Source organism: Streptomyces sp. NRRL F-5123, from assembly GCF_000721495.1.
Classification (GTDB): Bacteria; Actinomycetota; Actinomycetes; order Streptomycetales; family Streptomycetaceae; genus Actinacidiphila.
This window is the reverse complement of sequence record NZ_JOHY01000068.1, coordinates 1-89,823: the sequence shown is the minus strand read 5'-3', so window position 1 is coordinate 89,823 and position 89,823 is coordinate 1. Positions and strand designations below refer to the sequence as shown.

The 89,823-nt window shown below is 73.5% G+C and carries 91 protein-coding genes, 1 rRNA gene and 1 pseudogene; 49 read left to right on the top strand and 44 right to left on the bottom strand.

What is annotated here, in order from left to right:
- Positions 1-227: hypothetical protein (locus IH54_RS45890; RefSeq protein ID WP_234344166.1), on the top strand; the 227-nt coding region annotated here is incomplete at its 5' end.
- Positions 228-341: 114 nt separating this feature from the next.
- Here IH54_RS45890 and IH54_RS0134335 read toward each other — a convergent pair.
- Together IH54_RS0134335 and IH54_RS0134330 are read right to left on the bottom strand one after the other, a co-directional pair.
- The gene (locus IH54_RS0134335) at positions 342-776 is read right to left on the bottom strand and encodes a hypothetical protein (protein ID WP_031524602.1); all 435 of its coding nucleotides are present in this window, start codon (positions 774-776) and stop codon (positions 342-344) included.
- A gap of 98 nt (positions 777-874) precedes the next feature.
- Positions 875-2,167 (bottom strand): glycosyltransferase, encoded by a 1,293-nt coding sequence (locus IH54_RS0134330; RefSeq protein ID WP_031524599.1) that lies wholly within the window; start codon positions 2,165-2,167, stop codon positions 875-877.
- A 198-nt stretch (positions 2,168-2,365) separates the two neighbouring features.
- On the opposite strand from IH54_RS0134330, the gene IH54_RS0134325 reads away from it, so the two are divergent.
- Both IH54_RS0134325 and IH54_RS0134320 read left to right on the top strand, forming a co-directional pair.
- Complete coding sequence (locus IH54_RS0134325; RefSeq protein ID WP_159012238.1) at positions 2,366-2,926, top strand: hypothetical protein; 561 nt, start codon at positions 2,366-2,368, stop codon at positions 2,924-2,926.
- Positions 2,927-2,961: 35 nt separating this feature from the next.
- The gene (locus IH54_RS0134320; RefSeq protein WP_234344163.1) at positions 2,962-3,396 is read left to right on the top strand and encodes a VOC family protein; all 435 of its coding nucleotides are present in this window, start codon (positions 2,962-2,964) and stop codon (positions 3,394-3,396) included.
- Positions 3,397-3,444: 48 nt separating this feature from the next.
- On the opposite strand, the gene IH54_RS0134315 is transcribed toward IH54_RS0134320, so the two are convergent.
- Positions 3,445-3,867, bottom strand: coding sequence for a VOC family protein (locus tag IH54_RS0134315; RefSeq protein WP_031524589.1), 423 nt, complete (start codon positions 3,865-3,867; stop codon positions 3,445-3,447).
- Between the two features lie 501 nt (positions 3,868-4,368).
- The gene (locus IH54_RS0134310) at positions 4,369-5,748 is read right to left on the bottom strand and encodes an NAD(P)/FAD-dependent oxidoreductase (RefSeq protein ID WP_031524588.1); all 1,380 of its coding nucleotides are present in this window, start codon (positions 5,746-5,748) and stop codon (positions 4,369-4,371) included.
- 114 nt (positions 5,749-5,862) lie between these two features.
- On the opposite strand from IH54_RS0134310, the pseudogene IH54_RS40600 reads away from it, so the two are divergent.
- Positions 5,863-6,428, top strand: a pseudogene (locus IH54_RS40600) (tyrosine-type recombinase/integrase); the annotation flags it as partial.
- On the opposite strand, the gene IH54_RS0134300 reads toward IH54_RS40600, so the two are convergent.
- On the bottom strand, positions 6,374-6,871 hold the full coding sequence (locus IH54_RS0134300; RefSeq protein ID WP_031524586.1) for a DUF1877 family protein: 498 nt from the start codon (positions 6,869-6,871) through the stop codon (positions 6,374-6,376). The pseudogene IH54_RS40600 and the gene IH54_RS0134300 overlap by 55 nt on opposite strands.
- Positions 6,872-7,066: 195 nt before the next feature.
- On the bottom strand, positions 7,067-7,825 hold the full coding sequence (locus IH54_RS0134295) for a phosphoglyceromutase (protein ID WP_031524584.1): 759 nt from the start codon (positions 7,823-7,825) through the stop codon (positions 7,067-7,069).
- Between the two features lie 98 nt (positions 7,826-7,923).
- Between IH54_RS0134295 and IH54_RS0134290 the strand changes: the two genes are divergently transcribed.
- Positions 7,924-9,216, top strand: a complete 1,293-nt coding sequence (locus IH54_RS0134290) for an MDR family MFS transporter (RefSeq protein WP_031524583.1) — start codon at positions 7,924-7,926, stop codon at positions 9,214-9,216.
- 140 nt (positions 9,217-9,356) lie between these two features.
- Here the strand turns inward: IH54_RS0134290 and IH54_RS0134285 are convergent, their stop codons facing one another.
- Complete coding sequence (locus IH54_RS0134285) at positions 9,357-9,908, bottom strand: YbjN domain-containing protein (protein ID WP_031524582.1); 552 nt, start codon at positions 9,906-9,908, stop codon at positions 9,357-9,359.
- The gene (gene mshA / locus IH54_RS0134280) at positions 9,901-11,265 is read right to left on the bottom strand and encodes a D-inositol-3-phosphate glycosyltransferase (RefSeq protein WP_031524581.1); all 1,365 of its coding nucleotides are present in this window, start codon (positions 11,263-11,265) and stop codon (positions 9,901-9,903) included. The genes IH54_RS0134285 and mshA overlap by 8 nt, the downstream gene beginning before the upstream one ends.
- Before the next feature lie 191 nt (positions 11,266-11,456).
- Here mshA and IH54_RS0134275 point away from each other — a divergent pair, with 191 nt between their 5' ends.
- A complete protein-coding gene (locus tag IH54_RS0134275) occupies positions 11,457-12,287 on the top strand; it encodes a class I SAM-dependent methyltransferase (RefSeq protein WP_052398179.1) in 831 nt (276 codons plus the stop codon).
- 544 nt (positions 12,288-12,831) lie between these two features.
- The gene (locus IH54_RS0134270; protein ID WP_052398178.1) at positions 12,832-14,166 is read left to right on the top strand and encodes a PP2C family protein-serine/threonine phosphatase; all 1,335 of its coding nucleotides are present in this window, start codon (positions 12,832-12,834) and stop codon (positions 14,164-14,166) included.
- A 51-nt stretch (positions 14,167-14,217) separates the two neighbouring features.
- Here the strand turns inward: IH54_RS0134270 and IH54_RS0134265 are convergent, their stop codons facing one another.
- The 4 genes from IH54_RS0134265 to IH54_RS0134250 form a co-directional block, all read right to left on the bottom strand.
- On the bottom strand, positions 14,218-14,589 hold the full coding sequence (locus IH54_RS0134265) for a DUF2516 family protein (protein ID WP_031524577.1): 372 nt from the start codon (positions 14,587-14,589) through the stop codon (positions 14,218-14,220).
- A gap of 125 nt (positions 14,590-14,714) precedes the next feature.
- Positions 14,715-15,281, bottom strand: a complete 567-nt coding sequence (locus tag IH54_RS0134260; protein ID WP_031524576.1) for a hypothetical protein — start codon at positions 15,279-15,281, stop codon at positions 14,715-14,717.
- Positions 15,278-15,745 (bottom strand): helix-turn-helix domain-containing protein, encoded by a 468-nt coding sequence (locus IH54_RS0134255; protein WP_031524575.1) that lies wholly within the window; start codon positions 15,743-15,745, stop codon positions 15,278-15,280. The genes IH54_RS0134260 and IH54_RS0134255 overlap by 4 nt, the downstream gene beginning before the upstream one ends.
- Positions 15,746-15,846: 101 nt before the next feature.
- Positions 15,847-16,242, bottom strand: coding sequence for a hypothetical protein (locus IH54_RS0134250; RefSeq protein WP_031524574.1), 396 nt, complete (start codon positions 16,240-16,242; stop codon positions 15,847-15,849).
- 194 nt (positions 16,243-16,436) lie between these two features.
- Between IH54_RS0134250 and IH54_RS0134245 the strand changes: the two genes are divergently transcribed.
- From IH54_RS0134245 to IH54_RS47810, 5 genes are all read left to right on the top strand, one after another.
- Positions 16,437-17,105, top strand: a complete 669-nt coding sequence (locus tag IH54_RS0134245; RefSeq protein ID WP_031524572.1) for a class I SAM-dependent methyltransferase — start codon at positions 16,437-16,439, stop codon at positions 17,103-17,105.
- A 352-nt stretch (positions 17,106-17,457) separates the two neighbouring features.
- Positions 17,458-18,063 carry a TetR/AcrR family transcriptional regulator gene (locus IH54_RS0134240; RefSeq protein ID WP_043183092.1) on the top strand — a complete coding sequence of 202 codons (606 nt, stop codon included), beginning with the start codon at positions 17,458-17,460 and terminating at the stop codon, positions 18,061-18,063.
- 27 nt (positions 18,064-18,090) lie between these two features.
- Complete coding sequence (locus IH54_RS0134235; protein ID WP_031524570.1) at positions 18,091-18,453, top strand: DoxX family protein; 363 nt, start codon at positions 18,091-18,093, stop codon at positions 18,451-18,453.
- A gap of 24 nt (positions 18,454-18,477) precedes the next feature.
- A complete protein-coding gene (locus IH54_RS0134230) occupies positions 18,478-18,918 on the top strand; it encodes a GNAT family N-acetyltransferase (RefSeq protein ID WP_031524569.1) in 441 nt (146 codons plus the stop codon).
- Between the two features lie 71 nt (positions 18,919-18,989).
- Entirely contained in the window at positions 18,990-19,124 is a 135-nt protein-coding gene (locus IH54_RS47810; protein WP_267965257.1) for a hypothetical protein, read from the top strand.
- Here the strand turns inward: IH54_RS47810 and IH54_RS0134220 are convergent.
- Complete coding sequence (locus tag IH54_RS0134220; RefSeq protein WP_031524567.1) at positions 19,114-19,488, bottom strand: VOC family protein; 375 nt, start codon at positions 19,486-19,488, stop codon at positions 19,114-19,116. The two genes, IH54_RS47810 and IH54_RS0134220, sit on opposite strands and share 11 nt — an antisense overlap.
- A 60-nt stretch (positions 19,489-19,548) precedes the next feature.
- On the opposite strand from IH54_RS0134220, the gene IH54_RS0134215 reads away from it, so the two are divergent.
- On the top strand, positions 19,549-20,349 hold the full coding sequence (locus IH54_RS0134215; RefSeq protein WP_031524565.1) for a methyltransferase domain-containing protein: 801 nt from the start codon (positions 19,549-19,551) through the stop codon (positions 20,347-20,349).
- Here the strand turns inward: IH54_RS0134215 and IH54_RS0134210 are convergent.
- Positions 20,324-21,235, bottom strand: coding sequence for a sigma-70 family RNA polymerase sigma factor (locus IH54_RS0134210; RefSeq protein WP_031524563.1), 912 nt, complete (start codon positions 21,233-21,235; stop codon positions 20,324-20,326). The genes IH54_RS0134215 and IH54_RS0134210 overlap by 26 nt on opposite strands.
- A 194-nt stretch (positions 21,236-21,429) precedes the next feature.
- Positions 21,430-21,957 (bottom strand): tetratricopeptide repeat protein, encoded by a 528-nt coding sequence (locus tag IH54_RS0134205; protein ID WP_052398177.1) that lies wholly within the window; start codon positions 21,955-21,957, stop codon positions 21,430-21,432.
- A gap of 225 nt (positions 21,958-22,182) precedes the next feature.
- Here IH54_RS0134205 and IH54_RS0134200 point away from each other — a divergent pair, with 225 nt between their 5' ends.
- Positions 22,183-23,208 (top strand): ArsR/SmtB family transcription factor, encoded by a 1,026-nt coding sequence (locus tag IH54_RS0134200; RefSeq protein WP_052398176.1) that lies wholly within the window; start codon positions 22,183-22,185, stop codon positions 23,206-23,208.
- A 31-nt stretch (positions 23,209-23,239) separates the two neighbouring features.
- On the opposite strand, the gene IH54_RS0134195 is transcribed toward IH54_RS0134200, so the two are convergent.
- Positions 23,240-24,145, bottom strand: a complete 906-nt coding sequence (locus IH54_RS0134195) for a sigma-70 family RNA polymerase sigma factor (protein WP_031524556.1) — start codon at positions 24,143-24,145, stop codon at positions 23,240-23,242.
- Between the two features lie 80 nt (positions 24,146-24,225).
- Here IH54_RS0134195 and IH54_RS0134190 point away from each other — a divergent pair, with 80 nt between their 5' ends.
- The 3 genes from IH54_RS0134190 to IH54_RS0134180 all read left to right on the top strand — a co-directional run bounded on the left by IH54_RS0134190 (position 24,226) and on the right by IH54_RS0134180 (position 27,105).
- A complete protein-coding gene (locus tag IH54_RS0134190) occupies positions 24,226-25,020 on the top strand; it encodes an SDR family oxidoreductase (RefSeq protein WP_031524554.1) in 795 nt (264 codons plus the stop codon).
- 212 nt (positions 25,021-25,232) lie between these two features.
- Positions 25,233-26,234 carry a hypothetical protein gene (locus tag IH54_RS0134185; protein WP_031524552.1) on the top strand — a complete coding sequence of 334 codons (1,002 nt, stop codon included), beginning with the start codon at positions 25,233-25,235 and terminating at the stop codon, positions 26,232-26,234.
- Between the two features lie 148 nt (positions 26,235-26,382).
- Entirely contained in the window at positions 26,383-27,105 is a 723-nt protein-coding gene (locus IH54_RS0134180; protein WP_052398186.1) for a flavin reductase family protein, read from the top strand.
- Here IH54_RS0134180 and IH54_RS0134175 read toward each other — a convergent pair.
- The gene (locus tag IH54_RS0134175; protein ID WP_031524547.1) at positions 27,095-27,652 is read right to left on the bottom strand and encodes a TetR/AcrR family transcriptional regulator; all 558 of its coding nucleotides are present in this window, start codon (positions 27,650-27,652) and stop codon (positions 27,095-27,097) included. The two genes, IH54_RS0134180 and IH54_RS0134175, sit on opposite strands and share 11 nt — an antisense overlap.
- Before the next feature lie 143 nt (positions 27,653-27,795).
- Between IH54_RS0134175 and IH54_RS0134170 the strand changes: the two genes are divergently transcribed.
- From IH54_RS0134170 to IH54_RS44945, 3 genes are all read left to right on the top strand, one after another.
- Positions 27,796-28,509, top strand: a complete 714-nt coding sequence (locus IH54_RS0134170; RefSeq protein ID WP_031524544.1) for an MBL fold metallo-hydrolase — start codon at positions 27,796-27,798, stop codon at positions 28,507-28,509.
- A gap of 431 nt (positions 28,510-28,940) precedes the next feature.
- Positions 28,941-30,221, top strand: coding sequence for a M14 family zinc carboxypeptidase (locus IH54_RS0134165; RefSeq protein ID WP_031524542.1), 1,281 nt, complete (start codon positions 28,941-28,943; stop codon positions 30,219-30,221).
- A 248-nt stretch (positions 30,222-30,469) separates the two neighbouring features.
- The gene (locus tag IH54_RS44945; protein WP_031524540.1) at positions 30,470-31,732 is read left to right on the top strand and encodes a M14 family zinc carboxypeptidase; all 1,263 of its coding nucleotides are present in this window, start codon (positions 30,470-30,472) and stop codon (positions 31,730-31,732) included.
- Between the two features lie 498 nt (positions 31,733-32,230).
- Here IH54_RS44945 and IH54_RS0134155 read toward each other — a convergent pair whose 3' ends face one another.
- The 4 genes from IH54_RS0134155 to IH54_RS0134140 all read right to left on the bottom strand — a co-directional run bounded on the left by IH54_RS0134155 (position 32,231) and on the right by IH54_RS0134140 (position 36,471).
- A complete protein-coding gene (locus tag IH54_RS0134155; RefSeq protein WP_031524538.1) occupies positions 32,231-33,253 on the bottom strand; it encodes an aspartate-semialdehyde dehydrogenase in 1,023 nt (340 codons plus the stop codon).
- Between the two features lie 95 nt (positions 33,254-33,348).
- The gene (locus tag IH54_RS0134150) at positions 33,349-34,239 is read right to left on the bottom strand and encodes a dihydrodipicolinate synthase family protein (RefSeq protein WP_052398175.1); all 891 of its coding nucleotides are present in this window, start codon (positions 34,237-34,239) and stop codon (positions 33,349-33,351) included.
- Positions 34,240-34,316: 77 nt separating this feature from the next.
- Positions 34,317-35,576, bottom strand: coding sequence for a GNAT family N-acetyltransferase (locus IH54_RS0134145; RefSeq protein WP_031524534.1), 1,260 nt, complete (start codon positions 35,574-35,576; stop codon positions 34,317-34,319).
- 304 nt (positions 35,577-35,880) lie between these two features.
- Positions 35,881-36,471 (bottom strand): hypothetical protein, encoded by a 591-nt coding sequence (locus IH54_RS0134140; protein WP_031524531.1) that lies wholly within the window; start codon positions 36,469-36,471, stop codon positions 35,881-35,883.
- A gap of 434 nt (positions 36,472-36,905) precedes the next feature.
- Between IH54_RS0134140 and dtd the strand changes: the two genes are divergently transcribed.
- Positions 36,906-37,331: a D-aminoacyl-tRNA deacylase gene (dtd, locus tag IH54_RS0134135; RefSeq protein ID WP_031524529.1), complete on the top strand. Its 426-nt coding sequence runs from the start codon at positions 36,906-36,908 to the stop codon at positions 37,329-37,331.
- Between the two features lie 12 nt (positions 37,332-37,343).
- Here dtd and IH54_RS0134130 read toward each other — a convergent pair whose 3' ends face one another.
- The 6 genes from IH54_RS0134130 to IH54_RS42140 form a co-directional block, all read right to left on the bottom strand.
- Positions 37,344-38,315, bottom strand: a complete 972-nt coding sequence (locus tag IH54_RS0134130) for a YgfZ/GcvT domain-containing protein (RefSeq protein WP_031524527.1) — start codon at positions 38,313-38,315, stop codon at positions 37,344-37,346.
- Between the two features lie 10 nt (positions 38,316-38,325).
- Positions 38,326-38,799, bottom strand: a complete 474-nt coding sequence (locus IH54_RS0134125; protein WP_031524525.1) for a Fur family transcriptional regulator — start codon at positions 38,797-38,799, stop codon at positions 38,326-38,328.
- A gap of 90 nt (positions 38,800-38,889) precedes the next feature.
- Positions 38,890-39,453, bottom strand: coding sequence for an FABP family protein (locus tag IH54_RS0134120; RefSeq protein WP_031524523.1), 564 nt, complete (start codon positions 39,451-39,453; stop codon positions 38,890-38,892).
- A gap of 284 nt (positions 39,454-39,737) precedes the next feature.
- Positions 39,738-40,745 carry a hypothetical protein gene (locus IH54_RS0134110; RefSeq protein WP_052398174.1) on the bottom strand — a complete coding sequence of 336 codons (1,008 nt, stop codon included), beginning with the start codon at positions 40,743-40,745 and terminating at the stop codon, positions 39,738-39,740.
- Positions 40,745-41,890 (bottom strand): hypothetical protein, encoded by a 1,146-nt coding sequence (locus IH54_RS0134105; RefSeq protein ID WP_031524516.1) that lies wholly within the window; start codon positions 41,888-41,890, stop codon positions 40,745-40,747. The genes IH54_RS0134110 and IH54_RS0134105 overlap by 1 nt, the downstream gene beginning before the upstream one ends.
- Positions 41,887-42,714, bottom strand: a complete 828-nt coding sequence (locus IH54_RS42140; protein ID WP_159012233.1) for a hypothetical protein — start codon at positions 42,712-42,714, stop codon at positions 41,887-41,889. Before IH54_RS42140 ends, IH54_RS0134105 begins: the two co-directional genes overlap by 4 nt.
- Positions 42,715-42,863: 149 nt before the next feature.
- On the opposite strand from IH54_RS42140, the gene IH54_RS0134095 reads away from it, so the two are divergent.
- The gene (locus IH54_RS0134095) at positions 42,864-43,226 is read left to right on the top strand and encodes a DsrE family protein (protein WP_031524512.1); all 363 of its coding nucleotides are present in this window, start codon (positions 42,864-42,866) and stop codon (positions 43,224-43,226) included.
- Positions 43,227-43,304: 78 nt separating this feature from the next.
- Here IH54_RS0134095 and IH54_RS0134090 read toward each other — a convergent pair whose 3' ends face one another.
- The 8 genes from IH54_RS0134090 to IH54_RS0134060 form a co-directional block, all read right to left on the bottom strand.
- Entirely contained in the window at positions 43,305-43,625 is a 321-nt protein-coding gene (locus IH54_RS0134090) for a DUF3099 domain-containing protein (protein WP_078862741.1), read from the bottom strand.
- A 177-nt stretch (positions 43,626-43,802) separates the two neighbouring features.
- On the bottom strand, positions 43,803-44,093 hold the full coding sequence (locus tag IH54_RS0134085; RefSeq protein WP_031524508.1) for a DUF1416 domain-containing protein: 291 nt from the start codon (positions 44,091-44,093) through the stop codon (positions 43,803-43,805).
- Positions 44,094-44,151: 58 nt separating this feature from the next.
- Positions 44,152-44,988, bottom strand: coding sequence for a sulfurtransferase (locus IH54_RS0134080; protein ID WP_031524506.1), 837 nt, complete (start codon positions 44,986-44,988; stop codon positions 44,152-44,154).
- Positions 44,989-45,177: 189 nt separating this feature from the next.
- The gene (locus IH54_RS48180; RefSeq protein WP_355342331.1) at positions 45,178-45,258 is read right to left on the bottom strand and encodes a putative leader peptide; all 81 of its coding nucleotides are present in this window, start codon (positions 45,256-45,258) and stop codon (positions 45,178-45,180) included.
- 156 nt (positions 45,259-45,414) lie between these two features.
- Complete coding sequence (locus tag IH54_RS0134075) at positions 45,415-46,131, bottom strand: DUF2993 domain-containing protein (RefSeq protein ID WP_031524505.1); 717 nt, start codon at positions 46,129-46,131, stop codon at positions 45,415-45,417.
- A 99-nt stretch (positions 46,132-46,230) separates the two neighbouring features.
- Entirely contained in the window at positions 46,231-47,727 is a 1,497-nt protein-coding gene (locus tag IH54_RS42585; protein WP_031524504.1) for a hypothetical protein, read from the bottom strand.
- Positions 47,724-48,017, bottom strand: coding sequence for a MoaD/ThiS family protein (locus IH54_RS0134065; RefSeq protein WP_031524503.1), 294 nt, complete (start codon positions 48,015-48,017; stop codon positions 47,724-47,726). Before IH54_RS0134065 ends, IH54_RS42585 begins: the two co-directional genes overlap by 4 nt.
- A 132-nt stretch (positions 48,018-48,149) precedes the next feature.
- Entirely contained in the window at positions 48,150-48,977 is an 828-nt protein-coding gene (locus IH54_RS0134060; RefSeq protein WP_031524502.1) for an alpha/beta fold hydrolase, read from the bottom strand.
- A 93-nt stretch (positions 48,978-49,070) separates the two neighbouring features.
- Here IH54_RS0134060 and IH54_RS0134055 point away from each other — a divergent pair, with 93 nt between their 5' ends.
- The 14 genes from IH54_RS0134055 (at position 49,071) to pstB (ending at position 66,601) form a co-directional block, all read left to right on the top strand.
- A complete protein-coding gene (locus IH54_RS0134055; RefSeq protein ID WP_031524501.1) occupies positions 49,071-49,829 on the top strand; it encodes a response regulator transcription factor in 759 nt (252 codons plus the stop codon).
- A 43-nt stretch (positions 49,830-49,872) separates the two neighbouring features.
- Positions 49,873-50,895 (top strand): LacI family DNA-binding transcriptional regulator, encoded by a 1,023-nt coding sequence (locus IH54_RS0134050; RefSeq protein WP_031524500.1) that lies wholly within the window; start codon positions 49,873-49,875, stop codon positions 50,893-50,895.
- A 155-nt stretch (positions 50,896-51,050) separates the two neighbouring features.
- The gene (locus IH54_RS0134045; protein WP_031524499.1) at positions 51,051-52,280 is read left to right on the top strand and encodes a S1C family serine protease; all 1,230 of its coding nucleotides are present in this window, start codon (positions 51,051-51,053) and stop codon (positions 52,278-52,280) included.
- 138 nt (positions 52,281-52,418) lie between these two features.
- Positions 52,419-53,186, top strand: coding sequence for a response regulator transcription factor (locus IH54_RS0134040; protein WP_031524498.1), 768 nt, complete (start codon positions 52,419-52,421; stop codon positions 53,184-53,186).
- A complete protein-coding gene (locus IH54_RS0134035) occupies positions 53,183-54,601 on the top strand; it encodes a sensor histidine kinase (protein ID WP_031524497.1) in 1,419 nt (472 codons plus the stop codon). The genes IH54_RS0134040 and IH54_RS0134035 overlap by 4 nt, the downstream gene beginning before the upstream one ends.
- Before the next feature lie 89 nt (positions 54,602-54,690).
- A complete protein-coding gene (locus IH54_RS0134030) occupies positions 54,691-55,887 on the top strand; it encodes an MFS transporter (protein WP_052398173.1) in 1,197 nt (398 codons plus the stop codon).
- The gene (gene mshD / locus IH54_RS0134025) at positions 55,884-56,810 is read left to right on the top strand and encodes a mycothiol synthase (protein ID WP_031524495.1); all 927 of its coding nucleotides are present in this window, start codon (positions 55,884-55,886) and stop codon (positions 56,808-56,810) included. The genes IH54_RS0134030 and mshD overlap by 4 nt, the downstream gene beginning before the upstream one ends.
- Positions 56,811-57,363: 553 nt before the next feature.
- Positions 57,364-59,595, top strand: coding sequence for an RNA degradosome polyphosphate kinase (locus IH54_RS0134020; RefSeq protein WP_078862740.1), 2,232 nt, complete (start codon positions 57,364-57,366; stop codon positions 59,593-59,595).
- A gap of 511 nt (positions 59,596-60,106) precedes the next feature.
- Positions 60,107-61,177, top strand: a complete 1,071-nt coding sequence (locus IH54_RS0134015) for a CHAD domain-containing protein (protein ID WP_052398172.1) — start codon at positions 60,107-60,109, stop codon at positions 61,175-61,177.
- Positions 61,174-61,635, top strand: a complete 462-nt coding sequence (locus IH54_RS0134010) for an NUDIX hydrolase (RefSeq protein WP_052398171.1) — start codon at positions 61,174-61,176, stop codon at positions 61,633-61,635. Before IH54_RS0134015 ends, IH54_RS0134010 begins: the two co-directional genes overlap by 4 nt.
- 794 nt (positions 61,636-62,429) lie before the next feature.
- Complete coding sequence (gene pstS / locus IH54_RS0134005) at positions 62,430-63,596, top strand: phosphate ABC transporter substrate-binding protein PstS (protein WP_031524491.1); 1,167 nt, start codon at positions 62,430-62,432, stop codon at positions 63,594-63,596.
- A gap of 114 nt (positions 63,597-63,710) precedes the next feature.
- Positions 63,711-64,697 carry a phosphate ABC transporter permease subunit PstC gene (pstC, locus tag IH54_RS0134000; RefSeq protein WP_031524488.1) on the top strand — a complete coding sequence of 329 codons (987 nt, stop codon included), beginning with the start codon at positions 63,711-63,713 and terminating at the stop codon, positions 64,695-64,697.
- Complete coding sequence (pstA, locus tag IH54_RS0133995) at positions 64,694-65,770, top strand: phosphate ABC transporter permease PstA (protein WP_031524486.1); 1,077 nt, start codon at positions 64,694-64,696, stop codon at positions 65,768-65,770. Before pstC ends, pstA begins: the two co-directional genes overlap by 4 nt.
- A gap of 54 nt (positions 65,771-65,824) precedes the next feature.
- Positions 65,825-66,601, top strand: a complete 777-nt coding sequence (gene pstB, locus IH54_RS0133990; protein ID WP_031524484.1) for a phosphate ABC transporter ATP-binding protein PstB — start codon at positions 65,825-65,827, stop codon at positions 66,599-66,601.
- A gap of 108 nt (positions 66,602-66,709) precedes the next feature.
- Here the strand turns inward: pstB and IH54_RS0133985 are convergent, their stop codons facing one another.
- Positions 66,710-67,705, bottom strand: coding sequence for an inorganic phosphate transporter (locus IH54_RS0133985; RefSeq protein ID WP_031524481.1), 996 nt, complete (start codon positions 67,703-67,705; stop codon positions 66,710-66,712).
- Positions 67,706-67,710: 5 nt separating this feature from the next.
- A complete protein-coding gene (locus tag IH54_RS0133980; protein ID WP_031524479.1) occupies positions 67,711-68,331 on the bottom strand; it encodes a DUF47 domain-containing protein in 621 nt (206 codons plus the stop codon).
- 189 nt (positions 68,332-68,520) lie between these two features.
- On the opposite strand from IH54_RS0133980, the gene IH54_RS0133975 reads away from it, so the two are divergent.
- The gene (locus IH54_RS0133975) at positions 68,521-68,895 is read left to right on the top strand and encodes a metal-sensitive transcriptional regulator (RefSeq protein ID WP_078862739.1); all 375 of its coding nucleotides are present in this window, start codon (positions 68,521-68,523) and stop codon (positions 68,893-68,895) included.
- A 9-nt stretch (positions 68,896-68,904) separates the two neighbouring features.
- Here IH54_RS0133975 and IH54_RS46355 read toward each other — a convergent pair whose 3' ends face one another.
- Both IH54_RS46355 and IH54_RS0133965 read right to left on the bottom strand, forming a co-directional pair.
- Positions 68,905-69,060: a hypothetical protein gene (locus tag IH54_RS46355; RefSeq protein WP_199923506.1), complete on the bottom strand. Its 156-nt coding sequence runs from the start codon at positions 69,058-69,060 to the stop codon at positions 68,905-68,907.
- Positions 69,061-69,285: 225 nt separating this feature from the next.
- Positions 69,286-70,140, bottom strand: a complete 855-nt coding sequence (locus IH54_RS0133965) for a hypothetical protein (protein ID WP_031524469.1) — start codon at positions 70,138-70,140, stop codon at positions 69,286-69,288.
- Between the two features lie 84 nt (positions 70,141-70,224).
- Here IH54_RS0133965 and IH54_RS46350 point away from each other — a divergent pair, with 84 nt between their 5' ends.
- Both IH54_RS46350 and IH54_RS0133955 read left to right on the top strand, forming a co-directional pair.
- Positions 70,225-70,395 (top strand): hypothetical protein, encoded by a 171-nt coding sequence (locus IH54_RS46350; protein ID WP_199923505.1) that lies wholly within the window; start codon positions 70,225-70,227, stop codon positions 70,393-70,395.
- Positions 70,396-70,516: 121 nt separating this feature from the next.
- Positions 70,517-72,124: an FAD-binding oxidoreductase gene (locus tag IH54_RS0133955; protein ID WP_234344160.1), complete on the top strand. Its 1,608-nt coding sequence runs from the start codon at positions 70,517-70,519 to the stop codon at positions 72,122-72,124.
- 93 nt (positions 72,125-72,217) lie between these two features.
- Here IH54_RS0133955 and IH54_RS0133950 read toward each other — a convergent pair whose 3' ends face one another.
- Positions 72,218-72,916 (bottom strand): phosphatase PAP2 family protein, encoded by a 699-nt coding sequence (locus IH54_RS0133950; RefSeq protein WP_031524464.1) that lies wholly within the window; start codon positions 72,914-72,916, stop codon positions 72,218-72,220.
- A gap of 338 nt (positions 72,917-73,254) precedes the next feature.
- Entirely contained in the window at positions 73,255-74,262 is a 1,008-nt protein-coding gene (locus IH54_RS0133945; protein WP_031524461.1) for a bifunctional lytic transglycosylase/C40 family peptidase, read from the bottom strand.
- Between the two features lie 374 nt (positions 74,263-74,636).
- Here IH54_RS0133945 and IH54_RS0133940 point away from each other — a divergent pair, with 374 nt between their 5' ends.
- The 6 genes from IH54_RS0133940 (at position 74,637) to IH54_RS0133915 (ending at position 82,006) form a co-directional block, all read left to right on the top strand.
- Complete coding sequence (locus tag IH54_RS0133940) at positions 74,637-74,945, top strand: hypothetical protein (RefSeq protein ID WP_031524459.1); 309 nt, start codon at positions 74,637-74,639, stop codon at positions 74,943-74,945.
- A 231-nt stretch (positions 74,946-75,176) separates the two neighbouring features.
- Positions 75,177-76,043, top strand: a complete 867-nt coding sequence (locus tag IH54_RS0133935; protein WP_031524456.1) for a hypothetical protein — start codon at positions 75,177-75,179, stop codon at positions 76,041-76,043.
- A complete protein-coding gene (locus tag IH54_RS0133930; protein ID WP_078862738.1) occupies positions 76,033-77,358 on the top strand; it encodes a hypothetical protein in 1,326 nt (441 codons plus the stop codon). The genes IH54_RS0133935 and IH54_RS0133930 overlap by 11 nt, the downstream gene beginning before the upstream one ends.
- Positions 77,355-78,899 (top strand): SCO6880 family protein, encoded by a 1,545-nt coding sequence (locus IH54_RS0133925; protein WP_031524452.1) that lies wholly within the window; start codon positions 77,355-77,357, stop codon positions 78,897-78,899. Before IH54_RS0133930 ends, IH54_RS0133925 begins: the two co-directional genes overlap by 4 nt.
- Before the next feature lie 31 nt (positions 78,900-78,930).
- Complete coding sequence (locus IH54_RS0133920) at positions 78,931-80,355, top strand: ATP-binding protein (protein ID WP_052398182.1); 1,425 nt, start codon at positions 78,931-78,933, stop codon at positions 80,353-80,355.
- A gap of 10 nt (positions 80,356-80,365) precedes the next feature.
- Positions 80,366-82,006 carry a type IV secretory system conjugative DNA transfer family protein gene (locus tag IH54_RS0133915; RefSeq protein ID WP_031524448.1) on the top strand — a complete coding sequence of 547 codons (1,641 nt, stop codon included), beginning with the start codon at positions 80,366-80,368 and terminating at the stop codon, positions 82,004-82,006.
- Positions 82,007-82,491: 485 nt separating this feature from the next.
- On the opposite strand, the gene IH54_RS0133910 is transcribed toward IH54_RS0133915, so the two are convergent.
- On the bottom strand, positions 82,492-83,493 hold the full coding sequence (locus IH54_RS0133910) for a hydroxyacid dehydrogenase (protein WP_031524446.1): 1,002 nt from the start codon (positions 83,491-83,493) through the stop codon (positions 82,492-82,494).
- A gap of 298 nt (positions 83,494-83,791) precedes the next feature.
- On the opposite strand from IH54_RS0133910, the gene IH54_RS0133900 reads away from it, so the two are divergent.
- The 4 genes from IH54_RS0133900 to IH54_RS0133885 all read left to right on the top strand — a co-directional run bounded on the left by IH54_RS0133900 (position 83,792) and on the right by IH54_RS0133885 (position 88,561).
- Complete coding sequence (locus IH54_RS0133900; protein WP_031524444.1) at positions 83,792-84,646, top strand: ABC transporter permease; 855 nt, start codon at positions 83,792-83,794, stop codon at positions 84,644-84,646.
- A gap of 74 nt (positions 84,647-84,720) precedes the next feature.
- Entirely contained in the window at positions 84,721-85,584 is an 864-nt protein-coding gene (locus IH54_RS0133895; protein WP_031524442.1) for a carbohydrate ABC transporter permease, read from the top strand.
- 69 nt (positions 85,585-85,653) lie between these two features.
- Positions 85,654-87,306, top strand: a complete 1,653-nt coding sequence (locus IH54_RS0133890) for an extracellular solute-binding protein (RefSeq protein ID WP_031524440.1) — start codon at positions 85,654-85,656, stop codon at positions 87,304-87,306.
- A 154-nt stretch (positions 87,307-87,460) separates the two neighbouring features.
- Positions 87,461-88,561 carry a LacI family DNA-binding transcriptional regulator gene (locus IH54_RS0133885; protein WP_052398181.1) on the top strand — a complete coding sequence of 367 codons (1,101 nt, stop codon included), beginning with the start codon at positions 87,461-87,463 and terminating at the stop codon, positions 88,559-88,561.
- Between the two features lie 6 nt (positions 88,562-88,567).
- On the opposite strand, the gene IH54_RS0133880 is transcribed toward IH54_RS0133885, so the two are convergent.
- Positions 88,568-89,599: an RNA polymerase subunit sigma-70 gene (locus tag IH54_RS0133880; protein WP_031524437.1), complete on the bottom strand. Its 1,032-nt coding sequence runs from the start codon at positions 89,597-89,599 to the stop codon at positions 88,568-88,570.
- Between the two features lie 135 nt (positions 89,600-89,734).
- A 5S ribosomal RNA gene (gene rrf / locus IH54_RS42130) occupies positions 89,735-89,823 on the bottom strand; the annotation flags it as partial.

Genomic DNA, 89,823 nt, shown 5'->3' with positions numbered 1-89,823 from the left:
ACCCGGGGCGGCGCCGTTTCACTGGAGGGCAGGCCAAGCCCGAGGAGGGTGCACTGATGCCGGAGACCCCCACGCCCACACCCGTACGCGACCAGTCGGCCCCCGACGCCGCCGCGGCCCCGCTGCGTATCCCGCTCCCGCTGGTCGCCGCGTGCGGCTGCGGCTCGGGCTGCGGCTGCGGCTGCCAGTCCGGTGGCCCCTGCCAGTGCAGCGGCTGCAGCGGCTGACCTCGCCGCTTCGTAACCCTGCCCCCGCCGCCGCCCCGGCCGCGGGGGCGCGGTGCGTTGACGGAGCCGGTGCCGGTGCCGTGCGGGGAGGGTGCCGTGCGGGGTGGGTGCCGGTCAGCCGCAGCGGAGGTCGAGGCTGCCGCCCTCGCCGAGGAAGCCGACCTCGATCCGCAGCCGGTGCCGCGCGCCGCTTCTGTCCAGGGGGGTGACCGTCTCCTCGACGGGCCCCAGTCCCTGCACGTCCAGCCGCGCCCTCAGCCCGTCCTCGACCGCGTCCGCCGGGAGCGCGGAATCGACCTCCAGCGTCACGACGTAGCCGCACTCGCCGCCGTTCCCCCACCGGTTGCCACCCACCTCGTGCCGCCCGGAGGTGATCGTCACGTCCCCGAGGGCCCGCACCTGCGCGCGTATCCGGTTCTCGTAGCCGGCCGCCGTACGGTCGTGCCGGCCGTACGGCGAGACGTAGTACAGCCCGTAGATGCCCAGCGCCGTGGTGAGGGCGGCGGCGACGGCGAGCACGAGGCGCTTGCGTACCCGGAAGTCAGCCATGTCCCCCCGAGGCGGTCTGCGCGAGTCCGGCGCGGCCGAGTCTGCCACGGGGCGGGGGGCCAGGGCCGGATCAGGCCCGATCGGGCCGGTCGACCGGCTCAGACCCGGAGCAGGCCGCCGCAGCGCGGGGCGTCCTCCTTCACGGCGACGAGGTTCGCGGTCACGTAGGGGATGTGGTGCGCCTCGTGCCACGGGGTCGGGTAGTACGTCACCAGGCGGGAGGCCTGGAAGCGGGCGGAGATCCCCGGGACGTAGCGGCGGTAGGCGTCGTCCGTGCAGTACCAGAAGGAGTTCTCGTTGTAGAACGCTGTGTGCGCCGGGTCCTGGAAGGCGCCGCGGCCGTCCGTGCTCGGGGTGCGGGACAGCAGCATGCCGCCCGGGGCGAGGAGCCGGTGGATCTCGTTGATCAGCCCGGTCTTGTCGGCCACGTGCGGCAGGAAGTCCACCGCGCGGATCACCCCCACCGAGCCGTCCGCCAGGTCGAGCGGGTCGGGCAGTGCGGCCGTGAGGTCCACGCCCTCCCCCGGCTCCCGGTCGACCCCTAGGTATCCGGCGGGCTTGCCGTGCGCAGCCCCGAGATCGAGCGCCGTCAGCCCGTTGCGCTCGGCCCAGGCGAGCGCGTTCCCCTCGACGTGGCGGTCGTAGAGGGCGACCGTCTCGCGCTGGATGCGGGCGTTCGTCTCCGGGACGCTCTGGGTGTTGCCCGCGTGCACGCGCTGGAGGTAGAGGCAGCGCGGGACGTGGTGGAAGGGCCCGGCCTGGTAGAGCCGGCACATCAGGTCCTGGTCGTCGAGGACGTCCCGCTCCGCGTCGTACCCGCCGACCTTGTCGTAGGCGTTGAAGCGGAAGGCCCGGACGTGGTTGGGCGCATACCAGATGTACGAGACGTTGTGCGGGACGGGCGCGAGCGAGCGCAGGCTCAGGACGCTCCGGCCGTCGACCACCGCATCCTCGTACTCCCAGCCGTGGGCGATGTCGAAACGGGAGGTGTCGGCGCTGCCGTCGGCCCGGATCTGGGCGCAGTCGCTGTAGACGAGGACGGCGTCCGTGTCGGCGTCGAAGGCCTCGACGATCCGCGCGAGGCAGTCCGAGGCGAGCACGTCGTCGTGGTCCAGCTCGACCAGGAACTCCCCGCGCGTGGCCGCGCACGCCCGCCGCTTGGCCGCCCCGACCCCCTTGACGCCGTCCGCGACCTCGACCCGCACCCGCTCGTCCGCCGGCTCCGGCCGCCACCGCGCGCCCTGGTTGAGCAGCACGACCCACTCCCAGCCGGTGAACGTCTGGCGCCGGAGGGAGGCGAGGCAGTCGTCGAGGTAGCGCGGATCGTGGCTGGGCGTGAAGACGGAGACACGCGGGCTCGGCGTGCCCCGGCTCCGGCCCTTGCGGCTCACCGGCCGCCGCCCGGGACGTGCTGCGCGCCGCGGCGCCCGGTCCTGCGACAGGCCATGATCTCTCCCGCGTGGTGAGCCGGTTCCCCCCATGGTGGGTACCCGCCGGCCGGCCTCCCCCGCCCGACACGCACACCGTCCCCCGTACGGCCGCACCCCGTCCTGGGCATACTGAGCGGCACCACCACGGGAGGGGGGGACGTGTCGGGTCAGTTGTTCACGCTGCTCGGAGTGCTCGCGGGCGCGGTGGCGTCGTACGTGGGCGCGACCCTCATGGAGAGCGCCCGCTGGCGCCGCCGGCTCGAAACCCGCTGGGACGAACGCCGCCTGGAGGCGTACCTCGGCTTCGCGAACGCGATCAAGAGGTTCACCTCGATCGCGGGCCGTCTGGCGGCCGCCCGCGGCCTGTCCACCCTTCCCCAGCCCCTCGACCTGGACGCGGGCCTCGCCCTGCTCGCCACGGCCGAGGAGGACCGCGGACACGCCTTCGAGGCCGTCCTCCTCCTGGGAGACGCCGACGCGATCACCGCCGCCCGAGCCCTCCAGCGCCACGCCTGGACCCTCGAACGCCTCGTCCGCACCCCGTCGCCGGCCGACACCCCCGCGGACTGGACCCGCGCCTTCCTCGCTTTCCAGGACCAGCGCGACGTCTTCTACCTCGCCGCCCGCCACGACCTGGGCGTCACGTCCGCCTTCCGCCTCCGCAGCGAGGATCCCCTCCCCCAGAACGAGGCACCCGCCCCGTCCCCGGGGTACCAGTAGCCGCAACGTACCGCGCAACGACGAAGGAGCACCCCGTGACGATCCAGCGCATGGACAACGTAGGCGTCGTCGTCGACGACCTGGCGGCCGCCGTCGCCTTCTTCACCGCCCTCGGCATGGAGCTGGAGGGCGAGGCGGAGCTCTCGGGGAGCTGTCCCGACCAGATGCTCGGCCTCGACGGCGTCCGCACCACCATCGCGATGATGCGCACCCCGGACGGCCACGGAAAGCTCGAACTCACGGCCTTCCACTCCCCCGCCGCCATCCCCGCGCCCCCGCCCGCCCCCCACACCCTGGGCGTGCACCGCGTCATGTTCGCCGTCGACGACCTCGACGCCACCCTCGCCCGCCTGCGCCCGCACGGCGCCGAACTCCTCGGCGAGGTGGCCCGGTACGAGAACGCCTACCGCCTCTGCAACCTCCGCGGCCCGGCGGGCATCATCGTCGCGCTGGCGGAGCAGATCGGCTGACGCCCTCCCCCGGAGAAGCCGCGTACCGCCCGGGGCGGGAACCCGCCGCTACGCGTTCGACCAGGCCCGCTCACAGAGCACGAGCCGGTAGCCGTCCGGATCCTCGATCGTGACGCCCCACCGGTTCCAGTAAGGGTTCGGCGAGGGCACCCGCTTGCCGCCGTGCTCCTCCAACCGGCTGACCAGGTCATCAGGCACCGGCCCGTCGACGTAGACCACGAGCAGGTCCTCCTCGGTGGGCCGGGGCCCGACCGGCCCGGCGGGCGCGTGGACCAGCTCCAGATGCCAGCCGGCGTCCGGCCACCCCACCATCAGCAGATCGTGCCCATCGGGTTCCGCCCCGGCTTCCGCCCCGCCCTCGGCCCGCCACACCACGCGGAGCCCCAGCCCCCGCACCCAGAACCGCTCGGCCACCACAAGGTCCCGGGAGGGCCGGGCGATACGGATGTGACTGCGACCGTTGAGGGCCATCGTGACCTCTTCCTGAGCTGCCATTTCCTGCTCAGCAGCCTAGGTTTCGGCCTCCCCGTCGGCCATCGGCCGATAGCCCTGGACCAGGGGCCCTAGTCCTGCGGCCCGAGCCTTTCCCCCTCCGTCACCGGACGCTCCACAGCGGAGCCGCGTACTGCCCCGGGGCGGGCACCGGCCAGCACGGCCCTTCGGGGACTGGATACGCACATGCCCCCGCCCCGCAGTTCCCTGCCCGGGGAAGCAGCCGGTGGCCGTGATCTGTGAGGCCAGACGCCTGCGTGCGTCGCCCCGACCCCCGCGTCGTGGCCTGACTCCGCTCGACCGCGCGCCCCAACCGCTTCCTGAGGAATACCGGGACCGCATCGCACCGGCGGCGATCGTGGAGCGGGTGACCTTCAACGCTCACATCATCGAGACCGGCACCGACAGCTTCCGCTTCAGAAGACCCAGGAGAAGCACCGTAATTCCTGACCTGCCCCGCTTCAAGAATGCCCCGGACTCCTACTTCCAATCTGGGATAAGTGCATCCCACTGATCTCGGGTCGGGCCGTCGTATGTTGGCGTGAAGTCTGGGTGGGCGACCAGCCACGCGGTGACGTGTCGGTCCACTTCGTCGGTGCCGTAGGCGTCGTGGGCTAGTCGCAGGAGATGGCGCACCTGGGCTCGGGCGCGCATGACGACGGGATCGTCATAGGCGCAGGCGGCCAGGGCAGCGGCCCGCCGATCCGAGGAGGGTGAGCACTCGGCGAGGCGCTGCTCGTTGGCGCGGTCGACCGTCACCTGCGCGTCGAACCACGGGCGGAGGGCCTTGGTTGTCCAGGTGTGGTAGACGACGGGGTCCGCGGCGATCTGGTCGACATGTGTGGCGAGGTACTGGGCGGCACGCAGGCCGAGGGCCGCGCCCTGACCCAAGGTGGGGTTGGTGTGGATGAGGCTGTCCCCGGCGTTGACCAGGCCGGTGACGACAGGTCCGTCATCGTCCGCGAGGGCGGTCCAGAGGTTGTCCAAACCGGCCATCGCCAGGACGGCTGACTGTGGTTCGGGGGCCAGGCCGAGCCAGGCAGCGGTGGCGGGGAAGCGGCGGGCGGCGGCCTCGAACACGGCGGGGTCGGTAAGCGCGCCCCGGGTCGGATCACCTGTGGAGAGCACCAGGTTCACCGCGAAGGTGTCGTTGTCGGAAGGAAAGACGCCAGCGAGCGCGAACGGTGCGGCCGAGCCGGTCTTCACCCGCCCGGGGTCACGCGGACCGTCGGCACGCAGGCGGTACCAGCGGCACAGATAAGCGATCCCGGCGCGGTGGCTGTCGACCACGGGCGGGCGGCAACCTGCCGCGATCAGCCAGGCGGGCACCGGCGAGCGACGACCCGAGGCATCGACGACCAGGTCCGCCTGGTGCAGTTCTGCGCCCACCTGCAGGCCGGTTACCTGGGCAGGACGTCCCTCCTCGATGGTGAGGGCGCGCACCCGGCATCCTCGCCGCACCTCAACGGTGCGTTCCCGCCGCACGGCCGCGGTCAACGCGGCCTCCAGCACGATCCGGCGGGTGCGCAGGGTCATCAAGTCCTCGTCGCCGGCCCGATGCAGCGGATGCACACCGAACCAGTCGAACTCGTGATATTCCCGGGCTCCGCGTGCCAGCAGGTCCGCATAGACATCAGGAGCCTCGGTGCGCAACACGGTGCGCACGGGCGCGAGGAACGAGTGCGGCTGGACGGCCTGCGGGATTCGGGGCCTGTCCCAGTGGAAGAAATCCCGGTCCAGGTCGTCTCCGGCCTGCCGCGCGTCCTGCTCGAACAACGTGACCGAGTGGCCCCGTCGACCAAGCATGAGCGCCGCCCCCAGCCCGCTGATACCCCCACCGAGCACCGCAACCCGCGCCACTGAGCTCCCCTTCGCGTCGTGTTGCGGAATGAGCCTACTGCCGGGCGATCTCCAGTCCGGATCCAGCGTCGTCCGTCGCGGTGCGGGGGCGATCCGGAGGCCGCGGCTGCCGGAGCGGAGGCTGTCTTCGCGCCGCCGAAGGGGGGCAAGCTGCGGGACGTGCCGCTGCCTGGTCCCGTGGCCGATGCCTTGCGGCACGCATGAAGCGGTTCCCGCCGGTGGACATCACGCTGCCGTGGAAGGTCACCGGTGGGCCGCTGGTGACCGGTCAGCTGGTCTTCACGGGGCCGATCGGTGGGCACGTCTGGCGCAGCTCGTTCAACCCGGACACATGGAAGCGGGCGCCTGCAGCTGCTGGCGTCATCCCGGCGCGGAAGAAGGGCACGGAGTACGCCTCAGCACGGGAGCATGGCATGCACGCCCTGCGGCGCCTCTACGCGTCGGTCCTCCTGGACGCTGGCGAGAGCGTCAAGGCGCTGGCCGAGTACCTGGGCCACTCCGATCCAGGGCTGACGCTGAGGGTGTACGCGCACCTCATGCCGTCCAGCCAGGAGCGCCCCAGGAATGCGGTTGCGAACGTCTACCGCCCGGCACAGGTTCGGAACGATCTGCCCCTGACCGCGTATCAAGCCCACAGCGCTTTGACCACAGCGTGGCCTGCCGAAGCCGCCCGCCCGTAAAACCTTCGAAGGTCGCTGTGATAATCCAGGAACTCCTGCCTGACCTGCGCCGGGTCCCAGCCCGGCCGAATGAGCTTGGCACCGGCGGCGTTCCACAGATCGTCGAAGGAAACAGTCGCGAGGAAATCTGCGGCCTGGGACGCCTCAGGCGGCTCCAGCAGCATCATGGGTGGGTCGGAGGGGTCGGCGTCAGCAGCGTGCGGCACGGGGCGGCCACCGTAAATCGGGAACGCCCAAGGCTTGCCGGCGTCAGTGTCGAGGAGATCGGCCACGGCGTAGAGGTCATTGACGCTGTCGTAGGCCTTGTTGATCGAGGTGGCGATACCCGCCGCATACTCGTCGGGGTGGTTGTCCCAAGCCTCGGACATGAACGCCGCAAGCCACGTGTGGTCGTCCTGGATCTCGGACTCCACGACGGCGCGAAAGTGCAGGTGGATGCTCACTGCGGCGACCCCCAGTTCGGCAGCCCGCTTGTCGGGCCGAACGGGCAGAACCTACTCGACGGCACTGACGGCGAAACGCCCCAGCGGTCTGCCGTGCCCCGAGTCGGAGTCACGGCCCACGCACGGCCCAGGACGCAGTCATGCCCCCGTCCCGCGGAAGAAGCCGCAGGTCGGAGGCATGAACGTACGGACGAACTACTTCTTGCCCTGGTTCTTGACCGCCTCGATCGCCGCCGCCGCAGCGTCGGGGTCGAGGTAGCGGCCGCCCGGGGTCACCGGGCGGAAGTCGGCGTCCAGGTCGTAGGCGAGGGGGATGCCCGTGGGGATGTTGAGGGACGCGATGTCCGCGTCGGAGATGCCGTCGAGGTGCTTGACCAGGGCGCGCAGGGAGTTGCCGTGGGCGGCGACCAGGACGGTGCGGCCGGTCAGGAGGTCGGGGACGATCGCGTCGTACCAGTAAGGGAGCATCCGGTGGACGACGTCCTTGAGGCACTCCGTGCGGGGGCGCAGCTCCGGGGGGATGGAGGCGTAGCGCGGGTCGTCGCTCTGGGAGAACTCGGTGCCGTCCTCAAGGGGGGGCGGCGGGGTGTCGTAGGAGCGGCGCCACAGCATGAACTGCTCCTCGCCGAACTCGGCGAGGGTCTGGGCCTTGTCCTTGCCCTGGAGGGCGCCGTAGTGGCGCTCGTTGAGGCGCCAGCTGCGCTGGACCGGGATCCAGTGGCGGTCGGCGGCTTCGAGGGCGAGCTGGGCGGTGCGGATGGCGCGCTTCTGGAGTGAGGTGTGCACCACGTCCGGCAGCAGGCCGGCGTCCTTGAGCAGCTCGCCGCCGCGGACGGCCTCCTTCTCGCCCTTGTCGTTGAGGTTGACGTCCACCCAGCCGGTGAACAGGTTCTTCGCGTTCCATTCACTCTCGCCGTGGCGGAGCAGGATCAGCTTGTACGCAGCAGCAGCCATGCCATCGAGTCTAAGAGAAATCCGATCGCCCCTCGCGACCGGGCTCCGTAAGATGCGCGATGCGATTGCGCCTCTTACAAGAGACCTGGGAGTGACCCGTGGCGGCCATCAGCCGAGCGGTACGAGAGACGGCGGGCGGCCTGCCGGGGCAGTTCTGGTGGTTGTGGACGAGCACGCTGGTCAACCGGCTCGGCGGCTTCGTCGTGACGTTCCTCGCGCTCTACCTCACCGTCGACCGCGGGTACTCCGCCGCGTACGCCGGTCTGGTCGCCGCCCTCTTCGGGCTCGGCGGCGCGGTGGGGGCGGTGCTCGGCGGGGTGCTGGCCGACCGGCTCGGGCGGCGCGTGACGCTGCTGGCCGCGCAGCTCGGCGCCGCCGTGACGACCGCGGTGCTGGGCTTCGCGGACGGGCCCGTCGCCATCGCCGCCGTCGCGACGCTCGTCGGCCTGACCGGCAACGCCTCCCGGCCCGCGCTCTCCGCGATGATCTCCGACCTCGTCCCGGCCGCGGACCGGGTCCGCGCGTACTCCCTCAACTACTGGGCGATCAACATCGGCTTCGGCGTCTCGGCGGCCGCGGCCGGCTTCATCGCCGCCGAGGGCTATCTGTGGCTCTTCCTCGGCGACGCGCTGACCACCGTGCTGTGCGCGGTGGTCGTCTACGCGAAGGTGTCGGAGACCAGGCCGGAGGCGGCGAAGAGCACGGCGCAGGAAGCGGGGGCAGGCACCGGCGCCGGCCGGACGACGCTCCTGGACGTCCTGCGCGACCGGCGCTTCATGGTCCTCACCGGGCTGATCTTCGTCTTCGCCGCCGTGATGCAGCAGGCCAACTCCACGCTCGCCGTCGACATGGGCGAGCACGGGCTCAGCTCGCAGCAGTTCGGCCTCGTCGCGAGCATCAACGGTGTCGTCATCGTGCTGCTCCAGATCCCCGTCACCCGCGCGCTGCGCGCCCGCAGCAACGCCGTTCTGCTGGCCACCGGCTGCCTCGTCCTCTCCTGGGGCATCGGGCTCACCGTCTTCGCGACGACCGTCGCGCTGTACGCACTCACCGTCGCGGTGTGGACGATCGGCGAGATCATCCACGCGCCCGCCTCCATGTCGGCGGTCGCCGACCTCGCCCCCCAGCACGCCCGCGGCCGCTACCAGGGCGTCTCCACGCTGGCCTGGGCCGCCGCCGCCTTCGTCGGGCCGCTCGTCGGCGGCCTCACCCTGGAGTACCTCGGGCGCGCGACGGTGTGGCTGGGCTGCGCGGTCGTCGGTACGGTCGCGTCGGTCGGCTACTGGGTGCTGCTCAAGCCCGGTACGGCGACGGATGCGGCCGCGGCCGGGAAGCGGGCGGTGGCGGGCACGGACGGCGTCGCCGCCGAGACCGCGGACGCGCCCGCGTAAGCCCCGTACGGCGGTGCGGGCCGCCGCCACCCGAGGCGTACGGCCCACGCAGCCACCCGCACCCCCGAGACGTACGGCCCACGCAGCCACCCGCACCCCCGAGACGTACGGCCCGCGCAGCCACCCGCCGTCGCGCAGCGCTACGCTTCCTCGCTGGTCAACCGGCTGAACGCGTCCAGATTCCGGGTCGACTCGCCGCGCGAGACCCGCCACGCGTACTCCTTGCGGATCGCGGTCGCGAAGCCCAGCTCCAGCAGCGTGTTGAACGACCCGTCCGCGTTCTCGACCACCGCGCCGAGCAGCCGGTCGACCTCGTCGGGCGTGACGGCGGCGAGCGGGAAGCGGCCGGTGAGGTAGACGTCGCCGTGCCGGTCGACCGCGTACGCGACGCCGTACAGCTTGAGGTTGCGCTCCAGCAGCCAGCGGTGGAAGGCCTCGTGGTTCTCGTCCGGGCGGCGCACGACGAAGGCGTTGAGCGACAGGGTGTGCCGCCCCACGATCAGCTGGCAGGTGGTCGACAGCTTGCGCGTGCCGGGCAGCTGCGTGACGTACGTGCCGGAGCGCGGCGACTCCCACGGCAGCTCCGACTCGCGCAGCACCTGCTCGACGACCCGCCGCGCGGCCTCGGCGGCGGGCCCGTCGTCCGTACCCCTGGCGCCGTCGGCGGCGCCGCCCTGCTCAGGCTCAGCCATGGGGCGATCGTAGGCGACGGCGGTGCTCCCACTGCGCTGCCGCGTACACCTCGGCCGTGTCCTCCGCGGAGGCCCCCCAGCCGAAGGCTCGGGCGTGCCGGGCGGCCGCGGCGCCGAGTGTGTCGGCGAGCGGCGGGTGGTCGGCGAAGCGGCGGAGCACGCGCGCGTAGTCGTGCGGGTCGTGTCCGGCGACGAGGAAGCCGGTGCGCCCGTCGGCCACCGCGACCGGCAGCCCGCCCACCGCGGCCGCGACGACCGGCGTGCCGCACGCCTGCGCCTCGATCGCGACGAGGCCGAAGGACTCGCTGTGCGAGGGCATCACCAGCACGGTGGCCGCGCGGTACCAGTCGGCCAGCTGCTCCTGCGGCACGGGCGGCTGGAAGCGGACGACGTCGGAGACGCCGAGCCGGGCGGCGAGCTTGTGCAGCGCCTCCGGCTTGGCCAGGCCCGTGCCGCTCGGGCCGCCGACGATCGGCACGAGCAGCCGGTCGCGCAGCCCGGGCCGCTCGGCGAGCAGCACCGCGACCGCGCGGACCAGCACGTCGGGCGCCTTGAGCGGCTGGATGCGGCCGGCGAAGAGGGGTATGAGCGCGTCCTGCGGCAGGCCGAGGCGGGCGCGGGCGGCGGCGCGGCCCCCGGGGTCGGGGCGGAAGCGGTCGAGGTTGACGCCGGGGTGGACGACGGCGACCTTGCCGGGCGGGGCGGCGTAGTGGCGCACCAGCTCGTCGGCCTCCTCGTCGGTGTTGGCGATGAGCCGGTCGGCGGCCGCGACGACCTGGGTCTCGCCGATCACCCGCGCCACGGGTTCGGGCGTGTCGTGCTCGGCGAGGGCGGCGTTCTTGACCTTGGCCATGGTGTGCATGGCGTGCACGAGCGGGACGCCCCAGCGCTCGGCGGCGAGCCAGCCGACGTGGCCGGACAGCCAGTAGTGGGAGTGGACGAGGTCGTAGTGGCCGGGGCGCTGCCCGGCCCACGCGCGCATCAGGCCGTGCGTGAAGGCGCACAGCTGCGCGGGCAGCTCCTCCTTGGCCAGGCCCTCGTAGGGACCTGCGTCGATGTGCCGCACCAGCACGCCGGGCGCCAGCTCGACGTGCGGGAGGCGGGCGCCGGTGGTGGAGCGGGTGAAGATCTCCACCTCGATGTCCCGCTCGGCCAGCCGCCGGGCCAGCTCGACGATGTACACGTTCATGCCGCCGGCGTCGCCCGTGCCGGGCTGGTGCAGCGGCGAGGTGTGGACGCTCAGCATGGCGATCCTGCGGACCCGGCGGCTCCCCCTGCGGTGCGGGCGGTACGCCGCGGCGGCCGCACCGGCAGCGCTGCGCAGCCCGCCGAACCGGGACGTGTACTGGGTCGTCACCCTTCCATCCTTCCGGCAGCCGTACCCCCGCCTTCAACCGTGGGCAACACCGGAAGCAGGGATTCCATTTCCACCTTTGCCGAAGCGTGATAAATCCGGTTGACACCCTCGCGCGCGGCCCCTGCGCCCCCGCGCACCGGCCCGCCGTGCAGCCGCACCTACCCCGCGGGCGGCCGGTTACGCTCGCGGGCATGGGCGGTACGGGACGGGCGCGGGCGGCGCGCGGGGCAGGCGGGGCCGGGGCCGCGGTCGGCGTCGTGACCAGGGGCACCACCAACCCCAACCGGCTGCGCCGCATGGACCGCTGGATCGCCGCCGCGCACGGCCCGCAACTGCGCCGCACCGCCGACCCGCTTGCGGTCGACCTCGGGTACGGGGCCGCGCCGTGGACCGCCGTCGAGCTGCTCGGGCGGCTGCGCCGGGTGCGGGCGGACGCGGAGGTGGTCGGCGTGGAGATCGACCCGGCGCGGGTCGCCGCCGCGCTGCCGTACGCCCGCGAGGGGCTGGACTTCGTGCGCGGCGGCTTCGAGGTGCCGCTGCCGGACGGGCGGCGGCCGACGCTCATCCGCGCCGCGAACGTGCTGCGGCAGTACGCCGAGGACGAGGTGCCCGCGGTGTGGGCGCGGCTCACGGAGCGGCTCGCACCGGGCGGGCTGCTGGTCGAGGGCACGTGCGACGAAATCGGGCGGCGGCACGTATGGGTCGCGCTCGGACCCGGGGGCCCGCGGACGGTGACCTTCGCCACCCGGCTGGGTTCGCTGGAGCGCCCGTCCGACCTGGCGGAACGGCTGCCGAAGGCGCTGATCCACCGCAATGTGCCGGGTGAGGGCGTGCACGCGTTTCTCACCGGCTTCGACCGGGCATGGGCCGCGGCGGCGCCGCTGTCGGCGCTGGGCGCGCGGCAGCGCTGGATCGCGGCCGTACGCGCCCTGCGGGCCGACGGCTGGCCGGTGACGGACGGCCCGGCGCGCTGGCGGCAGGGCGAGGTCACGGTGGCGTGGGAGGCGCTGGCGCCGCGCTGAGGCCGTCTGCGGTGGCGCCGACCGGCGGACGGGGGCGGGGGCAGGCGGCGCGGCGGGCACCAACGGAGGCGGACGGGCGCGGGCCGCTCCGGGCGGGCTCGGGCGCGGACGGGCGCGGACGGGCGCGCATGGAAGGGCGCGAGGAGGGGCAGAACTCGGACAGCGGCGTACGCGGGCGCGTAGCGGCGCGCGGCTCACTCCGGGTGACACCCCGCTCGCACAAATAGCCCGTGGGGGTTGATTTCGCCGCCCAATATGCAGGGGCGGACAATTCCCGTACTCCCCCGCCATTCACCCGGGATCGGTTCCGTCAGTGGGCCGCATACGGGGCATGGTTGCAGTGGAACCGCGTGACATACGTCATGTGCGGATCCCCACATCGGTGGCGAAATCCCGCCCTGGCCACCGCATATGACGGTGACGGTTTACAACTGCCCCTCCCGTGACGTCAGGTCCAGCCACTAGGGTTCCTGGGGCCGGGGATGGCAAAGCAAGGCAAAGGAAAGACCGTCAATCGTTCAGGGGACCGGAAAGGAGTCGCTTGATGTCCGCTGCCAAGCGCGGCACCGAACGGCCCACGGCCACCGATCACGAGGCCGGGCGCCCCGCCTCCGCCCCTGCCTCCGCAGCCCCCGGACCCGCGGGCGCCGGGCCCGCGAGCCCCGCGCCCGGCGCCTCCGGAGCGGTCAGTCTGCCGCGCCAGCGCCAGGACACCGCTGAGGCCCCCGTCACCTTCAACCTGCTGGTCGTCGGCGACGACCCGGCGGGCGCCTTCACCGCCCCGTACTTCCAGGACGGCGGCGGCCCCCGCATCCGCGTCCTGCGCGCGGGCAACCTCACGGCCGCGGGGCGGCTGCTCACCGACGACGTCCACTGCATCCTGCTGGACCTGCCCGATGTCCTGGAGGGCGTCCGGCACGTGCTGCGCGTCGCGCCCGGCACCGCCGTCCTCGTCCTCACCGAGGGCGCCGACGACGGCACCGCCGCGGAAGCCGTACGCATCGGCGCCCAGGACCTGCTCCCGCGCGGCGACATCGACGCCGCCGGGGTGACGCGCGCGGTCCGCTACGCGGTGGAGCGCAAGCGCGCCGACCTCGCGCTGCGCAAGCTCACCGAGACCCGGCTGCGCGCCCAGGAGAACCGCCGCCTCGAACGCGGCCTGCTCCCGACCCCGCTGCTGGAGGGCGCGGGGCTGCGCTTCGCCTCCCACTACCGGCCCGGCCGCAGCCGCGCGCTGCTCGGCGGCGACTTCTACGACACCGTCCGCACCTCCGACGGCGTCGTGCACGCCATGATCGGCGACGTCTGCGGCCACGGACCGGACGCGGCCGCCCTCGGCGTCGAACTGCGCATCGCCTGGCGCGCGCTCACCTTCGCCGGGCTCGGCGGCGAGACGCTGCTGCGCACCCTCCAGCAGGTGCTGGTGCACGAGCGGTCCGACGACGAGATCTTCGCGACCCTCTGCACGCTCGACATCGCCCCCGACGGCCGCGCCGCCGACCTCTACCTCGCCGGCCACCCCGCCCCGCTGCTGTCCGGCACCGGCGGCGCCCCGCGGCTGCTCCCGCACGAGGACGGCGGCCCCGCGCTCGGCCTGCTCCCCGACGAGCTGGCCGACTGGCAGCGGGTGCCGGTCGCGCTCGACGGCGAGTGGCGGCTCATGCTCTACACGGACGGCTTGATCGAGGGCCGCGTCGGCGTCGGCACGCAGCGCCTGGAGCAGGACGGCATGCTGCGCCTGGTCTCCCGGCTGCTCGCGGCGGGCCTGCACGGCGACGCGCTGCTCGACGCCGCCGTGACGGAGGTGCGCGAACTCAACGGGGGCGAGCTGACGGACGACGTGGCCGTGGTGCTGCTGGAGCGCTGCGCGACGGCGTAGCTTCTCCGCTTTCGCTTCTCCGCTCTCCGTGCGCCTTTGGCTCCCGGCGGGTCAGCGGCGGCCGTTGTACGGGCCGTAGGGCCCGTCGCTGCTGCTGCCGCGGCTGCCACCGCTGCGGCGCGGCATCCCGCGCCTGCGGCCCTGGCCCCGTCCGCTGACCTCGCGCAGGGCGGGGCGGACGTCGACCGTGTACACGATCACCGCGATCAGGCCGATGATCGGCAGGAACGAGATGATCGAGAAGAACTTCATCACCAGGCCGGCCAGGCCCAGGATGATGAGCCAGAAGCCCTTGTTGTTCTTGCCCGCGGCGCGGTACGCGTCCTCGCGGTAGGTGGCGGCGTCGACGAACGCGAACACCGCGAAGAGCAGGAGCGCCCACGAGATCAGGGCGACCACCCCGAAGAACCCTGTGATCAGCACGCTGTCCACCCATCCCTTGTCCGTCGGTCCGTCGGTCCGTCCGTCGGTCGCCGCCGGCCACTCCACGGTACCGGCCGTACGCGTACAACGGGCCGGGCGCGCGATGCGTGCCCGGCCCGTTTCCGTCAGTCCTTGCCCGGCGCCTTCTTGGCCGCGGGGGCCTTCTTCGCCGCGGGCTTGCGGGCGGCGGGGGTGGCGGAGGCGGCCGGAGCCGTCTTCTTCGGCGTGGCGTCGGCGATCTGCCGCACGTCCGCGCCGCCGTCGCCGTCGCCCTCCTCACCGCGCCAGTGGGCGACGGCGCCCTTGCCGCGCTCGGCCAGCTCGTCGTACGTCTCGCGCGCCTTCACCGCGTAGCCGGTCGCGCGGCCGACGCCCTGCAGGGCCAGGTCCTGCACGGACTCGCCGAGCTTCTTGAAGTCCGGCATCTCGCGGAAGGACTTCAGGTCCAGGTCGCGGTAGGTCTCCGACAGCCGGGTCTGCGCGTCCTTGGCGCCCGCGGCGACCCGCTCCTGCACGGCCTTCGGGTCGGTGCTGCGGATCTTCTCGATGTGCCCGGGCGCCTGCTCCCGGAGCCGCCCGAAGAGCGCCGGCACCTCGCGCAGCTTCTCGGCGGCGAGGTCCGCGGTCCCGGCGACCGCGTACAGCGGGGTCGGGTTGCGCAGGCTCTTCACGATGTCGTCGGTGATGGTCATTTCCCGTCTTCCTCCCGTACGGCGGCGGAGGCCTCTGGGCCACCCGCCGCGCCTCGCTCTTCCACGCCCTCGTCCGGCTCTCCCGGCCCGTCCGGCTCCTCCGCCCGCGATCCCCCCGCGGCGGCGTTCTCCTTCCGGAAGGACTCGTAGATCTGGATCAGCACCTGCTTCTGCCGCTCGTTGATCGCCGGATCCGTGAGAATCGCCGCGGGCACCTCCAGCTCGTCCCGCTCCCGCGCGTCGAGCATCCCGGCCTGCACGTACAGCGTCTCCGCGGAGATCCGCAGCGCCTTCGCGAGCTGCTGCAGGATCTCCGCACTAGGCTTCCGCAGCCCGCGCTCGATCTGGCTCAGATACGGATTCGACACACCGGCCGCCTCCGCCAGCTGCCGCAGACTGAGCTGCGCACTGCGCCGCTGCTCCCGCAGATAGGCCCCGACGTTGCCGACTCTCAGTGACGCCATACGTACGAGAGTGCCCCCTCGCGCTAACTTTTGCAAGCACCTGCTAGCGGACGGCTAACACAGCCTGTGTGACCGAGCCCTTCGTTCGGCGAGTGAGCGCTTCAGCCGGCGAGTCGGTTCGCGGAAACCAGCCACCGCCAGCGCGGACGCTCCGAGACGAGGGCGGCGGTGGCCAGCAGGGTCACAGAAACCGCGGCCCAGGCGGGCCACGCCAGCCATGAGGAGACCACGGCCGCCGCAAGCTGGAGCAGCACCAGCAGGATCGTGATCCAGCCCGGCACCGCGATGATCACGTTGGTCTTGTCTCCCGGAGTGGAGAAGAGCGTCGGAACGCCGATCAGGGCCACCACGGACAGGGCGGCAAGCTGCCATGAACGGTCGGCCAGAGCCCAGGGAGTGGCAACCCAGGCGACGAGTTCCGTCGCGAAGCGCAGGACGGATGCGGCGCGGTCGTCCGGCCGTCCAGGAGGTGTTTCCCCAACAGCAGCGTTGTTCATCTGCGGACGATCTCACGGTGCCCGACCCGCTGCCAGGGCCTGGCCCAGCCCGTGACCCGCGCAGCCGGTAACACCCGGTCGGAGCCGAGTGCCTCAGCCGGCGGGTTTCGCCAACGGAAACGCTCGGTCACACCCTGCCCGGCCGAGTGCTCCAACCTCCTGCCCCGGCGAAGCCGCCGCCCTATCGTTGGCCGATGCGCGCACACCGAATTGACCGACCGGCCGATCTCGACGTGGTCCGGGAGTCCTACGACCGGGTGGCCGACAACTACGCCGAGATGGTGGCGACGACGGGAATGGGCGACATCCGCCGCCATCCCTGGCTCAAGGCGTCGATCGACGCCTTCGCCGACACCGTGGGCGGACTCGGGCCCGTCCTCGACGTCGGCTGCGGGCCCGGAACGGTGACCGCCTACCTCGCCGAGCGCGGACTCGACGTCTCGGGGGTCGATCTCTCACCCGGCATGATCGAGAACGCTCGCCGCCTGTATCCGCACTGCCGCTTCGACATCTCCTCCGCCACCGACCTCGACCTCGCCGAGGCGTCCCTCGGCGGCGTACTCGGGTGGTGGTCGCTGTTCAACCTCCCGCGCCAGGTCCTGCCCCAGGTCCTCGCCCATTTCGCGCGGGCCCTGAAGCCGGGCGGGCACTTCATCACCGGTACGCACGTCGGCGACGAGGACGCGGTGCGCACGGAGGCCTACGGAGGTGTGTCCGTCCGCTGGACGACGCACAAATGGCGGCCGGAGCAGTACGTCGGCCTGATCGAGCAGGCGGGGCTGCGACCGGTCGCCGAACTCCGGCTCCCGGCAGACGAGTTCAGCGGCCCGGGCCTGGTCGTCATGGCCGAGCGCCCCGCCTGAGCACGAGGCCTCCGGGGCCGTGGCGGGGAGGACCCGCCGACCGCCGCGGCCGGACGGAGGCGGACGCGGGCCGTCCCGGTACGGGTACGAGGCCGGGACGGGTCGGTGCCGGGTCGCGCCCGAACCGTTCGGGGGCGGGAAGATCCTGCTGAAAGGCGGCGTCGGCCCCGCCCGGCCGGACGTCCTCACTGGGGCCCACCGGCCGGCCGAGGCGGGCGCGATCCGCGGCAGGGCGCTGCTCGTGCCGTAGCGGCCTGCGGCGACGCCGGACGCCCGGCCGGGGCTACCCGGCGGGAGCGGCGTCCGCTAACCTTGCAAGTAAGCACTTACTTGCGCGAGGAGGACCGGAACGGTGGACACCCGTGCGCGAGTCGTGGCCGAGGCCATGCGGCTCTTCGGGGAGCAGGGCTACGCGAGGACGACGGTCGCCGAGATCGAGCGGGCCGCGGGGCTCTCGCCCGGGTCGGGGTCGCTCTACCGGCACTTCCGGTCGAAGGAGGAGCTGCTGGCCGAGGGGGTGCGGGCGAAGGTCGCGGAGAATGCCGGGCTGCTGGCGATGATCGGGGACCCCCAGGCCATGGCCGCGCTCCCGCTGCGCGAACGGCTGGCGGGGCTGGCCCGCGCCGGGCTGCGGCGGCTGGAGCAGGAGCGCGACCTCAACCGGATGGTGGTGCGGGACCTGGCCGCCTTCCCGGCGCTGCTGGACGAGGTCCGCGAGGGCGAGATGCGCCGCATCCACGCGGCGGTCGCGCAGTGGCTGCGCATGCAGGCCGGCGCCGGGGACGCCGCGGAGCGGGACTGGGAGGCGCTCGCCGTCGTCCTCGTCGGCTCCGTCTCGCACTTCTGGCTGCTGCGGGACGTCTTCGGCACCCATCCCAGCGGCCTCGACGAGGACCGCTGGGTCACCGCCTTCGTGGACCTCGCCGAGCGGCTCCTCCAGCAGCCGCCCCGCACCTGATCGTCACCACACCCGTCGGAGGTCATGATGAACACCGCACTGTGGATCGCCCAGGGCCTGCTGGCCGCCGTCTTCCTGGCTTCGGGCAGCGCGAAGTCGACGCAGTCGAAGGAGCGGATGATCGCCACCGGCCAGACCGGCGTCGCCCCGTTCCCGCTGCGCGCGATCCGGGTCGTCGCCCTGCTGGAGCTGCTCGCGGCGATCGGGCTCGTCGTCCCGCGGCTGACCGGCACAGCCCCGGTCCTGACCCCGCTGGCCGCGGTCGGCCTGACCGCGGTCATGGTCGGGGCGGCCGTCTCGCACTGGAGCCTGCGGGAGTACAAGCAGGTCTTCGGCATCAACCTGGTCATCCTGCTCGCCTGCCTCTTCGTGGCCCTCGGAAGGTTCTGAGCGCCGTCCCCGTAGAGTCGGGGCATGGCTGTGGAGATCGAGGTGGTACGGGAAGCGGGCGCGGACGTCGTCGGCGCCCTCGCGCGGCTGCTGCCGCAACTGTCCAGCAGCGCGGTGGTGCTGGACGCCGACGGGGTCGCGCGGGTCGTGGGCAGCGAGGCCAACACCGTGCTCGTCGCCCGCCTCGACGGCGAGATCGTCGGAACGCTGACGCTCGTGATGTTCCCCCTCCCCACGGGCCTGCGCGCCCGCATCGAGGACGTCGTCGTGGACGGCGCCGCGCGCGGCGCCGGTGTGGGCGCGGCCCTCACCGAGCACGCGGTGCGCCTCGCGGAACAAGCCGGCGCCCGCACCGTCGACCTGACCTCCCGCCCCTCCCGCGAAGCCGCCAACCGCCTCTACGCCCGCCTGGGCTTCCGGGAACGCGACTCCCGCGTACTGCGCTTCACGATCGGTTCGCGCTGACGCCGGGGGCCGCGCCGCACGTCCGGGTCGCGCCGGACGACCGGCACAACCCCGCCACCTCGGGCCCGCGGGTGCTGAGGCCCGCCGACGCCGGCGCGGCCCGCCGCGACCGGGACCACAACGCGGCGCTGCCCACCGTCCACCGCTTGTCCGGCGTCCTCCCCGAGCGGGGGATGCTCCTCACCGAGGGTTCGCTCAGCCCCTGACGATGCAGAAGGGGTGGCCCGCGGGGTCGGTCAGGACGCGGGCTTTCCCGCCGTGGGGCTGGTGGGTGGGGACCCCTGCGCCGAGGGTCAGGAGGTGGGACTCGGTGGTGGGGAGGTCGGTGTCGGCGGTGAAGCAGATGTGGAGTTGCTGGGGGGAGTCCTGGCCGGGCCAGCGCGGGGGGCGGTAGCCGTCGACGCGCTGGAAGCCGAGGAGGAGTTCGCCGTCCGTGCCGGCGAGGCCGGCGAAATCGGCGTCGGACTCGGGGTGCGGGGGCAGGCCGGTGGCCGCCTGGTAGAAGGCCATGAGGGCGAGCGGGTCGGGGCAGTCGAGGGTGATCGCTGTCATCCGCAGCTGCGGGGTCATGGCGCCTCCGTACGTGTCCGGGCCCGGTCCTGACACCGTATCCCTGCGACAATCCCGCGCATGAGCGAAGCCCCGGAGCGGAAGTACCTGCTGGACAACCGGCAGGCGGAGGCGGGCGAGCGGTTCGCCGCGCTGGGCGAGCTGTTCGACCCGGTGACCTTCCGGCACGTCGACCGGCTCGGCATCGGCGCCGGGATGCACTGCTGGGAGGTCGGGGCGGGCGGGCCGTCCGTGCCGCTCGGGCTCGCCGAGCGGGTCGGGCCGCGGGGCCGGGTCGTCGCGACCGACATCGACGTGTCCTGGACGTCGCAGGCCGCGGGCGGCCCCGTCGAGGTACTGCGGCACGACGTCGCCGCCGATCCCGCGCCCGGCGGGGGCTTCGACCTCGTGCACGCCCGGCTCGTCCTCGTCCACGTCGCCGACCGCGCGGCGGCGCTGCGCAGCATGGCCGGCGCGCTGCGCCCCGGCGGCCGGCTGCTGCTGGAGGACGCCGACCCGGGCCTGCAGCCGCTGCTGTGCCCCGACGAGTACGGCCCCGAGCAGCGGCTCGCGAACCGGCTGCGCGCCGGCTTCCGCACCCTCATGGCCGAGCGCGGCGCCGACCTCGCCTACGGCCGTACGCTCCCCCGGCTGCTGCGTGAGGCAGGGCTCGTCGACGTCCGGGCCGACGCGTACTTCCCCGTCGCCTCGCCCGCCTGCACCGCGCTGGAGGCCGCGACCGTACGGCAGATCCGCGGCCGCCTCGTCGCCGCGGGCCTCGCCACGGACGAGGAGATCGACCGGCATCTGGCGAACGTCGCGACCGGCACGATGGACCTCGCCACCTCACCGATGATCACGGCGTGGGGGCGCCGCCCGTAAGCTCCGGCGGCAGGTCCAGCGCCGCGAGCCGCGCGGGGCCGCGTACGGTCACCGCCCCGGTGATACGGCCCGCGTCCGACACCGCGAACGCCACCAGGCCCAGCAGCCTGCCCTGCGGGCCCCACACCGCGAAGCCCGGGTCGCCGTCGACCAGCACCGGGCGGTACGCCGCCACCGCACGGACGCCGCGCTGGGCGCGGACGGCCATCTCGTCCGCCGCCACCCGGGCGGCGGTGAGGCCCCGGTCGGAGTACGAGCGCCACTCCACCTCCGGGTCGAGCAGCTCCAGCAGGCCCGCGAAGTCGCCGGCCCTCGCCGCGGTGAGGAAGGCGTCCACCACCGCGCGCCGCCGGCCCCGCCCCTCCGCCGTGTCGTGCGAGCCCCGCACCTTGCGGCGGGCCCGGCTCGCCAGCATCTTCGCCGCGTCCGTCGACCGGCCCAGGATCTGCCCCACCTCGTCGAACGGCACCGCGAACATGTCGTGCAGCACGAAGGCGAGGCGCTCCGCGGGCCCGAGGGTGTCCAGCACCACCAGCAGCGCGACGCCGACCGAATCGGCGAGCACCGCGTCGGCTTCGGGCGCCGCCGCGGGGTCGTCCACGACCTCGATCTCCGGTATGTACTCGCCGTACGGCTCCTCGGGGCGGATCTTGCGGGCGCGCAGCATGTCGACGCACACGCGGCCGACCACGGTGGTCAGCCACGCGGCGAGGTTGTCGATCCCGTGCGGGTCGCCCTGGCGGGCGAGCCGCAGCCATGCCTCCTGGACGGCGTCCTCGGCGTCCGCCCGTGAGCCGAGCATGCGGTGAGCCACCGCCGTGAGCCGGCCTCGCTCCCCCTCGAAGAGCCGCGCCAGCGCCTCGCCCTCCGGGCCCGGTCCCGTCATGACCCTCACCTTCCGCCGGAAGTCCCCCTCACGTCTGCGACGGGCGGGAGGCGGAAAACGTAACAGGGTGAGTTCCTGCTTCCGCAGGGTGCGCGTCTTCGGGGTGCGGAGGCTCCGCCGGGCCCGCCAGGGGCGCCTGGGAGGTACCCCCACGCGCCCCTGGAAACGCTGACCCCGCGCGGCAGGTTCCGCCGTCAGCTCTCCGGTTCGACCAGCAGCCGGGCGTAGGCGGCCATCGAGCGCTGGTAGCGCGGCAGACGGGGCGCGAGCGCGGCGACCGTCAGGGACACCGCCTCGCGGGCGCGGCCCAACTCCGTGAGGGAGAGGGCGAGGACGCACACCAGGGCCTCGTCCAGGTGGTCGCTGGTGCGCTCGCGCTCCTCCGTCAGCAGCGCCACGCTCTCCTCGGCGCGGCCGAGATTGCGCAGCGAGCTGGCCAGCTGGATGACCGCACGGCGCCGCCGCTCGCCGGGCACGCCGCCGGCGAGGGCGGCGCGGTAGAGCGGGACCGCCTTGTCGGGGTGCCCGGTGGAATCCCAGGCCGCGGCCCGCTCGAAGACGGCGGTGGGGTCGCCGTCCGGCAGCTCCCCGGCGAGCGCGTCGACCGCCGCCCGGAAGTCCTCCGCCGCCGCGTAGCTGTCGATGGCGCCCCACAGCGCGACGTCCCGCTCCTCCCATTCCGCGGCGGGCACGGGGGCGGGGGTGCTCGGGTAGTCGTACATCGCTGGTCACGCTCCAGTTCACGGTGTCTGCGTCGCCGTCGCCCGCACCGGACCCGGCACCCGCCATCCTGCGAGGGCGCTTCGGCCGCGGACCACTCATTCGGCCGTCGCCGAATCACTTCGTTGTACGGTAAGGGCGCCGCTGTCGTCCGCGGCCCGCGCCCTTCCGCCGCCGCGCGGGGCCCGCGGGCATCCCGGGCGCCCCGGGGCGGGGCTCCCGGTGCGGTGCGCCGCCCGCTTCGAGGAGGTCCCGCCATCACCACGCTCCGCTTCGGGCCCGACGACCTGCTGCGGTGCCGGTTCGCGTACTCGCCCGCCTTCGAGACGCTCGCCGCCGTACGCGTCGCGACCGGGCCGCAGCCGCCGGGGCACCATGCGCGCTGGCTCGCCGAGACCGCGCCCCGGCTCGCCGGGCTCGACCTGCGGCCGCTCGTCCTCCTCCAGCCGCGACGCGGCTACACCCCCGACTTCCTCGCCCCGCCGCCCGACGCCCCAGTCGACTCCTTCGCCGCCGACCTCGCCCGTATCGCCGCGACCCCGCCCGAGCAGGCCCGCGCCGAGATCGCCCGCTCCCTGGCCGACACCCCGGGCGCCGCCCGCACCGCCACCGGCCGGGCCCTGCTCGCGGCCGAGCCCGCGGGCGTCGTACGGATGCTCGCCGAACTCGTCCGGGCGGCGTGGGAGGCACTCGTCGAGCCGTACTGGGCCAGGACGCGTGCGCTGCTCCAGGCGGACATCTCCTACCAGAGCGGGCGGCTCGCCGCCGGGGGCCTGGACCGGCTCTTCGCCGAGCTGCACCCGTCCGTGCGCTGGCACGACGGTGTCCTCACCCGCGAGCACGGCGGGGCCGACCACCGCGACCTCGCCGGTGAGGGTCTGGTCCTCGTGCCCAGCGCCTTCAAGTGGGACCAGGTCGTGATCGTCCTGGACCCGCCCTGGCAGCCCACGCTCATCTACCCCGCCCGCGGCGTCGGCACCCTCTGGCAGCCGCCGGGCACCTCCGCGGACGCCACCGCCGCCCTCGCCCGCCTCATCGGCCGCACCCGCGCGCGCCTCCTCACCGCCCTGACCGAACCCGCCTCCACCGCGTGGCTCGCCCACCACCACGGGCTCGCTCCCGCGACGGTCTCCGAACACCTCGCCGTCCTCCGCACGACCGGCCTCGTGACCTCCACCCGCCACCGTCACGAGGTCCTCTACCGCCGCACGGAGCTGGGCGACGCCCTCGCCCACCCCCCGCGCGGCGGGTGACCGGCCTTCAGCCCCGCGCGGAGCGCGGCCCTCACAGGACGGTGATCGTCACCTCGCGCAGGCGCTCCGGATCGGCGATCACGTCGATCGCCGTGACCAGGCCCGTGCCCCCGGCGGGCTCTTCCGCGAAGGTGAAGGCGAGCACCAGGCGCAGCCGCCCCGCGGGGGCCATGACGAGGCCGGGGCGGCCGTTGACGAGGGCGACCTCCGTGAAGGCGACGCGCGCGGCGGCCGCGGAGGCGCCGTGGGCCACCCGGTCGCGCCCGCGGACGCGGACGGGCTCGGGGGTGGGACCGGCGGCACGGTCGGCGTGGAGGACGACGTCGGGGTCGAGGACGGCGACGAGGCCTTGCAGGTCACCGCCGCGGGAGGCGGCGAGGAAGGCCTCGACGAGCCGCTGCTGCCCGCCCACCGCGGCCTGCGGCGCGGCCGCGTCCGCACCGGCGCCGCGGACCCGGCGCCGGGCGCGGCTCGCGAGCTGCCGGGCGGCGGCCGGCGTACGCTCCGTCAGCTCGCCGATCTCGTCGAAGGGCACGGCGAACATGTCGTGCAGCACGAAGGCGACCCGCTCCGGCGGCGCGAGCGTGTCGAGCACGACCATCATGGCCAGGCCCACGGAGTCGGCGAGGACCGCCTCCTCCTCCGGGTCGCGCGCCTCGTCGCCGCCCGCCGGCTCGCGCAGCAGCGCGCCGTCGAGCGGGTCCTCACGGTGCGCGGCGCGCGACCTGAGCATGTTGAGGCAGACCCGGCCGACGACCGTGGTCAGCCACGCGGGCAGGCTGTCGATGCCCTCCGCGCCCGCGCGGCTCAGCCGCAGCCACGCCTCCTGCACGGCGTCGTCCGCCTCCGCGGCGGAGCCGAGCATGCGGTAGGCGACACCTCGCAGCCGGGGCCGCTCCGCCTCGAACTGCTCGCCCAGGGCCGTGCTTTGGTCCATCGGTCACATTCCCCATCTGCCGCGGGTCATCACGGTAACCTGCCGCACGGCGGCCCACCGAAGAGGAGTGACGTCCAACGATGTCGAACACCGAGAACACCCCCGCAGCCCCGATCCTGCTGACCGGCGGCACCGGCAACCTCGGCGGTCACGTGCTGCCGCTGCTGCGCGAGGCGGGGCGCACCGTGCGGGTCCTGAGCCGGTCGGCGCACGCGTCGGACGACGACGGGGTCGTCTACGTGACCGGCGACCTGACGCAGGACGGCGATCCGGGTACGGCCCAGGCCCTGGAGGGCGTCGAGACCGTAGTGCACCTCGCGGGTGCCCCCAAGGGCGACGAGGTCACCACCGGCAACCTGCTGCGGGCAGCGGTCGCGGCGGGCAGCGTGAAGCACTTCCTGTACATGTCGGTCATCGGCGCGGGCGAGGTGCCGTTCGCGTACTTCCGCAGCAAGATCGCGGCGGAGCAGGCCGTCCTCGACTCGGGGCTGCCGTACACGATCCTGCGGGCCGCGCAATTCCACGACTTCGCGACGAACATGTTCAGGACGCTGGCGAAGTCGCCGGTGATCCCGCTGCCGGGCATCATGCGCGCGCAGACCGTCGACGTACGGGACTGCGCCGAGCGCGTCGCCGCCCTCGCCCTGGGCGAGCCCGCGGGCCGCGCCCCCGACCTCGCGGGACCGGCCGTACACCCGCTGAACGACCTGCTGCGGGACTACCTCAAGGCGACGGGCAAGCGCCGACTGATCCTCCCGGCGCCGATGCCCGGCAAGGCGGGCCGCGCCTACCGCGAGGGCGTCAACCTCACCCTGGAGGGCGCCGACCTCGGCACCCGGACGTGGGAGGACTTCCTGGCCGAACTGGTGCGCTGAGCCGCGCGCCGCGTTCCCCGGGGGAAGAGCCGGCCGCACTGCCCGCAGCCGCCAGGGCGCGGCCCCACTCCCCCATTCCCGGCCGGCCGGGGGCGCGCAACGCACTTCCGCGCGCCCCCGATTCGCGCCACGCGTGCACCCAAACCACCCGGTCGGGTGACATTGACTCATGCCGCTGGCATATGCCGAACGCATGGTCCTACCTTCGGATCATGGTCACTTCGCACCACGAGGCGTCCCACCGGATATTCCAGGAACGCCCCGAACTCCTGACCCCCGTCTTCGACCTGCTCGGTGTGCGGTTACCCCAGCAGGCCGTGACGGAGGTCCTCACCCCCGACGTCACCGAGATACGCCCGCTGGAGCGGCGCGTCGACACGGTCCTGCGCGTGTCCGGGCCGGGCGGCGAGAGCCCGCTGCTGCTCGCGATCGAGGCCCAGCAGCGCCGGGACCTCGACAAGCCGGTGAGCTGGGCCTACTACGTGGCGTACCTCCAGGCGAAGTACCGCTGTCCGGCGCTGTTCCTGGTGGTCTGTCAGGACAAGTCCACCGCCGACTGGGCCGCCGGCCCCTTCCGGCTGGGGCTCGACGACTGGTGCTCGCTGTCCGTCCACCCGCTGGTCCTGGGGCCCGGCAATGTGCCGGTGGTCCTGGACGTGAGCGAGGCCTCGGCGAATCTGCCCATGGCCGCCTTCTCGGCCCTGACCCACGGCAGGGATCCCGACGCCCCGGCCATACTGAGAACACTCGCCACCGCGCTGGCGGGGCTGGACACCGAGGGCGCCTCCTACTACGCGGAGATGCTGGAAATCGGCCTGGGCGAGACCCCGGCACGAGAGGTCTGGAGGAAACTGATGACAGTGCGGAGCTACTTCCCCGGCCGGGGCAGCCTCGTCGAGCAGGTCCTGCTCAGGGGCGAGGCCCAGGGTCTGGCGGAAGGCCTGAAGAAGGGCCGTGCGGAAGGCCTGGAAGAAGGCCTGGAACGCGGGCTCAAGCGGGGCGTGGAGGAGGGCTTCGAGAGGGGCCGCGTCGAGGCGTTGCAGCACGAGCGGGCGCGCATGGTCATCACCGTGCTCCAGCACCGCGGCTTCGAGGTCTCCGTCGACATGATGGAGCGGGTGCTCGGCTGCGACGACCCGGACCTCCTGGACCGCTGGTTCAAGCGGGCCCTCGACGTCGAGGTCGCCGACGACATCTTCGCCGAAGGCGACTGACCCCCAGCCCCCTCCCGCCCCACCCCCATACGGCCGGGCGGCGCGTTCCCACTCCCCCGTCGGGCGCGCCGTCCGGCTCCTCCATGTCTTCAGCGTGGTGTCCGAAAGCCGCCGGAAAGGGCGCGGCGGCAGCGGCAGGGTGGAGGTCATGAGCACTTACGGCACACACACCGACCTGCACGGGCGGATCGAGCCCGGCATTCTCTACTTCGGCACGCCCGTCGTGCTGCTCTCGACGCGGAACGAGGACGGGACCGCGAATCTCGCGCCGATGTCGTCGGCGTTCTGGCTGGGGTGGCGGGGGATGCTGGGGCTCGGGGCGCGGTCGCAGACGGCGGTGAACCTGCTGCGGGAGCGGGAGTGCGTGCTGAACCTGCCGGACGACTCGCTCGCGGACGCGGTGGACCGGCTGGCGCTGACGACCGGGCGGGATCCGGTGCCGGAGGGCAAGGCACGGCGCGGGTACCGCTTCGAGGGGGACAAGTTCGGGCTCGCGGGGCTGACGGAGGTGCCGTCGGAGACGGTCGGGGCGCCGCGTGCGGCGGAGTGCCCGGTCGCGATGGAGGCCGTCGTGGAGGGCGTGCACCCGCTGGCCGAGGACGACCCGGAGCAGCGCGGCGGCATCCTCGTCTTCGAGGTGCGGATCCAGCGGGTGCTGGTGCACGACGCTATCCGCGTCCCCGGCACGGACGACCACATCGACCCGGACCGCTGGCGCCCGCTGATCATGAGCTTCCAGCAGCTGTACGGGCTGGGGCCGCGGCTCCGCGAGTCCGCGCTGGCGCGCATCCCGGAGCGGATGTACCGCGGCCCCGACATCGAGCGCTCCCGCCTCGCGGGCCCGGCCGGGACGGGCGCCCTCACGGCGTGAAGGCTCCGCCCAGGCAGGCCATGCCGTACACGTAGGAGCTGTCGACGTCGCCGCCGAGGTTGAAGGCGTCGGCCAGCTCCATGCTGATGAAGCCGTGGGCCCACGCGGTGACCGTGCGGGCGGCCTCCAGGGCGTGCTCGGGGCCCGCCAGGACCTCGGTGACCTGGAGGACGGGGGCGGCGGCCCGGGCGAGCAGGGCGACGTCGGGGCGGGCGGGCCGCGGGGTGTCGGCGAAGACCAGCCGGTAGGCGGCCGGGCGGGCGTGGGCGAACGCCCGGAAGGCACGCAGCAGTTCGGCGAGGGTGTCGCGGGGGTCGGCGGCGGGCGGTACGGCCTGGAGGGCGCGCTCCAGGTCGGCGAGCGTGGCCTCGGTGACGAGCCGGACGAGGGCGTCGCGGTTGCGGACGCGCTTGTAGAGCGAGGGCGCGCGGACGCCGACCCGCTCGGCGACGGCCTGCATGGTGAGCCGGTCGAGCCCCTGGGCCTCCAGGATGTCGCGGGCCGCTGCGACGATGGCGTCGAGCGAGGTGCGGTCGGGTGTCGGCATGCGTGGTGCTCCTTCCGGCCGGGCCGCGCCGGTACGGCCCGGCCCGTCGTGTCGTCTCCCGTGTCGTCTCCATCATAGCTATGGACAGTAGCCATGATGGCTATGTATCGTAGCTATCAAGAACGGCTCACAAGGAGACGCACATGAAGCTCGGTCAGCACCTGCACCGCATCGGCAACGACATCGTGGCGGTCTATCTGGTCGTCACCGACGAGGGCGTCACGGTCGTCGACGCCGGGCTGGCCGGCCACTGGCGGGAGCTGACCGCCGAACTGGCCGCCCTGGGCCGCACCCCCGACGACATCCGCGGCCTGGTCCTCACCCACGGCGACACCGACCACATCGGCTTCGCCGAGCGCCTCCGCCGCGACCACGGCGTGCCGGTGTACGTGCACGCCGCCGACGCCGCCCGTGCCCGCGGCGAGGTCAAGACCAAGCCGGAACGGGGGCACGCCAAGGTCGGCGCCACGGCGGGCTTCCTCTGGTACGGGGCCCGCAAGGGCGGCCTGCGCACGACGTACCTGACCGAGGTCACGGAGGTGGCCGACGGCGACGTGCTCGACCTGCCCGGCTCGCCCCGGGTCGTGGGCATGCCGGGCCACTCGCCGGGCAGCATCGCCCTCCACGTGCCGGTCGCCGACGCGGTCTTCGTGGGTGACGGGCTGACGACCCGGCATGTCCTGACCGGGCAGCACGGCCCGCAGCCGGCCCCCTTCACGGACGAGCCGGAGCAGGCCCTCGCGTCCCTCGACCGGATCGCCGAGCTGGGCGCGACCTGGGTGCTGCCGGGCCACGGCACCCCCTGGAACGGCGGCACGGAGGAGGCGGTACGCCAGGTCCGGGCGGCGGCGCACTGAGGCGGGTGCCCCGCCGCGGGGCGCAGTCGGGCCACAGGCGCTCGCGCTGAGCGCCGGGCGCCCGCCGACCGAAGCGGCGCGCCCGCAGCCAACCGCCGCTCGCAGCGGACACCCCCCGCGCACCTCCTTCCGCGGCCCTGCGGGCCGACCGGACGCACCCCTCCCCCCGCCCTGCGGAAACGGCCCCCGGCCGGAAACGGGCCCCGCGCGTACCGGCTCACCCGCAGGCCCGCGCAGCGGGGGGCGGCCTTGACACGTGGCGGGTGGCCGCAGAGTCTGAGCAGGGCGTGCCCCGGGGCGCATGAGCCGGCGCAGTATCAATTCCGGTGCGCGCAAGGGGGGTTCGGGCGGCGCCAGGGGAGAAGGCCGCGCGGAGCCGCACCGCGCGCGGGCGGGCCGCCGCGGAGCCGCACAGCCGAGGAGGAGCCGCCATGCGCGGGCCAGACGCGTATCCGACCGTCTCAGGTGTCGCGGCGGCGGCGCGGCTGCTGAGCGCGCGGCATCCCGACCTGGTCCGGATGCGGCTGGCCGGGGAGTCGCGGACGGGCCGACCGCTGTGGCTGCTGTCGGTCGGGCACGGGCGGCGGCATGCGCTCGTCGTGGCCGGGGCGCACGCGGACGAGCAGGCGGGCGGCGGCACGGCGCTGTGGCTCGCCGAGCAGGCCGTCGCCGACCGGGAGCGGCTCGCCGACGCCGATCTGACGTGGGATCTCCTGCTGTGCCTCGACCCGGACGGCACCGTGCTCAACCAGACCGGACCGGCCGGCCGACGCCCGCCCGCCGTGCACTTCCGGCACACCTACCGCCCCGCCGCCCGCGACCAGCCGGAGTGGGCGGGCGCCTTCCGCGCCCCCGGCGACGAGCCGCCCGAGACGTACGCGCTGCTCGCCCTCGTCGACGAGCTGCGGCCCTTCGTGCAGTGCACGCTGCACGGTACGGACGTGGGCGGCGGCCGGGTCCTGCTGACCGGCGAGGTGCCGGGCCTGGCCGAGCCGTTCGGGAAGTACGCGGCCGAGCTGGACGTGCCCGTGCAGACCGGCACGTACGACGCGCTGTTCTGGGACTGCGCAGGACCCGGCGTGTACCTGCTGCCGCCCGGCACCGGCCACGAGCGGCTCGACGGTTCCACCTGGTCGCGCCCGCACGACCACGGCGGCCTCACCGCGGTCGTCGAGGTGCCGATGTGGGCGACCCGGCGGATCGCCGACCCGGCACCGCACCCCGAGCCCGCGACCGCCCTGCACGCCCTCGCCGCCCGGCTGCGCAAGGACGGCGCCGCGCTCACCGGCAGCCTGGACCGCGCGCTGCCGCTGCTCGGCGACCCCGGCGACCCGGACGGCTGCGCCGCGCTGCTGCTCCGCGGGGTCGAGCAGGCCGTGGGAGCCTTCGCGGCACTCGCCGCGGACTACGACGCGCTCGCCGCCGGCTCCCCCGTCCCGCTCACCGTGGCGCACCTCGCCGCCCTCGACATCGCCGCCCGCCGGATACCGCTGCGGGCCGCCGGAATGCTGCTGCGGCTGCTGGACGCGCAGCCGCTCACCGACCCCGACCCGGCCGCCGAACCCGGCCGGCTGCGCGCCCGCCTCGAACGCCGCCTCGACTCGGGCGCCCGCGAGCTGGTCATGGGCTCGGACGCGCGCTGGGTCCCGGTCTACGAGCAGGTCGAGCTGCAGGCCCGCACCGTACTCGCCACGGTGGACCGGCTGCTGTGACACCCGCGCCGGACGAACCGGAAGTTGTCGGCGGACAAGAGCCGCGAACCGGTGCTGCCGGGCGCCTTGACAGCCCCTCAGGTCCGCCGGAATCTGACAGGACGCGGGAGTCACCCGGGGTGAGTGCTCGACTCCCGTGCGCTAGTGCCTGTGCGAACGAGAAAAGGGGGAGCCACCATGGCGAAACGCCTCGTCATACGACGGCTGAACAAGAAGGAAACCACCGGCGCCAGCAACTCCAACGGAACGTGAGCCATCCCACGGTCGACGCGTATCCGGGCGTCGCGGGGGTCGTTGCGGCGGCCTCCGCGTTCGTCCGCTTCCGGCCCGGGCTGTGCGCGCTGCGCGTCGCGGGCCGCTCCCGCGAGGGTCGGCCCCTCTACGTCCTCAGCGTCGGGCACGACCGGCCGCGGGTCCGCAACATCCTCGTCGTCGCCGGGGCCCACGCCGACGAGCGGATCGGCGGCGCGACCGCGATGCGGATCGCCGAGCGCGTCGCCCGCGAGCCGCAGCTGCACGCCGGCGCCGGCGCGGCCTGGCACTTCGTCCTCTGCCTCGACCCGGACGGCGCCCTGCGCACCGAGGACGGCCCCGCCGTCCGCCGCACCCCCGCCGCCCACTTCCGGCACGCGTACCGGCCGCCGGCCGACGAGCAGCCCGAGTGGGCGCCGTCCATCCGCGCCGCCGACGACCCGCTCCCGGAGTCCGAGGCGCTCCTCGCCCTCATCGACGAGCTGCGGCCCGTGCTGCAGTGCTCGCTGCACGGCAACGACATCGGCGGGGCCTGGGCGCAGGTCACCCGCGAGCTGCCCGGACTGTCCGAGGCGCTCGGCAAGATCTGCGCGGAGCGCGACGTGCCCGTGCAGACCGGCACATACGACGCGCTGTACTGGCGGGTGTCCGGACCCGGCGTCTACGCGATGCCCGCGCCGGGCGAGCGCAGCCAGTTCGACAGCCTGCCCGAGGACGTCGCCGGCTCGACATGGATACGGCCGCACGCGTACGGCGGTATGACCGCCCTGTTCGAGGTGCCCATGTGGGCGAGCGCGGGGATCGCGGACTCCGCCCCGCACCCCGAGCCCGGACGGGCGCTCGCCGCGGCCGCCGCACGGCTGCGCGCGCAGACCCGCACGACGGCCGCGCTCCTCGACCGCGCCCGCGCCACCGCGGGCGACCCGCAGCTCCTGCGCATCGCGGAGGGCCTCATCACCATGGCCCCGCGGGTCGCCGACGAATGGGAGGCCCTGGAGGCCGCGCCCCCCGTCCCCCTGACCCGCGCGCACGTGGCCGCGCTCGACATCGCCGCCCGGCGCATGCCCCTGCGGGCCGCGGGCACCCTCCGCCGCCTCACCCCTGCGCGGGGTGCGCCGGCGCAGGAGGCGGACCGCCTCCTCACCACCTGGTCCGCCGACCTCACCACGGTTCACGCCACCCGGTGGCTTCCCGTCCCGTCCCAGGTCGACACCCAGTCCGAATCCGTCCTCGCAACGGCCCGCCTGCTCCTGGGCTGAGCCCAGCGCTTGCGCGTTTTCGCCGGGGGGTGCCTCTTGCGGTGGCAGTCCGCCTTCCGCCCGGTGGGGGTTTTCCCGCGCCTGCCGGCGCGGGGTGTTTCCCACCCCCACCACCCGTGCAGGTGGGACGCCGGCTGACGGCCCCCTGTGGGGGTGCACCATCGCCGGGGGCGACCCGCAGTCCATGGGACATCACCCCCACCGGTGGGCAGCCGCCCACGCAACCCCGGGAGGGGGCCGATCACCCCACCCACCCCCGCCCCCACCGGTGGGCAGCCGCCCACGAGACGCCGGGAGGGGGACGATCCGGGGGTGCCCCCGCAGGAATGCGCCTCCCAGCCCGTCACCGCCACCGAAGCAGAAGCGCGATGCCCCGCCGGGCAACACCAGGGGCGCGAGGCTGCATCTGAGGTGCGGCCGGCGCCGCGCGGGCGCGAACAACCCCCACCAAGGGAAGGTCGCGCGGGACACCGCAACACGCGCCCCCGGGCGCAACCCTCAGAGCGAAGCCGCAACCAGCTCCGCGAGCTGGACCGCGTTCAGCGCAGCGCCCTTGCGGAGGTTGTCCCCCGACACGAAGAGCGCAAGACCGTTCTCGACGGTCTCGTCGACCCGGATGCGCCCGACGTACGAGACGTCGCCCCCCGCGGCCTGCAGCGGCGTGGGGATCTCCGAGATCTCCACGCCGGGCGCACCCGCCAGCACCTCGTACGCGCGCTCCACACCGAGAGGCCGCTCGAAGCGGGCGTTGAGCTGGAGGGAGTGGCCGGAGAAGACCGGCACCCGCACGCACGTACCGGAGACCTTGAGCTCCGGGATCTCCAGGATCTTGCGGGACTCGTTCCGCAGCTTCTGCTCCTCGTCGGTCTCGAAGCTGCCGTCGTCGACGAGGTTCCCGGCGAGGGGGAGGACGTTGAAGGCGATGGGCCGGGCGTAGACGGCCGGCTCCGGGAAGGCGACGGCCGAGCCGTCGAAGGTGAGCTTGTCCGCGGACTCGACGACCGCCCGGGCCTGCCCGTGCAGCTCGGCGACGCCGGAGAGCCCGGAGCCGGAGACGGCCTGGTAGGTCGTGGCGACCAGCGAGGTGAGCCCGGCCTCGACGTGCAGCGCCTTGAGCACGGGCATGGCGGCCATCGTGGTGCAGTTGGGGTTGGCGATGATGCCCTTGGGGCGGTCGGCGAGGGCGTGCGGGTTGACCTCGGAGACGACGAGGGGGACCTCGGGGTCACGGCGCCAGGCGGAGGAGTTGTCGATGACGACGACTCCCTGCGCGGCGACCTTCTCGGCGATGGCGCGGCTGGTGGCGCCGCCCGCGGAGAAGATGGCGATGTCCAGGCCGGAGAAGTCGGCGGTGCCGGCGTCCTCGACGGTGATCTCGGTGCCGTTCCAGGGCAGCGTGCGGCCCGCGGACCGCGCGGACGCGAACAGCCGCAGCTCGTCCACCGGGAACTTCCGCTCGGCCAGCACCTGGCGCACGACTCCGCCGACCTGTCCGGTCGCTCCGACGATTCCGATCCTCATGGCCGCGTACTCTCCGCTCTCGTGGGCTCTCATGGTCTGTGGGGGGTGCCCGCCGTTCGAGTATCGCCGCAGGCGACGGCAGGCGGCGAATGGTTTCAGGTGCCGAGACGTACGGCGGGGCGTACACCCGGCGGCAGCGCGTCCACCGCGCCCACCGCGGCCACCGCGGCCACCGCGGCCAGCGACTCCGGGCGCGCGGGCAGCAGCGGCAGCCGTACGTCCGCCGTGGGGATGCGGCCCTCCGCGTGCAGGGCCGCCTTGATGACGGTGGGGTTCGGCTCGCGGAAGAGCGCGGCGGCGCGGGCGGCGAGCCGGTGGCCGAGGGCGCGGTCGCCGGTGGCGGCCAGGCGTACCCAGGCGGCGGTGTCCAGATGGGCCGAGGCGGCGACGACGCCGGTCGCGCCGAGGGCGAGCAGCGCGGGCGCGAAGACGTCGTCCCCGGCGAGGACGTCGAAGCCGGCGGGGCGGTCGCCGAGCAGGTCGACGGTGTCGGCGTCGATGCCGCCGACCGCGTACTTCACACCGGTGACGCCGGGGATCGCGGCGAGGGTGCGCAGTGCGCGGGCGGAGAGCGGCTGCGCGGTGCGGTAGGGCACGTGGTAGACGATCAGCGGCAGGCGGGCGCGGGCGGCGAGCGCGGTGAAGTGCGCGACCACGCCTGCCTCGCCGGGCCGGACGAACGCCGGTACGGTCGCGAGCAGCGCGTCCGGCTCGACCGGCCACGGGCCGAGGTCCCGCCCGCCGCCGACGCCGACGGCGAAGTACGCGCCCGCCTCGCGGCAGACCCGCCCGACCAGCTCGGCGACGGCGGCACGCTCGTCCGGCTCCAGGCTCTCCGGCTCCCCCGTGGTGCCGAGCGCGAAGAGCCCGGCGGCCCCCTCCGCGAGCAGCCCGCGGGCCAGGGCCTCCAGCGCGTCGTAGGCGACGGCGCCGGAGGCGGTGTAGGGGGTCACGAGCGGTACGTAGACGGGCGGGGGTGCGGTCATGTCCCGAGTCTCACCCGGGGCAACATCGTAGGTCCAGTGAAATATTCTGGTATGAACTCTTAAGCAAATCTGAGGTGTCAGAACACCTCGGGGCACCACGGGCGGCGCGCGGTGCGGAAGAGGACGTCCGCGGTCGCGGCGGCGCCCGGGCGGTGCTCGGCCAGCAGGCCCAGCGTGGTGAGCCGCAGCGCGGACTCGTCCCCGAGGTAGAGCCGCCCGAGGTCGGCGACGTCCAGGCTCAGATCGGGTGCGGCACCCGGCGCGGGCGCGCAGCGCGGGCCGGCGTCCGGCGCGGTCTCCAGCCGGAAGGTGCCGCCGGCCAGGCCCGCCTCGTCACGCACCTCCAGCACGAGGTCCGCGGCGACCGGGGCGTAGCCGCGGGCGCTGAGGGCGACGGGGACGTCCAGCACCCGCAGCCACATGAAGTCCGCGTGCGTCTCGACGCGGGCGGCGCGGGGGTCGCCCAGCAGCAGCGGCAGCACGTCGTCCGGCGGGCGGTGGTCCGTGGTGACCTTCGTGACCCAGTCGAGGGAGAGCACGTGCCGCCAGAGGGCCGCCTCCGCGGCGGGCGTCGCGGCGATCAGGCTCACCACGGTCACGTCGGCGTGCGGCAGCTTGTTCGGCCAGTGCGGGTCGTTGACGCGGTACGCCGCCAGGCCGTCGACCTCGCCGGTCGCGGTGTCGCGGTAGGCGACGAAGAAGGGTGCGCTGTAGCCGTTCGAGGCGTAGACCACCGCGCCGGTGTGCTGGTCCCACCACGGCTTGCCGCGGCTGATCGCGCCCGGCGTCGCGCGGCGCACCCGCTCGTGCAGGTCGGGCCCGAAGGCCCGCACCTCGGCGCCGCTCACCAACTCGACGCCGCCCTCCGCCGGGTCCGGCCCGGCGTACCGCCGGTCCAGCGCCGCCCGGGGCGTGTCGACCTCCCAGCTGGTCACCCAGGTCGCGGGCCCGAAGCCGAAGCGGCCGTAGATCGGGTACTCCGCGGCGACCAGGATCGCCACCGCGTCCCCGCGCTCCTTCGCCGCCGCGAGGTCGGCGGCCATCAGCCTGCTCGCCAGCCCGCGCCGCCGGTGCGTCGCCGTGACCGACACGTTGGTGATCGCGTCGGCGCTCACGGTTGCGCCACCCGGCACGGTCAGCTCCCGCGGCATGCTCCGGAAGGTCGCGACGCACTTGCCTCCCTCGAAGGCCCCGCGCGTACGGTCCAGCTCCATCGTCGCGCGCCGCAACGGGATCTCCTCCGGAGAGAGGTCCACCGCGCGGTGGAACCCGTTGTTCAGCGCCTTCAGCCACTCCGCGACGTCGTCGTCGCCCAGCGTGCGAATTTCTGTCCCCATCGGGGCACGGTACGCACACCGTGCGTGCCCCCGCACCCGGTTATCCTCCCGCCGGCCGGCCGCACCGACGGCGGCTTGCGTGCGCAGTCCCCGCGCCCCTGAAAACGCTCACCCTCGCCCGCAGGACCCGCCCCGCAGGGGAAGCCCCCATCAGGGGCTCGCGCATGCCGCGCAGGCGAACAAGCCAGGGGCGCGTGGGGGCACCTCCCGGGCGAAGCTCTGGGGGAGAACTGCGCGACCAGCCCACCACCGGCGGAAGGTCGCGCGGCCCGCCGCAAGGGGCACCCCGGAGCGCGAACCCCGCTCAGCCCTCGCAGAGAAGATCTTCGATACGCGCCTCACCCTCGCGGTAGCGGCGGGTGATCTCGGCGGAGCAGCCGTCGACGGTGTGCTGGAGGCGCTGTCGGCGCCCCGACACCTCCTGCTCGTGGCGCGCCAGCCGCGCCATCGCCTCGTCGAGCTCGGCGTCCGTGCGCGCTTCGAGGTCGGAGAGCTCCACCTCGGCGAGTATCTCCTCGGCGAGCCGCTGGACGCGCGGGGTGAGCGGGGTGCCGAGGGTGACGTGGCGGGCGGAGGAGCGGACGCGGGAGGGGCCGTCCGCGAGGATCTCCGGGAGGCGGTCCAGGACGGGTACGGGTGCGGGCGCGTCCGGCCCCGGCCCCTCCCCGGAGGACCTCGCGGGAGCGCGGCGGCGGAGTTCGGCCCGCAGGATGTCGATCCGCCCGTGCAGCAGGCGGCGCAGGTACGACAGGTCGGCCTCCTCGCGCTGGGCGTCGCGGCGCAGGGCGCGCAGCGCGGGCAGGTCGAGGGCGCCCAGGTCGGGCTCGGCGGTGTCGGCGAGCGGGGCACGGGGCGCGGGCGGGCGGGACGGCCCGGGTGCGTCGGCCTTGAGCATGGGTGGCCCTTCCTGGTGGGCGTGGGCTTCTGCGGCGCCGCCGGCCGGTGTGGGCGGCGGTGCCGGGAGTCTGTCCGGCGTCGGTTGCGGTCATGCGTGTCGTCCCCCGCACGCAGCACACGCGAGGTGCGGTCACCCGCGTGCGCGACGGGTTGCCGCGCACACCGGGTGCAGGTCACCCCGGGTACGCGACCGGCCGCCGCGCACGCGAGTGCGAGTCACCCCCCGTACGCGGCGGGCTGCCGCGGGTCCGGGGATCCTGGCGTCGATGCTGCCACCTGGGCCCGAGGCCGCGCAGCGACTCTGCACCCGAACGGGCCTCGCAACAGTTGTGCGAAGCCGCCGCCCCGGCGCGGGGAGCCGGTGCCGCGCGCCCCCTCGCGTACGCCCCACCCGCGGGTCGGCGCCCCCGGCGCGCGCGTCACAATGGGCGCATGCGTGCGGTGGCCCAGCGGGTGAGCGAGGCGAAAGTCGTGGTCGACGGGCGGACGGTCGGGGCCGTCGAGGGGCCCGGGTTGTGCGTGCTGGTCGGGGTGACGCACGACGACACCGAGGAGAAGGCCGCCCAGCTCGCCCGCAAGCTGTGGACGCTGCGCATCCTCCCGGACGAGAGGTCGTGCTCCGACATCGGCGCGCCGCTGCTGGTGATCAGCCAGTTCACGCTGTACGGGGACGCCCGCAAGGGCCGCCGCCCGACGTGGAACTCCGCCGCGCCCGGGCCGGTCGCCGAGCCGCTCGTGGACGCCGTCGTCGCCGAGTTGCGCGCGCTCGGCGCAACCGTCGAGACGGGCGTCTTCGGCGCCGACATGAAGGTGTCGCTCACCAACGACGGGCCCTTCACCGTCGTCCTGGAGATGTGAGCGCCGGACGGCTCAGGGCGCGACGACGGTCTCCTGGGTGGCGGCCGTCTCGTCGGCCACGAGCGTCGCGCCCTCGGGGGTGTTGCGCTTGACGACCGCGAGCGCGATCGGCCCCAGCTCCCAGTGCCGCGCGGACGACGTGACCGTGCCGACGACGCGGCCCTCGCCGCCCTCCTCCGCCACCCGCAGCGGGGTGCCGTGCCCGGGCAGCCGGACCTCGCTGCCGTCCAGGTGCAGGAAGACCAGCCGGCGCGGCGGGCGGCCGAGGTTCTGCACGCGGGCCACCGTCTCCTGGCCGCGGTAGCAGCCCTTGTGCAGGTGGACGGCGGTCTCCAGCCAGCCCAGCTCGTGCGGGATGGTGCGGTGGTCGGTCTCCAGGCCGAGCCGCGGCCGGTGCGCCTCGATGCGCAGCGCCTCGTACGCGAGCACGCCCGCGGGCGGTCCCGCCTGGGCGGCGAAGTCCTCCAGGCTCTCGCGCGGCACGAACACGTCCCGCCCGTAAGGCGTCTCGCGCACCGCCCAGCCGTCCGGGAGCGGCACGATGGAGCCCGCGGGGAGGTGGACGAGGGCGAAGCGGCCGGTCGCGTCGGCGGTCTCGACCCGGTAGAAGAACTTCATGCTCTCCAGGTACGCGAGCAGCGCGCCCTGGGTGCCGGGCTCGACGTGCAGCCACGTCGTCTCCCCGTCGTCCACGAGGTAGAGCGCGTGCTCGATGTGGCCGTGCGGGGAGAGGATGAGCGCCTCGGTGGCCTGCCCGGGCGGGAGCTGCTCGACGTGCTGGGTGAGCAGCAGGTGCAGCCACGGCAGCCGGTCGGCGCCGGTCACGGTGACGACGCCGCGGTGCGAGAGGTCCACGAATCCGCGGCCGTCGGCGAGCGAGCGCTGCTCGCGGAAGAGGTCGCCGTAGTGCGCGGCCACCCCTTCGTCGGGGCCTTCCGCCGCGACAGCGCCGGGCAGCGACAGCAAGGGGCTCTTCGTCGTCATGCCGTCAAGACTACGACCCGCCCGGCGCGGACTCCGCGCCGTCCTCCGCCGCTTCGCGGGCCGCCGCCTTCGCCGCGCAGTCCGCGCAGCGGCCGAAGATGGCGAAGTGCTTCATGTCCGTCTCGAAGCCGAAGCGCTCGCGCAGGCCCTCGCCGAGCGGCGCGGCCAGCGAGACGTCGGCCTCGGTGACCACGTCGCAGTCGCGGCACACCAGGTGCATGTGGTCGTGCCGGTCGGCGAGATGGTACGTGGGGGCACCGTGGCCCAGGTGGGCGTGGCTGACCAGGCCCAGCTCCTCCAGCAGCTCCAGGGTGCGGTAGACGGTGGAGATGTTGATCCCCGAGGCGGTCCTGCGCACCTCGCACAGGATGCCGTCCGGGGTGGCGTGCTCCAGGGCGTCGACCGCTTCCAGCACCAGCTGCCGCTGCGGCGTGAGGCGGTAGCCGCGGCGGCGCAGGTCGCTCTTCCAGTCGGTGGTGACCACGTGGCCAGTGTAGGGCGGTGGCGCCCCCGCGCCCCGGGTCCGGACCGCGGGCAGGGGTCGGACCCCTACGTCCTAACCGCCGCGCGGCGGTTACTTGAAGAAGGCGATCCCGTCGTCCGGGAGGTCCTTGAGGTCACCGACCCACTCGCGCGGGTCCACGACCTTCTTCAGGTGCGCGGACATGTACGGGCGCAGCGGCACGGACGGCGTGGCCTTCTCGCCGACCCACATCAGGTCGCTCTTCACGTAGCCGTACAGCCGCTTGCCGCCGCTGTACTCCGGGGCGAAGGGCAGCCGGGCGACCGCGTCCGTGACCAGGTCGATCTGCGGCTTGCCCTCGGCCAGCTCACCGGTCCAGATCTCGACGACGCCCTCGTCGCGGGTCGTCGTGACGTCCACCTTGCGGTCCGCGCCGATCCGCCAGTAGCCCGTCTCGCTCTCCAGCGGGCGGGTCTTCTTGCCCTCGGCGTCCAGCACCCAGGTGTGCGAGGTGTACTCCAGGAACGGCCGGCCGTCGTGGCGGAAGACGACCTCCTGCCCGAAGTTGCACTTCTCGGCGCCGGGGAATTCGAAGACGCCCGCGCCCTCCCAGCGGCCGAGGAGGAAGGCCAGCGGCACGAGGTCGGGGTGCAGGTCGGACGGGATCTCGATCATGTCAGCGCTGGCCCTGGTAGAGCTTCTTGACCGCGTAGAGCGCGAACGCGGCGACGGCGACGCACACCAGCACGAGCAGGGCGTCGAAGTAGTACTCAATGTGCACGGGACGTGCTCCTCGCGAGGGCAGCGGGCAGGGCCGCCGCCAAGTCTAGTGCGCGGCCTCGCGCGGACGCGGACAGGCCGTCTGACGTGGGGGGCGGCGGAAAGCGCCCGGCCCCCGCGCCGGGTGCGGCGGAGGGGCCGGGGCCTTCCGTGGGACAGGGGGACGGGGGCGGGCGGGGTCAGCCGAGCATCTGCGCCTGGAGGGCGACCGTCTGGGCGAAGGCCTGCTCCGGTACGGCGCCGCCCTTGCGGGTGAGCGTCACGACCGCGACGGTGTCGCCCGCGCCGACGGCGGCGTACCGCGTCATCTCGGGGCCGTACGGGGTCTTCTCGCCGAACGCGTGGACGGCGGTGCCCTCGGGGTGGGTGAGGTCGCTCGGCGCGGAGTCCTTCTCGCCCGCGGACACGCCCTTGGGGGGCGTCGACCCCTGGTCCTGGAGGTAGCGGCCCGCGTAGGCCCTGGAGATGAACTGGAGCAGGTACACCTCACCGCGGGTGCCGTCCGGCATGGTCCAGCCGCGGGCCGCGATGTGCCGCAGGCCGCCCTCGTTGAGCGCGGCCTCCTGCTGCGGGCCGTCGCCGTTCGGGCGCGTCGCGAGGTAGGCGGAAGGCGGCAGCCAGCCCTTCGCGCCGGGGAGTGCGGCGTCGTCCACCGCGTCCTGCGGCTCGGGGAGGAGCAGGGTCCGCAGGTCGGCGTAGTGCACGGCGGCGGGGTTGTGCGTGGAGTCGAAGGGGCGGGGCTTGCTGCCCGGCAGCTGCGGCAGCGCGAGCGCGGGGTACGTCCAGCGTCCGTCGTCGGGCGTCTTGAGGCCGGGGATCTTCGTACGCTCCGGGCGCGTCACGGCGTAGGCCGTACCGGCGCCGAAGACGGCGAAGACCAGCAGCACCGCGGTCCAGCGCAGCCTCACCCGCGTCCGCGGGCTCATCCGCCGGGGCGCGGACGGCACGGCCTGCGCGCCGGTCACGTATCCGGGCGGGGGCGGTGGGTACGCGGCCGGTGCGTACGCAGGGGGCGCGTACGCGGACGGGGCGGCGGGGTGCACGGCTTCGGGAGCGGGCGGCGCGGGCGCGGGCGGGGACTCGGGGGCCGGTGCGGGGGCCTCGGGGACGGGCACGGGCCCGGGCTCGGCGGGCCCGCCTGCGGCGGGGACGGGCGCAGGCTCGGGGACCTCGGACGCGTCGGACATCAGATGCCCTCCTCCGGTGCCTTGACCCGGTCGAGCTGGAGGCGCAGCAGCGAGGAGATGTCGTCCTCGTCGAGCGCCGTGCCGACCGCCTGGAACTGCACCATCAGGTCGCCCTCCGTGGCCTCGCAGAACATGGTGTCGACGGACGGATAGTCGTAGTTGTCGTAGTCGTCGCTGTAGTCGTCGTCGCTGTAGTCGTCGTCGGAGTTGTCGGAGGGGCGCACGCACACCGCGTGCGGGTAGCCGGGCACGTCCGGGCCCATCTCCAGGTACTTCGAGCCCTTGGTCAGCGAGCGGTAGGCCTCCGGCCCGGCGTTCGCGGCCGTCTTGTTGCCGACCTGCACGAGGAAGAGCTGGTACGTCTGCTTGTTGTCCGCGGTGCGATACGTGCGCAGGGCGGCGCCCTTGACGTGCATCGCGTCGATGTCGGCTTCGAGCTGGCGGCGCTGCGCGGAGGTGAAGAGGGAGGATCCGCTGTCGCCGCCCATGAGCAGCGTCTTCGCCCGCGAGGCGTCGAGGACGGAGTCGTTCCCGAACTGCTCGACGTCCGGGCCCGGCCGCATGCTCTCGGGCATCGGCAGCAGCATCTGGCCGAGGTCGCCGACATGGGTACCGCCCGCGGTCACCGCGTACGTGCTGCTCGGCGTCGGGGTGGCCGTCGCCGACGGCTCGGCCACGGGCGTGCCGGGCCTGCCGCCCCCGTCGCCGTCCCGGGTGAGCGCGTAGCCCCCGCCGGCCGCGGCGACCACCACGAGGGCGCCGGCCACGAGCAGCGCGGTCCGCCGCTTCCTCCGCGGGGGCGCGGGCGGCACGGGTGTCTCCCACGCCGGGTAGGCGTACGGCTGCCCGCCCGGGTATCCGTACGCGGAGGGCGGCGGCGGTACGGGCGCGGCGAACGCCGCGGGCTGCACGGGAAGCACACCCTCGGGGGCCGCTCCCGTCCCGGTGTCCGGCGCGGGCGCGGGCTCCGGGGTCACCTCGGCGGCAGGCTCCGGCGCGGGCGCCACCTCCGCGGCAAGCTCGGGCGCGGGCTCGGCGGCAGGCTCGGGCGCGGGCTCGGGCGTCACCTCGGCGGCCGGGGCCGCTTCCGGCTCGGGTACGGCGGGCGCCTCGGGCTGCGCGGGGCGCGGGGTCTCGTCGCTCACAGCCGCTCCAGCTGCTTCGTGATCACGGACTGGAGGGCTTTCTCACTCACCGGGTCGAGCGACGAGATGTAGACCTCGACGAAGATGTTCCCGACCCGGGCGTCGGCCTGGCCGACGTAGACCTCCAGGTCGTCCTCCTTGTAGGGCTTGCTCGAGGCGAACACCGTGCCGTCCACGGTGCCGGGCAGCGGCACCGCGTGCTGCTGGTGGTCGCGGTCCGCGTTGCCGGCGGAGTCGCGCAGCGCCTGCTCGGTGTAGACACTCGTGTCGTCGCGGTACTGGGTGAGCAGGACGTCGGTGGTGACCGCGTCGTCGTGCCCGCTGTCCCAGGAGGCCTCGACCGCGCGCCGGAATCCGCGCTCGTTGAGTTCCTCGAAGGAGTTGTACCCGTCCAGCTCGTCGGCCAGTTCCGCCTGCGTGACCCAGCCGCGCTCGCTGTGCTTGGCCCCGTCGGGGGCCGCCACCAGCATCTTGAGCAGGTTGCCCTCGTAGATCGCGTTGCGGTCGTCGGCGACCTGGGGCGCGGGCTGCGTGGGCCCGGGGCCCGCGGGCTGGGTCGGGCCCGCGGCGACGAGCGGCGGCAGCGGTGTGGCCGGGCGGCCGCTCTGCACGGCGTAGCCCGCCCCGCCGCCGGCCAGCACGCCGAGCACGAGAGCCGCGGCGAGCACGAGCGTGAGCTTCCGCCGGGTCATCGGCCGGTAGGGCCGCTCGGCGGGCACGGGCGGGGCGGTGGCCCCGGTCAGCTCCGGTTCGAAGGACGGGGCCCGTTCCCCGTCCGCTCCGCCGTCGTCGTCGCGGCGCACGTCGCCGCCCAACTCCTCCATGGGTGCCCCCCCAGGCGCATGTACGTACACGTGTGCGACCGATCACACACAGACTCGTATTATGTCCAGCCGCCACACCGCATCCCCACCGAATATGCACAGACCCGACGTGATGTGTGCCACATACACCCAGCACCTAGGCTGGTCGGATGGCGAACAAGCTGGTGATCAAGGTGACGGCGGGCGCCGACGCGCCCGAGCGGTGCTCGCAGGCCTTCACGGTGGCCGCGGTCGCGGTGGCGAGCGGTGTGCAGGTGTCGCTGTGGCTGACGGGCGAGTCTGCCTGGTTCGCACTGCCGGGGAGGGCCGCGGAGTTCGAACTCCCGCACGCCGCGCCGCTTCCCGACCTGCTCGACGCGGTCGTCGGAGCGGGCCAGGTCACGCTGTGCAGCCAGTGCGCCGCCCGTCGCGACATCACCGAGCGGGACGTCCTGCCGGGTGTCCGCATCGCGGGCGCGCAGGTCTTCGTCAGCGAGATCATGCCGGAGGGCGTGCAGGCGCTCGTCTACTGAGGCGCGCGCACGCACGAGGACGCACGCACGAAGAGCAGACAGAGCGCACAAAAAAAGCGGGGCCTGGCGGCCCCGGCCTCATCTGCGGTGGTCCTTGCGGCCCCGCCCCTCCAGTTCGTTCCACCACGCGTCCGACTGCGGGTCGCCGGTGTCGGAGACACCCTGCCCGTCGTCGGCGCCGTCGCCGTCCTCCGACCCGTCCTGCTCGTCGAACCACCGCTCCCCCGGGCGGCGCCGGTTGGCGACGATCGCCGCGAAGGGCGGGATGGTCATGGCCACCAGGCACATCACGATCGCTGCCGGAACGGACCACAGGCGCACGACTGCCCACGCCATGACGAACAGCACCACGCAGGTGCCCATCATGGCGAAATACCAGTGACGGCGTCGTGCGTCCACATGTCAACGGTACGTCCGCCAGGCGGATACCGAAACAGAACGGACGGAACGGACCGCGCCCGTACGGGAGAGGGCGGGCCGCGGCGGAGGGCCGCACCCCGTCGCGGGATGCGGCCCTCCACAGAACAGCCGTACAGCCGTACAGCCGTACAACGACCGTATGCCGGTCGAACCGTCTCAGACGGCGATGGCCACCTCGGACGCCGTGCCCTGCTGGGCAACGACCGTGCGGTCCACGGTCGCGCCGGGTACGAGCGCGCGCAGCGTCCAGGTGCCGGGCGCCGCGAAGAAGCGGAACTGCCCGGTCGCCGAGGTCGGCACCTCGGCGGTGAACTCGCCGCCGCCGTCCAGGAGTCGCACGTAACCGCTGACGGGCTCGCCGTCACGGGTGACGGAGCCCTGGATGATGGTCTCCTTGGCCACGTCGATGCCCGCCAGTTCCGGGCCGCCGGCCTTCGCTCCACACATAACGTTCAGTCCTCGCCTTGTCGCTGGGGGTCGTCGATCGGGGTGATCGGAGTCGGGGTCAGTTGGCGCCGAGCTCGATCGGCACGCCCACCAGCGAGCCGTACTCGGTCCACGAGCCGTCGTAGTTCTTGACGTTGCCCTGGTCGAGCAGCTCGTGCAGCACGAACCAGGTGAGCGCGGAGCGCTCGCCGATGCGGCAGTAGGCGATGGTGTCCTTGGCCAGGTCGACGTTCTCGTCCTCGTAGAGCTTCTTCAGCTCGTCGTCGGACTTGAACGTGCCGTCGTCGTTGGCGTTCTTCGACCACGGGATGTTGCGGGCGCTCGGCACGTGGCCGGGGCGCTGCGACTGCTCCTGCGGCAGGTGGGCCGGGGCGAGCAGCTTGCCGGAGAACTCGTCGGGCGAGCGCACGTCGACCAGGTTCAGCGAGCCGATCGCGGCCACGACGTCGTCGCGGAAGGCGCGGATCGCGGTGTTCTGGGCCTTGGCCTTGTACTCCGTCGCGGGGCGCGTGGGCACGGCGGCGACGAGGTCGCGGGAGTCCAGCTCCCACTTCTTGCGGCCGCCGTCGAGCAGCTTGACCGAGTCGTGGCCGTAGAGCTTGAAGTACCAGTAGGCGTAGGACGCGAACCAGTTGTTGTTGCCGCCGTAGAGGACGACCGTGTCGTCGTTGGCGATGCCCTTGGCGGACAGCAGCGCCTCGAAGCCCGCCTGGTCCACGAAGTCGCGGCGGACCGGGTCCTGGAGGTCCTGCTTCCAGTCGATGCGGACGGCGTTCTTGATGTGGTTCTTGTCGTACGCCGAGGTGTCCTCGTCCACCTCGACGATGACCACCTTGGGGTCGTCGATGTGGGCCTCGACCCAGTCGGCGTCGACCAGGACGTCACTGCGGCTCATGCTGTTCTCCTCCGGGGCAGTACGGATGCTGCGGTTGCTGCGTGGTACGCGGCGCACGGTGCGTTTGCGGTGCGAGGTGCGGGGGTGCGGTGCGGGCCGGCGGCCTTGTCGGCGAGCGGCACGGCGCGGGGCAGGCAGGAGCGCTGACGCCTTGCGGCCGGACGCGCGGTGCGGGAGAGCTGCCGCCCCTCAGGGCATGCGACAGAGCATGGCGGCGACGCGGCACAGGTCGACTGCCCGCCGCTTCGTGAGATCCGCCTGTCGCTTCATGGTCCCGATCGTAGGGAAGCGGACCCGCGAGTGTCACCGGCGTGTCAAATGACGAGACAAGATTGTCCATATACCGGAAAACGGGCGGGCGCCGCAGCGTCCCGCCCGCCTCCGCGGTGATCGTCCCCGACCGGAAGGCCGCGGTCAGGCCGTGGATCAGCCCGACACCAGCTCCACGTTCTGCCCCGCGGCCTTGATGTCCATTCCGGTGGCGGTGCCGACCGCCTTGGTGAGGGTGATCCCGTGGGGCAGGTGGGTCAGGTTCGCCTCGAAGTCGATCTGCTTGCGGACGGAGGATTCCAGGCCCAGCGCGGTGATCTCCTTGGGCATGCTCTCGGCGTGCAGGGTGATCTTCTGGCCGCTCACCACGACCTTGCTGAACACGCTGAGGTCACCGCCCATGCCGGGCAGCGACGCGGACAGCTTCACCCGCGCGGAGCCGTCGGCGGCCGGCGGCGCGGCGCTCACCCTGATCCCGGCGGGCGCGGACTTCGACAGGTCGTCGTAGCTCACGAAGGCGTCGCCGGTGGCCCGGTCTGCGGTCGCCCTGGAGAAGCTGTCGGAGAGCTTCACGTCGTAGAGGTCGGCGGTGAAGGTCGTGATCCGCACCTCCTGCCGCCCACCGCCCGCGTTGACGTCCTCGGCCTTGATCGAGACGTGCTTGATCTTGCCGAAGAGCACCTGCGTCAGGAACGGCCGCGGGAAGTGGTCTATCGACAGCGCCGGCTTGTGCTCCAGGCCCTCGGACGTACGGGCCTTGTCCGCGGCCCGGTCCTCCACCACGCGCACCGCGAACCAGTCGGCGGCGTAGAACAGGCCGCCGAGTATCACCACGATGACCAGGATCGTCCGCCATACCCGCCACGAACCCATACGTCCGCCACTCCCCAATCGGTCCCGCCCCTGACACTTCCCGCAACGCCTGACGGGCGGCAGGGGGGCCGCGGTTCCCCCCGGCTCCGAACCGTTACCTCAGGTCAGCGCGCGGCCCAGAGCGTAGACGACGGGTGCCGCGGCGGTGAGCGGCAGGGCCACCCCCGCGGTGAAGTGCACGAAACGGGACGGGAAGTCGTAGCTCGCCACCCGCAGCCCGACCAGCGCGCACGCCCCGGCCGCGACCGCGAGCAGCACGCCCTTCCCGGCGCCCAGATCGCCCGCCGGTCCGGTCAGCGCGCCCGTCGCCGCGGCCGCGAGCAGTGCCGCACCGAGCGAGACCGGCTCGCCGGGCAGCGGCAGCGCGCGCACCAGCGCCGCGGCGGCGACCGCCACCGCACCCGCGACGACCGGGCCGTGACCGGCGTCCGACACCTGGGTCGCCAGATAGCCGCAGGCCAGCACGGTGATCAGCGTCGAGGCCGAGGTCGCGGTGAGGGACGACAGGCGCTCGTCGGCGCTGCCGTGGTGGCGCAGCTGCAGCACGAGCACGAGCAGCAGCCATACGCCGAGCGTGCCCAGCACCACGGCGGGCGCGTGGTCCCCGTCGGCGGCGAGCATGCCGATGTCGGCGGTCACGCCCGCGAGGAAGGCCAGCACGATGCCCTGCCGGGCGGGCCACATGCCGTTGAGCCGGAACCACCCGGCGGCCGTGACCGCCTGGAGCAGCACCAGCACGACCGCGAGACCCGGCTTGCCGACCGCCGCGCCGCCCGCGAGCAGCAGGCCGAGCCCCGCGGTGAGGGCGGCGGGCTGGATGCCGGGCGCGATGATCGGCGAGCCGGTACGCCCGTCCGGCCGTACGGGCGCGGGGCCGCCGCGCCGGGCGGCACGGGGGCCGGGGGCCGCGCCGTCCGCGCCGTCCGCGCCGGGGACCGTGGGCAGGACGGCGGTGTGCTCGGCCGCGTACGGCTCGGCCTCGGCGGGCCCGGCGGCGTACGCGTGCGGGGCGGTCTGCTCGTGGGGCTGCGACTGCCAGGGGGCGCCGGTGTCCACGCCGGTGGCGTCGTAGCCGAGCGGGCCGTGGCCGAGCACCTGGCCGGGGGCGGCCGGGTCGTAGCCGGGCGGCGTCCCGTAGCCGGGGGCGGGGTCCGCGCCGTAGGCGGCGGTGCCGTAGCCGGGGGCGGGATCGGGCGTGACGTAGCCGGGTCCGCCGTCGGCGTAGGGGGGCTGCGCGGTGCCGTAGCCGGGGGCGGCCTCCGTGTACGGGGGCTGCGGGGCGTTCCAGGGGTGGGCGGACGGCGGGGTGGCGCCCCAGCCGTCGCCGGACGCGCCGTAGCCGGGGCTGCCGTACGCCGTGCCGTCCGGTCCCGCGGTGTGGGCCGACCAGTCGTCGCCGGGCGGCGGGGCGCCGAAGGGGGTGCCCTGGTCGGCGTACGGGTGCGGCCCGGAGGGCAGCGGCTCGGGCACGTAGGCGCCGTCGGCGGGGTAGGGCGCGGCTCCGTGGGCCCGCTCGTCGTGGCCGCGGCCCTGCGCGTCGCCCTGGCCGGGGCCGGGGCCGTAACCGTACTGGCCGCCGTCGCGGTGGTCGCTCATGCCGAGCCTCCCGCGAAGGGGGGCAGCACCTCGACGGTCGCGCCGTCCGGGAGCGGCACCTCGGCGTGGTCGCGGGTGCCGACGGGGGTGCCGTCGACGAGGAAGGAGCAGCGGCGCAGCACGCGCGCGAAGTCCGGCTGACCGGCGTGCCGCTGCCGGACGGCGTTCAGCGCGTCGGCGAGCGTCGCCGCGCGGTAGTCCTCCTCCGCCGTGCCCGCGGCGGCCTTGGCGGCGGCCCAGTAGCGGATCGTGCCCGCTGCCGGGCGAGCGGCCGTGTCGGTTGCGGCCATCGGGGCTCCGTCCCTCATCGTGCGTCGTGGTGCTGTTACCGCTCGTACGGTCCGTACGGTGCCGCGCGCCCCTGCGGGGTGCGGCGACGTCCATGATGGCCCTTCGCGCCGCCCCACGGGGTCACCGGAGGCTCACCGGCCCGCGCCGCTCGCGGTGATCCAGGCGCCGACGCGGCCGAGCAGCCGGGCGTCCGCGGCGTTCTCGGCGTGCCCGAAGCCGCGTTCGATCCACAGCTCCGCGCCGTCCCCGCCCGCCGCGGCGGCGAGCGAGAGGGGGTGGTCGAGCGGGAAGTAGCCGTCCCGGTCGCCGTGCACGATCAACAGCGGCACGGGCGCGATGTACGGCACGGACTCGACGGGCGAGCGCGGCACCGGGTCCCAGTCGCGGGTGTGGATCCGGGTGCCCAGGCCCACCCGGGACACCAGCCGCCCCGCGGGCCGGGTGATGACCCAGTGCACCCGCCGCATCGGCGCCGTACCGCGGTAGTACCAGCGGGCGGGCGAGCTGACGGACACGACCGCGTCGACCGGCCGCAGCCCCGCGTCCGCCCCGGCCCCGGCTTGCCGGAGCACCACGGAGCCGCCCATCGAGAAGCCGACCGTCGCGACGCGCGCGTAGCCCAGCCTGCGCGCCCAGCCCACCGCCGCGTCCAGGTCCAGGACCTCGCGGTCGCCGACCGTGGAGCGGCCGCCCGAGCCGCCGTGACCGCGGAAGGAGAAGGTCACGACCCCGCCCTCGGCGCCGAGCACACCCGCCGCGCGGCGCACCGCGGGGCGCTCCAGGGCGCCGGTGAAGCCGTGCGCGACGACGACGGCGAGGTCCTTCGCGCCGCCCGCCGCCGGGCGGTGTTCGGCTTCGATCGGGATGCCGTCGGATGTCAACAGAACGGCACGCCGACCACCCGAAGTGAGCGCGGAAACACACAAAGGCCTGTCGCGAGGGTCGGCAGCGGTGGTCATGTCGGCTATTCTTCCGTGCAAGAGGACCTGGGCAATGCCGCCCCCGGGTCCTTTCGTGCTTTTTTGCACCGGTCCGACCGACGGGAGATCCGTGTGAGTTCTCTGCTGCTGCTGACGAACGCACTCCAGCCGTCCACCGAGGTGCTGCCCGCGCTCGGGCTGCTGCTGCACAACGTGCGGGTCGCCCCCGCCGAGGGCCCGGCCCTCGTCGACACCCCGGGCGCCGACGTGATCCTCATCGACGGGCGCCGCGACCTGCCGCAGGTCCGCAGCCTGTGCCAGCTGCTGCGCTCGACCGGACCCGGCTGCCCGCTCGTGCTCGTCGTCACCGAGGGCGGCCTCGCCGCGGTGACCGCGGACTGGGGCATCGACGACGTGCTGCTGGACACCGCGGGCCCGGCGGAGGTCGAGGCGCGGCTGCGGCTCGCGATGGGCCGCCAGCAGATCGCCGGGGACGACAGCCCGATGGAGATCCGCAACGGCGACCTGTCGGTCGACGAGGCCACCTACAGCGCCAAGCTCAAGGGCCGGGTCCTGGACCTGACCTTCAAGGAGTTCGAGCTGCTGAAGTACCTCGCCCAGCACCCGGGCCGGGTCTTCACCCGCGCCCAGCTGCTCCAGGAGGTGTGGGGCTACGACTACTTCGGCGGCACCCGCACGGTGGACGTGCACGTACGGCGACTGCGGGCCAAACTCGGCGTCGAGCACGAGTCGTTGATCGGCACGGTGCGCAACGTCGGCTACCGTTTCGTCACCCCGGAGAAGGCCGAGCGGGGTGCCGAGGAGGCCGCCGGGGCGGCCGAGCCGGCGGCCCGGCGCGGGAGCCCTTCGTCCGCAGAGCAGACGGTATGACAATCCGTGTGACGAACGGATAGACACGCGTAGACTTCCCGTCGTGCCCAAGGTGACGCGCGACGACGTGGCCAGGCTGGCGGGGACCTCCACCGCGGTCGTCAGCTACGTCATCAACAACGGACCCCGGCCGGTAGCCCCGGCCACCCGCGAGCGCGTGCTCGCGGCCATCAAGCAGCTCGGCTACCGCCCGGACCGCGTGGCCCAGGCGATGGCGAGCCGCCGTACCGACCTGATCGGCCTGATCGTGCCGGACGCACGCCAGCCGTTCTTCGCGGAGATGGCGCACGCCGTCGAGCAGGCCGCGTCCGAGCGCGGGAAGATGGTGCTGGTCGGGAACTCCGACTACCTCGACGAGCGCGAGACGCACTACCTGCGGGCCTTCCTCGGCATGCGGGTCTCCGGCCTGATCCTGATCAGCCAGGGCCTCAGCGACAACGCCGCCACCGAGATCGACGCGTGGGACGCCCGGGTGGTGCTGCTGCACGAGCGGCCCGAGGCGATCGACGACATCGCGGTGCGCACCGACGACATCGGCGGCGCGCAGCTCGCGGTGCGGCATCTGCTGGAGCACGGCCACCCGTACGTCGCGTGCCTGGGCGGCACCGAGGTCACGCCCATGGTCGGCGACCCGGTCACCGACCACGTCGAGGGCTGGCGGCGCGCGATGGAGGAGGCCGGGCGCAGCACCGAGGGCCGGCTCTTCCAGGCCCCGTACAACCGCTACGACGCCTACGAGGTCGCGCTCGGCCTGCTGTCCGGCCCGGACCGGCCGCCGGCGATCTTCTGCGCGACGGACGACCAGGCGCTCGGCGTGCTGCGGGCCGCGCGGGAGCTGCGCATCGAGGTGCCCGAGGAACTCGCGGTCGCGGGCTTCGACGACGTCAAGGAGGCCGCGCTCGCCGACCCGCCGCTGACCACGGTCGCCTCCGACCGGCAGGGCATGGCGCGCGCGGCGGTGGACGCGGTGCTGGACGACTCGCTGCGGGTGCCGGGGGCACGGCGCGAGCGGCTGCGGCAGTTCCCTTCCCGGCTGGTGGTCCGGCAGTCCTGCGGCTGCCACTGACCCGTGGCCCGCCCGGGCGGTCGGGGGCCGGCACACCGTCCGGGGCGGGATCCGATCGGCCGGACGCTTATCTTTATATCGGGCATACGGGGTTCTGCCGGGCTTCTCAGCGTGTGCTCAGCCCGCTCTCATAATCCGGCCGCACAGTCGTAGACATGACCGACGAGAGCAGCCGCAACGGCGAACCCCAGTACCCGTACGACCCGCAGCTTCCGCTCTACTCCGAGTCCCGGGCGCCGGACGCGCCGGCCCCGTCCGAGCCCCACGCGCAGGGCGCCCCGGCACCGTCCGGCCCCCAGCCGCCGGAGACCCCGGTCCTGTCCGGCACCGTCCACCCCGCCGGCGGCCACCCCGGCTTCCCGCCGCCGCCCCCTTACGACCCGTACGGCCAGGCGGCGGCCCCCGGTCCCTTCGGCGAGCCCGCCGCCCCCGCCCGGCGGCGCCGGGTGCCCCGGCCCGTCGCGCTCATGGCGGCCGCGGCGGTCGCGGCCGGCCTGATCGGCGGCGGCGTCGGCGCCTTCATCGGACACGCCACCGGCGACTCCGCGAGCGGCTCCGTGCACGCCGCCGCCACCAGCTCCGCCGCGGTCAACGCCGCCGCGCTGGACGGCACCGTGGCCGGCGTCGTCAAGGCCGTCGACCCCAGCGTCGTCGAGATCACCGCAAGCTCCAGCCAGGGCAAGGCGACCGGCTCCGGCGTGATCATCACCGCGGACGGCCAGGTCGTCACCAACAACCACGTGGTCGCCGGCGCCCAGCAGATCAGCGTCACCTACGCCTCGGGCAAGTCCGCCGCCGCGAAGGTGGTCGGCACCGACGCCAAGAAGGACCTCGCGCTCATCAAGATCCAGGGCGCCTCGAACCTGCCCGCCGCAACGCTCGGCGACTCCTCCTCGGTGGCCATCGGCGACCAGGTCGTCGCCATCGGCTCCCCCGAGGGCCTCAGCAACACCGTGACCAGCGGCATCGTCTCGGCGCTCAACCGCGAGGTCACCGTGCCGGTCGAGACCGGCCAGAACCAGAACAGCCAGGGCTTCGGCCAGGGCGGCAACGGCGGCCGGGGCGGCGACCAGTGGCCCTTCTCCTTCGGCGGCAACCAGTACAACGGCGACACCGGCAGCTCCACCACGACGTACAAGGCGATCCAGACCGACGCCTCGCTCAACCCCGGCAACTCCGGCGGCGCCCTCATCAACATGGCCGGCCAGATCATCGGCATCAACTCGGCCATGTACTCCGACTCCTCCTCCGACGGCTCCTCCTCGTCGTCGTCGGGCAGCGTCGGCCTCGGCTTCGCGATCCCGGTCAACACCGTGAAGGCGGACCTGCCCACGCTGCGGGCGGGCGGCGCCGACAGCACGAGCGGGACGAACGGCACGAGCTGACGCGGTCGGTCAGCGGCGTGCGAGGCTGGGACGCCGGCTCCCCCGGGGGCCGGCCCCGCCCGCACCGCGCTCCCGTACCGCCCGCCCCCGTCCCTGAAGCCGGCCCGTACCCGGCCCCGTTTCCCCGCGAGGATGCAGATGAACACTGGTCCCGGCTCCGCACCCGGCACCTCAGACGCCGGCGAGACCGCCGCCCGCGTCCTGGTCGTCGACGACGAGCCCGCCGTGCGCGAGGCCCTGCGGCGGAGCCTGGCCTTCGAGGGCTACGACACCGAGCTGGCCGCCGACGGCCTCGCGGCGCTCGACGCCGTCGACGCGTACCACCCGGACGCGATCGTGCTGGACGTGCTCATGCCGCGGATGGACGGCCTGACCACCGCCCGCCGGCTGCGCGCGACCGGGGTGACCACGCCCATCCTCATGCTCACCGCCCGCGACACCGTCGGCGACCGGGTCACCGGTCTCGACGCGGGCGCCGACGACTACCTCGTCAAGCCCTTCGAGCTGGACGAGCTGCTCGCCCGGCTGCGCGCCCTGCTGCGCCGCAGCTCCTACGCCACGGCGGCGGCCGCGGGCGGCGGCGGCGCCGAGCAGGTGCTGTCCTTCGCCGACCTGCGGATGGACGTCACGACCCGCGAGGTCGCCCGCGGCGGCACCCCGGTCGAGCTGACCCGCACCGAATACACCCTGCTGGAGCTGTTCCTCACCCACCCGCGGCAGGTCCTCACCCGCGAGCAGATCCTCAAGGCCGTGTGGGGCTTCGACTTCGAGCCGTCCTCGAACTCCCTCGACGTCTACGTGATGTACCTGCGCCGCAAGACCGAGGCCGGCGGGCTGCCGCGCCTGGTCCACACCGTGCGCGGCGTCGGCTACGTGCTGCGTGCACCGGAGGGCGGTCACGCGTGAGACGGCTCGCCCTGCGCTCCCGGCTGGCCCTGCTGACGGCCGCCGCGGTGGCGGTCGCGGTCGCGGCGGCGGCGTTCGCGTGCTGGTTCATCACGCGGGACCAGCTCATGGAGGAGCTGGACAAGTCGCTGCGGCAACCGGACACCATCTCGTTCGGGGTGATCAACAACACCCTGCGGCAGGACGGCTGCCACCCGAACGCCCCGGCCCGGAGCGACGCCCCCGGCCGTTTCATCTCGACGACCACCTCGGCGCAGGTCGTGCTGGCCGACGGGACGTCCTGCTGGGTGCAGGGGCACATCACCATCCCGGTCACCGACGCCGACCGCCAGGTCGCGTCCCAGCAGCTGCCGGACGGCGCGCTGCACACCGTCACCGCCGACGGGCACAAGCTGCGGGTGTACACCGCGCCCACCAACATCGTGGTGAACGGCGTGCCCGCCGCGGTCTCCGTGGCGCGGCCGCTCAGCGACGTCACCGACCCGCTCACGAAGCTCGCGTGGCTGCTGCTCGCCGTCGCCGGGATCGGGGTGGTGGGCGCGGCGACCGCGGGGCTGTGGGTCGCGCGGACCGGGCTGCGGCCGGTGGACCGGCTGACCGAGGCCGTCGAGCACGTCGCCGCGACCGAGGACCTGAACGTCCGGCTCCCCGTCGAGGGCGAGGACGAGATCGCCCGGCTCGGGCAGTCCTTCAACGCGATGACCGCGGCGCTCGCGTCCTCGCGGGACCGCCAGCAGCAGCTCATCGCCGACGCCGGGCACGAGCTGCGCACCCCGCTGACGTCGCTGCGCACCAACATCGAGCTGCTGGAGCGCAGCGAGGCGACCGGCCGGGCCATCCCACCGGAGGACCGGCGGGCGCTGCTGGCGTCGGTCAAGGCGCAGATGACGGAGCTGGCCGCGCTGATCGGCGACCTCCAGGAGCTCAGCAGGGCCGACGCGGCCGCCCCCTCCCTCACCGTGGTGCCGCTGCACGAGATCGCCGGGACCGCGCTGCGCCGCGCCCGGCTGCGCGGCCCCGGCCTGACGATCGGCGCGGACCTCGCGCCCTGGTACGTGCGGGGCGAGGCGGCGGCGCTGGAGCGGGCCATCGTGAACCTGCTGGACAACGCGGTGAAGTTCAGCCCGCCGTCCGGCGCGATCGACGTCGCCCTGCACGAGGGGCGGCTCAGCGTGCGCGACCACGGGCCGGGCATCCCGGCGGAGGAGCTGCCGCACGTCTTCGAGCGCTTCTGGCGCTCGCCCACCGCGCGCTCGCTGCCGGGCAGCGGGCTGGGGCTGTCGATCGTGGCCCGCACCGTCCAGCAGGCGGGCGGCACGGTCACCCTCGCACCCGCCGAGGGCGGCGGCACACTGGCGACCGTGCAGCTCCCCGGCGCCCCCACGGCCCCGCCGGAGACGCTCCCGGAGACCTGAGGCGTCTCACTATACGGAATTACCGTCTCACATCCCGGCGAACGGAGAATACTTGCGCGCACCATCCACATCGGGGAGGTGCGCCGGACATGCGGCGTTGGATCATGTTGGGGCTGGGGACGGCCGCGCAGACCGCGGCCTGCGCCTTCGTCTACGGAGTGCCGTACCTGGCCGACGACCTGCGCGGACGCGAGGGGCTCACGCTCACGCAGGTCGGCGTGCTCGTCGCCTGCCCCACGGTGGGCCTGGTGCTCGCGCTGTACGGGTGGGGCGCCGCCGCCGACCGCTGGGGCGAGCGGGTGGTCATCGCCGCCGGGCTCGGCGGAGCCGCCGGGGCGCTGGCCGCCGCCGCGTGGGGCGTGCACAGCATGGTCGCTCTCGGGGCGCTGCTCGCCGTGGCCGGGGCCGCCGGGGCGTCCGTCTACTCCGCGAGCGGGCGGCTGGTCATGGGCTGGTTCGGCAAGGAGCAGCGGGGGCTCGCGATGGGCATCCGGCAGACCTCCACACCGCTGGGCATGGGCGTGGCCGCGCTGGCCATGCCGCCGCTGGCCGACGGGCACGGGCTGCCGGGCGCCTTCGGCTTCCTGGCCGTGACGTGCGGGGCCATCGCCGTACTGATCGCCCTCTTCGCCGCCGACCCGGCCCGCCCGCAGGCCGCCGCGGCCGGGCCCGCGCCCAACCCGTACCGCGGGTCGAGCCTGCTGTGGCGCATCCACGGCTCCGCCGCGCTGCTGGTCATCCCGCAGTTCACCGCCGGTGCCTTCGCGCTGGTGCTGCTGGTGGACGTACGCGGCTGGACGCCCGTGCACGCCGGGCAGCTCATCGCCGCCGCGCAGGGGCTGGGGGCGCTGTCGCGCATCCTGGTCGGGCGGTGGTCCGACCGGGTCGGCAGCAGGCTGCGGCCCATGCGGCAGCTGGCGCTGCTGACCGGGGCCGTCGTCGGCGCGACCGCGCTGGGCGCCGCCTTCCCGTCGCCGCTGACGCCGGCCCTGCTGGTCGCCGCGATCGGCATCACCTCCAGCACCAACGGACTGTCCTTCACCTCCACCGCCGAGCACGCCGGCCCCGCCTGGTCCGGGCGGGCACTGGGCGTCCACAACACGGGGCAGAACTTCACCGCCGCGGTCGTGCCGCCGCTGATGGCCGCCCTCATCAGCGCCGCCGGGTACTGGCCGGGCTTCGCCCTCGCCGCGGCCGCCACATGCGCCTCCGCCGGGCTGATTCCGGTACACGGGGCCGTGCCCGCCGCGGACCGCGCGGACCGGGCCCGTACGATTCCGGCATGAGCGCCCGGCGGATCGACACCCTGACCGAACTGCCCGCCGGCACCGCGCGCGCGGTGCTGGACCTGATCGAGGACGCCGCGGCGGCCGACGGCCAGCCCGCGGTGTCCGAGCAGGGCCGGCTGCACGTACGGCACCCCGGCCGCCCCGGCGTGCGCCACCTGCTGCTGCGGGTCCCCGAGGGCGACGGCGACGAGGAGGTGCTCGCCGGCTACGCGCAGGTCGAGGACACCGACCCGGTCGAGGCGCCCGCCGCGGAATTCCTCGTCCACCCGCGGCACCGGCTGCACGGCCACGGGCGGGCCCTCGGCGACGCGCTGCTCACCGCGACAGCCCGGCGGCTGCGCGTCTGGGCGCACGGCGGCCACCCCGCCGCCCGGCACCTGTCCGTGCAGCTGGGCCTGCAGCTCTTCCGCGAGCTGCGGCAGATGCGGCGGCCGCTGGACGCGGACCTCTCGGGGCTGCCCGCGCCCGTCCTCCCCGAGGGCGTCACCGTCCGTACCTTCCGCCCCGGCGAGGACGACGCGGCGTGGCTCGCCGTCAACGCCGCCGCCTTCGCCCACCACCCCGAGCAGGGCTCCCTCACGCAGCGCGACCTCGACGACCGCAAGGCGGAGCCCTGGTTCGACCCCGCCGGCTTCTTCCTCGCCTTCCGCGGCGACCGCCTCGTGGGCTTCCACTGGACGAAGGTGCACGCCGACGTGGGCCTCGGCGAGGTGTACGTGGTGGCCGTCGCCCCCGGCGAGCAGGGCGGCGGCCTCGGCCGCGCCCTCACCACGATCGGCCTGCGCCACCTCGCGGCCGACCGCGCCCTCCCCGGCGTCCTCCTCTACGTCGACGCCGACAACACCGCGGCCGTCTCCGTCTACGAACGCCTCGGCTTCACCACCCACGAGGTCGACCTCATGTACCGCACGGAGAGCTGACCGCTACCCGCTGGGGCCGCCGGGTTCCGCTCCGGGGTGCCACCGGGGGTGCTTTGCGCGACCTTCCGCCGGTGGTGGGTTGCGCGCGCAGTTCTCCCCCAGAGCTTCGCCTGGGGGAGAACTGCGCAACCAGCCCACCACCGGTGGAAGATCGCGAACGCCACCGCAAGTGGCAGCCCGGGGCGAAGGGGCGCGGGAAACTGCGCGCGCAACCACCCGCCGGCGGACGGTCCCGGTACACATCCCGCCCGGCAGGGCGGAGGGTCACCCGCCCGGCGTAAGGGAACGAAGGTCCGAGGGGGTCACCCCGCGAGGCGACGGCACCCCCGCCGGAGGCGCTGCGCTTGCCTGACGGCAAGACTCTCGTTACCGGCGGTTCAACCGCAACCGCCAGCATCGCAGGATGCAACCCGCCGCCCCCCACCGGCCGAACTCCCCCGACCTGCCGGAAGGCACCTCCGCACGAGACAATGGAACGACGGCTGGAGGCCGCCTGACGGGGGGTGTCGGCCGCGCGTACGACGTGCCGGATCCGGAGGAGGGCTCGCACATCATGGCCCAGACGAATCACCCCAGCGTCCCCGTCCAGCCCCAGCCGGGGCAGGGCGAGGACGACGCCGACGGCTTCGGCGCCTTCCACCCCCGGGTCGTACCGAGCCTGGAGCCCGACCCGGAAGCGGGCGGCACCGCCGACGACGGCGAGTACGGCGAGGCCCTCCCCGAGGGCCGCTTCCTCGACCGTGAGCGCAGCTGGCTCGCCTTCAACGAGCGTGTGCTGGAGCTGGCCGAGGACCCGGCCACCCCGCTGCTGGAGCGGGCGAACTTCCTGGCGATATTCGCGAGCAACCTGGACGAGTTCTTCATGGTCCGCGTCGCGGGCCTGAAGCGCCGGATGGCGACCGGTGTGGCGACACGCTCCGCGTCCGGCCTGCAGCCCAAGGACGTGCTGGACCTGATCCTCACCAGATCCCGCGAGCTGATGGCCCGGCACGCCGCCTGCTTCCAGAACGACGTCGCCCCGCAGCTCGCGGACGAGGGCATCCACGTCATCCGCTGGGGCGAGCTGACCGACAAGGAGCAGGCGCGGCTCGCGACGCTCTTCCGGCAGCAGATCTTCCCGGTGCTCACCCCGCTCGCGGTGGACCCGGCGCACCCCTTCCCGTACATCTCCGGCCTGTCGCTGAACCTCGCGGTCGTGGTGCGCAACCCGGTGTCCGGACACGAGCACTTCGCGCGGGTGAAGGTGCCGCCGATCCTGTCGCGCTTCCTGGAGGCGGGCCCGCAGCGGTACGTACCGCTGGAGGACGTGATCGCGGCGCATCTGGAAGAGCTCTTCCCCGGCATGGACGTGCTGGACCACCACATGTTCCGCGTCACCAGGAACGAGGATCTGGAGGTCGAGGAGGACGACGCGGAGAACCTGCTCCAGGCGCTGGAGAAGGAGCTCATGCGGCGCCGCTTCGGCCCGCCCGTGCGGCTGGAGGTCGAGGAGTCGATCGCACCGCGCGTGCTGGACCTGCTCGTGCACGAGCTGAAGATGAAGCACACCGAGGTCTACCCGCTGCCCGGCCCGCTGGACCTGACGGGGCTGTTCGCGATAGCCGGGCTGGACCGGCCGGAGCTGAAGTACCAGCGGTTCATCGCGGGCACGCACCGCGACCTCGCGGAGGTCGAGTCGGCGTCGGCGCCGGACATCTTCGCGGCGATGCGCGAGCGCGACATCCTGCTGCACCACCCGTACGACTCCTTCTCGACGTCCGTGCAGGCCTTCCTGGACCAGGCGGCCGCCGACCCGAACGTCCTGGCCATCAAGCAGACCCTCTACCGCACCTCCGGCGACTCGCCGATCGTCGACGCGCTGATCGACGCGGCCGAGGCCGGCAAGCAGGTGCTGGTGCTGGTCGAGATCAAGGCCCGCTTCGACGAGCAGGCCAACATCAAGTGGGCCAGGAAGCTGGAGGAGGCCGGCTGCCATGTGGTGTACGGACTCGTGGGCCTCAAGACGCACTGCAAGCTCTCGCTGGTCGTCCGGCAGGAGGGCGACACGCTGCGCCGCTACAGCCACGTCGGCACCGGCAACTACCACCCCAAGACGGCCCGGCTCTACGAGGACCTGGGCCTGCTGACCGCGGACCCGCAGGTGGGGGCGGACCTCTCGCACCTGTTCAACCGGCTGTCCGGCTACTCGCGCCGGGCCACGTACAACCGGCTGCTGGTCGCCCCGCGCAGCCTGCGCGACGGCCTGGTCACACGCATCACGGCCGAGATCGAGCACCACAAGGCCGGCCATCCCGCCTTCGTCCGGATCAAGGTCAACTCGATCGTCGACGAGGCCGTGATCGACGCGCTCTACCGCGCCTCGCAAGCCGGCGTCCCGGTGGACATCTGGGTCCGCGGCATCTGCGCGGTACGCCCGGGGGTGCCGGGGCTCTCGGAGAACATCCGGGTGCGCAGCGTGCTGGGGCGCTTCCTGGAGCACTCCCGGATCTTCGCCTTCGGCAACGGCGGCGAGCCCGAGGTGTGGCTCGGCAGCGCCGACATGATGCACCGCAACCTCGACCGCCGCATCGAGGCGCTCGTCCGGGTCGCCGACCCGGCCCACCGCGCCACCCTGAACCGCCTGCTGGAGACCGGGATGTCCGACACCACGGCGTCCTGGCACCTGGCGGCCGACGGGAACTGGACCCGCCACAGCGCCGACGCCGACGGGCGCCCGCTGCGCAACGTCCAGGAGATGCTCATCGACGCCCGGAGGCGCCGGCGTGGCCCGTCAGCAGCAACCTGACCCCGTCCCCCCGCACCCGGGCGACGCCCCCGCGGACGGGACTCCCCCGTCACCGCGCCCTCCCGCGCACGGCGCCGGGGCGGCGGAACCCCATGCCTCGGGCCACGCGGGCGACGCGGGGGCGGACCGCGGCGGGGCCGCGGCGACGCGGCCGGACGCGCGAGAGGGGGAGGCCCCGGGTCCGCAAACCGCCGCCCGCACGGGCGGCGCGGGCATGCACCCCGGCGGCGACCCCGCCGCCGGACCGGCCCCGCGGGCCTCCGACGCACAGGACGCCGGTGCACCGGAGCCGCAGGCCTCGGGCCACGCGGGCGCCGGCGCCCGGGCCGCGGGTACGCAAACCGCCGCCCGCACGGGCGGCGCTGGGGCGGGCGTGCGGGGGGAGTCGTCGACGCATCCGCCGCCGGAAGGGGCGGCGGGAGTACCGAGCAGGATCAGGCAACCGCGCCTGCTGCCCGCCCGTGGCGGCAGGGCACCGGCAGACAACGGGGACACGGGGACCAGCACCATCATGAACGCCGAACCGTACGACGTCATGCCGCAGGCCGGGGGAACCGCCGGCGAGGTGCTGACCCGCTACCTGCACGAACGTGCCGGGAGCTTCCTGCGCGGGCTCAGCCTGCGCGGCGAGAACGAGGCGGAGGCCGACGCGCTGCTGCGCGGCAGCGCCCGGCGGATCGGCGGGGCGCTGCACACCTTCGGGTCGCTCACCGACCCGGCGTGGGCCGAGCCGCTGCGCGCCGAACTGGCGTGGCTGTCCAGCACGCTGGGCCGCGAGCCGCAGCACGCCGGCCGGCTGGCGCGGCTGCTCGATGCGCTGCGGCGGCTGTCGGTCGCCGCGCCCGAGGGGCAGGAGCCGGTGCTCGCGGGGGGCTCCGGCGCCGCCAGGACCTCCAGGACCGGCGCGCCCGCACCGCCGGCGCCGCCCGCTTCCGGCGGGGGGCCGCTCGCGCTGGGCGCCGCCCGCGCCGGCGCCCTGCTGGAGCGCCAGCTCACCCTGGCCCGCACCCGCGCCCACTCGGCGTCCTTGCAGGCCATGGGCTCCTCGCGGTTCCACGCGCTGGCCGACGCCATCGCCGTGCTCGCCTCCGAGGTGCCGCTCTCCCCCGCCGCCGCCGCGCCCGCCGCGGGCGTACTGCCGCAGCTCGCCGGGCAGGCGTACCTGCGGCTCACCGACGCCGTCGGCGCGCTGCCGCTGCACCGCGCCGCCCACCCGTACAACGCCGACGCCGTCCAGGCCTCGCTCGGCGCCGACCTGACTGCCGACCTCCAGGACGCGCCCTGGCACCAGGTCCGTGTGCTGCTGCGGCTCAGCCGCTACGCCGTCGAGGTGACCCGGGCCGAGGGCGACGGCCCCGACCGGCAGCGGCTCGCCGACGCCGCCCGGCTGCTGGAGCGCCACCGCGAAGCCGCCGAGTCCGCCGCGGCCGTCGCCGCCGCGGCCCGCACCCCGCGCATCGCGCCGGCGACCGCGTACGCCCTCGGCGTCCTGCACGCCGACCAGCGGCACGAGGTCGAGGCCGCGCGCTTCGCCTTCTCCCGGCTGTGGCAGCCCTCCCTCCCGGGGGCGCGCCGGGAATGACCGCACCCCCTCCCGGCCAGGAAGGCTCCGCCGTACGCGCGGCGGGCACCGTCCTGTGGCGCGCCGCGCCGGGCGGCATCGAGGTCGCGCTGATCCACCGCCCCCGCTACGACGACTGGAGCCTGCCCAAGGGCAAGCTCAAGCGCGGTGAGGGCTTCGCCGCGGCGGCGCTGCGCGAGACCCGCGAGGAGACCGGCCTCGACTGCGAGCTCGGCGCCGCGCTGCCCTCCCGCCACTACCTCGTCGCGGGCCGCCCCAAGGAGGTCCGCTACTGGGCGGCCCGGGCGCACGCGGGCGGCTTCGCCGCGAACGCGGAGGTGGACGCGATGGTCTGGCTCCCCCCGTCGGCCGCCCGCCACCGCCTCACCCACGACCGCGACCGGCCCTTGATCGATGCCCTCCTGCTGGCGCTGGCCTCCCCGGGAGGTGACCTTCCCCCGCCGGGGGAGCGTTTCTAGACCGCGCCTGCGCCGCGCCGCGCCGGGCGTGCGCTTTCGGGTGCGGCTGCACCGCCGGGCGGGCGGTTTGCGCTGCCGCGCCGGGCGGCCCGTTTCCGCCCTGCCGGGCGGGCGTTTTGCGCTGCCGCGCGGGGCGTGCGCTTTCGGGTGCGGCTGCACCGCCGGGCGGGCGTTCTCCGGGTGCGGCTGCACCGCCGGGCGGGCGGTTTTAGGGGCGCGGGGAACTGCGCGAGCAACCACCCACCGGCCGGTGGTCCGGAAACGGGCAGCAACTGCCCCTTCGGGCCGGTGACTACCCGCGCCCCGGTGGGGGCTGGGGGCACCGCCCAGGCGAAGCTCTGGGGGAGCGCAGTTCCCCGCGCCCCTAAAAACGCTCACCCCGCGCGGCAGCGCGAAACGCCCGCCCGCAGCGCAGCCGCACCCGAAAACGCTCACCCCGCGCGGCAGCGCGAAACGCCCGCCCGCAGCGCAGCCGCACCCGAAAACGCCCGCCCCGCGCGGCAGCGCAAACCGCCCACCCGCGCGGCAGCGCAAACCGCTCACCCCGCGCGGCAGCGCGAAGCGCAGGGCGGGAAGGGGCGCCCCGCGGGTGGAGGGGCGGGCCCTCGGGGGCCCGAAAGGGCCATCACCGGGCTGACGGGTGAGGTTCACCCGGCGTTCACTCGGCCCCGAGGGTCGCTTCACCTGATCTGCCTAATTTCGGCCTTACCGGCGGCGCGTCAGCCGCCAGACGCAGAATCACCAACCCTCTGCTTCGCCGTGCACCGGCGGGCTCTCGGAAGGAACACACGAAGGTGAAGCTTCAGCGTAAGAGCGGGCTGCGGGCCCTGACCGTCGGCGCGGTCGCGATTACCGGTGCGCTGGTCCTGTCCGCCTGCGGCTCGGACGACAACAGCGACAGCAGCGGTTCGGACACGTCGACCTCGGCGGCCAGCACCACCGGCGGCTCGGGCGGTGACGCCAACGCGCTGGGCATCACCTGCGCCACCGGCCAGATCAAGGCTTCCGGCTCCAGCGCCCAGCAGAACGCGATCGAGGCCTGGGTCAAGGACTACCAGCAGGCCTGCAAGGGCGCGACGGTCAACTACAAGACGTCGTCGTCCGGCGAGGGCATCGTCGACTTCAACCAGGGCACGGACGCCTTCGCGGGCTCCGACTCGCCGCTGAAGCCGGAAGAGGTCGACGCGTCGAAGAAGGTCTGCACCGGCGGCCAGGGCATCAACATACCGATGGTCGGCGGCCCGATCGCCATCGGCTACAACCTGCCCGGCGTGGACAACCTGGTCCTGGACGGCTCGACCCTGGCGAAGATCTTCAACGGCAAGATCACCTCCTGGAACGACGCGGCCATCGCCAAGCTCAACCCGGGCGCCAAGCTCCCGAGCACCAAGATCCAGTCGGTGCACCGCCAGGACGACTCCGGCACCACCGACAACCTGACCAAGTTCCTCAAGGGCTCCGCCCCCGCCGACTGGCCGTACGAGCACGCCAAGGCATGGGCCGCCAAGGGTGGCCAGGCCGCCCCGAAGTCCTCCGGTGTCGCCGCGCTGGTGAAGCAGACCGAGGGCTCGCTCGGCTACTTCGAGCTGTCCTACGCGACCGCCAACAGCATCCCCACGGTCAAGATCAACACCGGCGCCCCGCAGCCGGTCGAGGCCACCACGGCCAACGCCTCCGCGGGCATCGGTGCCGCGAAGGTCGTCGGCACGGGCTCCGACCTGGCCCTGGACCTGAGCGCCGCGTACACCACCAAGGAGCCGAACGCCTACCCGATCGTCCTGGTGACCTACGAGATCGCCTGCGACAAGGGCAACAAGGCCGACACGCTCGCGCTGACCAAGTCCTTCCTGAACTACATCGCCAGCGAGCAGGGCCAGCAGAAGCTGTCCGCCGCCGGCTACGCCCCGCTCCCGACGGAGATCGCGACCAAGGTGCGCACCACCGTCGGTTCGCTCTCCTGACCTCGCGCGACGGGTCCCGCGGCCCTGAGGTCGCGGGACCCGTCGCGTATCCGGTGCACCGCCGCCGGGGGACGCCCGTACCGCGTCCCCCACCCAGACCGGAGAAACGATCACATGACAACCACCGCCCCACCCCCCACCAAACCCGAGCCGCACCGGGCCACCGGGCCCGTGACGCGGCCGGGCGACCGGATCTTCGCGGGGCTCGCCCGCGGCTCCGGCATCCTGCTCCTCGCGGTGATGGCCGCGATAGCGCTCTTCCTCACCACCCGCGCGGTCCACGCGATCTCCAAGGACCACGGAAACTTCCTGACCACCTTCGAGTGGACGCCGAGCCTCAACCCGCCGGTCTTCGGTATCGCCGTCCTGGCCTACGGCACGGTCGTCAGCGCGGTCATCGCGATGGTCATCGCGGTGCCGATCGCACTGGGCATCGCCCTGTTCATCACGCACTACGCGCCCCGCCGGCTCGGCGGCCCGATCGCGTTCGTGATCGACCTGCTCGCCGCCGTGCCCAGCATCATCTACGGCCTGTGGGGCGCCCTCTTCCTGGTGCCGCACCTGCGCGGGCTCAACCTCTGGCTGGACGACTACCTCGGCTGGACGGTCGTCTTCCACAAGGAGGACCCCAGCTCCGCGGCCCGCTCGCTGTTCACCGTGGGCATCCTGCTGGCGGTCATGGTGCTGCCGATCATCACCAACGTCAGCCGCGAGGTGATCAACCAGGTGCCCAGGATGCACCAGGAGGCGGCGCTCGCGCTCGGCGCGACCCGCTGGGAGGTCATCCGGCTGTCGGTGCTGCCCTTCGCGCGCTCCGGCATCATCAGCGCCTCCATGCTCGGCCTGGGCCGGGCGCTCGGCGAAACCATGGCGGTCGCGACCGTGCTGTCCGCCTCGCCCGAGCTGTCGGCGCACATCCTCGACCCGGTCGGCGGCACCTTCTCGCAGAACATCGTGTCGAAGTTCGGCGAGGCCGACGAATTCGGCCGGGACGCCCTGATCGCCTCCGGTCTGGTGCTGTTCCTCATCACCCTGCTGGTCAACGGTGCCGCGCGGATCATTATCCAGCGGCGTAAGGAATACTCGGGGGCCAACGCATGAGCGACGCGACCATGGACAAGGCGACTGCCGCCCGTCCCGCCCCCGTACGCCTCTCCACCCGCCACCTGCCCCGCTGGACGCCGCCGGCGATCGCCGCGGGTGCCGTCGCGGTCGGCTGCGGCATCGGCGCCGGCGCCGGGCTGAGCAGCCACATCCAGTGGGGGCTGATCGCCCTGCTGCTGTTCGTCCTGGGCTCCTACGCCGTCACCGCCCGGGTCGAGGGCCGCCGCCAGGCCAAGGACCGGGTGGCCACCAGCCTGGTGTGGTCCAGCTTCGTGCTGGCCGTCATCCCGCTGTACTCCCTGGTGGAGACGACGATCAGCAAGGGCGCCGGCGTCATCGACGGCACCTTCCTGAGCCACTCGATGAACAACGTGCTGACCATCCAGCCCGGCGGCGGCGTCTACCACGCCATCATCGGCACCCTGGAGCAGGTCGGCATCGCGACCGTCATCGCGGCCCCCCTCGGCCTGCTGACCGCCGTCTACCTGGTGGAGTACGGCAAGGGCGCGCTCGCGAAGTGGGTGACCTTCTTCGTCGACGTCATGACCGGCGTCCCGTCGATCGTGGCCGGTCTGTTCATCCTGTCGATCTGGTTCGTGCTGCTGGGCAAGGCGCCGGCGAACGGCTTCGCGGGCTCGCTCGCGCTGGCGATCCTGATGCTGCCGGTCGTGGTGCGCTCGACCGAGGAGATGCTCAAGCTCGTCCCGAACGAGCTGCGCGAGGCCTCGCTCGCGCTCGGCGTGCCCAAGTGGCGCACGATCGTCAAGGTCGTCGTGCCGACGTCGATCGGCGGTATCACCACCGGTGTGATGCTGGCCGTCGCCCGTATCGCCGGTGAGAGCGCCCCGATCGCGCTGCTGGTCTTCGGCAGCAACCTGATCAACACGGACCCGTTCCACGACCCGCAGTCGTCGCTGCCGTACTACATCTACGAGCAGTACCAGAACGGCAACGACCCCAGCTACCAGCGGGCATGGGGCGCCGCCCTGGTGCTCATCGCCTTCGTGATGATCCTGAACCTCGTCGCCCGGGCCGTCGCCCGATGGAAGGCGCCGAAGGCCGGTCGCTGACGCGGCCACGCAACCAGTCAGCCAGACCGTCCCGGAAGAGAAGTGATCCAAGCCATGGCCAAGCGCATCGACGTCAGCGGCCTGTCCGCGTACTACTCCGCCCACAAGGCGATCGACGACATCTCCATGACCATCGAGCCCGGCTCGGTGACGGCCTTCATCGGCCCCTCCGGCTGCGGCAAGTCCACCTTCCTGCGCACCCTCAACCGCATGCACGAGGTCACCCCCGGCGGCCGGGTCGAGGGCAAGGTGCTGCTGGACGACGAGAACCTGTACGGCTCGGGCGTCGACCCGGTGACCGTCCGGCGCACCGTCGGCATGGTCTTCCAGCGCCCCAACCCCTTCCCCACCATGTCGATCTACGACAACGTGGCGGCGGGCCTCAAGCTCAACGGCATCCGCAAGAAGGGCGAGCTGGACACCATCGTCGAGCGCTCGCTCAAGGGCGCCAACCTGTGGAACGAGGTCAAGGACCGCCTCGGCAAGCCCGGCTCGGGCCTGTCCGGCGGCCAGCAGCAGCGGCTGTGCATCGCCCGCGCCATCGCGGTCGAGCCCGAGGTGCTGCTGATGGACGAGCCCTGCTCGGCCCTCGACCCGATCTCCACGCTCGCCATCGAGGACCTGATAGGCGAGCTCAAGGAGCGCTTCACCATCGTCATCGTGACGCACAACATGCAGCAGGCCGCGCGCGTCTCCGACCGCACCGCCTTCTTCAACCTGGCCGCCGTGGGGCAGCCCGGCAAGCTCATCGAGATCGACGAGACCCAGCGGATCTTCTCCAACCCGTCAGTGCAGGCCACCGAGGACTACATCTCGGGCCGCTTCGGGTGATCCAGACCGCCGTGCGGTGCTGCATGGCGGTGCCACCGCAAGGCGCAGGCCCCGCTCCCCGGAAGGGGGGCGGGGCCTGATCCGTGTCCGCCGGAGGGCCCGGAGGGCTCAGCCGAAGACGAGCTTGACGATCCAGAAGCACGCGGCGGCGACGAGCGCCGCGGCCGGCATCGTGATGAACCAGCCGGCGACGATGTTCTTGGCCACGCCCCAGCGCACCGCCTTGACCCGGCGGGTCGCGCCGACACCCATGATCGACGAGGTGATGACGTGGGTCGTGGAGATCGGCGCCTCGAAGATGTACGAGGTCGCGTAGAGGATCGAGGCCGACGTCGTCTCGGCCGCGAAGCCCTGCGGCGGGTCCAGGTCGATGATCCGGCGGCCCAGGGTGCGCATGATGCGCCAGCCACCCGCGTACGTGCCCAGCGACATCATCGCCGCGCACACCAGCTTGACCCAGATCGGGATGCCGAAGCCCTTGCCCGGGTCGTGGATCACCAGCGCGAGCACCACGACACCCATCGTCTTCTGCGCGTCCTGCAGGCCGTGGCCCAGCGCCATCCCGGCGGCCGACACCGTCTGCGCGATCCGGAAGCCGCGCTTGGCCTTGTGCGGGTTGGCGCGCCGGAAGAACCACAGGATCGCCAGCATGACCAGATAGCCCAGCACCAGGCCGACCGCGGGCGACACGAACATCGGGATGACGACCTTGTCGACCACCCCCGACCAGTGCACGGCGATCCCGCCGGCGAGCGCGGCGCCCACCAGACCGCCGAACAGCGCATGGCTGGAACTCGACGGCAGACCGAAATACCAGGTGACCAGATTCCACACGATCGCCCCGGCGAGCGCGGCGAAGAGGATGCCCATCCCGGAACGGCCCTGGGGCGTGTCGATCAGGCCCTTGCTGACCGTCTTGGCAACGCCGCTGCCGAGGAAGGCACCCGCCAGGTTCATCACCGCGGCCATCGCCAGCGCCGCCCGGGGGGTCAGCGCCCGGGTCGACACGGAGGTGGCGATGGCGTTCGCCGAGTCGTGGAAGCCGTTGGTGTACGTGAAGAAGAGCGCCACCCCGATGGTGACGACCAGTACGAAGGTGTCCACGTGGGTCAGGACTCCTTGACCGCGATGGTCTCCACGGTGTTCGCCACGTGCTCGAACGCGTCCGCGGCCTCTTCCAGGACGTCCACGATCTGCTTGAGCTTGAGCACCTCGATGGCCTCGTACTTGCCGTTGAAGAGCTGCGCGAGCAGCTTGCGGTGGATCTGGTCGGCCTGGTTCTCCAGCCGGTTGACCTCGATCCAGTACTCGGTCAGGTTGTCCATCGTGCGCAGGTTCGGCATCGCCTCCGCGGTCAGCTCCGCGGCTCTCGCCAGCACCTCGATCTGCTGCTCGACCCCCTTCGGCAGCTCCTCCACGTTGTAGAGGACGACCAGGTCAACGGCCTCCTCCATGTAGTCCATGATGTCGTCCAGCGAGCCGGCGAGGGTGTAGATGTCCTCCCGGTCGAAGGGTGTGATGAACGAGGAGTTCAGCTGGTGGAAGATCGCGTGGGTCGCGTCGTCCCCCGCGTGCTCCGCCGCCCGCATGCGCTCGGCGATCTCGACGCGGGTGGCCGAATCGGCTCCCAGCAGTTCCATGAGGAGCTTCGAACCGGTGACGATGTTGTCCGCGGAGGCGGCGAACATGTCGTAGAAGCTCGTCTCCCTGGGGGTCAGACGAAAGCGCACGTGGGTTCCTCGGGATACATGGGAGTCGTCTCGTTGATGCTAGGCGCAACATCCGGCCACTGCTAACCGGCGCATCCAGTGTCGCCCATGGGACACAGTCCCCCGGACGGGGGATGCCTCGCACACGACATCGATTCGGTAAGATATACCCTCTAGGGGTATAAGGGGACAGAGAGGGCGGATGGCGGGATGGCGGACGCGACGACGGAACGGGCGGCGGTGACGGAACCGGTGGCGGAACCAGCGGCTTCGGCAGCAGACGAGATTGTGGCGCCGCAGGGCCCGCATGGCTATAGCCACGACAAAGAGTCCCACCTGAAGCGGCTGCGCCGGATCGAGGGACAGATCCGCGGGCTCCAGCGGATGGTCGAGCAGGACGTCTACTGCATCGACATCCTCACCCAGGTGTCCGCCAGTACGAAAGGGCTGCAGTCCTTCGCGCTCCAGCTCCTGGAGGAACACCTGCGGCACTGCGTCGCCGCCGCGGCGGTCGGCGGCGGGCCGGAGATCGACGAGAAGGTCGCCGAGGCGACGGCGGCCATAGCGCGGCTGCTGCGCACGTAGCGGCTCGCCCTACGGGCGACGGACCCCCAGGACCTCGTCGATACGGGCGAAGCTCAGCCGGTCCTCGACGGCGGTGGACGCGGCGATCATCAGCTCGCAGGTCAGCTCGATCTCGGCGAGAGCCACCGGATCGTCCTGGAGCGTAGCGCCGGGCGACGGCACCATTCCCCCTCCTCGCCGGGTGTGCTTGCTGTTGCGGCCGCGCATACCTGCGGCCGCACGTGCGGCCGCCCTCCAGCGTAGGGACACTCCTTGCCCCGCCGCATGGCACGTAATGACCATTTCCGGGGGCGCCCCGGGGGGCCGCTCACGGTAGGTGCCGCGACCGTCCGCCGGCGCGTGGTCGCACGGGCCACCGCAAGGGAGCAGGCCCCGGGCGGAACCACCGGGTCAGCCGGACGCGGGGGGAGAAACGATCTTGCCGGCCCAGATGTCCGCCGCCGGCGGGAGGGCGGGCGGCGGCACCGCGGCGCCGAAACGGGAGTACGTGGTGGTGGAGACGACCTCCACCGTGCGACGGGCTGGCCCGTACGCGTACCGCAGCGTCATCCGGACCAGCCGCCCCGCCCCGTCGAGCCACGCCTCGAAGGGGACGCGGCCCACCGCGAAGCCCGCCGCGGCAGCGGACAGCGCGGCCGGCGGGCGGGCCCCGGAGGCGCGCGCCGCCTCGGCGATGCCGAGCGTCCCGGCCAGGTGCCGGACGGGCTCACCGCCGAGGTCCTGCGTCCCGGCGAACCGCACGTCGAGAACCCCGCGAAGAAGCTGCGCCGCGACGAGCGGATCGGTGGCGCCGCCGGTGACGAGGTTGCCGTCGGGGAGCGCGGCGATGTCGACGCGTACCCACTTGTCCGCGGGCACACCCGCGCCCCGGTTCTTCATGTAGAGCGCACCCGGCGTGAGCAGCTCGGTGACCGGCGCGTGCTCCTGCGCCCCGGCCGCGTCGCGCGGCAGTACGAGGGTGAGGGTGCCCTGCCCGTGCGCGTAGTCGTAGCGGCCGCTGCCGGTGACGGTGACCCAGGTGCCGCCGCTGGCCATTTGCAGGGACGTGCCGACCGCCGAGCTGCCGGCCCGCACCAGCGCGTCGGCAGCGCCCCGGAGGAGCACCGCGGGGTCGGCCGCGGGGGCCGGGGCGGCCTCCCCGGTGTCGCCGTGCGCGGCGCCGCAACCGGCCAGCAGTGCCGCCGCGCACCAGGCCGCGGCAACCGCGGCCACCGCCCGCACCGCCGTGGACTTCGCCGCCGTCATCCCTGAACCATCCCCGTCGTCGCCTCGGCCTCACCTCCGTAACGACCGTCGGAAGCGGGCCGTCACGCCCGTTACCGTGGTGGGGTGCCGAAGCTTCGCAACCTCGACGATCCGCGCGCGGTCGAAAGCCACCGGACGTCGGTCACCGAGCGCGGTTCCTTCGCCACCGCCCGCTGCTCCTGCGGCTGGCACGGCCCCGCCCGCCGGTCGCGCGACCGGGCCCGGCGCGACGCCCAGGAGCACACCGCCGACTGAGCCCGGGTACCGCCCGCGCCCGGCCGCAACCGGCACCCGCCCCGGCACGTCTAGGACTGTGCAGACAGCCCTTGATCAGTCCCGGTCCCCGGTCGCCGGCGTCCCCGGCGGGAATGCGGCGGTGAAGCGCGTGAACGACCCGGCCTCCTCCCCGCCGCCGCTGCGGCGGCGTACCGCGCTCGCGGCCGGCGGCGCCCTCGCGGCGGCCTGGCTGAGCGGCTGCGGCCCCTCCGACGGCGGCGACGGCGACAACGCGGGCGGCACCCCGAGCACCGGCGCCCCGCCCGCGTCCGGCACGCCCACCGCGACCGCCCCGCCCACCGCGACTCCCACCGCCCACCCGCCGTCCGCCGCGGACTGGTCCGCCCTCGGCTCGGCCCTCCACGGCACCCTGGTCCTCCCGAAGGACAGCGCCTACGCGGCCGACCGGCGGCTGTACAACACCCGCTTCGACACCCTGCGCCCGGCGGCCATCGCCTACGTCACCGGCACCGACGACGTCGCCCGCTGCCTGGACTTCGCCCGCCGCACCGGCACGGCCCCGGCGATCCGCAGCGGCGGCCACTCCTACGCCGGCTACTCCAGCGGCGACGGGCGGCTCGTCATCGACGTCTCCCGGCTGAAGTCCGTACGGCTGGACGGCACGGTCGCGACGGTCGCCGCGGGCGCCAAGCTCATCGACGTCTACGACACGCTCGGCCGGCACGGCCGGACGGTCCCGGCCGGCTCCTGCCCCACCGTCGGCGTGTCCGGGCTCGCGCTCGGCGGCGGACACGGCGTCATGAGCCGCTCCATGGGCCTGACCTGCGACAACCTGATCGGCGCCACCCTCGTCGGCGCGGACGGCAGCGTCCACGAGATCTCCGAGGACAACGAGCCCGACGTGCTGTGGGCGCTGCGCGGCGGCGGCTGCGGCAATTTCGGCGTCGTCACGTCGCTGCGCTTCACCACCCACCCCGCGCCCTCGGTCGTCACCGGCTACCTGACCTGGCCGTGGAGCCGGGCCGCCGACGTGGTGGCCGCCTGGCAGAGCTGGGGCCCGGACCAGCCCGACCACATATGGTCGGCGCTGCACCTGGACTGCGCCCCCGGCGGCTCCCCGAAGGTCTCCGTGCCGATGCTCTCCTCCGGCTCGCGCGCCGACCTCGCCGCCGCAGCCGACAGACTCGCCTCGGCCGTGGGCGCGAACGCCTCGTCGGTGTCGCTGCACCCGCACACCTACCGCGACGCGATGTTCTCCTACGCGGGCTGCGGCAACTGGTCCGCCGCCCAGTGCCATCTCGCCCCTGCGGGGCAGCTGGGACGCGAGACGTACACCGCGCGCTCCGACTTCTACGACACCGACCTCTCCGCGGCCGGGATCAGCGCGCTGCTCTCGCAGGTCCAGCGGCTGGCCGGGACGAAGGGCGGCGGGGCGGGCAGCATCGCGCTGACCGCGCTGGGCGGCGCCGTCAACCGGGTCGACCCGACCGCGACCGCCTTCAGCCACCGCCGCTCGCGCTTCCTCGCCCAGTACCTGGCCTCCGACGCGCTGTCGACGACCGGCTGGCTGAACACGACGCACGACGCGATGCGCCGCTACGCCTCGGGCGCCGCCTACCAGAACTACACGGACCCGGCCCTCAGGGACTGGCGCACCGCCTACTACGGGCCGAACGCCGACCGGCTGTCCACCCTCAAGCGCCGGCTGGACCCGGACCGGCTCTTCGACTTCCCGCAGGCGGTCTGATCCGCCCTCCGGTTCCGCCGCAGGGCCGCGCTCCGGACCGGCTTCCGGACCCGGAGCGGCTGGAAAACGCCTTGACCCCGCAGCGGGGCGGGGTCAGGCAGCGAGGTCCTTGTCGTCCGCGCGGTGCCAGTGGTGGTGCGCGGCGGCCGTCCGCGCCCGGCGGTGCGGCTCACGGCGCCGTGCCACCACCAGGAAGGCGGCGCGGGTGCCGGCCACCCGCCGGGTCAGCACGGTGAGGCCGGCGAGCGCGAGGGGCGCGAGCAGCAGCGTGGTGGCCGCACCCAGGGCGAAGCCGCCGACGACGTCGGTCGGGTAGTGCGTGCCCAGGTAGACGCGGGTGAAGCCCTCGGCGAGCGCGAGCACGAGGGCGACCGCCCCGGCCTTGCGGCTCACCATGAAGAGCCCGACCGCGACCGCCGCGGCCAGCGCGGTGTGGTCGCTCACGAAGGACATGCCGTGGTGGCCGGACACGAGCACGTCGAGGCCGTCGTGGTCGACGGACGGTCCGGGGCGCCGGACCAGCGCACGTACGGGGAAGTTCAGCAGCAGCGCGATGCCCGCGGCCAGGACCGCCCACAGCACGCCGGCGACCGCCGCCGGGGCGTCCGCCGACCGCCGGGCCACCCGCCACCAGCACCACCCGGCGAGCAGCAGCGTCAGCGCCACCAGCCCGTACTCACCGGCGAACTCCACGGCCCGGTCCACACCGCGCGGGGCCTGCTTGGCGAGGTCGTTGATCGATCTGAGCAGGGAGACGTCGGGGTTCGCGCTGTCGTTGGCGCCCTGTGCCATGGCGGTGGTGCCCCTCTAACCACTAGCAACTGACCGTGTCTCAGCGGCACGGCACGTCTGCAACCCCCGTCGCTTGCGTACCAAGCCATTGTCGCCCGTACAACGCCCGGCACTGTACGTAGCGTTCCGGTCTTCGCCAGAAGATCACCATGCTGTTATGCAAGGGTGACCGCGCGGGGCGTTTGGCGGCCGACCGTAGGCCAGAGGATGACGTCCGGGTGACGGGCGGGCGACGCAACGGACCGCGGTGACGGCACCGTCCACCCGCCGGACACCACCGCAGGCATCTGCCGGCATCCGCCGGCACCGGTCCGCACCCGCCAGGCATCCCGGGGGCGTCAGGACGCGGCGGCCGCCGGCAGCGCCTGCGCACCGTCCTGGGTGACGCGGGTCGCGCCGATGTAGTCGGCGCCGTCGATCGAGTCGAACCTGATCAGCGCGCCGGTGTGCGGGGCGTTGATCATATGGCCGCCGCCGACGTAGATCCCCACGTGGTGGATGGTGCGCGGGTCGCTCAGGTTGGTCGCGAAGAAGACCAGGTCGCCCGGCAGCAGCTCGCCGCGCGCGGGGTGCGGCCCGGCGTTCCACTGGTCGGCGGCCACTCGCGGCAGCGTGATGCCCACCGAGGCGTACGCGGCCTGCGTGAGCCCGGAGCAGTCGAACCGCCCGTCCTGCGCCGCCGTCCCCTCGCCGCCCCACAGGTAGGGAGTGCCGAGGCGCTGCTGGGCGAAGTAGATCGCCCCCGCCGCCTGCTGCGACGGCGCGACCGCCCCGATCGGCGCGGCGAAGCTCTTCTCCAGCGTGCGGATGCGCTTGACGTAGTTCTGCGTCTCGGCGTACGGCGGCACCCCGCCGGCCTTGATGACGGCGTAGGCGCCCGCGTTGTACGCCGCGAGCATGTTGTCGGTGACGTCGCCGGGCACGTTCTTGACGTACGAGGCCAGGTCGCAGTCGTACTGCGCGGCCGAGGGGATCGCGTCCTGCGGGTCCCAGACGTCGGCCTTGCCGTCGCCGTTGCCGTCGATGCCGTGCGTGGCCCAGGTGCCGGGGATGAACTGGGCGATGCCCTGGGCGTCCGCGCCGCTCCGGGCCCGCGGGTTCCAGCCGCTCTCCTGGTAGAGCTGGGCGGCGAGCAGCGCCGGGTTGAGCGCCGGGCACAGATCGCCCCAGTCCCGTACCAGCGACTGGTAGACGTCCGGCACCGCGCCCTTGGCCAGGCCCACCGCGTTCGTCCCGCGGCTCGCCAGACCCGCGGCCGCCGAGAAGGTGCCCACGACCAGCAGAGCGATGAAGGAGAAGAACAACCCGGCGCCGACGCCGAACCCGAGCCAGATCTTACGCCCCATCAGCAGCCCCTCCCCTTCCGCCGCTCACGGGCCTCCGGCCCCCGCCGGACCCCTTCTCTCAACTTCCGTCGACTTCTGTCAGCTCGTCAGGTCGTCGTCCCGTCATCTTCTCGGACCTTCACCGCCGCCCCCGCGCGGGAACGTCCGTTCCCCTCGTTGCCCAGCGGTTATGCTCGTGATACACAGAGTAGTCAACCATGTCCCATCGAACACCGGTCCGTCCACCAGTCTGACGGCTCCGGGCCGGATCACACGGACGATCCGCCGAGAAAGTTGCCGAGCGACGCGCAACAGCGGAAACGTCCGTCAAGATAGATGCTGGCCCCTTGCGCCCCGGCAGGGGAGCCAACTGACAGAGCGGGGTGGTGAGTTACATGTTCGTGGCAGCCCCCAAGGGCGATATCAACACCATCATCGGCGGCATCGCGCCCGACTGGGGACCCTTCGGGTCACTGGGCCAGGAAGCCCGTGTGATGATCGAGGTGGTCATGGCGGTGGCGATCCTGCTGTGCCTGGCCATGGCGATCTGGGGTGCGGCCAAGCAGCGGATCGGTGCGACCGCGCTGCGCGACACCTTCAGCGCCGAGCAGGGCAAGGGATTGATCATCGCCGGGCTGACCGGGGTGTTCATCATCGGGTCGCTCGGCACGCTGTTCACCATCGTCTACGGCATGGCCGTGTAGTCCGCGCCGCCGCGCCGAGCCGGGTTCGCGCCCCTCGCCGCTGTCGCCTCCCCGTCCGCTCCTTCTTCCTTCCTCCTCCCTGTCCGATCCGAGCCACGTCCCGCGGAGCCCGTCCCGGCTCCACCTTCCCACCCGAGGCTGCGTGCTGATGCCCACTCGACCAAGCAGCGGAGCCGTCCGCCCGACCCGTGGCATCCGCACGCCCGCAGCGCCCCGAGGGGCGGTCGCGCGATGAGCCTCGGCCAGGACGGACCCCCGACCAGGACCCGGCTGCCCGAAGGCCACTCCGCCCACGGCGGCAGCCGCCGCCCGCAGCCGCGGCGCGCCCTTGTCACGGTCGTCGGCATCGTCGTCCTGCTGATCGCCGCGCTGGCCTTCGCCAACCGCGGCGACCACCCGTCGGCCTCGCACGACAACGCCGGCAACGGCAGCGGTACGTCGGGCGCCTCCACGGGCACCGCGACCGGCAGCACCACCGGCAGCCACGGTTCCAAGGCCGCGCCCACCGACCCCACCGGGCAGCGGCCCGTCCAGGGCAAGAGCGCCGCCGGCATCCCGGCCGGCTTCGCCCACACCGACCAGGGCGCGCAGTCCGCGGCGGCCAACTACGCGGTCGCGCTCGGCTCGGCTGACATGTTCAACGCCGGCCGGCGGCACGCCATCGTCACCGCCATCTACGACCCGGCCGTCAGCGCCACCCTCCAGCAGAACCTGGACAGCGCCTACTCCGGCGACGCGCTCAAGAACCTCGGCCTGAACGCCGACGGCACCGCCCCGGACGGCCTCACCTTCGTCTCCCGCACGGTCCCGATCGGCACCAAGGTCACCGCGGGCGGCTCCACCGGCTCCGGCACCACGACCGTCGAGGTCTGGTGCACCGACCTCGTCGGCCTCGCCGGCACGGGCTCCACCAAGCCGGTCAGCACCGCCTGGTTCACCATCACCGAGCAGCTGGTCTGGTCGGGCGGCGACTGGAAGCTCCGCTCCTCCTCCCAGAAGGACGGCCCCGCCCCCGTCGCCGCCGACAACCAGGCCGCCTCCGCCGACGCCATCGCCGGCGCGGTCCGGGACTACGGAGGGTTCACGTATGCCAGGTAGCCGCCGTCTGCGCCGGTCCCTCGTGACCGCCGCCGTCCTCACCCTGAGCCTCGGGCCCGTGTCCGCGGCCCTGGCCGACACGCCTACGCCGAGCGCGACGCCGACGGCTTCGGCGACGCCCGACGACAGCTCCTGCTCCCTACTGGTGGGCGGGGCCAAGGACTACTGCACCAGCGGCACACCGTCAAAGCCCAAGTCCCCCGCAACCGAATCCCTCGACCCCCTCTCCTCCCTCGCCAAAGGCTGCGGCAACGCCGCCGGCTGGACGATCGACAAACTCTCGGCCGCGGTGACGAAGACGACCGAGGTCGACTTCACCAACACCTCCTTCCTCCGCCAGTACGCCGTCGTCTTCGCCGCGTCGACGATCCTGACGCTGATCCTGTGGCTGCTGGCGGTGGCCAAGCGGGCGGTGCGCGGCGTGCCGATGACGGAGGCACTGACCGAGGCGGTCGGCTTCCTGTGGCTGACGGTGCTGGCATCGGCCTTCACGCCGCTGATCCTCTACACCGTGGTGTCGGCGACCGACGCCGTCACGGACGTGATGTCCTCGGGCACGAAGTCCGACACCGATGTCTTCTTCGGCTCCTTCTCCGCCGCGCTCACCAAGGGCACGGACATCGGCGGCGGCCCGATCATGCTCATCGTCGTGTCGATGGTGTCGGTGCTGGCCGCGGGCGTGCTGTGGCTGGAGCTGGTGATCCGGGCGGCGCTGCTGTACGTGGGCGCGATGCTCGGCACCGCGGTGTACGCGGGTCTGGTGGACAAGAACATGTGGCACCACGTCAGGCGCTGGGCCGGTGTGATGATCGCGGTCATCCTCGTCAAACCGGTGATCGTGATCGTGCTGGGCCTGGCGGGCGCGCTGTCCTCGACGGACGACGGGCCGGACTCGTTCTCGGCCGTGGTGTCCGGTCTGGCCATCATCCTGCTGGCGATCTTCGCGAGCTTCATGATCTACCGCTTCGTGCCGGGCTTCGGGGACGACGTGGTCAACCTGCGCAACAGCCGCAAGGCGAGCGGCCAGAGCCAGGCCGCCGCGGTGATCTCGTCGCCGGCCGCGCTCGTCAAGCAGGGCATCAAGACCCACAGCGCCCGCGGCGGCCCGCAGGAGCAGGCCCAGGGCGGCGGCGCCCCGACACCGTCGAACCCGGTGGCGGGCGGCATCGCGGCGCACAGCGCGCGCGGCGGCGGCCAGGGCGGCGGCGCCCCGGCACCGCCGCGCCCCGGCACCGGCGGCGGAGGCTTGGGGGCGCCCTTCCGGGCGAACCGGGGAACGGACAACGGCACTTCGCAGGGAGGTGATCGCGGGTGACGACCCAGCCCTTCACCCAGCCGCGCCGCACCTATCTGATCGGCAAGGCACGGCCCAACGCGATCGTGGGCAAGAACCGCGAGACCGGCGAGATCGTGCTGATCGTGCTCGGCGCGGGGCTCGGCATGCTCAACGGGCTGCTGGTGCCGTTCCTGCTGCTGCGCATCGTCGGCCTGATCGGCTGGCCGGTGCTGGCGCTGGCCGCGGTCTTCCTGCCGTACCGCAGGCGCACGTTCTACCGCTGGTTCGAGATCAACCGCACCTACCGCCGTACGCTGCGGGTCGCGCCGACGTACCGCTCGGCGGTGCAGGAGGCGGGCACCGCGCTGGACGGGCGGGAGGTCGAGGTGGGGCCGCCGCCGGGGATCGGGCGGATCAGCTGGCTCGCGGCGCCCTTCGGGCCGGACGAGATCGCGGTGCTGCTGCACGTGGACCGGCGGACGGTGACGGCGGCGATCGAGATCGAGGGTCCAGGTGTCGGCCTGCGGGACAGCGAGGACCAGGAGGCCCTGGTCGAGCGGTTCGGCACGCTCCTGAAGCACGTGGCCAACGGCGACGGTTTCGTCACCCGGCTGCAGATGCTGGCCCGTACGCTGCCCGCCGATCCGGACGCGCACGCCAAGGACGTCGCCCAGCGCGGCGACCCGGAGGCGGAGCGGTGGCTCAAGGACTCCTACGACCAGCTCCAGTCGATGGTGTCGACGTCCTCCGAGCAGCACCGCGCGTACCTGGTGGCCTGCATGCACTTCACCCGCGAGCTCGCGGCCGAGGGCAACGCGCTGGCACGGGCTTCGAGCGGACGCGGCCGCAAGGTCGACAAGGACGCCGGGCTCGCCGCGGTGATGGCGCGCGAGCTCAACGACATCTGTGCGCGGCTCGCCGAGGCGGACATCCGGGTGCGGCAGCCGCTGGGGCAGGCGCGGCTGGCGTCGCTCATCCACTCGATGTACGACCCGGACCACCCCATCGACCACATCCAGGCGATGACCCGGCGCAACGCGTGGCCGGCCGAGCTGGACGCGACCGAGCCGACGTTCCTGCAGGCCAAGACGCGCGAGTCGACGACCCGGGCGCCCTGGCACCACTCCACGGCGTGGATCAAGGAGTGGCCGATGACCCCGGTGGGCGTCAACTTCCTGGCGCCGCTGCTGGTCCACACCCCGGACGTGATCCGTACGGTCGCGGTGACGATGGACCTGGAGCCGACCGATGTCGCGATCGAGCGGATGCTGACGGAGAAGACCAACGACGACGCCGAGGCGAGCCGCGCCGCGAAGATGAACCGCACCGTGGACCCGCGTGACATCGCGCACCACGGCCGGATCGACCAGCGCGGCGAGGACCTGGCGAGCGGCGCGGCCGGGGTGAACCTGGTGGGTTACATCACGGTGTCCTCGCGCTCCCCGGAAGCGCTGGCGCGCGACAAGCGCACCATTCGCGCTTCCGCCGGTAAGTCGTATTTGAAGCTTGAGTGGTGCGATCGTGAGCACCACCGGGCATTCGTCAATACGTTGCCGTTCGCCACCGGCATCCGCCGCTAGTCGCCGTCCTGAGGAGGCCGTCGCCATGCCCATGCTGGACCCTCTCGCGGCGCTCACCGAGGCGTTCACCAGTTTCCTGTTCGGCCGTGTCGAGACGGGGCGGCTGCCGGTGCGCACCTCGACCGGCCAGGCGCAGGCCGTCTACCTGCCGACCGCGGCGCCGGGCCTGGGCGACTCCGGGGTGATCATCGGCCGCGAGGTCTACTCGGGCAAGGGCTACATCTACGACCCCTTCCAGCTCTACGGCCAGCAGCTGCCCGCGCCGCACTGGCTGGTGCTGGGCGAGTCCGGCAACGGCAAGTCGGCGCTGGAGAAGACGTACGTGCTGCGCCAGCTGCGCTTCCGGGACCGCCAGGTGGTGGTGCTGGACGCGCAGGGCGAGGACGGCGTCGGCGAGTGGAATCTGATCGCGCAGGCGATGGGCCTGACCCCGATCCGGCTGGACCCGATGGCGGCGCTGGACGGCGGCATCAAGCTCAATCCGCTGGACCCGGCGATCACCGTGACCGGCCAGCTGGCGCTGCTGCGGACCATCATCGAGGTCGCGATGGGCCGCGGTCTGGACGAGCGGTCGGGCTTCGCGCTGAAGGTCGCGCACGCGTACGTGGCCGACACGGTGACGGACCGCCAGCCGATCCTGACCGACATCGTCGAGCGGCTGCGGCACCCGATGCCGGAGTCCGCCGAGGCGATGAACGTCGCCCTGGACGACGTGCGGGCCTGGGGCCTGGACGTGGCGCTGGTGCTGGACCGGCTGGTGGACGGCGACCTGCGCGGCATGTTCGACGGCCCGACGAGCGCGGGCATCGACCTGGACTCGCCGCTCATCGTCTTCGACCTCTCGCACATCGACCGCAACTCGATCGCGATGCCGATCCTGATGGCGATCGTCGGCGTGTGGCTGGAGCACACGTGGATCAGGCCGGACCGGAAGAAACGCATCTTCCTGGTCGAGGAGGCCTGGCACATCATCAACTCGCCGTTCGTGGCCCAGCTCTTCCAGCGGCTGCTGAAGTTCGGCCGGCGGCTCGGCCTGTCCTTCGTCGCGGTGGTGCACCACCTGTCGGACGTCGTCGACGGGGCGGCGGCCAAGGAGGCCGCGGCGATCCTGAAGATGGCCTCGACGCGCACGATCTACGCCCAGAAGGCCGACGAGGCACGCGCGACCGGCCGGGTGCTGGGGCTGCCGCGCTGGGCGGTGGAGATCATCCCGACGCTGACGCCGGGCATCGCGGTGTGGGACGTCAACGGCAACGTGCAGGTCGTCAAGCATCTGATCACCGAGGCCGAGCGGCCGCTGGTCTTCACCGACCGCGCCATGACCCAGTCGTCCTCGGAGCACGCCGCCGACCTGGCCGAGGCGGAGGCGGAAGCCGAGGCCGAGGCACGCGCGGAGGCGCACGCCGCGGCGCAGGTCGCGCTCGCCAAGCAAATGGCCGACGACGCGGTGGCGTGAGGCGGGGGGCATGGCGGCTCAGAAGCGGGAGCAGAGCGGCGGCGGCCTGCCGGACGGGCTGGTCGTCGGCATCATCGCGTTCCTGCTGGGCGTCACCCTGCTGGTGTGGACGGCGACCGGTATCGCGGGGCTGCTCGCGCACGGGTCGTGGCCGACGGGGCTGCACTTCACCCGCACCCCGCGGGCGATGCGGGCGCTGGTCGGCGAGCCGCACGACATCCCGGCCGCGTGGCCGGACGCCGCGGCGGGCGGGCTGTCCGGCGCGGGGCTGTTCTGGGGGATCTTCGTCGGGCAGTTCATGGTGCTGTTCACGCTCGCGGTGTGGGTGATGAACGTGGTGGCGCGGCTGCGCGGCAAGGGCCGCCGCCCCGCCCGCAGGCCGGCGCCCGTACCCGTCGCCGAGCCGGAAGCCGAGCCGCAGCCGGTGGCGGAGGCCGCGGCGGTGCCCGCGCCGCGCCGCCGGAGCCGCACGCCGGGCGACGCCCACGGCAAGGACGACGGGCTGGACGCCTGGTTCCGTACGGTGCCGCGGGCGGTCCCGCCGCGGGCCGCCGACCCGATCACCGCCGAGCTCCCCCCGGTCGGCGCCGCCCCGGCCCCGCCGCCCGCGCCCGGGCCGCGCCCGGCGGCCCTCGACGGCGGCGAGGTGACGCGCACCTACGCGCTGTTCGCCGGGCCGCGCGGCGACCAGGCCAAGCGGGTGGTGCAGCCGGCGGTCCTCGCGGCGGCGGGCCCGGTGCTGGTCACCACGGCGGACCCGGACACGTACCACCAGACGGTCGGCAACCGCAGCAAGCTCGGGCCCGTGCACGTCTACGACCCCGCGCACCTGCTGGACGTGCCCGGCAGGCTGCGGTGGGCGCCGCACGGCGGCTGCGAGCAGCCCTCGACCGCGGGGATACGCGCGGCGGCGCTGCTCGCCCCGCTGCGTACCGCGCGCGCCGACGAGGCCATCGTGCACTCCACCGCGGTGACGCTGCTGCGCTGCTGGCTGCACGCCGCCGCGGTCGACGGCCGCCCCTTCCGCCAGGTCCACCGCTGGGCGGCGGGCGGCCAGGCGGCGGCCGACGCGGTGCGCATCCTGCGCTCCGACCCGCGCGCGGCCTCCGGCTGGAGCGGCGAGCTGGAGTCGGTGCTGCACGCCCACCCCGACCGGCGGGACGCCGCGCAGGCCCTCATCCGGCAGACCCTGGAACCGCTGGGCTCCGTGCACATCCGCGACGCCTGCAATCCGCCCCGGACCGGTGGGCTCGACGTGGAGTCGTGGGCCGCGGAATTGGGCACCCTTTACGTGGTGGGCGAGCGGGTCGAGGACCCGCGTACCCACCTGGGTGCGATGCCCCTGCTCACCGCACTCGTCTCCAGCGTGGTCGAGCACGGCCGGCGCATGGCCGCAGGGTCACCCGCCGGCCGGCTCGACCCACCACTGACCTTCGTCCTCGACGACGTCGCGGTGCTCGCCCCCGCCCCCGACCTCCCCGCCCTGCTGGCCGAGGGCACGACCGCGGGCCTCCCCACCCTGGCGGTCCTCCGCTCCCCCGAACAGGCCACCGCCCGCTGGCCCGCCCCCCTCTGGCCCGCCGCAGACCTCCGCCTCACCCTGGACCCGGCGTCGACGCTCTCCGTGCCCGACGCCATTCCGCTGCGCTGAGCTTTGTCCGGGGGCGCTCCGGGGTGCCTCGCGCGCTGGTCGCGCGAGCTTGCGGTGGGTGGGGGGTTGCTCGCGCAGTTCTCCCCCAGAGCTTCGCCTGGGAGGTACCCCCACGCGCCCCTGCGCGGCGGCGCCGTGGGTGGGGTCGGGTGCCACTCCGGGGGTACCTCCTCGGAATGCGCGTTCGCCCTCTTCCGTAGCCGTTGAGGGACTGGAAGCGCATTCCTGCGGGGGCACCCCCGGATCGTCCCCCTCCCGACGTCTCGTCGGCTGCTGCCCGCAGGTGGGGATGATGCCCCAACGGACTGCGGTTCGCCCCCGACGGCGAGCCACCCCCACAGGTGGACCGCAACTGTTGCTCCTACTCGCACGGGTGGTGGGGGTGGGAAACACCCCCGCGCCGCCAGGCGCGGGAAACCCGCCACCGGTGGGGAGCCGCCGACGTGCCCCCAGCCCCCGCCGGGGAAGCGCACCCCGCCCCGCCGTCAGGCGATGCGCGCGAGGTCCTCCGCTGCCACGGCCCCGAGCAGGGGAAGGCCCGAGACGAAACGCTCGACCTCCTCCACCGCGTACGCGCCGAGGCGCGCCACCTCGGACCCCTGGCACCCGGCGATGTGCGGGGTCAGCAGCACGTTCCTGAGCCGGTGGAGCACATGCCCCACCGGCAGCGGCTCGGGGTCGGTCACGTCCAGGTACGCCTCGATCCGCCCCGTCTCGCACTCGCGCGCCAGCGCCTCCGTGTCGAGGAGGCGGCCGCGCGCGGTGTTGATGACGGCGGCGCCGTCCCGAAGCATCCGCAGCCGGCGCGCGTCGAGCAGGTGGCGGGTCTCGGGCAGGTCGGGGGCGTGGACGGTGACGATGTCGGACGCGGCGCACAGCTCGTCGAGGTCGACGAGCCGCACGCCGAGCGCCCGCGCGTCCTCCGGGGTGACGTACGGGTCGGCCAGCAGCACCTGGAAGCCGGCGTCGGCGGCGCGCAGCCGGGCGATGACGCCGCGGCCGATGCGGGACGCCCCGATGACGCCGACGACGGCCCCGTCGGCGCCGCGCCGCTCGGCGTGCGCGGGCTGCAGCCCGTGGTGGTACCCGGCGGCGTAGCCGAGGGCGCGGCGCGCGGCGAGGACGACCGTGGCCATCGTGAACTCGATGACGGGCCCGGCGTTGGCGTCGGCGGCTGACGACACGGCGACACCGCGCGCCCACACCTCGGGTCGCACGTGGTGCTTGACCGTCCCCGCGGCGTGGATGACGGCGGCGAGCCGCGGGGTGCGCGCGAGGAGCGCGGTGTCGATCTCGGGTGCGCCCCACCCGGTGAAGAGGATCTCCGCCTCAGCGAAAGCCGCGTCGCTCGCCGGGTCGGCGGCGTCGGTCACGAGCACCTGATGGACGTCGGCGAGCGTGCCGAGCCGGTCGCGCAGCGGTGCCGGGAGGACGAGGTCCACGATGTCCTGCTGCATCGCCAGCACCAGCTTCGGCCGCTCCGCCATGTCTGCCCCTTGCGTGTGATCGCGTGTAATCGGTTACTCCTCGATGCACTCAGATTAGGTCCGGGCACTCCAAGGGTCAACGTTCTGCGGTGCGCAAGGGCTTGACCCTCTCGTAGTAACCGGTTTAGGTTCCCTCCCACCTCAAGGCGTCGAGGAGGACGCGATGGCGACAGCCGAACGGGACGCCACCGGCCGCACAGGAGCGGCGGGTGCGTCCGGTGCAGACGGACGGGCCGGACGGGCGGGGCGTGGGACGCGCCTCAAACGGCTGCGCAGGGACTGGGCACTGCTGGTGCTGATGGCCCCCGGCGTGGCGTATTTCCTGGTCTTCCACTACGGCGCGCTGGCGGGCAACGTCATCGCGTTCAAGGACTACGTCCCCTTCGACGGCCTGTGGGCCAGCGCATGGGTGGGCTTCGACAACTTCCGGACCATGTTCGGCGACCCGGACTTCTGGCACGCGCTGCTCAACACCGTGGTGATCGCGCTGCTCCAGCTGGTCTTCTTCTTCCCGGTGCCGATCGCTCTCGCGATGCTCCTGCACAGCCTCACGCGGGACAGCATCCGGCGCTTCGTGCAGTCGGTCGTGTACCTGCCGCACTTCCTGTCCTGGGTGATCGTCGTGGCGGTCTTCCAGCAGGTGCTCGGCGAGACGGGCCTGCTCAACAACGTCCTGGGCGACGCGAACCTGCACACCGTGAACGTCATCGGCAACCCGGAGGCGTTCAAGCCGCTGGTCATCGCCCAGGTGATCTGGAAGGACTGCGGCTGGGGCACGATCATCTTCCTCGCCGCCCTCGGCCAGGTCGACGAGCAGCAGTACGAGGCCGCGGCCCTCGACGGGGCGGGCCCGTGGAGGCGGTTCTGGAACGTCACGCTGCCCGCCATCCGGCCGATCGTCGTGCTGCTGCTGATCATGCGGCTCGGCGACATCCTGTCGGTCGGCTTCGAGCAGATGCTGCTGCAGCGCTCCTCCGTCGGCACCGGCGCGGCCGAGGTCATCGACACCTTCGTCTACTTCAAGGGCCTGGTAGGCGGCGACTACGGGTACGCCGCCGCGGCCGGCCTGTTCAAGGGCGTCGTCGGCGCCGTCCTCGTCTTCGCCGCGAACAAGGTCGCGCACCGCCTCGGCGAGCAGGGGGTCTACCAGTGAGCAGCCTCACCCAGGCCCGGCGCCGGTCCCGTCCGGCGGCCCGGCACCCCGGACCCGGCCCGCGCCCCGCGTGGATGGAGCGGCCGCGCCCGGCCACCCGGGCCGCGAAGGCCGTCGCGCTGACCGCGGTCGTACTGCTGGTCTGCGTACCGTTCCTGATCATCGTCGCGACGAGCCTGGCCTCCACCGACGAGGTCGTCGCCAACGGCGGCTGGGTGCTGTGGCCGCAGCACCCCACGCTGCGCGCCTACCACCAGCTCTTCGACGGCGGCATCGTCACCCACGCCCTGTGGGTCAGCGCCGGCATCACGATCCTCGGCACCGCCGCGAGCATGGTCTGCACGATCGGCCTGGCCTACGCGCTCAGCCGCCGCGACGTCTTCGGCGGCCGGCCGATCCTGCTGCTGATCCTCTTCACCTTCCTCTTCCCACCCGGCATGATCCCGGCGTTCCTGCTGGTCAAGGGCCTGCACCTGCTCAACGGCTACAGCTCGCTGGTCGCCCCGGTGCTCATCAACGTCTTCAACCTGGTCGTGCTGCGCGGCTTCTTCCAGTCGCTGCCCGAGGAGCTGCACGAGGCCGCCCGGCTGGACGGCGCGAGCGAGTGGCTGATCCTGCGCCGCATCGTGCTGCCGCTGTCCAGGGCCGCGCTCGCCGTCGTCGGCCTGTTCTACGCGGTGTCGTACTGGAACGCCTGGTTCTACGCCTCGATCTACCTCGACTCCGGCAAGTGGCCGCTGCAGCAGGTGCTGCGCACGTACGTCATCGGCGGCGCGCAGCTCGCGGACTCCGGTGTCGGCGACGCCTCCCAGGTCGCCGCGCCGCAGACGATCCAGATGGCGGTGCTCGTCGTGGCGACCGTACCGATCCTGCTCGTCTACCCCTTCCTTCAGAAGTACTTCACCAAGGGCGTGCTCACCGGCGCCATCAAGAGCTAGTGCTGTGACCGGGAGGGTTTGCCGGTCACAGCACCAGCCAAACCCCTCACCCCTCCGAAAGGACCTCCCGTGAGTACCCCGTCGTTCTCGCGGCGCTCCCTCCTGCGCTCGATCGCCGCAAGTGGTGCCGCCGTGGCCGCGCCGTCCGTCCTCGCCGCCTGTTCCACCTCGGGCAGGAAGCACGACGTCGGCAACGCCGGCAAGAAGCTCGCCCCCTGGCCCGCGTACGTCCCCTTCTCCGGGCCCGCCCCCGACCTGCCCGGCACCGCCGACGGCATCCAGCCCGGCTACCTGAGCTACCCCAAGGAGCTCGCCACCGCCGTCCACGACAAGCCCGGCAAGGGCACCGAGACGATCAAGGTGATGACGATCACCTACGGCACCCCGCCCAAGCCCGCCGGCGAGAACAGGTTCTGGACGGCGGTCAACGAGGCGCTGGGCGTCAAGCTGGAGTTCACGGTCGTCCCGGACTCCGACTACATGACCAAGATGGCCACCATGATGGCCGGCAACGACCTGCCCGACGTCATCAACTTCGGCGGCGGCCACACCCTCCCCCGCGAGGCCGACTTCGTCGTCTCCAAGTGCGCCGACCTGTCGGACTACATCTCCGGCGACGCCGTCAAGGCCTACCCGAACCTCGCGAACCTGCCCACGTACGTCTGGCAGGACATGGGCCACATCGCCGGCCGGCTGTGGGGCATCCCCGTCCAGCGCTCCGCGCCCGGCAACTGCCTGTGGATCAACAACGACGTCTTCACCGCCGCCGGCATGAAGGACGGCTGGACATCCGAGGACTTCCTGGAGGTCGCCAAGGCCGCGACGAAGGGCAGGAAGTACGGCCTCGGCTCGTCGCAGCCGCTGCTGTTCGGCGAGACCATGCACTCCATGGCGTGGGGCGCCCCGCAGGAGTGGAAGCTCGACGGCGGCGCCTTCGTCAGCGCGTACACCACCGACGAGTACCGCGCCTCCATCGAGTTCATGCTCGAGCTGCGCCAGGCCAACCTCTACAACCCCAACGTCCTGGGCACCTCGACGGTCGACTGCAAGACCTTCTTCTACAACGGCACCGTCGGCTCCATGGTCGACGGCTTCGGGGCGCTGAGCACCTCGGTCCCCAGCATCAAGGACGCCTTCGTCCTCGACGCCGCCGTCCCGTACACGCCCTCCAACGGCGCCAAGCCCGGCATGCAACGGGCCAAGGGCGCCTGGGGCTACACCGTGCTGAAGAAGACCACGCCCGACCGCATCAAGCTCATCCTGCGCGTCCTGGACTACCTCGCCTCGCCGTTCGGCACCAAGGAGTACGAGCTCAACCACTTCGGCGTCGAGGGCACCCACTTCACCCGCGACGGCAACGGCTCCCCCCTCCCCACCGAGCTGGGCCAGGTCGAGAACCCGGTGCAGCTGCCGATCAAGTACCTGTGCGACGCCCCGCAGGTCCTCTACATGCCCGGCCGCCCCGACGTCGTCCAGCGCAACCACGCCTGGCAGCTCAAGGTCGCCCCGATGCTGGTGCGCAACCCGCGCTTCGGCCTCCAGTCCCAGACCTTCAGCCGCGTCGGCGCGGCCATCGACCAGCTGCGCACCGACACGATCGGCGACGTCGTGAGCGGCCGCAAGCCGATGAGCGCCTGGGGCGACGCCGTGAAGAAGATGCGCAACCAGGGCCTGGACCGGATCGCCGAGGACTACGCGAAGGACTACGCCTCGAACCACTGACCCCGGCACACCGCCGGACAGCACAGCAGACCACGGACGCGCACCGGCCCGGCGCCGCCGCACCCGGCCCACTACGCTTGGGCGGCGGCGCACGGCCGGGGCGGACACCGGCACACCGGGCACACCGGGGCGCCGGGGACATCGGATGGCGGGGATGGCGCAGACTTCACCAGGGCCGGGCACCACGGCCGGCGGCAACGGCACGCGCCGCGTCACCATCCGCGACGTCGCGGACCGCGCGGGCGTCTCGGTCGCCACCGTCTCGCGCGTCCTCGCCGGGAACTACCCGACGTCCGCCGCGGCGCGCGCGAAGGTGCTGCGGGCCGTCAAGGACCTCGACTACGTCATCGACGGCCGCGCCCGCGCCCTCGCCGGCACCGGGCCCAAGACCGTCGCCGTCATCGTCTCCTCCGTCGACAGCGCCTTCTACGCCTCCGTCGCCCAGGGCGTCGAGCAGGAGGCCGCCGCCCGCGGCCGGCTGTGCATGGTGTGCAGCCACGGCGGCGACGAGGCGCGCGAACTGGCCCTCGTGCAGATGATGCGCGAGCAGCGCTGCGAGTTCGTCGTCCTCGTCGGCGGCGCCGTCGAGGACGAGCGCTACCAGGCCCGGCTCGGCGAGTACGCCCACGGCCTGGCCGCGGCCGGCTCCCGCCTCGTGCTGTGCGGCCGCCCCGCGCCCAGCCCCGACATGCCCGTCCTCGTCGTCGAGTACGACAACGAGGCCGGCGCCTACGCCATCACCAGCCACCTGCTGTCCGCCGGCCACCGCGACATCCTCTACTTCGGCACCATGCCCGGCCACACCACCACCGAGCCGCGCATCGCCGGCTACCGCCGGGCCCTGGCCGACCACGGCCTGCCGTCGTCCGCCGAGCGCGTCGAGGGCATCGGCGTCGGCCGCGCCCACGGCTACGCGAACATGCGGCAGATCCTCGCCGGCTGCGACGGCCGACCCGACTTCACCGCGGTCTTCGCCGGCGACGACCAGGCCGCGGCGGGCGCGATGGCCGCGATGCGCGAGTACGGCCTGCGCACCCCCGAGGACATCTCCGTCGTCGGCTACAACAACGACGGCCTCGCCCAGGACCTCAACCCCCCGCTGACCACGGTCAACATCCCCGCCTACGAGCTCGGCCGCGAGGCCGTCCGCCTCGCCCTCGCCGAGGAGTCCGCCGGGCCCCGCACCCCCACCCAGTCCCGCCACCTCCTCGGCACCCACACCGTCCTGCGCGCGAGCGTCCGCCACCTGCGCTGACGGCCCTCACCCCTCGCGCAGGGACCGCGCCATCCCGAACGCGCCGAGCAGCCCGTTGTCGACGAACCTCGTCATGTCCCCCACCCGCCCGCCCGCAAGGCCCAACACCATCACCCCGTGCGCGTGCGCGATCGACGAGCCCCGGTCCCGCCGGTAGAGCGCGAACGCCGGCTGCCCGTTCGCCCGCAACCCACGGAGCACATAGCTGCGCCCGTCCGCGAAGACGACCGTCCGCAGGAAGTCCGCGACTGCCGGCACGCCCTCGTACGTGGCCTCCAGCGGCGGCATCGTGAGCCGCGCGTCCCCCGTGAGCAGCTCCACGAGGGCCGCGACATCCCCCGCCTCGAAGGCACGCGCGAACGCGTCGACCACCCGCCGCTCCTCCGCCGACCCCGGCAGCGGCGCCCGCTCCCGGTCCTGCCCGGGCAGCGCGGCATCGAGTACGGCACGGGCCCGGCGCAGGGCGAGGTGCACGGCGTTCGCCGTTGTCCCGAGCATCGCCGCGACCTCGGCGGCCCGGAAGCCCAGCACGTCACGCAGCACGAGCACCGCCCGCTGCCGCGGCACGAGCTGCTGCAGCCCGACGACGAACGCGAGCGACACGGCCTCCCGCGCCTCGTACCGCGCCTCGGGCCCCGGCTCCTGGTCCGGCAGCTCGCCGAGCAGCGGCTCAGGATACGGCTCCAGCCACGCGGGCTCCGCGGGCCGCCGCGAGGGTTCGGGCAGCGCGGTCATCGTCTCCGGCCGTGCGGGCCGCCGCTGCCCGGCCCGCAGCGCGTTCAGGCAGCGGTTGGTGGCGATGCGGTAGAGCCACGTCCGCACCGACGCCCGCTCCTGGTAGCCGTCGAGCCCGCGCCATGCGGCGAGCAGCGTCTCCTGGAGCAGGTCCTCCGCGTCCTGGAGGGAGCCGAGGATGCGGTAACAGTGCAGCTGGAGCTCCCGCCGGTAGGGCTCGGTCAGCTCCCGGAAGGCGTCCCCGTCCCCCGCCCGCGCCCGCGCGAGCACCGCCTCGCCGTCCTGCCAGGTCTCCGCCGCCATCTCCGGACCCTCCTCACCGCGTACGTCCACCCACCCTCACCCGTACCGACACCGCGGGGCGCGGAAAACTGTCGCAACGCAGAAATGCGTCAGCCCCCGTGCTGTGCACGGGGGCTGACGCATTTCTCAATATTTGTTCGGCGGTGTCCTACTCTCCCACAGGGTCCCCCCTGCAGTACCATCGGCGCTGAAAGGCTTAGCTTCCGGGTTCGGAATGTAACCGG

Excerpts from the sequence above, each read along its gene's own strand:
- IH54_RS0134335 (WP_031524602.1), bottom strand. The coding sequence starts at position 776 with ATGGCTGACTTCCGGGTACGCAAGCGCCTCGTGCTCGCCGTCGCCGCC.
- IH54_RS0134315 (WP_031524589.1), bottom strand. The coding sequence starts at position 3,867 with ATGGCCCTCAACGGTCGCAGTCACATCCGTATCGCCCGGCCCTCCCGG.
- IH54_RS0134295 (WP_031524584.1), bottom strand. The coding sequence starts at position 7,825 with ATGGCTGCTGCTGCGTACAAGCTGATCCTGCTCCGCCACGGCGAGAGT.
- IH54_RS0134285 (WP_031524582.1), bottom strand. The coding sequence starts at position 9,908 with ATGGCTGAGCCTGAGCAGGGCGGCGCCGCCGACGGCGCCAGGGGTACG.
- IH54_RS0134275 (WP_052398179.1), top strand. The coding sequence starts at position 11,457 with ATGGGCGGTACGGGACGGGCGCGGGCGGCGCGCGGGGCAGGCGGGGCC.
- IH54_RS0134270 (WP_052398178.1), top strand. The coding sequence starts at position 12,832 with ATGTCCGCTGCCAAGCGCGGCACCGAACGGCCCACGGCCACCGATCAC.
- IH54_RS0134260 (WP_031524576.1), bottom strand. The coding sequence starts at position 15,281 with ATGACCATCACCGACGACATCGTGAAGAGCCTGCGCAACCCGACCCCG.
- IH54_RS0134255 (WP_031524575.1), bottom strand. The coding sequence starts at position 15,745 with ATGGCGTCACTGAGAGTCGGCAACGTCGGGGCCTATCTGCGGGAGCAG.
- IH54_RS0134250 (WP_031524574.1), bottom strand. The coding sequence starts at position 16,242 with ATGAACAACGCTGCTGTTGGGGAAACACCTCCTGGACGGCCGGACGAC.
- IH54_RS0134245 (WP_031524572.1), top strand. The coding sequence starts at position 16,437 with ATGCGCGCACACCGAATTGACCGACCGGCCGATCTCGACGTGGTCCGG.
- IH54_RS0134235 (WP_031524570.1), top strand. The coding sequence starts at position 18,091 with ATGAACACCGCACTGTGGATCGCCCAGGGCCTGCTGGCCGCCGTCTTC.
- IH54_RS0134230 (WP_031524569.1), top strand. The coding sequence starts at position 18,478 with ATGGCTGTGGAGATCGAGGTGGTACGGGAAGCGGGCGCGGACGTCGTC.
- IH54_RS0134220 (WP_031524567.1), bottom strand. The coding sequence starts at position 19,488 with ATGACCCCGCAGCTGCGGATGACAGCGATCACCCTCGACTGCCCCGAC.
- IH54_RS0134215 (WP_031524565.1), top strand. The coding sequence starts at position 19,549 with ATGAGCGAAGCCCCGGAGCGGAAGTACCTGCTGGACAACCGGCAGGCG.
- IH54_RS0134210 (WP_031524563.1), bottom strand. The coding sequence starts at position 21,235 with ATGACGGGACCGGGCCCGGAGGGCGAGGCGCTGGCGCGGCTCTTCGAG.
- IH54_RS0134205 (WP_052398177.1), bottom strand. The coding sequence starts at position 21,957 with ATGTACGACTACCCGAGCACCCCCGCCCCCGTGCCCGCCGCGGAATGG.
- IH54_RS0134195 (WP_031524556.1), bottom strand. The coding sequence starts at position 24,145 with ATGGACCAAAGCACGGCCCTGGGCGAGCAGTTCGAGGCGGAGCGGCCC.
- IH54_RS0134190 (WP_031524554.1), top strand. The coding sequence starts at position 24,226 with ATGTCGAACACCGAGAACACCCCCGCAGCCCCGATCCTGCTGACCGGC.
- IH54_RS0134185 (WP_031524552.1), top strand. The coding sequence starts at position 25,233 with ATGGTCACTTCGCACCACGAGGCGTCCCACCGGATATTCCAGGAACGC.
- IH54_RS0134180 (WP_052398186.1), top strand. The coding sequence starts at position 26,383 with ATGAGCACTTACGGCACACACACCGACCTGCACGGGCGGATCGAGCCC.
- IH54_RS0134175 (WP_031524547.1), bottom strand. The coding sequence starts at position 27,652 with ATGCCGACACCCGACCGCACCTCGCTCGACGCCATCGTCGCAGCGGCC.
- IH54_RS0134170 (WP_031524544.1), top strand. The coding sequence starts at position 27,796 with ATGAAGCTCGGTCAGCACCTGCACCGCATCGGCAACGACATCGTGGCG.
- IH54_RS0134165 (WP_031524542.1), top strand. The coding sequence starts at position 28,941 with ATGCGCGGGCCAGACGCGTATCCGACCGTCTCAGGTGTCGCGGCGGCG.
- IH54_RS0134155 (WP_031524538.1), bottom strand. The coding sequence starts at position 33,253 with ATGAGGATCGGAATCGTCGGAGCGACCGGACAGGTCGGCGGAGTCGTG.
- IH54_RS0134150 (WP_052398175.1), bottom strand. The coding sequence starts at position 34,239 with ATGACCGCACCCCCGCCCGTCTACGTACCGCTCGTGACCCCCTACACC.
- IH54_RS0134145 (WP_031524534.1), bottom strand. The coding sequence starts at position 35,576 with ATGGGGACAGAAATTCGCACGCTGGGCGACGACGACGTCGCGGAGTGG.
- IH54_RS0134140 (WP_031524531.1), bottom strand. The coding sequence starts at position 36,471 with ATGCTCAAGGCCGACGCACCCGGGCCGTCCCGCCCGCCCGCGCCCCGT.
- dtd (WP_031524529.1), top strand. The coding sequence starts at position 36,906 with ATGCGTGCGGTGGCCCAGCGGGTGAGCGAGGCGAAAGTCGTGGTCGAC.
- IH54_RS0134130 (WP_031524527.1), bottom strand. The coding sequence starts at position 38,315 with ATGACGACGAAGAGCCCCTTGCTGTCGCTGCCCGGCGCTGTCGCGGCG.
- IH54_RS0134120 (WP_031524523.1), bottom strand. The coding sequence starts at position 39,453 with ATGATCGAGATCCCGTCCGACCTGCACCCCGACCTCGTGCCGCTGGCC.
- IH54_RS0134110 (WP_052398174.1), bottom strand. The coding sequence starts at position 40,745 with ATGTCCGACGCGTCCGAGGTCCCCGAGCCTGCGCCCGTCCCCGCCGCA.
- IH54_RS42140 (WP_159012233.1), bottom strand. The coding sequence starts at position 42,714 with ATGGAGGAGTTGGGCGGCGACGTGCGCCGCGACGACGACGGCGGAGCG.
- IH54_RS0134095 (WP_031524512.1), top strand. The coding sequence starts at position 42,864 with ATGGCGAACAAGCTGGTGATCAAGGTGACGGCGGGCGCCGACGCGCCC.
- IH54_RS0134085 (WP_031524508.1), bottom strand. The coding sequence starts at position 44,093 with ATGTGTGGAGCGAAGGCCGGCGGCCCGGAACTGGCGGGCATCGACGTG.
- IH54_RS0134080 (WP_031524506.1), bottom strand. The coding sequence starts at position 44,988 with ATGAGCCGCAGTGACGTCCTGGTCGACGCCGACTGGGTCGAGGCCCAC.
- IH54_RS48180 (WP_355342331.1), bottom strand. The coding sequence starts at position 45,258 with ATGAAGCGACAGGCGGATCTCACGAAGCGGCGGGCAGTCGACCTGTGC.
- IH54_RS0134075 (WP_031524505.1), bottom strand. The coding sequence starts at position 46,131 with ATGGGTTCGTGGCGGGTATGGCGGACGATCCTGGTCATCGTGGTGATA.
- IH54_RS42585 (WP_031524504.1), bottom strand. The coding sequence starts at position 47,727 with ATGAGCGACCACCGCGACGGCGGCCAGTACGGTTACGGCCCCGGCCCC.
- IH54_RS0134065 (WP_031524503.1), bottom strand. The coding sequence starts at position 48,017 with ATGGCCGCAACCGACACGGCCGCTCGCCCGGCAGCGGGCACGATCCGC.
- IH54_RS0134060 (WP_031524502.1), bottom strand. The coding sequence starts at position 48,977 with ATGACCACCGCTGCCGACCCTCGCGACAGGCCTTTGTGTGTTTCCGCG.
- IH54_RS0134045 (WP_031524499.1), top strand. The coding sequence starts at position 51,051 with ATGACCGACGAGAGCAGCCGCAACGGCGAACCCCAGTACCCGTACGAC.
- IH54_RS0134040 (WP_031524498.1), top strand. The coding sequence starts at position 52,419 with ATGAACACTGGTCCCGGCTCCGCACCCGGCACCTCAGACGCCGGCGAG.
- IH54_RS0134030 (WP_052398173.1), top strand. The coding sequence starts at position 54,691 with ATGCGGCGTTGGATCATGTTGGGGCTGGGGACGGCCGCGCAGACCGCG.
- mshD (WP_031524495.1), top strand. The coding sequence starts at position 55,884 with ATGAGCGCCCGGCGGATCGACACCCTGACCGAACTGCCCGCCGGCACC.
- IH54_RS0134020 (WP_078862740.1), top strand. The coding sequence starts at position 57,364 with ATGGCCCAGACGAATCACCCCAGCGTCCCCGTCCAGCCCCAGCCGGGG.
- IH54_RS0134015 (WP_052398172.1), top strand. The coding sequence starts at position 60,107 with ATGAACGCCGAACCGTACGACGTCATGCCGCAGGCCGGGGGAACCGCC.
- IH54_RS0134010 (WP_052398171.1), top strand. The coding sequence starts at position 61,174 with ATGACCGCACCCCCTCCCGGCCAGGAAGGCTCCGCCGTACGCGCGGCG.
- pstC (WP_031524488.1), top strand. The coding sequence starts at position 63,711 with ATGACAACCACCGCCCCACCCCCCACCAAACCCGAGCCGCACCGGGCC.
- pstA (WP_031524486.1), top strand. The coding sequence starts at position 64,694 with ATGAGCGACGCGACCATGGACAAGGCGACTGCCGCCCGTCCCGCCCCC.
- pstB (WP_031524484.1), top strand. The coding sequence starts at position 65,825 with ATGGCCAAGCGCATCGACGTCAGCGGCCTGTCCGCGTACTACTCCGCC.
- IH54_RS0133975 (WP_078862739.1), top strand. The coding sequence starts at position 68,521 with ATGGCGGACGCGACGACGGAACGGGCGGCGGTGACGGAACCGGTGGCG.
- IH54_RS46355 (WP_199923506.1), bottom strand. The coding sequence starts at position 69,060 with ATGGTGCCGTCGCCCGGCGCTACGCTCCAGGACGATCCGGTGGCTCTC.
- IH54_RS0133965 (WP_031524469.1), bottom strand. The coding sequence starts at position 70,140 with ATGACGGCGGCGAAGTCCACGGCGGTGCGGGCGGTGGCCGCGGTTGCC.
- IH54_RS0133950 (WP_031524464.1), bottom strand. The coding sequence starts at position 72,916 with ATGGCACAGGGCGCCAACGACAGCGCGAACCCCGACGTCTCCCTGCTC.
- IH54_RS0133945 (WP_031524461.1), bottom strand. The coding sequence starts at position 74,262 with ATGGGGCGTAAGATCTGGCTCGGGTTCGGCGTCGGCGCCGGGTTGTTC.
- IH54_RS0133940 (WP_031524459.1), top strand. The coding sequence starts at position 74,637 with ATGTTCGTGGCAGCCCCCAAGGGCGATATCAACACCATCATCGGCGGC.
- IH54_RS0133935 (WP_031524456.1), top strand. The coding sequence starts at position 75,177 with ATGAGCCTCGGCCAGGACGGACCCCCGACCAGGACCCGGCTGCCCGAA.
- IH54_RS0133930 (WP_078862738.1), top strand. The coding sequence starts at position 76,033 with ATGCCAGGTAGCCGCCGTCTGCGCCGGTCCCTCGTGACCGCCGCCGTC.
- IH54_RS0133920 (WP_052398182.1), top strand. The coding sequence starts at position 78,931 with ATGCTGGACCCTCTCGCGGCGCTCACCGAGGCGTTCACCAGTTTCCTG.
- IH54_RS0133915 (WP_031524448.1), top strand. The coding sequence starts at position 80,366 with ATGGCGGCTCAGAAGCGGGAGCAGAGCGGCGGCGGCCTGCCGGACGGG.
- IH54_RS0133910 (WP_031524446.1), bottom strand. The coding sequence starts at position 83,493 with ATGGCGGAGCGGCCGAAGCTGGTGCTGGCGATGCAGCAGGACATCGTG.
- IH54_RS0133900 (WP_031524444.1), top strand. The coding sequence starts at position 83,792 with ATGGCCCCCGGCGTGGCGTATTTCCTGGTCTTCCACTACGGCGCGCTG.
- IH54_RS0133895 (WP_031524442.1), top strand. The coding sequence starts at position 84,721 with ATGGAGCGGCCGCGCCCGGCCACCCGGGCCGCGAAGGCCGTCGCGCTG.
- IH54_RS0133885 (WP_052398181.1), top strand. The coding sequence starts at position 87,461 with ATGGCGCAGACTTCACCAGGGCCGGGCACCACGGCCGGCGGCAACGGC.
- IH54_RS0133880 (WP_031524437.1), bottom strand. The coding sequence starts at position 89,599 with ATGGCGGCGGAGACCTGGCAGGACGGCGAGGCGGTGCTCGCGCGGGCG.